This window comes from Ochrobactrum sp. C6C9, from assembly GCF_022627935.1.
Lineage (GTDB): Bacteria > Pseudomonadota > Alphaproteobacteria > Rhizobiales > Rhizobiaceae > Brucella > Brucella teleogrylli.
Genome location: NZ_JABXGB010000014.1, coordinates 1 through 115,343, shown reverse-complemented (window position 1 = coordinate 115,343; position 115,343 = coordinate 1). Strand labels below are relative to the sequence as shown.

Below are 115,343 nucleotides of genomic sequence, written 5' to 3'. Positions count from 1 at the left end.
TGACCTGATGATACTAGGAACATGCTTTGAATCCGAAAGGAAAGTTACCGCATTCTAAGCCGGTGCTGGAGGGTTCCTGTCATTTGTGGTAGGTTGACGTGTCCGCGAATTAGGGCTGAGCGGAACAGATATTTTGTGTATATTATTGTGCATATCCTTAAAAATGGCTCGTTTTTTAACGGTTGTTTTTCAATTAGATAGCCAAAAGAGATCGAGTGACACCCCCTCCGCCATTATTTCCCTTTTTGTTTTCGATGGTGCCGTCAAAACCGGCGACGGTTTTGGCTTTCCAAGCCTGCGCTTGGCGTGATCGATCGTTCTCAATATATAGAATATTATACTTTATTAAATATACAATAATAAGAAAATCATTTAAATAGTTTGAATTTATAATTTAACTTATCAAGTTTATACCTATTAAATTACAAATAATAAGAAATAATATGGAATTGAAAAATCAATAATAACATTGATTTTATTTAATGATTATTCTCGTTTTAATTCATTTATTGTTCATAGCGGGTTGGGTAGCGTGAGTTCATAACGAAAGGAGAATAACATGTTCAAGAAAATTCTACTCGCGGCGATTGCTCTTTCGTTCATTGGCGCGCCGTTGGCGCAAGCTCGTGACAACCAGCCGCAGCGCAAACCAGCAGTGCACCAGGTGCAGAACAAGAAACAGTCCGCAAAGGGCTGGTCTAAAGGGCAGCGCTTCAATGGTTCGCGTCAAAGCGAAGTCAAGGATTACAAGCGTTATGGGCTTCGTGCACCGGGCAAGGGGCAGCGTTGGGTGAAGGTCGATAATCAGTATCTTCTGATTACCGCGGCAACCGGTCTTATCGCTGGTGTGATGGCCGCTCGGTAATTCGCGGATGCGTCAAACAGGACGGTTAGCGCCGTCCTCACTCGGTGAGCAGTGTTGGTTCTCCCTCGAATCCGGCGCTTCTCATCGAGGTTTTATTGTGAGATTGGCAATCAGCGCGATTGTCTGCGCATCAGCAGAATGAAGAGTGGCGTACCAATGAAGGCCGTCACGATGCCCGCCGGGATTTCCTGCGGAGCGAAGATCGCGCGGCCCAGCGTATCAGCCAGAACGGTCAATATTGCGCCGATCAACGCTGTCACTGGCAACTGATGTCGGTAGCGCGCCCCGCAACAAAGGCGCGCTGCATGCGGCGCGATCAATCCCACGAAGCCAATTGCGCCCACGGCGGACACCGCGCCTGCCACAGAAAGGGCTGACAGTAGTAGTAGCCATAAGCGGGTCATGGCCGTATCCACGCCAAGAGATTCCGCCGCATCGCGACCGAGCGCCAGAATGTCGAGGCGTTTCGCGAATGCAAGTGCGATAGCGATCAGCAGAAGCCAGGGGGCAAGCGCCGCCACATCCTGCCAGTTGCGCCCATGGGTGGAGCCTGCGAGCCAGGCAAGTGCTTCGGCAATCTGAAGCTTTGCCTCAATCACCACAATCGTGCTCAACGCTGAAAGGCTGGCTGCCACTGCAAGTCCGGTCAGCGCCGTGCGGGTCGGTGACAGGTTTTTGCCGAGCAGGCTTAGAAGCAAGACCACAAGACAGGCGCCGCCTGCCGAGCAGAGCGCAAAAAGCGCGCTTCCCGGAATGATGCCGCCGAGCAGTGCGACGAGGCTTGCGAGTACTGCGCCTTGTGCGAGGCCCAGAGTTTCCGGGCCGGAAAGCGGGTTGCGCGTCACGGCTTGCAACAACAATCCAGCCATTGCGAGCAAAGCGCCCGCGCCCATGGCCACCAACACGCGTGGCGCGCGCAGTGCCTGTATCGCCTGCCAGTCAATGTCGCGTCCTGCGATGCCGTCGCCGAACAGAAGCCCGGCCAGAAGAGCTGCTAACAGAACCATGCCAAGGCTCTCATAAAGTGCGACCGGTCGCTTGAATATGGTTTTCCCGAGGATCTGCGCGTTGTGGGCGGGTGCCTCCGCTTTCATACGACGCAAGACGAAGATCAGCGCCGGTGCTGCGAAACAGGCAGCGAGGATTCCGGTCGGGATGATGGTGCCGGCGCTGCTCAGCCATTGTGCGGCAATGTCGGCTGAAAGCAGCGCAACCGCTCCCCACAGGCAGGCTGCGGGCAAAAGCGCTTTGTGCCGAACCATGCCAGTGGCGCGGAGCAGATTGGGCACTGCGAGACCAATGAAACCGATAGGCCCAGCAATGGTAACGGCAGCACCTGATAGCACGATTGTGGCCAGAAGGCCGATCAGCGCAGTCGCTTTGCCAAGCCCAAGGCTTGCCGCCATGTCGCTGCCGAGCGCCATGACGTCGAACTGGCGGGCAAGGGCGACCAGCAGCAGGATGGCTCCGACAATAAAGGGGGCGAGCGGTGCAACTTTAGCCCAGCCTGTTTGTTCCAGCATGCCGGAAGACCACAGGATGATGCCGGACGCGCGATCATCTGCAATCAATATGATGGCGGAAGAAAGCGCCGAGAAGGCGAGGGATACCGCCACGCCCGCCAGTGCCAGCCGAACCGCTTGGGCGCGCAAACCGCCGCCGACCAGCAGGCATAATGTTCCGCCCAGTGCGCCGCCGATGATCGTGGCGAGGAAGCCCGGAAAGGCAAATGGAAGCAGCAGACTGGAAACAACCAGGGCCAGTTGCGCGCCGCTGGTGACAGCCAGAATGTCTGGCGCGGCAAGCGGGTTGCGCAAAATGGTCTGCATCACCGTGCCAGCGGCGGCAAGCGCTGCGCCGACCAATATGGCAGCGATTGCGCGGGGCAGGCGAATGGTTTCGATGATAATCTGCGCCAGCGTTTGCGGCCGCGACGGCGACTGCAAAACGTCCTGTAGCGCGACATTTCCACTGCCGATGACGAGTTCGGCGGCCGTCAGCGCGATCAGCAGCAGGATTGCCAGAACGACAATTCCAATTGTGAAACTTGCCGGTTGAGTTTGGCTTGTGATCAGAGGCTGCGCGGTCATTCCGCGCTCCGCTCGTTCTGCTGATTTCCGGCAGATGGCTTGTTGTATACATGGTTGACCCAGCGTGGCATGCAGAAAGGGATCGGCAGAACCGGGTGCGCGGTCACTTCGATATCGAAATCGAAAGCTTCTCGGAGGCGTTCCGTTGTGAATACCTCTTCAGGAGAGCCAGAAGCCATCAAGCGGCCTTTACGCATCAGGATAACGTCGTCGGCCAGTTCCAGCACCTGATTGAGGTCGTGCAGAACAGCAACGATGGTCAGCCCATGATCGCGGTTCAATTGCTTGAGCAATGTCAGCAACTCGGCCTGATGGCGGATATCGAGAAAATTCGTCGGCTCATCGAGAAACAGGGCGGATGGTTCCTGCGCCAGCGCCAGCGCAACCCATGCGCGCTGACGTTCGCCGCCAGATAGCGAAGCCACCTGACGATGACGCAGGGCTTGCAGGCCGGTTTGCGTGATGGCGCGTTCGATTGCCTTTCGGTCATGATTGCCCAGTCGGGAAAACAGACCTCGATGCGGGTGACGTCCGTTTTCGACCAGTTCTTCGACGGTCAGGCCAGCGGGAATTTCCGGCATCTGCCCCAGCACGGCGATCTTGCGGGCCAGATCAATCCGTTTCATGCGGTTGATGTCTTCACTGTCAAACAGAACCTGTCCGCTCGTTGGCGTCTGAAGCCGCGCCATGCTGCGCAACAGTGTGCTTTTGCCCGAACCATTGGCCCCGCAAATGACCGTTATCCGCCCGGATTGAACCGAGGCATCGACCGAATTCAGAGCCATCGCGCCGTCAAAACTGACGGAAACGCCAACCGTTCTGATGATTGCTTCGTCCTGCGTGGCCATCGGCTTCCCAACAACATGTTCTTCGATGCCGTGTGATAGACAAGAGGATGGGCCTCCGCAAGTTTTCTAGAGCGTTCCGGTTAAGATTGAATCGTGGGAAGCGCTACCAGAGTTTCTGCCGAAAGATGTTCGATCAGCGCGCGGGCTGATGATGTCAGTTCGTCCGGCGCGCGTATGCAAAGCGACAAATGCCGTGTGGCCCAAGTGTCCGTCAGCGCAATCGGCACGATGCTCGTCGTTGTCATCATGCGATGAGCGACCAGTTCCGGGATGATCGCCAGGCCGACGCCAGCGGCGACCATGGGGCAAATGCTCTCGAATGTGCGCAGTCGCGTGCGCATCTTCAGCTTGACGCCAAGGCGTGCCGCATGCGCTTCGATGTGATCGTAGAGCGCGCCGGAATAGAGGCCAATGAACGGTTCATGCAGGACATCGGCAAGACACGTCGATTTTCTGGCGGCAAGGGAGTGCTGCTGCCCGGTGATGAGAACCAGCCGGTCGATGGTGAAGGGGATGAGAACCAGACCACCGGTATCGACCGCGTTGGACAATATGCCGATCTCGACAAAGCCGCTCGCAACGGACCTTGCGATTTCCGCGCTCTGCCGTTCTTTCAGTTCGACGTCGATCTGTGGATTGTCTGCCATGAACTGCGCGAGCCGCATGGGAAGATACTCGGTCACAGCGGCTGTGTTGGCTGCCACGCGCACGGTTGAGCGCATGCCTTTGGCATGGGTGATGAGGTCCGCATGCATGTCGGTCATCTGGCGCAGCACGAGGCGCGCATGATGGGCAAGCGCTTCACCCGCCGCAGTGAGGGTGACGCCGCGTCTGCCGCGTTCGAGAAGCTTGACCTCGCCAATGGCTTCCATGTCACGCAGGCGTTCGCTGGCCGAGGGCAGGGCGAGCCCCACTTCCGTTGCGCCATGCGTAATACTTCCGGCGTCGGCAACGGCGATGAAAAGGCGAAGGTCTGTGAGGTCAAAACGCATGCATATTTATCGCTTATATTCTGCCTTCGGTAAAGCCGAAGGCAGAATATGGAACTTCCGCATTTCGCAAAATGGGGAATTCTCTATAGCGGAAGCATGACCCAATCCGTCGCACTTCTCGTCACGATTACGCTTACTTTCCTCGGCGCAGGCTTCGTCAAAGGCCTGACCGGCATGGGGTTGCCGACTGTCGCCATGGGTGTATTGGGGGCGTTGATCTCGCCGCTCACTGCCGCGAGCCTGCTGATTGTTCCGTCATTCATTACCAATGTTTGGCAGCTGCTGGCCGGGCCAAGTTTTCGTGCGCTGGCTCTGCGCCTGTGGGCGATGATGGTCGCAATCATCGCTGGAACGTGGATCGGCTCCTTCCTGCTGGTGGGCGGTGAAACGATCCTGACGGCGTCGCTGCTCGGCGCAAGTCTGGTCATTTATGCCGGATACACCCTTTTCGCCCGACAGTGGCAGGTATCGCGGCGGCATGAAGTCTGGCTGTCTCCGCTGATCGGTTTATTGACCGGCCTGATTGCCGGTGCGACCGGTGTGTTTGTGATTCCAGCCGTTCCCTATCTTCAGGCACTGGGCTTGAAGAAAGACGATCTCGTGCAGGCGCTGGGATTGTCCTTCACGGTATCGACGATTGCGCTGGCGATCGGGCTCTCCTCACATCAGGCCTATAGCGGCGATATCCTTCTGATTTCGCTCGCAGCTGTCCTGCCTGCGCTGGCTGGCATGGGGCTTGGGCAGCTTTTCCGCCATAAAATAAGTCCAGAACGGTTTCGCCTCTGGTTTCTTGTCGGGCTTATGCTATTGGGTGCGGAAATGCTGGTGAGGCCGATTTTCTTATTAAGCTTTCAATAGCGGAAGAATTTTCTTTTCTCATCCGAGACATGCGGATTTGCTTTCTTGTTCGCATATACCGGAGACAGGATACTCACGCTCCATGAATTGCGGGATCTGTTGCAGTTCCCGGGAAAGCTCGGAATAGACAGGCCGCCTCTGGCTGTAGTGTGACATGACACGACATAATCCTCCTGACCATAACGGAGCGCCTTGGTGGCGATTCCGGATGTTTAATCCGATGCTTGCTGGCGCAACGCTGCGCGAACGCGCCATTGCCTGTGTCGGTGCGCTGGTGGGCATTGCTCTCACCGGTTTCGTCTCGGGGCTTTTGTTGGGTAAGGGGCCATATCTGCCGCTGATCGTTGCACCCATCGGCGCTTCGGCGGTGCTGCTGTTCGCCGTGCCGAACAGTCCGCTTGCGCAGCCATGGTCGATCATCGGCGGCAATACGATTTCGGCGCTAGTGGGTGTGATTGTGGCCCAGTATGTCAGCGATCCGGCGCTCGCCATCGGTCTTGGCGTTTCGCTGGCAATCGCAGCCATGTCGGTCACCCGCAGCCTGCATCCGCCCGGCGGCGCTGCTGCGCTGACGGCTGTGCTGGGTGGTCAGGCGGTCGCCAGCTGGGGACTGTGGTTCCCGCTTGTGCCGGTCGGCTTCAATTCATGTCTGCTGGTGGGGCTGGGCATCCTGTTTCACAAGCTTTCCCGGCGCAAATATCCGCATAATGTGGCGGCTGCCCCGGTGAGCATGCACGCGACCAAGGACTTGCCCCCTTCCGTGCGGGCAGGCATCCGCGAAGAGGATATCGATGAAGCGCTGAACACACTGGACGAAAGTTTCGACATTGATCGCAACGATCTTGGCCGGTTGCTGCGGCAGGTTGAGTTGCAGGCATCGATCCGCGCGCATGGCGATCTGACCTGCGCCGATATCATGTCTCGTGACGTCATCAGCATTGGGGAAAACGATACCGCCGATCAGGCCCGTCATCTTCTTCTGCGCCATCGCATCCTGACCTTGCCGGTGACGGGCGCGGATGGGCGACTGACTGGCATGGTGGGCCTGCGTGAGCTGGTTCAGCCCGGTGAAAGCCTCAAGGATCATGTGGTCCCGGCGATCACGGCTGCCCCGGACGATGCGGCAATGGGCCTGCTTCCGGTCCTGACCGATGGTCTGACGCATGTGGCGGTGATCGTGGACGAGAACAGGTTTGTGGTCGGCGTCGTGTCGAAAAGCGACCTTCTCAGTGCCATTGCGCGCGTTCTGCCCCAAACTGCCCCGGTTTCCATCCGGGCCGCAGCTTGACATTTCGGCTGGCGTCTCCGAGTCCCCGCCGGAAATACCCTATTGAATAAAAAGCGGATTTTGGGCAGGGTTTACTCCCAAGACAATGTCGGTGAGTGAATATGTCCGTCCAGCGCGTAAGCTTCTATATTCTACTGGCGCTCGTCACGATCGCCTTCGCCTGGCTGCTCATCCCTTATTACACCGCAGTCCTGTGGGCGGTCATTCTCGCCGTTATCTTCTATCCGGTTCAGCAATATCTCGTGCGGGTTCTGCGCGGACGGCGCAATCTAGCGGCTTTCATGTCGGTGCTGATGTGTATCTGTCTGGTCATCATTCCAATGCTGATCATTTTCAGCTCGCTGGTGCAGGAAGGAAACTCGCTTTACCAACGACTGAGCAGCCGGGAATTTGACCTGAACAGCTATATCACCAGCATTCTTTCCGTACTGCCGGATTCGCTGGAAGACTGGCTCAAGCGCTTTGAGCTTGGCAGTTTCGCCGAATGGCGCTCGCGAATTTCATCGACGATCCTACAAGGCAGCCAGCTATTCGCTGGGCGTCTGGTCAGCTTTGGCCAGAACACGCTGCAATTTTTTATCGGCTTCGGCATCATGCTCTATCTGCTGTTCTTCCTGTTTCGCGACGGTGCGGATCTTGGACGCAGAATCCGGCAGGCAATCCCGCTGAGCGATGACTACACGCGCCAGTTTTTGGAGAAATTCACCGCTGTTATCCGTGCGACGGTCAAAGGCAATATCATCATCGCGATCATTCAGGGTTTGATCGGCGGCGTCGCTTTCTGGCTGCTGGGCATCGAAGCCGCCCTGCTGTGGGGCGTGATGATGACCTTCTTTTCCATGCTACCAGCGGTTGGCGCAGCTCTCGTCTGGGTGCCTGCCGCCGTATGGTTCTTCGTCAGCGGCGACTGGGGCAAAGGCGTCATTCTGGTCCTGATCGGAACGCTGGTTATCGGTCTCGTGGATAATCTGCTGCGCCCACCGCTGGTCGGCAAGGGCACGCGCATGCCGGACTATGTGGTGCTGATCTCGACGGTTGGCGGCATTTCACTGGTCGGCATTAACGGCTTTGTCATCGGGCCGTTGATCGCCGCCATGTTTATTGCCGCATGGTCGCTGCTGGCCGAAGAACAGAAGGACAAGCCCATTGCCGCCGACAGTCCCAAACCAGCAGCGGCGAAGGCAAGACGCTCGAAATAAGGTCGCAGAAAGATCAGGCGACTTTGAGCGTTTCCACCGGCAAGCCGGTATCGGTCATCTTGTTGTCGATGCCGTTTTCATCGAGAAACTGCTTCATCTCCGCATAGGTCTCAAACCATGCGCGGTTGTATTTGTCGAATAGCGACTGATCCCAATAGTCTTCCAGACGGAACGGCTTGTCGCTGAACACGTCATAGCTCGGAATCTTGTAGGTCTCGGCAAATTCGGCGGTACGGCTGTCATAGGTGAAATAGACAGACGGCACGCCATTGGCGAGCGCCATCAGGTTTCCGTGCAGGCGATAACCAAGCACAAGCTGCTGCTGACGCACGAGGTTCTCATAGTCGGCCACAACATCGGAATAGAACATCTTGTTCCGGTAGAGGTTTTCGATTTCATCATCGAAATACCAGTCGGCGGTCCAGCGATGGCCTTTCAGTGCGGCGATGGCCTCTTCCTTCTGCTCGGGCGTGCCGAATACCATCTTTTTCTCGTCAATCTCGCCTTGCGCCATGAGGGTAACGTCGAAGCGCCGCGCCATTGTCTTGATGAGATCACGGTGGCGGGTGAGATATTGCTCAATGTCCTGTGCATAGGCAGGTGAAACCTCGCGGCGTACAGTGACGCCAACCTTTTGCACGCTGTCGAGCGGCGGCAGCTTGATGCGCAAATGCTGGTTGTTGCGGCGGAAGGCCGTGGGGCAACCGATGATGCGCACATTGCGAATGCCGATATCGTTCAGGACCTGCGCCGTATAAGCGCCGCGAACGCCGATGGAAACGGTCGAATCCGCGATGATGCGTAGCACGGCCTTGGTTTCTTCGGAAAGTTCCAGCGCACCCTTGGAGGGGGCCTGCGCGCCAATGCCAAAAGCGATGACGGGCAGTTTCAACCGTTGCAGGACGGCGATACTCTCGCGCCAGTTCATGTCCTTGTTGACATAGTTCGACCCGCGCAGGATGACATAGTCATATTCCTCGCGCAGTTGGTCGATCTTTTCCGGCGAATAAGCGGTTATGGGAAGCTCGGACGCCTTTTCATAATTCATCAGCTTGAGCGATGACTCGAACACGAAAGCATCGCCGATATTGTGATAGTGGTTGATGCTGCCCTGCACGTCGGTGTGACGATACCAGCGCACATTGTCGTGGTCATACACTTCTCCAGCGGGAATCATCACGAGGGCGCGGGGGGCACGGGCCATTCGGTTTTCCTTTAGTTGAGTTTAAGTTCAGACGAGCCAGGCTCAGCTTGCCTGAGAGAGGACAGTTTCACTCACTGTCGGCTTCGGTTTGCGAGGCTTCGCCTCGCGCAATCGGTTATAAAGGTCGAGATGTTCCTTGGCGCAATCCACATAGTGTACAGGACGACGGATGGAATTGTGAAGTCGATCCCATATGCTCGGCTCGCTTAGAACTTCCGTGAAACGGTCAGCCAGATCTTCAGCGCTGCGGACGCGGAAATGCAGACCGTCTTCACCGTCGCGGATTTTCTCGGCCATGCCGCCAATGTCGGAGCAGATCACCGGGCGACGATGATGCAAGGCTTCCTGAATAACGATGGGTGAATTTTCCCACCAGATCGACGGCATCACCACCCAATCGACCGATTGCATGAGACGCGGCATTTCCGAATTCTGGTAAGCACCATAAAAGCGCACGCGGGGACCAGCCTCTTCGATCAGTTTCTGCATGCGCTCCTGAAAGGCGGGCGGCTGCTTTTCCAGATTGCCGCCGAAAATCATCAGGCGGGAATCTTCGCCCCACACCTGTTCCGGCACACGCGATACCGCATCAACCAGCACATCTATGCCTTTGAACGGATTGATCTGGCCGAAAAAGGCGAAGCGGCTGCGGCGCGGGTTCGGGCCGGTCAGTTCGCGTGGCGGCGTAACTTCGCGGATGGCGATCCCATTTTCGATGACGGCCATCTTGTCGGGGCTCAGCCCCCATTCATGATAGCGGTTTGCCAGAAACTGGCTTGGCGAAATGAAGGCATCGGCCAGTTCCAGCATCCCGCGCACAAAGCGCTCGCGCTTGAGAAACCGCGCTGGCGGAACCTGCGGAAAGCAGGCGTGGCAATCGATGGGCGAGGCCTCGTTGCAAAGCTTCGAGGTTCCGGCTTTGACCATCTGGCCGTCATTGTTGCAGATCGACAGGAATTCATGGAACGTGACCAGAATAATGCGATCCGGCAAGGCCTCGCGGATTGCGTAAAGCGTTTCCAGTCCGAGTCCCATCACATGATGGAAATGCACGATATCCGGATCGAAATCGCGCACGAAACGCAGCAGATCGCGACGGATTTCGTCCGTGTTCTTGTTCGACAGGTAGAAGTGATCGTATTCGTCGGCATGAAACAGGATTTCGTCGCTGGCGCGGCGCATGCTCATCAATGCCGTCGTGCCATGACGCGGAATCGGGTGCCCGGCGCGGGCTAAATAGACCGACTGCACGCCGGGAATGGCGTTCAGGCCCTTGTGCAAATTATAAGATGCGATTTCACCGCCGCCGAGGGAAATCGACGGGTGGGCGTGCGATATAACCAGAACGCGGAGTTTGTCGCTCATGCGGGTTCCTCAATCGGTGCGCTGCGCCTGCCAGCAAGAATAGTCGACCAGCGCGCATCAAAGACCTGACGGTCGATCCGCTCGATCAATGCGATGGTTGATGCCCGGTCGGTGACAGACACATCGTCGGAGCCAAGCATTTGCGCTGATGGCAGCCAATAGGAGCGCAGGCCGGATTGTTTGAGTTTCAAGCCAAGGTCGAGGCCTTTTTCATGCGTGCCGAGATAGCCGCGCGTGAATCCGCCGACCGAAAACAACGCATCACGGGGCAGGATGCAGCATTCGAAGGTCGCGGTGGCGACTTCGGTAAGAGACATGCCGGAAACGGAATCCATCGGATAACCGGCATAACGGCTGATGAGGGCGCGATCCGATTGCGGGCCGGCAACCCAGGTTCCGGCCCAGCGGATGGAATCGTCTTCGTAAACGAGTGTCGGCGACAGTACGCAGTCGTGATGCGCGTCATAGGCCGTGACGAGCTTGTTCAACCAGCCTGCGCGTCGCGGCAACAGCGAACCTGCCAAAAAGACCACCTTGTCGGTTGTAACGGCGCGCGCGCCCACTTCCAGCGCATCGTAGAGGTCTTCCGAGCCGCTGGCAGAAACAAGGCGGATGCACAGACGATAGAAGTCGGCGAGCCTTCGAACCTGCACGCCGATGCGGTCGATGATTTCCGTCGCCGCCGAAATGACAATCGGCGCGATGCGGGTTTCGGGATCGAGTGCGAGCAGGGCCAGCAAAGGCTCGATCTCTTCTACTCGTTCATCGACGCCGATGATGATCGCCAGATTGGCGGCGTGATTGACCGCGTCTTCGAACGGGCCGAGATCGACCACGCCAAACACTTCTGGCGCCGGGCGGCTGACGCCGCTGAGCAGCGGAACAAGCTGCTGATCGACAATGTGGCGCAGCGCCCAGGCATTCGGGTCCGTCGCGCGTATCTGCCGGACAATCGCATCGCGTGATGTGACACGGGTCGGCGTCAGCGGATGAAAGGCGCGGCGTCCATCGCTGATGGCAAGCTCGATATAGAAGGGTGATGTGCTATCGCCCGCGAGTTCAGGTGCAAAGGCCACGAAACCATGCGCATGGCGGTTCGGGTCGAGACCGGCATTGAAGGGCGGCTGGTTGTCGAATTCGCGGGTGACGTCAGGCCGGTCATAACGGGTCCATGTGCCGTCGATCTGTATCTCGCCGCGATGGCGGCGCAGCTTGACGCTTTCCACATGGCTGTCGGGGTCGAGTAGCCAGCCGGAAACCAGTATGCCGCTGCCCTCAACACGGAACACATTGTCGATGCCAAGCCGCACCGGGAAAGGCAGGCCGGAAACGGTCTCGCCGCCGTCAAAGCGGTTGGCGGCGGAGCGCAGCCGGAGCAAAATATCCGTCGAACTGCGCACACGCGGCAGGATGGCGCGAATATGGCTTGGCGTCTCGCGCGATCCCGCCAGCAGCCTGCGATCATAGACTTCCGTGAAGCGCCAGCCGCGCCGCCCGCGAAACAACAGCCGTTCAATGTCGTTGGGCTCTACCGGCTCATTGGCAAGCAGCAATCCGGCAAAGCCCGACGCCTGATCGTTGAGATCGGGGCGCGCGAAAACGCTGATCGAACATTCCGCCAGTGAAGAGTTTTTGCCGCTGATGAGCAGTCGTGTGACGGCGGGCGTCAAATCCTGCGCCCAGCCCTGAACGAAAATCTCGCCTTCATCGCTGCCGCCAATCAGCTCGATACAGCCATCGGAGCGCGCACCCACCTGCAAAAGAACGGTGATGGCGGCAAGTTTCTTGCGTCCGATAGGACCGGAGATCAGCCCTTCCACCAGTTCATCGATGACCGTTGGCAGGCTCGGCCCGGCCAGATCGCCGATCATGGCGACGAAATCGGCCACAGGTGCTGCGCGCGAGGCGAAATTGTAACGCGCGACCTTCGCCTTGTGCTGGAACATGATCGTCTTCAAGATGCCCCGGCGCAAAATGCCGGTCGGCACAATCGCGACGAATCCATGGGTTCCGGCGGGCGACGGCTCCTTCAGCGGCCAGGTGACGATGTTCACCTTGACGCTCAATGCCGGATCGCCATTCAGAAAGGCAGTGACCTGATCGCCGGTCGCATTGCCGATCCCAAGCACGAGCAGAAGCGTATCTTCGATCACACAGCCGACAACCATCTCGCCTTCCATCATCATGGGCGGGCGTTCCGATGGTCGGGCAGGTTTTACTGCCGGTTGCTGCGTGGCGGGTCGTTCGTCTTGCGTCATGGGTTTCCCCTCAGCGCATCACGAAAAGCGTCAGGATAGCACCCGCGACGAAGCCCGCCATCACATACATCAGCATGAATAGCAGCTTCACGTCGCCACCGGCGCGTTTGCGCACGTCGTCAATGCGCTTTTCGAGCCCAGCGACCACACCATCCATGCGCATGATGTGCACGTCGAGCTCGGTCATGCGTTGATGCAGATCGGTGCGCAATCCGTCGACGGATGTGGCTATGTCCGCCATTTCGGCAGGCGCAGCGTTGCCCGAACTATCGAGCACCGGGGCTACGCGTTGCAGTGAACGCTGGTTGACCTGCAATTGGCGTTGCGCGGCCATCAGCATGTCGAGCTTGTCGAGAATGCGCGTCATCGGCGCTGCAATTAGCGCTTCGGCGGCCTGTTCGTCGGGCTTCGGCACACGCAGTTTCTGCTCATTGCCTGCCGCATTGGCTGCGACGACAACAAGTTCACCGGCGCGGGCAGCCGCGAATTGCGGCAGCATCACTTCGAAAGCATGCAGGCCGTCGCCGATGCCGTTGCGCTTCAGGTCGGGACGTTCCTTGTCCGCCGGTGCTTCCGCGATGGGTTTGTCATCAAGAAGAACGCGGATCAAAAGCCGTTCCGTGGGCGCTCCGGGATCAAACGCCCAGCCGTAAAGGCGGCCTTCCTCGATGGCGTCAACGCGTCCTTTCATGGCTTCTGTCCTCTGAGGTGCGGCAGATGCAGTCTGTGCTGCTGCCGGATTTGCTGCCCCTTCGGCTGGAACTTTGGTCGCGATGTTCATAGTGTACCTCTTATGCTGCCTCGACACGGGTCGTTCGCAGTGTTCCGATCAGATCGAGATAGCGCGATGCCGTCGTGTCGATAGTGTCCGGATGGCGTGCATTGCGGCTCAGCGACTGACGCAGCTCCGGGTTTTCCGCCATACGACGCATGGCTTCCGCCAGCGCCTGCGGATCATTGGGCGGAACGGTCAGTCCGTTCACGCCGTCCGTAATCATTTCAGCCATGCCGCCGATATTGGAGCAGATGACCGGGCAATCCTGTCCCTGCGCTTCCTGAATGACGAGGGGCGCATTTTCCCACCAGATCGACGGCATGATGGCGCAATCGACGGTGCGGATAAGCTGCGCGATATCTTCACGCCGATAGGCGCCACGCCGTTGCACGAAGGGGGCCGTGTCAGAGAAAAGCTGGTCGATCTCGCTGACAAAGCTCTCGCTTTGAAAGGGTGCCGCACCATGCACGCGCAATTCGAAATCGAAACCTTCATTGATGAGTTGCTGCGCTGCCCGGAGCAGAACCGTCGCGCCCTTCCATGGGTTCAGATTGCCGAAATAGCCGAAGACAGGCTTGGTTCTTGCGCGGCGCGGGGTGTCGATAGCAGGGCGCTCCGGCTGGCCGTTGGGAATGACGCTGATCAGCTCTTCCGACAGGCCCCAGTCAACATAACGCTGTTTCAGGAATTCGCTGGGAGACACGAAGGCGTCGACAGCGCTCAACAATGATTTGATATGGCGCTCGCGCAGTACGAATTTGTCGAGCGCTATGTCCTTGAAACAGGCATGACAGCGATCCGGGCTGGCGCCGTAGCAGAGTTCCTTGCCGGTCGTACGCACCATCAGCCCGTCATGGTGACAGATCGGGTAATAGTCGTGCAATGTCAGGACGATACGGCAATCCGGCAATGTGCGGCGGACGATATGCGGAAATTCTGCGCCCAGCAGCAACAGATGGTGAAGATGCACCACATCCGGGCGAAAATCCTTCAGCAGTTCCACAATGTCCGGCACGATGCCGTAGAGATCGACCTGGCTCAGGTTGAAACGGTCAAAATGACCCGACCAGAGCAGGATTTCATCGCCGCCGTTACCTATGCTCTGAAAGCTGGTTCCCGGGCGTTCCTGACGGTGAATCTTGTTGGTGGCTCCCAGAAACAATGCTTCGCAACCGGCGCGCTGATAGGCGCGGAACAGGTCATGCGCGAAGATTTCCGTCCCGCCGGGATGCAGCGAGGGGTGATTATGGGCAGCAACGAGCATGCGTTCGGCCATCAGGCAGCGCCTCCGCGTGTTGCGATGAAGAGGTCCTGATAATGGTCGGATGCGATCCCGCGCCAGTGACCGAAGGATTTCAGTTCCAGCGACAGGCCGACACCTGCAAGGGCGCGATCCATAAAGCCGTTCTCAAAGCCGACGGCGGCAAGCGGCGGAAGTTCCGGCACATACCAGCAGGGCCCCGCACCGCTGCGTTCGAAACTGAGGCGCGGATCGCGTTTGCCATGGCGATCGCGCGCGGCAATATCATCCACGACAAACGCCGTCATGAACAATTTGCCGCCGGGCGCCAGCACGCGCGCGATCTCCCGCAGATAGACTTTGACTTCGTCAGCGTCGAGATGTGTCACCACCGATGTCATGATGACGAAATCGACGCTCTTGTCGGGAAACGGCAGAACGAGGTGAAGGCCATCGACAGCGCCACGCGGATTATAGAGCGCATGGGCAATGTCGATATGTTGGAACTGAAAGTTCGGATAAAGCGCGCTGATATGCTGGCGACACCAGCTTGTCCCGCCCGCAACCGGGTCGATGCCCGCATAACGACCTTTGGCTGGGTCGAGATATTGCGTCAGTGGCACCGCCATGCGCCCGATGCCCGAACCGATATCGAGAACGCGCGCGTCGGGCCTGAGGCCACCTTTGCGGATGAAATGTCCGAGAAACTCGGCACCGACAGCCCGGAAATCGCCGTCGCCGACAAACACGCTGTTGGGGTCGGGAGAGGGCAGGAAGCGGTTCTTCAAGACGGCGCGTGTCAGCCAGCCGATCTGTTCTTCGGGGATTGGAAGTTTGGTTTCAGGCTGTTTCAGCGCTACCACGTCGGTCAAGCGACGCTCCTTTCATATTTGGCATCGATCACATTGGCCGACGGCGCGGTCTGCGCTTCGTCTTCAGGCGGAGCCATCAGGTCGGTGATGTCTTCATCCCAGCGCTGGGTATGCAGCCAGGAATTATATTGGCTGGCGAGACCACGCATATAATCGGCGCTGCGGCGGATCGAGCGCCGCTCGAAATGGTAGAGCGCCACGGCAGGGTCGTAGTAGACCTGAAAGCCGAGCTGGCGGATTTTCAGGCAAAGATCGCTGTCTTCATAGTCGCCGATCACATAGTCTTCAGTATATCCGCCGACGAGATCCAAGATATCCTTGCGGGTTATAAGGCAGGCACCAGTAACGCCGGGCACATCGCGTCCCACAAGGGCAGGAGCATAGCTGCCGGGCATGCCCTTGTAATAATGATGGTTGAGCCAGACGCCGTGGCGGTCACGAGCGAAATAGAGGCCCGCATGCTGGAGCGAGCCGTCTTCGAACAGCAGGCGAGGGCCGATAGCTCCAAGCCGCTTGTTATCGAAGAGCGGTTGCAGAAGCTGTTGCAGCCAGCCGTGCTTTTCCGGCACGACATCAGAATTCAGCATCACAATGGCGGTGCCCGTTGCTACGCTTGCACCGGCATTGCAGGCGCGGGCATAACCGCCATTGCGGTTCATGATGACAAGGCGAAACGGCAGATCGTGCAATATATGCAGGCCGCCCAGCATATGCTCGGTGTCGTCGTGTATTTCCGGCGAATCGAGAACGAAAATCAGTTCGGCATTGCGGACGATCCATGGATCGGTCGCCATGGCCGAAAACTGGAAGCGCAGAAAATCGAGATTGCGATAAAGCGGAATGACGATTGAGGCGACCGGATTGGCGGGTATCGTGCCGAAATCCTTGACCTCCGAAATGCGCACGGTTGCGCCGAGCTTCTTTTCCACTTCGGTCAAGGCCGGGGCGAGAATGGTCTCGAACACCTTCGGGCGGGCATGTTGCGGCGGCACGGCGCGCAAGATGCGCTTGCGCTGCTCCGCCGGTTCGAATGGCTGCGGGGCAGGAACAAGCGGCGCGGTTGCACCGGATGTAAGCCGCATCTGGAAACGCGGTTGCAGAAGTGGGCCAAGGTGCTTGGCCGCAGGCAGCCACGCGACGAAACCCGTCACATCGGCCTGCGGGGCATCTTCACGCTTGGCGATCTTGCCGGGGAATTTGTGGAAATGGGCTTTCAGCGAAATCGCACTGCCATTGGCCGGCAGATATTCGATATCGCCCAGCATGGCGGAGGGATCGTGATACCACCCGCCAACGATCAGCCCGTTATCCAGTGCAAGCGCGAGATCGATTTCCGCTGCCGGGTTATGGCTTGCGGATTGCGTGATCTGGCGCACCGGAAGAGGCGAACGGCTTTGCAGATCGATGGCGACCGCAGGGCCGCTTGTGCCGAGTTTGGCGAGTTCGCCAACCAGAAATTCGCGCAGATCGGCATTGCCTTGCCATTTGGACCACCATTTGCCGAAATCCATCGGCTCTGACGGGCCATCGGCGAGTTTGCGGATCGCAACACCTTTTTGTCCTGTTAGGACGAACAGAAAGGATGATGGCAGATCCTGTGGCGATTCGACCAGAAGATGGCAGGGTTGCCACGCCTTGCGTGATTGCTGTCCGACCGTGAAGCGCGGCGGGATGACGATGACGCTTCCATTACTGACGCCATAGATGGCAGAAATTTCGCCCAGCATCGGGTCAACGGCGGTTTCCAGTAGATGATGCCCCGCAACCGGCTGGCCACAGTTCTGGATATCGCGCGGTTCCGGGGTCAGCGCCAGCGTGATGTCACGGACGAGGGCTGCAAAAGTCTGATTGCGCGACAGGCGAAACGCGCTGCGCCACGTGGAGAGAATGGTCGAGAGCAGCTTGATATGCCCGGGCAGCGTCAGGTCCGACAGGATGCGCTCGCTATCAAAGGATGCAAGTTCGTTGGCGGGGTAGAGAACGGTCTGAACAGTGGGGCCGAGGGAACCCGCAGAAAGCGCAAACTCGACCGGCTCGCTGCCGGTGCGCATGGCCCAGAACATACGCGTGCCGCCGCTTTCCAGCGGAATGCCGACGCTCAGCAGAGGCACCGGCTGAACAGGCATTTCGAGCGCGCATTTGGTCGACTGGCGTGCCGGGCTTGGAATATCCCAGGCAATCACTGCAATATCGGCGCAAAGACGGCAAATCGAAAGGTTTTCGGGTTTGCTTTCCCGGAGGTCGCGCGAGCCGATATCGCTTGCCCCGATGCCGCTTGCAAATTCCGCCGAATGGTCGAGGTTCAATGCGAATACCCTTTCATTCTTGTCGGATGCAGGAATTCAACAACAAGCCCGCATTCTGATCCGAAAACTGGCAGTCACTTTTCGGAATTCGCTTCAAAAGAAAACGTGCCCGGCGGGAGGCTGCCGGGCACGCCATCATTGGTTCAATCAGTGAACGGTGAAGTACTGGTCGGGATGCGACTGTACGTCGTCGGCACTGGTGTTCACGAGGGTAACGCTGTCGCCATTGCCGAGATCGACAACGACATTGCCACCAACCTGCGTGACGCGATCGGCAAGATCGTCCGCGGACGAAATGTCGAGGCCATTGATACCCTTCTGAATCTGAAGGATGTCCTCGCCAGGATTGAAGTCGAGAATGACGTCGTTTCCGCCGCCACCATTGAACAGGAACGTGTCGCTCCCGTTGCCCCCGATAAGGATGTCGTTTCCGGCGCCGCCATCAAGGATGTCGTTGCCGTTGCCGCCATACAGGATATCGTTGTGCGCGCCGCCATAGAGCAGGTCACTGCCGTTGCCGCCCTGGAGAATGTCATCTCCATTGCCGCCAAACAGCACGTCGCTGCCATTGCCGCCGCTCAGGACATCGTTTCCTTCATTGCCGTAAAGAATGTCATTGCCATTCTCGCCGAATAGGGTGTCGTTCCCCGTACCGCCGAAAAGAATGTCGCTGCCATTCCCACCGAAGATGGTGTCATTGCCATCCCCTCCGAAAACGAGATCATCACCGCCATGGGCACGGATGAAATCGTCAAAGCGGGAGCCGAACAACACGTCGTCGTAGGCGCCGCCTTCTAGAGTGGCCATCTGCTTCTCCTTGTGTTCCGTTGGGTTTCACAAGCCGGAATGCTCCGACCATTATGCTCGTAGTAGTCTGATACGTATCTTTGATAAATACAACATCGGAAAATGGTATAATTATAGAAATGCCGTGTAACAATTTATTACGGAAACTTTATATTCCAGAATTGTGAACTTCTTTTAAAATTACTTTTGTATCAAATATAATTTGTATTTGGATTATATTTAAGCGCAAATTGCTTCAAAATTTGAAACGTCACGGAATTGTCAAGAAAATGCCTGTTTTTCAAAACGATGCCGCCGCGCATCGTTTCCAATGCGCGGCGGCGATAGAATTTGAAATTGCGTACTTAATTCAAACTATACTGTAGAACGCATTTTCTAAATGTCCGGGTAAGAACGCGCAGTTTCGACCTTAATCCTCGCGGAATGCGCGGTTCAGACTGTCGGTGATCGGCGAAACAATATAGTCGATTGCGCGGCGTTCCTTGTGCACGATGATGACTTCGGCGGGCATGCCCGGATACATACGGGCTGTCGGATTGGCGGACAAAGAATCCGGATTAATCTCAGCGCGGGCCACGAAATAGGCCGTGTTGGTTTTGTCGTCGATCGTCTGGTCGGCGGCGATATAGGTCAGTTTGCCATCGAAGGGCGCCATGGACCGCTGATTATAGGCAGTCAGCTTGATCTGCGCCTTTGAACCCACCGCAACGCTGTCGATATCGTTGGGGCTGACTTTCATTTCCACCAGAAGCGGTTCATTTTCAGGAACGATATCCATGATCGCTTCGGCGGGAGAGATGACCCCGCCCGGTGTGCGCAGGCGAATATTGGCGACGATGCCGTCCTGCGGGGCGAGTACCTCAACGCGACGCATCACGTCTTTCGCCGCGATGATCTGCTCTTCCGCGTCAGAAAGTTCGACCTGACTGGTCGTGATTTCACCGGCAATCTCCGATTGCAGGTCGCTTTCAATGCCGGAAAGGGCGAATTCTGCGCCTGCCTTGGCTTGTTCGGCTTTGGCCTTGTCGCCGGTATATTCACCCCGGTCGCCCGCAAGCTGGCTCAACCGGGTCTCGATTTCGGTCAGCTTGGATTTCTGCGCAAAGCCTTTTTCGACCAGGCTGGCGATTGCCTTGCGTTGCTCTTCGATCAACGCGATCTGGCGGTCGGTGGCGGCGATCTGCGCCGTCGATGCCTTGGCCTGTTCGGTATATTGCTCGATGGTTTTCTGCTGAATATCGATCTTGCTACGCTTCTGGGTCTTCCGCTTTTCGAAGAAGATCTGCTCGGCGCGCATGGCATTTTCTGCGTTCTCGCCACCTTCCGCGAATTTATCGGGGAAGGTGATTTCGGTTTCACCGGCCTGCTCGGCCCGCAGGCGCGCCAGTTTGGCGATGAGGCCGATCCGACGGCTTTCCAGCGATTTCAGCTGTGAGCGGGCCTTGGTGGCATCGAGACGAAGCAGTGGTTGGCCAGCCTTGACCAGATCGCCTTCCTGCACCAGCAACCGGTCGAGAATGCCACCTTCCAGATGGCTGATCGTCTTGCGCTTGGAATCGACGATGACGGTTCCGTTGGCGACAGCGGCACTGCCGAGCTCGGCAGAATAGGCCCAGGCGAAGAAGCCGCCAAAAGCGACGCCGATAGTGGCGAGGCCCGCGATGATCAGGCGGCGCAGCGGAGACTGGTTGTCCTCGCGTTCCAGATCATAGGCCCATTCGGGTTTGACGCTGCCGAAGCGGGTAAGTGCCGTGTGGTCTGACGATTCTGCACGCGGCGCGAGCAAATTCGAAACACGGCGCGGAATGACGGATTTTCCGGTCATGAGTTTACGGCTCCTGCCTGCGGATTATTGTTGCCGGGCGTCAGCGACGCCACAACGTCGGTGCGCGGGCCGAACTGGGTGATACGGCCGTTTTCCAGCACCAGCAGCTTGTCGGCAACCTGCATGATGGTCGGGCGATGGGCGATCATGATGACAATGGCACCGTCGTCGCGCGCATGTTCGATGGCGCGCATCAGGGCGCGTTCGCCGATGGCGTCGAGATTGGAATTGGGTTCATCAAGCACGATCAGACGCGGGCGATTATAGAGGCAGCGCGCAAGGCCGATGCGCTGGCGCTGGCCGCCCGAAAGCGTCAGCCGCCCATCACCGACCGGCGTGTCGTAGCCGAGCGGCATGCGCCCGATCATCTCGTGCACATCGGCAAGACGGGCGGCTTCCAGCACACGATGTGGATCGCTGTCGCCCATGCGCGCAATGTTGTCCTTGATTGTGCCGTCCAAAAGCGAAACCGACTGCGGCAGGTAACCGGCGATCTCGCCGAACGAACCGCGCTCCCAAAGATAGACATTGTTGCCGTCGAGGAAGACACCGCCCGAGGTGGGTTTAACGATGCCGATCAGCAGGCGCGCAAGTGTGGATTTACCTGCAGCCGAGGGGCCGACGACGCCCAGCACTTCACCGGGCGAAATTGAAAAGGAGATGCCCTTGATGATCGGAACTTCAACGCCGGGCGCGGCATAAATCAGCTTGTCGATCACCAGATCGCCATTGGGGCGCGGCGTCGGCATGGTCTGGCGCACGGCGAGGTTTTCAGACAGGAGCGACTGAACGCGCTTCCAGCTTGCTATGGCGCTGACCCACTGACGCCAGTTCTCAACGATGCGGTCGAAAGGCATCAGCAGGCGACCGATGATGATGCTGGTCGCGATCATCGCGCCGGGGGTGATTTCCTGCTGCATGGCAAGCAGCGTACCGATGCCGAGCGAAGCAATCTGGATGATGAAGCGCGCTGTACGTGCAATAGACGACAGGGCTTTCACGCGGGTGCCGCCGAGGTCGAGCACTTCGAGCGCCTGCATCTGCACAGTGCGCCAGCGACGGGCGAGAGCAGGCAGCATGCCCATAGCCTCGATGACTTCCGCGTGGCGCAGGCTGCTACCGATTTTCGTCACGGCTTCGATATTGGCCTGATTGGCCTCCTGAATGAGATTACGCGTCAGGAGATCGGTCAACAGACCGCAGGCAACCAGAATGACGACCGCTATCACGCCGATCACGCCGAGCATCGGATGCAGCAGAAACAGCACGCCGAGGAAGATCGGCGACCATGCCGCGTCGAGCGGGGCATTGATGGCGGGCGAGGTCAGGAAGCCACGCAATTCGGTCAGGTCGCGCAGGGTCTGCGTCGCTTTCGGCAGCCCCTGATCGACCGAGGCCTGAACGGCGGCGGTCAACACGGCCAGGTTGAGACGGCGCACAAGCGCGGTGCCCATGGCCTGAAACGACAACGCCCGGATAAACTCCAGAACGCCGAATACGATCATCGCGCCGACCGCGAGAATCGTCAGCATGGTCAGTGTATCGAGACTGCGGCTGTTCAGGACGCGGTCATGAACCTGCAACATGTAGAGCGGTACGGTGAGTTGTAGCAAATTGATACAGGCACTTAAAAGCACCGCATAAAGCAGCCCTGACAGGAACACGCGCCGGGCCCGGTAAATTAGGCTTTTCGGCGAAATCCCCACTTCATCGGTGGCTTTTTTGCCGACGGAGCTCTTGCCATTTGGGTTCTTTTGGCCAGTATCGTTCATACGCGGTCTGCCTTGGTATGGTCACAGGTCGTGGATATCCCTAAAGAGAGTCACCCTTCTATCAGTATTATTCAAGTAATACCGCTCAGAATGTGACGGAAAAAAGTTATTACGGCGGGGAAATGCGAAAGGAGACAAGAAAATCTAATTGAAAATTTCTTCAAAATTTGAAGTAAAATTGAAAATGGAGAGTAAGAGATGCAAAAACTTCTGCACGAGGGAGTGGAAGTCGAAACATCAATTGACGGATACTCAGCCGTCGATTTTCCTGAAGTAACCGCCGAGAAACAGGAACGCAGAAATCCGGTGCATACAGTCGTTATTACACATTTCGAACTGGCCCGGATGATTGAAAGAGTGAACCGCCGCTTTGTGAGCCTTCTGAAGACGGAGCTTACCAAGTTGGGGGTAGAGGACATTGGCCCGGCACAGACGCTTGTTCTGATGGCGATCGGCGATGTCGAGCTCACTGTGGGTGAACTACTGGATCGCGGGCACTATGTCGGGTCCAACATTTCCTATTATTTAAAGCAGCTTACCGATGGTGGTTATGTCGATCGTGTCGCCTCCCAGCGAGACAAAAGGTCGGCGCGCATTCGTCTGACAGACAAGGGCGAACGCCTTTGCATGAACCTGAGAAACGCCAGCAGGGACTATCATCATATCCTTGCTCGCGATGACGATGATCTTAGAAATCTCGAAATCGCATACCAGACTTTACACAGGCTGGAATTGCTGTGGGGCAACGCCGCACGGTATGGCATTTGATGTTGATCGACGAAAAACGACCAAAAATCGTACACGTTTTGTGACATGCATATAGCTTTTGTGCACAGACGTGGATTTGGTCAGTTCGCTGCTTTAGCCGGACATCTGGCCGAGAGCGGACATGATGTAAGCCTGATTTGCGAAACGGTGGACCGTCGCCTCCCTGCGGTCCGCGTCATTCGCCACAGAGTTGAATCTGGTCCTCGCACCGATGGTGCGATGGCCAGATATCTCGAGGTTCCGGATCATCATACCCGGATCGGTTACCGTGTCGCCGAAACGCTTGAAGCGATGGCGCGACACGGTCAACCGCCGGACATAGTCATAGGTCATATCGGCTGGGGCAGCATGATGTTCGTCAAGGACGTGCTGCCCTCGACGCCCGCGCTTGGCTATTGCGAATTTTTCTATCGGGCGCATGGTGCGGATGTCGGCTTTGCGCCAGACGACAAGCCTGATGTGGAGATGCGGAAGCGACTGCGGCTTAGAAATATGGCGCAGCTCGTCACGCTTGAAAGCATGGATGGCGGTTTCAGCCCCACACACTGGCAAAAAAGCCTTTATCCGAAGGCGATGCAGAATCGCATCGCCGTCGTGCATGAGGGCGTCGATACCAAGGTTTTCTATCCCGACCGCCATGCATCTTTACAACTGCCGGACGGCCGCGTTTTGAAGGCCGGAGAATCGCGCGTTATCACCTTCGTGTCGCGCGATCTCGAACCCTATCGGGGCTTCCCGCAGGCGCTGGAGGCGGCGGCGAAAGTCATTCGCCAGAACAAGGACGCCATCTTCGTCTTCGTCGGCGGTGACGGGGTCAGCTATGGCACGCCGCCGGCGGGTGGAGGATCATGGCGCGAACATCTTTTGCGCAATCACGACTTGCCGTCCGACAGGGTGGTGTTTCTGGGGGCCATCCCCCATGCCGATCTGCGCAAGCTCTACCAGATATCGACAGCGCATATTTATCTGACCTATCCGTTCGTGCTGTCCTGGTCGGTGATCGAGGCCATGGCGTGCGGCGCCCTCATCATCGGGTCCGACACGCCGCCGGTGCGCGAGGTGATCCGTGCTGGTCAAAATGGTCTGCTTGTTCCATTTTATGACACGGATGTGCTGGCTCAAACGGTGCTGGATATCCTTGCCGACCCTGATGCTTGCCTTCAAATGCGCGCGGCGGCACGCCGAACCGTCGAAAATCGCTTTCGGTTGTCGGAATGTTTACGTCAGCAAAAAACGTTGATCGACGCAGTATTGAATGTTCGATGAGCAGTATGTGGCGACAATCGGGCATTCAAGGGTTTGTTTTATAATATAATAGCCCGCAATTCTGCGTATTTACGACGTACAATGAATATAGATGCATATTGTTTCAAATTTTGAATTAAACCACTTCCAATTATTCGCAATATTATCATATAGTTGATGCTATATCCCTGTTGACAATACATGGTCTGTATTTTCTCATTGTACTTGTAAGCCGAACCTCCCAATCGGCCATCAGACAATGGACGACTATGTTGAGCACACCACTTCCTGCGATCTCGGGGCGGAAGAACCGCCGCTATGCCATTGCTTCGATGCGTGATCGTGAAGCGCTGGAGGCGACTTCTCTGGGCGACGTGACTGCTTTCGTCGAAGGCGACGGCAAGCGTATGCGTCTGGCGAATACATTTCCACTCATCGCGGTTGCCGCTTCCGATGAAGGCGCACACGAACTGAACGCTATACTGCAGCAGCTTTATCGCATGCGCACCATACCGGAAGTGCCGGTTGTGCGCGTCGATGAGGCAGGGCCTGAAACCGTGCCCATGCTCGTGACCCAGCTGCTGGAAAGCAGTCTGGACCGACTTGTCGGGCACGTCAGCAAGGTGCATGCAGAACTTGCCATGCTGCGACGTGAGCGCGAAACGATGTTCGAGAATTACCGCGCTATCGAAGACGCCTTTCATGCGCGCAACTGGGATTCTTCCACCGAGATATTCAGCCACGCGCCTTTGGTCGATCCCAAGGATGAAGGCTTTGCGCGCCTGTTGCGCGAATCTGAGATCGAACAGCTTTTCCCGGTGTCGAGCTATGCCGTGTCGGGCTTTGCGCTGCATTTTCGCGATCTGCCCGCCAACCGCAACGGTCAACTGATTGTCACCCTGGACTATCTCGAAAACGGCGAGGGTATCGCCGAATGGCTGGTACCTTATGGCACGCTGCATTCGGAGTGGAACTTCTTCTCACTCCCGAAAGCCTGTGACGGCAGCCATCGCACCTTGCGGCTTCGCATCGCGGCGACGGGCGGCGTGCCGCCGGAAATCTCGCTGGGCAATGTGATCGCCAATGAGCGCTATGCTGCGCGTGCGCGCATTCCGCATGCCGATCTCGACATGCGCCCACTGGCGCTGCGGATTTTCACCGGTCTGCCGGGTGTGCGTCCGGCATCGCTGCCAAACGCTATTGTGCCAACATCGATGATCAACGGTCGCAAGGTGGATGATTACCGTCTGCCGATTGAATTGCTGCGCAACGTCACCAATGTGTCGGTGACACCGCTTACGCCGGATTTCCCGACGGTACGTTTTCTGGAACACGAAGACGCTATCGGTTGCCACCCGCTTGCAGAGGGGATCACCGCCGCTGCCATCCGCCGCGTGGTCGCGCCGGGGACCGTGCGGATTTCGGCCCGTGCTGTGATCGATCACCCCGAGGGCCAAGCTTGCGCTGTCGGTCTGCTGCTCGTCAATCTGGCATCGGATGCGCAGGAAGAAATCGGTGCGCTGGCTTCCATGGACCGGCGGCGTTCGCAGGTGCTGTTCAGCGGCTGGTCGGAAGTGGCGCCCAATCGTCCCATCGACATCAATTTCATGCTGGAAGAACCCATCGACCGCACGATGGACCTCATCGTGCTGAGCAAGGCGGCAGGCGATTCCGTCGATTTCTCATGGCTGAAAGTGTTCAACTTCCGGCTGGTCAAGCACATCGAAGCCAGTCCCGCCCAAGAGGCGCTGAAAGAGGCCGCGAATGTACGATAGATCGAAGGATTTGATCGTCATCGCCATGCCGCTCTACGGCCATGCGGCGCTGGCGCTTGAGGCACTGGAATCGATCCTCGCGTCGCAGACCGTGTTCCGCACACAGATTGTTGTGTCGGTCGATGGCGATCCGCGCCGCGAGGTGTTTGACAGTCTGGCGCTTTATTCCACAGCCCATCCGAACATCCATGTGATATTCGGCGAAAACGCCGGCCCGGGCGGCGCGCGCAATCGCGCTGTTGAATACATTCTGGACGAGATGCCGGACGTCAAGGCGGTCTACTTTGTCGATGCCGACAATCGTGTGCAGCCGCACACCATCGATACGCTTTACCGCAAGCTTCTCGCGTCGAATGCGGGCTGGGTTTATACGAATATCGATACGTTTTCGGTCAACTGGCGTGCCCATTACGGCGACAGCTATTCGCGGCTCATCCACTGCATCACGGACAATATCTGCGATACGGGGTCGATGATCTCGGCGGATGTGTTCCGCAGCGGTGTGCGCTTCGATGATGACCGCCAGAACGGATTTGAAGACTGGGAATTCTGGCTTTCGGCGATTGAGGCAGGCTTTGTTGGTACGCCGTGCCATGACACCGGCTTCGAATATCGTCTGCGCGCAGAAAGCCGCTTCAAGGAAGCCAATCGCGACCGTTCTGGTTCGATCAATTTCCTGCGCAAGCGACATAAGGCGCTGTTCCGTCGTCCTACTCTGGTTGGTTTCGAGCATGAGGAATGCCCGCGCTATGGCGTCATTCGCGCAGGCGAGGGAACGGTCAGTTTCTTCACCGATCCGAGCCTTGGCGCGACCGATCTCAAATTCGATGATGCGATCCGGGCCTTCTGGGGCAGTGTATCGGAACCCGATAATTTCCATTTCCCGCCATTCCTCGCCTCATCCAATACCGAGACGCTGAAACTGCTGGCGCGCTCGCGTTTGTTTCCGAACATTCTGTCGCGATTGGAGAAGCTCGCCGAGCAGGCCAATATCGTTTTCGTGGAACTGACGAATGTCGAAAACGAGCGGCGGATCGATACGGAAATCATGCCGTCCGGCACGCGGCAGCCGCATGCCGATCTGATTTTCGTTTCGACCCGACTGATCCGGGACATTATCGAGAACGATGCGCTGAATTGGTTCGCCTCGCTCGGCACGCAGCAATTGTGGCCCACATCGGCGCGGATGAAAGTGCGCTTTCCATTTCCGCGGGTGCGCCAGCGGCGCGCTTTGTCGCGACCGGAACAATCCATGCTCAATCTGGTCACGTCGATTGCCACAAGCCCGCTCAAGCAGAGCGCGGCCATGCGCTGGACGTGGCGTCCGCGCCGTCTGCCCGCTTTGTCGGACATGTATCAGGTGCTGCGTGACGAGCTGGGGGGCGGGCCCGTCCTGCCGCTCGGCCATAATCCAGCGAAGAAAAAGACAGCTGCCGTTTTGGTTCCAAACGCATCGTTTGGCGGCGCGGAAAAGGTGGCCTATGCCGCAGGCCGCGAATTGAAGAATCAGGGCTTTGAAACCCATCTCTTCGTCCTCGGCAATGAACGCATGGACGTGCTGGACGAGTTCGACCAGTCCTTCGATTATCTCCATTTGTGGAAGGATGGTATTCCGGCGTGGGGCGATACGAACCGTTTTCTGGGGCAGGATTTCATCACCGAGGATCATCCGCTCGACTGGAGCATTCTCCGTGGTCAGCTTTCAGGCTTCGATCTGGTCGTGAACAACCACGTCATGGCCGCACATCCGCTGATGGGCAAGCTTCGATCCGAGGGAACGCGCACGGCCTGTTATCTCCATGTGGTGGACGAAACGGTCTTCCGCCGTCAGGCTGGACAGCCTTATGCGGCCATCGCCTTTGAACATGCCTATGATGCGTTTCTCACCTGTTCGGATCAGCTGAAAATCTACCTGCACAGTTTTGGCGTGCCGTTCGAGAAAGTGTTCTCGGTGCCCAATGGCGCCAGCTTCTCAATCGATGCGAAGCAGCGCGCGCAGGTGACGGCTGCCCGCAAGGAAGGCCGCAAGGGCCGACCGATGCGCATCCTCTATATGGGCCGCCTTGACCGCCAGAAAGGCATCGACCGGCTGCATGACACGATCATGAAGCTGAGAGAGCAGGGCATCTCCTTCGACGCGCAGGCGATTGGTGGAGAGATTTTGTCCGACGATCCGAGCGCATCCTGGATGACGAAGCTGCAAGAGGCGGGTGTCCGCGTGTCGCCGCCGGTCTTCGACGGCAGGGACATCGCAAACCATCTTGCCTGGGCCGATGTGCTTCTGATGCCTTCCCGTTGGGAAGGCGCGCCATTGATGATCGCCGAAGCACAACAGCTTGGCTGTGTGCCGGTTGCAACAGCGGTCGGTGCGGTCGACGAGCTCATTAATCATGGCCGTGACGGCATCCTGATCCGCAATGGCAATGATGCGCAGATCGTCTCCGACATGACGCGTATCCTGACCATTCTTGCGCAGGACAGTGACGCCTTGATGCGCACGGCTGAAGGCGCGCTTGCCTCGGCGGCGCACCGCACATGGAGCGCTGCGTTTTCCGACTTCACGGACTGGGCCAATGAAATCAGCCCTGTCTATCCGAAATCCCGGTCTTCCCAGCCGGACGTTGCAGATGATGCCAGCGCGATTGCCGTTCTCCCCGGCCGCGCAGTTGCCTGATCATACCAGAAAGGTCGACCTATGAGCCGCCCAGCCAACCCACGAATTCTCGTCACCGGCATTCCGAGCCATTTGACCCGCCTCATCCAGCGCGCGGACAAAGCGCAGGTTTATTATTCGGAAAAGCAGCGGGATTCGGAATCCAAGGATAACTTTATCCAGGAACTGAAGAACATCAGCAACACGGGTAATTATCTGATTGGAGAGGGCGCCATGACCGCCCTTCTGCCATCTGCAAAACATGTTCCCTTCTGGCATCTTTATAACTGCATCAATAACGGGACTGGTCTCGAAGAGATCAACAAGGAATTCGACATCTGCGTCTTTACCTGCGCCAATCTGTTGCGCAAGGGCCTGTCAGCGGATGCTGAAGCACTCGTCCTGTCCAAGCTCGACATGCCGGTGGTGATGCTCGGTATCGGCATTCAGAATCGTCCGGACATTGAAGGTGAAGACGGTCTGCCAGCAGGCACGAAGAAGCTTCTCGAAGTCCTGAAATCCCGTGAGCATTATTTCCTCACGCGCGGCGAGAATGCCGCCGGTTATCTGCGCGATCAGGGCTTTTCCTATGTTCGCCCGGTTGGCTGTCCGTCGCTCTATTTCCGTCCCGACAATATGCGCAAGGCAATCAGCCGCTTGCCGGATGTGAAAGTGGGCGAGGGTCGCACCGTCTTCACCGGCTATATGGGCGCGGAACTGGAAACCATCGGAGACATGAATGCACTTAGTTCCGATGATGGTCGTTCGGCCTATGTCGTGCAGGATGAGCTTTTGCATTTCGACATGCAGCTTGAGCCAGACGCCAATGGCCGCGCCTACGATTCGACCACAGGCGAACTGGTCGGCCCGCTCACCTATAAGGGCTCCGGCGATCTCAAGAAGAAGATCAGCGTTCACGCTTTTCTCGACACCAATCAGTGGCGTGCCTGGTGCTCGACCATGGATTTCTCCTTCGGTCGCCGTTTCCACGGCAATGTCATTTCCATGCAGGCTGGCGTGCCGAGCCTGATGGTGGCTGTCGATGATCGCATGCGCGAAATGCTGAATTTCTCCGGCCTGCCGAAGATCGACGCCCGCGATCTCAACGCCGCCAACGACCGGCGCGCATTCGTGAGCGATCATATTGCGGCGATGAACATCCCCGACGTGATCGAAAAATATTCGGACCGCGAACGCAACTTCCGAAGCGCCCTTTCAGAAATCGGCATTGGATAGCTCCCAATCCACGAGCCGTTTTATAACTCCAGCGAAGATGGATCATCATGCGCATAATGATTACCGGCATTCCGTCATATTTGATGCGGACCGTCGAAAGTGTTTCCGGGGCGAGCGTGAAGCATCGCCCCTATTTCGAACCTATCCGCACGAAGAAGGATGTGATCGATCAGGTCAAGAAGATTGCCAATACAGGTAATTATCTTATCGGTGAGGGCGCAGCCAACGCCGTGCGCGGCCACGACGTGACCTATGTTCCGTTCTGGCATCTCGCCAACAGCCTCAATTCACCGGACACCTATGCAAAGCTCAATGAGAGCTTTGATCTTTGCCTGTTCGCCTCGGCGAATCTCTTGCGCCCGGGCTATGCGGCAACGACCGAATCCTTCGTCTTTGAAAAGCTGAACATGCCGATTGTCGTCATGGGTATCGGTATTCAGAAGAAGGAAAATCTGAAGGAAGAGCTGCCGGAAGGCACGCGCCGCTTCCTTGAAATTCTGCGCCGCAAGGAAAGCTTCTTTCTGACCCGTGGCCATTTCACGGCGGAATTCCTGAAGGATGCGGGCATGAAATATGTCCGTCCGACCGGCTGTCCATCGCTTTATTATGCACCGGACCAGATGAAACGCTCGCTGAGCCGTCTGGCTGATCCAAGCCTTGCGGACGCGCAGAAAATCTCTTTCGGCGGCTATCTCGGCAGCGTTGCTGATACGATTGTGGACGCGCATGCGCTGCTCGAAAAGGACAGTGTCGCAAGCTATGTCCTTCAGGACGAAGTGATCGTCTACAACATGAACATGGCGGGTGAAGACCACTCCGAAGCCTATGATCAGGCGGCAAGCCGCATCACGGCGCCTGTCGAATACAAGCATATGGAAAAATGGCAGCGCAAGAATGAGCTGCTGGTGTTCTTCGATACGCACAAATGGCGCAGCTGGATTTCCAGTCAGGATTTCGGCTTGAGCCGCCGCTTCCACGGCACGATCATCGGCATGCAGTCCGGCATTCCGGGGCTGATGATCGCCGTCGATGACCGAATGCGCGAAATGCTGGGTTTTGTCGGTTTTCCGCATATTGATGCCAGCGTGTGGAACCGTGAACCGCAGAAAAAGGCTTACCTGCGCGACTTCCTTTCGAAGATCGATGTGCCCGCCGCCATCAATCGTTATTCGGAATGCGAAGCCAATTTCAACGGCGCGCTGAAGGATATCGGTATCCGATGAAACTGACGGTCAGGAGCACCGGGGGCAGCAAACGGGCAATTGCAGCGCTTTTGGGTGCTGTCCTGCTCAACATCGTGCCGAACGGTGCTCTTGCCGATACGCGCTTCGGCGTCAACCGGGTCAATATGGCCTGGTTGCCCGCTGGGGAGCGCGAACAGATCTTCGACCAGATGGTGAAGAATGGCGTTGTTGCCGTGCGGCTTTCGCTGACGCGGCCAATCGACCAGAGCATTGATGCAGTGCGGCTTGCGCATGAGAAGAAGCTCGCAGTCCTGCTGGAAGTTTCGCTGAACAATGTGGACTTCTATCCGGAAGGCACAAAGCCGCGTTCAGGGCGAGGCCGTATCTGGGACATGTACCGGCTATCGGATATTGATCCGAAACGCTTTCAGACAGCGATTGGTGATGCGTTGCAGAAAATCGACGCGCTTGGCGTGAAGCTGATCGGTGTCGAGACCGGCAACGAAATCAACTGGGGCGCCTATAATGGCGATCTGGCCATTCTGCCGAAGGAAAAGACAAAGACCGCTCGCTCGCTGAGCGAAATGGAAGAACTGCCTCTCGTGGAGAAGGGCGCGGAGAAATATGTCGAACTGCTGCGCGTCGTTCGTACCGAACTGGCGAAAACCAGACACAATGCGGGCGCAAAGGTGGTTTCAGCGGGGCTTTCGGATATCCCCTTTGCCGACGCAGATCGACGCGGGATCGATACGGTCGATCCGGCGGCCTTCACCGATCTTCTGAAAAAGCACGGCCTCGATACGGTGGCCGATGGCTACGGGATTCACATTTATCCCGGCAGCAGTGGAACGCGGGCGGCGCGGGCCAAGCATGTCGATAAGGCGCTTTCCTTCTGCGGCGGTGCCGATGGAAAGCCGTGCTGGATCACGGAATGGGGCTTTGCCAACAAATCCAAGGCCTGCCCGGCAGATGACAATAACCGCCAGCAACTGGTCGAGAAAGCGCGGGAACGCTTTCGCCAGATGATGGATAGCGGCCAGATCGCGGCTGCTTATTATTTCGATTGGGATGAGGGAAATTACGGCGTCTGGCGCTGCGGGGCTCTGACCCCTGCAGGTCAGGCCGCAACGGTGACGAAATGAAACTCAAGACTGTAATCATTGGCGGTTCCAACACCGTCATGCTGCCCGGCTATCTGCCGACCCTGCTTTCAACCATGGCGCGACGCGGGGTGGAGTTGGATATCGTTGCCGATCTGGCGGTCGGCGGTACGACGAGCGCGCTCGGTCTTTATCAGCTGAAGATTTTCGAGCAGCTGGAAGACTGCGAATTGCTGCTGATCGAATATGCGATCAACGACGCTTTCGTCTATGGCGACGAGCGCAGGCCCTTCCGCCATTGGGCGCGGTTCTATGAAGGGATTATCCGCTATGCATTGGAGCGCAATCCGAACCTGCGTATCGCAACGCTCGTCTTCGGTGCGCGCAACGGGTCTTTCCTCAATTCGGTTCCGTCTATCGATGCGGGCATCAATTACATCTCGCAATGGTATGGCACGATCTGCGCCGATGTTTCGCGCATGCTGATGCAGCAATATGGTCGCGATGCCGTGACCAACCCGTCTTTCTATCTCGATCAGGGGCATTATTCGCGGCCCATCGCCACCACCATCGTCGCCAACCTGATTGCTGATGTGCTCGAACCGGCGCTCTCCGCGCCCCATCGTCCAAAGGCGCTTCCCTTTGCAATCGATCCCGACCACTTTGCCAATGCACGCGCCTTAAGTGGCGAGCAGCTATGCAAGCGGCTGGGGCGTGTTCCGGTGGAATATAGCAACCGCCGCTTTTCCATTTCCGCCCTGAACCTCGGCAATGAGCGTATGCGCTTTGAAGTGGACAACGGCCAGTTGCTGGCGGTCGGCTATGTCTGCGATCCACGCATTCCGCCGCTCGATGTCAAGATCCGCGACGAGCTGCACCGCGCAGCGATGATGAAGGGTGGTGTGCGCGACGGAACGTACAAGTTTCTCGTCTCCATGCTGAGCTTCGAATTTCTCTACGGCACCAATCTTCTCGACGCGCGGGGCAATGTCGCGTTGACGCTTTCCGGTGCGGATAGCGATGTCGAACACAAGCTGCATGTGCCGAAGGATAGCGTTCGTCAGGATGAACTGCCAGCCGAACCTGTTCTGCCGATCACCGGCATATTGTTTTCCGGCAATCTGAAAGTCATGTCGCTGGAGAAAAAGACTGAGGTTCGCGAGGTCGTCGCGGAAGCGGCGCAATAAGCGCTATTCCACGAAAATCTTCACGCTTGCCGCGCGGCCTGCGGCGTCGATCACGGTCAGGGTCGAGTAGCCCGTGCCGTCCGGTTGCCATGTGGCGGTGCGGCGGCGTTCCGGCTCTGCCACGGGCTTGCCGTTGGCGAGCCAGCGAAACGGTGCGCGCCCGCCCTGCAATTTCAGCACCAGCGGCGATGCGGTTTCAGTCAGTGCTTTTAACTCCACATGCGCGCCATCGGGCGGAAAAATGATGCGCGGTGCGGGTTCGGTTGCGGCTTTCAGCACAGGGAGCGGATCGCTCGCCGACGAAAACCGTGTCTGCGTAACAGGCAAATCGGCACGGGCCGTGCGGAATGTTCCGGCTGGCGCGCGCGGCAATGGCACGGAAACCACGCCCGACTTGACGAAAGCATCGAACAAAATTGGCGCGGCGGATGCATAACCGGCAAGCCCTGGCACGGAACCGCCATCGGCGCGCCCGACCCAGACGCCGAGAACATAACGCCCGTCATAGCCGACCGACCATGCATCGCGATAACCATAGGATGTGCCGGTCTTGTAAGCGAGGCCACGGCGGGGTGCCCCTTGAGGAGGCACGACACCGGCCAGAATATCGCCGATCTGCCATGAGGCTTGTTCTGTGAGAATAGGGCCGGACGGTTGCGTCGGCTCTGCCATTTCGGTTCCGTCGCGCAAGGCGGCTCCACGTCCGCCATTGGCAAGGCCGGTATAAAGCTGCACCAGATCGCGCAGGCTGATCCCGGCGCCGCCAAGCCCGATGGCGAGACCGGGTGATTCGTTCTTGGGCAGTTGCAGGCTGACACCCGCCTGCCGAAACCGCGTGGTCAACCGGGCAGGACCGATAGCGTCCAGCAGGCTGACGGTCGGGACGTTCAGCGACATTTGCAGCGCCTGACGGATACTGACATCGCCCTGATAGCTCATGTCAAAATTGCGCGGGCGATAACCGGCAAAGTCCTGCGGGCGGTCTTCGATGATGGTTTCCTGCGCAATCATGCCCTGTTCGAAGGCCAGCCCGTAGATGAATGGCTTGAGCGTCGATCCAGGCGAGCGCACGGCGCGCGTCATGTCGATCCAGCCTTGCCGTCTGCCATCGAAATAATCCGCGGACCCGACTTCGCCGAGAATATTGCCGTTGCGGCTATCGGCCAGCACCATGGCCACTGACACTGTGGGTCCAAGTTTTGATGCCGCCTCGCGGGCCGATGCTTCGAGACCCCGTTGGACGGATTTCTTCAGCGTCAGTGTGTGGCGGGCTTCTGTCGGCGCTTTCTTGAGCGCCAGATCTGTAAAGTGTGCCGCAAGGGCGGGTAAAGCATGACGGGCGGCGGAGATCGCCTCGCGCTTGCCGCGTTCGGCTTCGTCGTTGGTCAGAACATCGGCCTGAACCATTCGCGTCAACACGCGATCACGCGCCATGCGTGCGGTGCTGGCGGCGCGGTCCGGACGACGACGTTCCGGCAATTGCGGCAGCGCGACGAGCATTGCGGCTTCCGATGTGGTGAGCCGCAGTGGCTCCTTGCCGAAATAGGCAAGCGATGCTGAGCGCACGCCTTCCAGATTGCCGCCATAGGGGGCAAGTGTCAGATAACGCTCTAATATCTGGTCCTTGCTCAAACGGCGCTCGATTTGCATGGCGCGGGCAAGCTGGCGGAATTTGGAGCCGAAGCTGCGGCTTTCGCGTGGTTCGATGAGCCGGGCCAACTGCATGGAGAGGGTGGAGCCGCCGGACACGATGCGTTGGTTGCCTGCAAGCTGCACCGCTGCGCGCGCCAAGGCCCAGAGATCGATACCGCTATGATCGTAAAAGCGCTTATCCTCATAGGCGATCAGCATTTTCACGAATTTCGGATCGACATCTTCAATGCGTGTATTGAGACGCCAATAGCCGTCCGGTGTCGCATAGGCGCGCAACAATTCACCGTCACGGTCCATCACTTCCGTGGAAATGGTCAGGCGTTCAGGCAAGGGTGGAGGAAAAGCGCGGTCGAGCCAGTCAAGGCCGACCGTCGCAACGGCGGCGATGCCGAGAACTACGGCACCGCCAATTGCTATTTTCCAACGCCGTTTCATATCTTATCCGAAAGCCCGTCCTACGGCGCAGTGACCTCCATCATGCCAGTCGCCGTGCGCGCAGCATATTGCGGGCGATACATGTCCTCGACGGTCGCCGCCGGATGGGTGTAAAGCCCCGGCGTCACTGCACGTACGACATAGGCAAGAACAATCTGCTTTTTCTCACCTGCCGAGCGGTCAAACGCAGCGACGAAGCGATCATCGCGGAATTCGAGATGCGCGGCCTGCGTGCTTTCGAGCCATGGGAAGTTGCCGAGATCGGCACTCGAAACGAGGCCCGGATTGTCGAGTTCCAGACCGGCTGGCAGAAGATCGGTGACCAGCAGGCGCGACTGCCATTGTTGCAGATCGTCGATCTTCAACACCACGACGAAACGCTCGTTCTGATTGATGCTGGTGATGTTGGCTTCCTGTCCATCGAGCGTGTAATAGGCACGCTCGATGTTGAAGCCTTCGCCACCGGCAGGCAGCGATTGCGCGGGCGGCGCAACGGCTGTTACAACCGCGTCCACTGCATCACTGCCCCTGTTTGTCAGAACAAGCGGTTCAGCTTCCAGCGCGTTGCCATTGACGCGTTCGGAGAAAGCGCCATCATGGGCCGTGCCGTTGATATCGAGATTAATCGCTGCATTGTTCTCCTTGAGACCACGGGCTGCGAGCAGCATCCACGCCTGATCCTGCGTGCTGAGATATTTCGCCTGGTCGCGTTCGTAACCGACCAGCGTGACAAGCGAAGGCAGCACTTTCGGCGCAGGCTTGCTTTCGGCGGCCAGCGCCAGCATGGCCGCGCCATCACGCAGCCGCGAACCATAATCGGAGCGATTATAGTCAAATGCCGTATTGGTGCTTGCCCGGTCGAGAGCGACGTTGAACACCCGGTCCGAACGCTGCTGGTCGCCATAAAGCGCCAGTCCGGCGGCCAGTTGGGCAATCGCCATCGGGCTTGCAAAATTATCGAGCTGCGTATCCGCGTAATAACGCAGATCGCCGACCGAAGCCTTCTTGTTGCGCGCCAGCACATAGAGCGAGTAGGCGATTTCGTTGCCTTTTTCCTTGGCGTCGGTCGTATAGCCGAGCGCATTTTGCAGGTTCGACAGCGACGAGAGCAGGGCTTCCTGCGGAACCACATAGCCCTTCTCGCGGGCACGGGTGAGGAAGTCGGTGACATAGGCGTCAAGCCACAGGTCGCCGGAACCCGGTCCCCACAGGCCGAACGAACCGGACGAAGACTGATAGCTCAGCACGCGATAGATGGCGTCCTGCACGCGCTTTTTCAGTTCATCCTGATCGCCAAGGCCAGCACTTGCTTCGGAGCCTGCCGCCATCTCGCTCAGATAAAGCAAGGGCAGGGCGCGGCTCGTGGTCTGCTCAGCACACCCATAAGGATAGCGATCAAGCGCCATCAGAAGCGACGGCACGTCGAACGCCGCGCTGCGGGTGACGCCGACGCTCACGAAAGCACCGTCGAGCAGGCTTTCGGAAAGCAGGCCGCCATCGATCTTGAGACTACCGCCATTGGCCGGAAGGCTGACCACCTGACGTGTCGTGACTGGCAGATCGACGGGACGCACCGGCAGCGAAAGCTTCTGTTCGATGGCCAGTCCGGCATCATTGGCAAGGCGTATCGTAATATTGCCCTGTCCGGTCTTCTGCGCGTTGAGCGGCACAGCGACGGAATGGCGTTTGCCACCGGCCAGCGCAAGCGTGTCGGGATAAGAGCCGATTTCCGTGCCGAGATTGTCGCTCGTTTCGACGCTAAGACGGTAATTTCCATCGGGCGCGTCCGTATTGGCGATATCGAGGCGCAGTGTCGCCTGATCTCCCGGCGCCATGAAGCGCGGCAGACCAGCCGTAATGACCACCGGATCGCGCACGATCACATCGCTGGAAGCGTGACCCACGGCCTTGACTGTCCAAGCTACGGCCATGACGCGGACAGTGCCGTTGAATTGCGGAATATCGAAATCAATGGTTGCCTTGCCATCGCTATCCAGCTCGACCGGGCCGGAGAAAAGCGCGACCAGCTTTTCAGTCGGCGGGCTGCCTTCAGCTGCCATGTTGCCGCCGTCGCCGCCGGTGCGCAGCTTGCCGGTGGTGCCCAGCGAACCATCGATAAGGCGTCCGTACATATCGCGCAGTTCAAGACCGAGCTGGCGCTGGCCGAAGAACCAGTTGTCCGGATTAGGCGGCTGATAGCGCGTGAGGTTCAAAATGCCGACATCGACAGCGGCGACCATGACATAGGCCTGTTCGCCGCCTGCATTTTCCACAGAAACGGGAACCGAGAGCGTGCCGCGCGGAGTGGCTTTCTCCGGTGGCGTCAGCTTGACTGCCAGTTGCTTGTCGGCAGGATCAACCTTCAGCCATTTGAGGCCAATAGCACGGGCGGGCATGCGGCTTTCTTGCGCGCTGCCCGGACGGAACAGCGTTGCAGTGACGTAAGCGCCAGCACCCCAGTCCTCGCCGACTGGAATGTCTATGGTTGCGCCATCCGCCGAAACGCTTTCGCTGATGGTCGTCAGCAGCTTTTCTGCGCCGATGGTGATCAGCAGTTCACCGGCAAAACGTGGGCTGACCTTCAGCTTGGCGGTTTCACCGGCTGCATAATGATCCTTGTCGAGCGCGATTTCGAGGCCGTCGGGCGTTTCCGTCGAGGTTGCGGCCACATACCAGCCCGCGTCGAATTCGTAGCTTGAAGCCGGACCCGAAGCATCCCCCGTCTCGATTTCAAGACGATAGCGGCCCCAGTCGACCGGCTGAGTGATGCTGGCTTCCACATCGGCCTTGAGGTCGATCTTGCCGGTTGCGATCGACTTGGTGAATGTGACCGGCTCGTAGTTCCAGCTATTGCCGCTGCGATACCATTGGTAATTGCGCTCGACTTTCACCAGCGACCAGACCGCGCCGTCAATGTTGGTGCGGTTGCCCTTGGCGTCGGAAGCGATGAAGCTGAATTTTGCGGTGCCGCCTTGCGGTACTTCATCGCCGGAAAAATCTGGCCGGATACCGATCATCGATCCTTGCGGACGAACGGCAAGGTCAAGCTTGCGTTCCACAGCACGACCGCCGCTTTCGCGCATGCGAACGGTGACGGCTGCATTGATCAGACGGGTGGTGGATGGCAGGTCGTCAATCACGACCGGGAATGTCGCCTTGCCATCGTCGCCAACCTTGGGCAGTTGGTCGAGTGGCAGACGGGTAGCTTCGCCCTGACCTTCATCGGCCAAACCGAAATAATAGCCCTCGAAACGGTCCCAGTCGCGCTTGGTTGAAAGCGTGACTTCGCCTTCCAGCGCCAGACCGGCTGCGGGCGCACCATAAAGGAAACGTCCATCGACGGTCACATTGGCAGCTTCGCCGCTCGCAATTTCCGGCTTGTCCGATGTCAGGTCGAACTCGATGCGGTCTGGCACGAAATCTTGAACCAGGAACATCTGCGATGCGACCGCCGGTTGCTTGGGGTCGGTGTAGATATTCAGGTTCCATGTGCCACGCATGGCATTGGCGGGCAGTGTCAGGTCGACGGAATGTCCACCAACCTTGCTGCTGTCCGAGACGAGGCGGCGGTCTTCCACGCCGTCTGGGCGCGTGAAGATGAAGGTCAGCGGCAGATTGTCCACGGCGAGCGACGCATCGTCCCGGGCAAGGGCAGCGGCATGAACCACTTCGCCTGCACGATAGATGCCGCGTTCGGTCCAGGCATAGACGTCGAGCGCCTTGGGCGCTGCACGACCGGTGACGCCGCGATCTGAGAGATCGAAGCCAGCACGCGCCATATCGAGGAAGACGAAATCGTCTTCGCCCTGATTGGCCATCATGACGGCGGGAACCATGCCGCCGGAGCCGCGGGTGAGACCGGCGGTAAAGGTGGCGCGACCGTCGCTATCGGTTGTCGCTTCACCCAGCACTTCATTGTTGCGGGCCAGCAGCGTCAGCTTGACGCCGGAAAGGGGCTCAGCCGTTTCAAGTGATCGCGCGAAGACATTGATGCCATCCTGACCGGCATAGGTCGAAAGGCCGATATCCGATACGACGAACCATTGCGTTGCCTTGGTGTCATAGCTTTCACCGCTTGCCTTGATCGGTTCTGCCGTTAGCACATAAACGCCCGGTTTGCGCTGCGGCAGTGCTTCATCGATGGGGAAACTGGTGGTGGCTTCCTTGTTCAGCTCGCCGCCAGCCGTTTCGATCTCACCTTCCCAGACGGGCGCGCCCATCTGGTCGGAAACCGTACTGACATCATAGCCGTCGAGCTGACGCAGAAACTGATAACCAGACAGAAGCTGCGCCAAGGAGCGGTCGCCGATGCGATAGAGCTTCACCTTGGCCGCATCCATATTCACGCTGACCAGCGGAATGCCACGACGCGCCTTGGCAGGCAGCACAAAGCTGTCGCCAGTAAAGCGTACCGAGGGTGCGCGGTCCTGCACATAGACAGACAGGGTTACCGGCGCTGGCAGCGTTTCGCCAATGGCGGCAGGCAAGCCGGCGCGGAACGTCACGCTATAGGTGCGGCCGTGTTCCAGACCTTCGACACAAATCTGGCGATCCTTGGCTTCAATCGCCTTGGGCGCAGCGCTATCCAGCGTCACGAAACTGGAATAGTCGGCACCGCTCTTGACCAGTTCTTCGGAAAACTGGGCGCAGATGCGCGGCGACGCATTGTCATTATCGACGCTGTGGTCAACGATGCGGAAACCCTTGCGGGCCTTGAGGTCTTCATAGGCAGCGCGAACGGAAGCTGAATTGACGAGATTGAGGCTCGCATCATAGGCCTGAAGCGCAGGGCGGGACAGCTCGCGACGGTCAAGCGCCTGCGCCATCGCGTTCAGCGCGTCGGCGCGCGCGGCCTTGCTGCGCGAGGTCTGATAGCCGTTCCAGGCTGCTGATGTGGCGTCGCGTTTGAACTTGGCCGTCTCTTCGCTGTTGGAAGGCTCGGTCGCCAAAGTGGCGAGAGCAAGCCCGGTCCAGAGCGCGCTGTCGTCAGGAGCAGCACCCGCTGCGGCTGCAAACTTTTCCATCGCCGTGCGCGGGTCGCTGTTGGCGAGCGCCGTGGCTGCATCGGCCTTCAGGGTGCTGAGGCCCTCGCTGCTGTCGGCAGCCAGGATAGAGGTGCGGAAACGGCGCGCTTCGTCGACAAGATTGTCAGCGAAGAAGGTGATGGCCGGTGGGGCACCAATGTCAGCTTTGGCGGTGTCCTTGGCCGCGCCCGATACAACCTTACCCGCAATGGAACCGACAGAGGGATTGAGCTTGTTGAAATCCGTCTTGAGGAAGCACCACTTCACCTTCGGATTATAGGTGAAGGCACGGCAGGCATTGTCACCGAGGCAGGTGCTCTTGCACTGGTCCAGCGTGAGGTTCTTCTGGGTGCGCAGGTCGAAGCCGAAATAATCGCTATCTTCAGTTATCTCGATACGGCGCGTTTCAGCGGCGTTCGAAGGCGCAGGCGCAATCGCAAGCCCTGCGGTCAAACCGGTGATTGCAGCCAGCGTCAGGAAAATCTGTGCCGATAGCGCACGCCCGAGTTGCCGTTTGAAACCGTTAAGCATCTGCCTCTCCTTGCGATTTCATGCCCGACCAATGTCCCCTGGAAGAGCGGAAAGAATCCGCGTCATGTGAAGCTTGCGCACAACCCAGAGTCAAGCTGCTTCGCTAATATATACAATGTTCTATTATCATCACCCGCAATTATGACGGCTGTTCTGCGGCGTGCAAATTGAATGAGACGTGTCGCGATTGAGACTGAGCATTGCTCCCATCGCCGTTACGTTTTCACTTCTGACATCTTCGTTTGTTGTCCAACCTGGAGGAGGTAGACATGAGCAGGAACCGTGGCGTCGTCTATATGCGACCCGGAAAAGTCGAAGTCCGTGATATCGAAGACCCGGTGCTGTCTGCACCTGATGGGAGGAAACTCGGTCACGGCGTCATTCTCAAAGTCATCTCGACCAATATATGCGGGTCGGACCAGCATATGGTGCGCGGTCGCACGACGGCGATGCCCGGACTTGTGCTTGGTCATGAGATTACCGGCGAGATCATCGAAAAGGGCGCAGATGTCGAGATGCTTGATGTCGGCGACATCGTATCCGTGCCGTTCAATGTTGCCTGTGGTCGTTGCCGTTGCTGCAAGGAGCAGGACACAGGCGTCTGCCTGACCGTCAATCCGTCACGCGCTGGCGGCGCCTATGGCTATGTCGATATGGGTGGCTGGATCGGTGGGCAGGCCCGCTATGTCATGGTGCCTTACGCCGATTTCAATCTGCTGAAATTCCCGGATCGTGACCGGGCGATGGAGAAAATTCGCGATCTGACCATGTTGTCGGATATTTTGCCAACGGGCTTTCACGGCGCGGTCAAGGCGGGTGTCGGTGTCGGGTCGGTGGTCTATGTGGCCGGTGCCGGACCTGTCGGCCTGGCGGCGGCGGCTTCCGCGCGAATTCTTGGCGCGGCTGTCGTGATGGTCGGAGACTTCAACAAGGAACGTCTGGAACATGCCCGCAAGGTCGGGTTCGAGCCGATCGACCTTTCCGCCAGCGACCGTCTGGGCGACATGATTGCGGAAGTCACCGGCAGCAACGAGGTTGACAGCGCCATTGACGCGGTGGGCTTCGAAGCCAGAGGCCATAGCGGTGGTGAGCAGCCTGCCATCGTGCTGAACCAGATGATGGAAATCACGCGCCCTGCCGGGTCCGTTGGTATTCCGGGACTTTACGTGACGGAAGATCCGGGCGCGGTGGACGGCGCGGCCAAGCAGGGAAGCCTGTCGCTTCGCTTCGGGCTTGGCTGGGCCAAGGCGCAATCGTTCCATACCGGGCAGACGCCGGTGTTGAAATATAACCGACAACTGATGCAGGCGATCCTGCACGGGCGTTTGAATATTGCCGAAATCGTCAATGCGGAAGTCATTTCGCTTGAAGATGCGGCAGCCGGTTATGAAAGCTTCGATCAGGGTGTGGCGAAAAAGTTCGTCTTGGATCCGCACGGTTTGCTCGGCAAAGCCGCGTAATCCTGCGAAACACAGAAGCGCTGCGCCCCCGCGTGGCGCTTCTGTTGTCGCCTATTCCCCGCAGCTACGTTAAATAAGTGACAGTAGCGACGATGCGGAGATTCCAACTTGACCGATATTCGCCTCAAACGGATCTACGAAGCGCCATCACCTGATGATGGCTACCGGGTTCTGGTTGATCGTGTCTGGCCGCGCGGCATGACCAAGGAGAAGGCCGCCATCAATCTCTGGGCGAAAGATGTTGCCCCGTCCACGGAGCTTCGCAAATGGTTCAATCATGATCTGTCGAAGTGGGGCGAGTTTCAGAAACGCTATCACCGCGAGTTGCAAAATAAATTGCCGGATCTCTCAGCGCTGGTTGCCAAGGCCGGTGATGCGCCGCTGACTTTACTCTATGGCGCGAAGGACGAGGAACACAATCAGGCCGTCGTGCTGCATGAATTCTTGCAGACTATCTGAGGCCGAGTTTTGAAATTTTAGAACGACAGCGCAATCAGATCGCTACGGATCTGGTCGCCATTGCCTTGCGACAGGTTCTTTTCGATTTCCGCATGCGTGGAGGTCCAGATGGGGACAGCGGCAGCCAGTGCCGCTTTGCCTTCCGGTGTCAGTTGCAGCAGGCGCTCACGCCGGTCAGCGGGATTGACCAGTATTTCCACCCAGCCCTGCCTTTGCAGCGGCTTTAAAGCGGCGGTGAGGGTGGTCTGATCCATTGCCAGCAATTCGGCAACCGGCTTCATTGGCGGCGGCGAGGGCCGATTGAGCGACATCATCAGGGAGAATTGCCCATTCGTCATGCCAGCCGGACGAAGTGCTTCGTCAAATCGCCGTGCAAGTGCGCGGGCCGCGCGCTGAACATGCAGACAAAGGCAGGTGTCTTTGACTAAAAGGGTCGTTTCAAAAGGAACTTCGGCAGCGTTTGACATGATCCATTAATATTGATATCAATGTAAATCGTCAAGCTAATATCCTATAAAAACTGGGCGTTTTACCATCCGGGGGCGGAGGAGGACTTGCATCATGAATGAAGTCGTATCCCGCGAAGTCTGGCTGGAGGCGCGGCGCGCGCTTTTGGCCAGAGAAAAGGAAGCGACGCATCTTCGCGATCGCGTCAATCAGGAAAGACAGGCGCTGCCCTGGGTCAAGGTGGAGAAAGACTATGTCTTCGACACCCCGACAGGACGCCGAACGCTGGCAGAGCTTTTTGACGGACGCAGCCAGCTGGTCGTCTATCACTTCATGTTCGGGCCGGAATGGGAGCAGGGCTGCGTCGGCTGTTCATTCCTGGCCGACAATCTCGACGGCGCGCTGCCCCATCTCAACAATCACGATGTCACGCTCATTGCCGTTTCGCGTGGGCCGCTTGCGAAGCTTGAAGACTACAAGCGCCGCATGGGCTGGCACTTTCCATGGGTGTCGTCCTATGGCGGTGATTTCAACTTCGATTTCCATGTATCGTTCGACAAGGCCGAGATCGAAGAAGGGCGCGTCTTCTACAATTTCGACAAGCTGCCGCCGGAACAGGCGCATGATGAACTGCCCGGTATGAGCGCCTTCATCAAGGCCGACGACGGCACGATCTACCATACCTATTCCAGCTATGCGCGCGGCATTGAGGAGTGGATCAGCACACTCATGATCCTCGACCGCGCACCCAAAGGACGCAACGAAGACAGCACCATGCATTTCGTGAGGCGCCACGATGAATATGCCGCGCCTGCAGCAAACCACAGCTGCTGCAGTTGAACGCCAAAATCAAATTCTGGGAGGAATGACAATGAATAACAGAGCATCACCGTTCGTCTGGTACGAACTGATGACTGAAGATGCCGCCGAGGCCGCAAATTTTTACGGCAAGGTCGTCGGCTGGAACACGAAAGACTCAGGTGTTCCCGGCGTGAACTACACGCTGTTTGAAGCACCGGGTTGTGCGGTTGCCGGTATGATGGCGCTTTCCGATATGCCGAGCGAAAATTGTGACACAAAGCCCGGCTGGCTTGGCTATATCGGCGTGGCCGACGTAGACGCCATGTCCGAGAAGGTCACAGCCGCAGGCGGCAAAATCCTGCAACCGGCTCATGATATCCCAAGCGTCGGGCGATTTGCTGTCGTGGCAGACCCTCAAGGCTCGGTCTTTGCGCTGTTCGAGCCGAAAGACCCGCCGGAGCCTCCGGCTGATTTCGGTTCGCGCAAGGTGGGCCATCCGAGCTGGCATGAGCTTTATGCCAAGAATGGCGAAGAAGCCTTTGGTTTCTATGAGAAAGTGTTTGGCTGGAAGCTGGCGCGCGACTTCGATATGGGCGCAATGGGCAAATATAAGATCTTTAGCGTAAACGGAGCAGATGCGGGCGGCATCATGACCGCACCGCCGAATGTGCCAAGTGGCTGGGGCTTTTATTTCATGGTGGATGGAACGAACGCTGCTGCCGAACGTGTGAAATCGCTGGGCGGTACGGTGACATTCGGACCAACGGAAGTCCCGAATGGCGAGTGGATCATCCAATGTCTTGATCCGAAGGGCGTGGCCTTCTCGCTGGTTTCAGCGACACAATAAAGAGCGTGCGCAAAAGCGCATAAACTTTTAAATCCATAGGCGGCTTCTGGTTTTACGTCAGAAGTCGTCTTCGTGATGATAATGGCGCAGATAGGCGAACGCTGTTCCCACCAGTATCGGCAGAATCAGAATTCCGGTCCAAAATATGATGTTGCTCATTTTCTCCCTCCCTGTTGCCCTCAAACCGAAACAAGAGCCTGAGACAGTATGCGGGCACTTCGAACAACGTGGAAAGCGGACATTTGTTCCAGCCACGGCTGTCGTTGCGTAAAGCTATTGCCATTATGCCTGCGTTTGAGTAGAAGTGCGAATACATCAAGAGTTGGGGAGACGCCCAACGCCAACCTGCCGCTCCGGGCAAGGTGGTACTCCCTGAAAAAGGAGGATGTGGCCAAACCGGCAACTATGCGGATAAAGCCACTCGCGTCGACCTGACAGAACTAGGGACCGACGCGATCATGCCGATAAAAATTCCTGACGATCTGCCAGCAACCAGTGTTCTCCAGGCCGAGGGCGTTATGGTCATGCGCGAGGCGGATGCCGTGCGTCAGGACATTCGGCCCTTGCGCATCGGCCTGCTCAATCTCATGCCCAACAAGGCGACCACGGAAACGCAGATCGCCCGCCTTTTAGGCGCGACACCGCTTCAGGTGGAACTGACGCTCGTGCGCATTACCAATCACGTCGCGCGCCACACCTCCGCCGATCACATGCTCTCCTTCTATCGCCCATGGGAAGATGTGCGTGACGAACGCTTCGATGGCTTCGTAATCACCGGTGCGCCAGTGGAACGGTTGAACTTCGAAGAAGTGACCTATTGGGATGAATTGCAGCGCGTTTTCGACTGGACGCAGACCCATGTGCATCGTTCTTTGAACATCTGCTGGTCGGCGCAGGCCGCCGTCCATCATTTCCATGGTATGGGCAAGTATGAACTTCCGGCCAAGGCCTCCGGTGTCTACAGCCAGCAGAACCTTGCCCCGGCCTCGCCCTATCTGCGCGGATTTTCGGACGATTTCACCATTCCGGTTTCGCGCTGGACGGAAGTGCGCAAGGAAGACATTCCGCAGGATAGCGGCCTGAATGTTCTCGTCGATAGCGCTGAATCCGGCCTTTGTCTGCTGGAAGACCCACGCCATCGGGCGCTGCACATGTTCAACCACGTAGAATATGACACGACGTCGTTGGCCGACGAATATTTCCGCGATATTCAGGCTGAGCCTGAAACCAAGGTGCCCGCAAATTATTTCCCGGACGACGACGCGACCCGCCCGCCGCAAAACCGCTGGCGTGGCCACGCGCATCTGCTGTTCGGCAACTGGATCAATGAAATTTACCAGTCGACGCCGTACGATCTGGAAAATATCGGCAAGAAGTGACTGCCGCTGAATAAACAAAACCCCGGAATGGAAATTCCGGGGTTTTGTTTGGGATGAAGCACTATCAGCTGCCGACCCGTTCCAGCCAGCGATGCCATTCTGCTTCGGAGCCATGGAAAACATTGAGATCGATCTTGTTGCTCACGCCCTGAGACAGGCCCGATCCAGAATATTGCCAGAACAGCCATGGACGGCCCGGATAGACCTTCGATGGGTGTTGTGCCACAGCGCGCAACCAGAACGGATAGTTGGTGAACGCACCTTTCAGATTGTCATCGTAGAAATCCGGAGCGGTATAGATGACCGGGCGCTTGCCGTAATGGCGCTCCAGCTTGTCCATGAAGACCTGCATCTTTTCACGCACCTGTTGCGGCGACGGGCGGCGGCGGCAGGCAGAATCGCCATTCCATTCCACGTCGATCACCGGCGGCAGTGCGTCGGGGTCTTTCGGCACGTTGCGGATGAACCAGTCAGCCTGTTCGCTGGCGACACGGCACCAATAGAAGAAGTGATAAGCGCCGCGCTTGATACCGGCGGCCTTGGCCTCGCGCCAGTTCTTGCGGAACATCGGGTCGAGATGATCACCGCCGTCTGTGGCCTTGATATAGGCGAAGTTCGCGCCTTGCGTGCGCAGCTTCGGCCAGTCGATATCCCCCTGCCAGCGCGACACGTCTACGCCATGCACGGCGAGTTTGCGCGGCGATGCACGGCCAAAATTGATCGGCTTCGCATCGCGGAAGCGATGGCTGTAGATTCTGGAGCGATCTTGTGCCGTGCGCGCTTGCGGTTCCAGACGCACTGCCGGATAGGCCGCCACCTGCGGTGCAGGCATGCGCGGTGCTTCGGTTTGCGGCACGGGTGTAGGTATCTGCGCGACGGGGCGCTCCTGCAATGGCCCGCGCGGTTGCGGCGCAACCGGCGCAGGCGGCTGCACCTTGAACTGTCCGCCGTCTGGAACAGGTCCGGCCCAGGCAAGCACCTCTTCTTGCGGGGGGAGTGGCTGCGCGCGTGGCGCGCTTGCTGTTTCGGTTACGGCTGCGGGCGGAACCGGCCTCACAACAGAACTGGTCATCTCCGCCGAGGGTTTCGGCTGGAGCATGATGCTGTCGATGCCGGAACTCGATGTGCAGCCCGACAGGGCGGCGCAAGCGAGCGCAATGGCAGACACGACCAAAGAACGCGAAGGCGAAGAACGCATGGGCACCCGTACTCAGAACAAATGGGCTGCAACGCTCTCCCGAGTCATTGCTCAGGTCAGATTACCTGCAAAAACTGAATCCAAAGTTTACGAAAGTGCTAACGCACGATGTTCAAATTGAGCTTTCGAGGATTTTTATCAGCGCTGTTGCAGATTTCTCCAGAGAAGCTTCTTCAAAGCCTGAGAAACCGAGGATAAGTCCCTGTCTTGGTTGGAAAATGCCATAGAGTGGCGACAGAGGCTGAACCTTTATACCGCTGTCGGCGAGTTTATTTGCAAGCATCACATCGTTTTGCTCGTCTGAAAGCGCCAGCAAAAGCGTCAGCCCGGCGGGGGGCGCTTCAATGCTGAAAAGCGACGGTTCACCGGGGGATAGTGCCGCAATAAGCTTGTTACGACGCGCCGCGTAGAGACGGCGCATTCGCCTGATGTGCTGGGCAAAAGCGCCAGTTTCGATGAATTGTGCCAGTGCCGGTTGCGCAAGCATCGACGGCGGCGGCAAAAGTTCGCGCCGGAGTGTGCGATACTTTTCCGTCAAATGCAGAGGCACGATCAGGAAGCCGAGCCGCAAGACGGGTGAAAATACCTTCGAGAAACTGCCGATATAAAGAATGCGGTCGCGGTCGAGCGACATAAGGGCCGGAAGCGGCTGACCGATATAGCGATGCTCGCTGTCATAGTCGTCTTCGATGATGAATGCGTCGCTTTCGCGCGCCCAGGCAATGAGATCGAGCCGTCGCGCCAGCGGCATGGTTACACCCGTCGGATGATGGCGGGCCGGTGTTACAAAAGCCGCACGTGCCTGCATCGCGCTTTGTCGCCCGGCGGCCACATCAAGACCGTTGTCATCGACCGGCACGGAAACAACATCGATTCCCTGACCGCCGAGAATGTTACGGGCAGGCGAATAGCCGGGCTCCTCCATCCAGATTTTGTCGCCTGGTTCGAAGATGGCTGCCCGGAGAAGCGAAAATGCGTCGGTACTGCCGCCGGTAATCAGAATTTGCCCTGCATCCACCGCCATGCCGCGCCATTCATGCAGATGGCGGGCAAGCGCGACACGCAGCGGAAAATAGCCGAATGGATCGTTGCCGTTCAGCAGGTTGGTGTCAGGCTTGCGCCAGATGCGCCCAAGCAATTTGCCCCATTCCGCATGTGGAAAGTGATCGCTGTCGAATACACCTTGCTGAAAGGGCTGCGGTGTAAGTGTTGCCTTGGTGGTCGTCTTCGCTGTCGGGGCGCTGCCCGTTGGCCCGGTTTTCAACGTTACATCCGGCAATTGAGCGGCAATGCGCGTCCCTGAACCGTGCCTGCCTTCCAGATAACCTTCCGCGATCAGCTGGTCATAAGCCGCAAGCGCTGTGGCGCGCGAGACGCCCAGTTCTTCCGCAAAAGCGCGGGTCGAGGGAAGGCGACTTTCAGGCTTCAGCCTTCCGGTCAGAACGGCCTGCCTTATCTGTTCTGCAAGCTGAACGGCGAGAGGCGTAGCGCTCGTACGGTCAATCCCGAATTCCGGTATCGATGCGATAAGTGGCATGGTTCAGTATCTTATAAGTGGTTATTTTCAACATACCACTATGACGGCATTTTGCATGCATCGAAAGTGCAAATGCAAACAGGACCGACCAGCATGACGAATGCCCCAACAGAAAGAACCAGAGTGAAGCGCCTGCATGATCGCGGCCGCTATGATGCGGACAGTGTTCACGCGATCATTGATGCTCAGCCGCTCGCCCATGTAGCCTATGTTTTCAACGGCGCGCCCTATGTGTCGCCGACGCTCGTATGGCGGGAAGGCAATTTCATTTACTGGCACGGATCCTCGGCAAGCCGCATGTTGGAAGCTTGTGAGGAAGCGGAAGTCTGCGTCAGCTTCGCAACATTGGACGGGTTGGTGCTGGCGCGTTCTGCCTTTCACCATTCCTGCAATTATCGTTCCGTGATGGCTTTCGGTACGGCGAAGAAAATTACCGATGTTGTGGCGAAGGAGCGACATTTGCGCAACTTCGTGAATGGGCTTTTTCCTGATCGCTGGGAAGGGCTACGCCCGATGATGGCCAAGGAACTGAAGGCGACCATGCTGCTGGAACTGGAACTGAATGAAGCGTCAGCGAAAGTCCGCTCCGGTCCACCCAAGGATGACGAGCCGGATTATGCGCTACCGATCTGGGCGGGCATCATTCCGGTGACGACACATCTGGGCGAACCGATTGACGATGAGCGTCTGTTGCCGGGCGTAAAAGCGCCCCAAAATGTGCTGCAATTCGGCTATCTGGCGGATGCTGCGGAATAAGTCCCGGATCTCTAACAGGGCTTATGCAGTCTTGGAGTGTATAACGGCAAATTGGTCGAGCGTCTGGGCCTGATCGGCACGGTGTTTGACGCTTTCGATCTGCTTCATGAGTTCGGCGATCTTCTCAGGCTGGGAAACGCCGCACTCATAAATCTGGATGATTTCGCGGACCAGCTCGTCCTTCAAAGGCGAGGTGATCGGGCAGCAACCGATGGCTGCGCAGGACTGAATATAGGCCTGTTGCAACCTTGCCAGTTCGTCGGCCTTGAAACGTCCGAAGTAATAATCCCTCGAAAATGGCATTTCCATGCATTCCGCAATGTGACCGGTGGGGGCTTGCCACCGCAAGTCTGTGTTCGAAAACTTTCCAGTTTGCTAAAGCTCACTATAGCATATGACCATAGATAGTAACCGGCAATCGTTTACGTCTTCTAAAATATTTGAATTTTTTTGGAATAATTGTTGCATAAATAAGTATTGTTTTAATCAATAATGCATCTCTTACTGATGCCTGCTTTTATGGAATAGACGTCAACGCAGGAATGCAGCATTCGCTTCCGTCGTCATGGCCATGGCTTGCATGAGTGCAGCCGCGTGCAACAACCGGTCTTTTTCCGCAGCTCTGGCAGCTTCCGATGCGGCCAGAATCTGGCCTGCGCCAGCCGTGGTGGTTTCAATCAGCATTACAGGCTCGAAAACCGCCAATGTCCGCAGCATGTTGCGGACTGCTAGGCGGACATCCGGCTGGGGATGGTCGGTGAATTGTGCCAGTTCCAGTGCCGCAGAGCCGAGGTTCAGGACGGCCAGCATACCGCGCAAATCCTGATGCGCCTCAGGTGATGCGGCAGAGGTCTCGGTTATGAGCAGACGCGAGATACGGTCAGCACTTTGGCTGATCCACGCCTCGATGGAGATGGAACGTGGCGCCGCACCGATCTTCTTCAGGCTGTCGCGCATGGCGCGCTTCATGCGGCGCTGCGCGGCATAGTCGTTCGGTGGAAAAAGCAGCGAGAAGACAAGCGTGCCAATACCGATGCCGAGAAGCAGCGCAAGCACGCCATTCAGAAAGGACGTGGCGTCGGGTCGCGTGAAATTGTCAGGGCCAATCAAATCCCAGAAAAAAATGGCGAATGCCGATCCTTTGGCGATGGTAGACGGATTGCGCATGGCAAGCCCGGCGCAGATCAGAACGGGCGCTATGACGATGGTGAAGGGGAGGAACCCCCAAATGACGGGCAAAACGCCAAAATTCATGATGGCCGCCACGATTGCGGCAATCGCCGAGCCTTTCAAAAATTCCGTTCCGCTGGCAACCGGGTTTGGCCGGGTTGCGAAAAGCGCGTTGACCACACCAACCACGATGACGAAACCTGGACCGGATGGCCATGCGGTGAAGATCCAGATCGCGGATGCTGCGGCCAGCGCCACAAATGCGCGAATACCGTTGATAAACGCTGCCGTGTGATCGACATGGTAGGAAAGCCGTACACGGTTCGCTTTCGGATGCGCGGTGTCGAGTTCGGCTTCGATGGCGAGTGCCTGTTCCTGAAAACCGAGCATGCTTCTTAGGCGATACAAAAACATCAGCCGCCCGGAAGTGAGATCGGTATTGCCGCTCGTTTCTTCTTCCGCCGTGCGCATGATCTTTTCGCGCAGAGCTTCGAGATCAACGGTTTCGTCGCCATCGGCGATCTGCGCCATGGCGTTTTTGGCTTCCAGCAACAATGGATCGCCGCTCGTGGTTTGTGATGGCATTTCCAATATGGCGCGCACAGCCGATGCCTGTTGCAGCGTGACCACCATCGCCTGCCTGAGATAGCCAACGCTGCGCCTGACCGTGACGGAACTCGCGGCCTTGTACTCAATGGCCGTATCGAAGGCGATGGCATTGCGATAGGCGGTTTGCAGCGCGCCGGTTCCGGCTTCACCGCCCAGCATTTCTGCGCAGAGCTTGGCCGTCTGCCGCATGAATTTTCCAAGCTGCGCACGTGCTTCCTCAAAGGGATTATCGGTGCTGAACAGCCAGGTGATGATGGCTTCGGTCACGATGCCCAATGCAATGTAGATCAACCGCGATACAGCGATTTCAAACACATTTTCCGGGTCGGACAAAGAGTCGATGGCGACGATGGCAGCCGTATAGCCGGCAAGCACCGCGCCATAGGAGCGGAAGTTGCGCAGGCCCGTCGAAAGCGCAGTACAAAGGCCGATCCAGCCTGCGAGCACCAGCAGAAACAGAGTGGGTGTCTGGATGAAGATTGCCGTGAGCAACACCGCGACCACGACGCCGATTGCCGTGCCCATGAGGCGATAGATGCTCTTGGAAACGCTCATTGCACGGCTGCTTTGAGCGACAATCCAGACCGTCATGGCGGCCCATTTCGGGTCATCCATATTCATCAGGAAGGCAATATAAAGCGCGATCAGCGATGCGGCGGTGGTCCGTACCGCAAAAATGAGATCGTTGCGCTTGATGATCATGATGACCGGAAGAAGCTTTTGGCGGTGATATTGCGCATCCTTCGACGCGCGGGCTACGATTGACGTTGATAGCGGTTTTGCACCCGCGTCAAGCATGGAACGGAACACGGTGTCTTCACATTGTCGCGGGTGGACGATATGAGTGCCGTCGTTCAGAGGATTTGGGGATGCAGTTTTGAAAATCGGCGTTGTTACCGTTTCCGACCGCGCAAGCCGTGGCGAATATGAGGATTTGAGCGGCCCGGCCATCGAAGCATGGCTGAAGAACGCCATCGTCACGCCTTACGAAACGGTGAAGCGCGTCATTCCCGACGGGATGGCGTCGGTACGCGATACGCTGATCGCGCTTTGCGATGATGAGGCTTGCGATCTGATCCTGACGACGGGCGGCACGGGGCCAAGCCCGCGCGACGAGACAACAGAAGCCATGCATGCCGTTCTGCACAAGGAATTGCCGGGTTTTGGCGAGTTGATGCGCCGCGTCAGCCTCGAACAAACGCCGACAGCTATTCTCTCGCGCCAGACGGCGGGCAGCCGCGGCAAGAGCTTTATTCTCAACCTGCCGGGCAAGCCTGCATCCATCGCAATGACCTTGCAGGCGGTCTTTCCGGCTATCCCATATTGTCTTGATTTGATCGGTGCTGGCCGTATCGAAACCGACCCGGCGGTCGTCAAGGCACATCGTCCGGGATAGAAACGGGCCAAGCGATTCCCAGTTTGGCCGGGAGTCTACATTCCAATTCGTCCGTTGTCATCACGACGAATTGCGCAACCCTGCTTTGCACTTTTATATGATTTCAATGCTTGCATTTCCCCAAAGTCGCGCTGAATAATAGCGGAAAAAGGGGTACTCAGTGAAGCCATTTGATGAAATGCTCAACCATGGCGGGAATGTCCGGCCACCTTACGAATTTCTCAAACAATGGCTCGACGGCCAGGATTCTGGCAAGCTTCTGCAGAAATCTCAGGACGCAGAAAGCGTCTTTCGCAAGACGGGCATTACTTTCGCGGTTTACGGGGATCAGGAAGCAGCCGAACGGCTTATCCCTTTCGATATCATCCCGCGCATCATTTCCGGTCAGGAATGGCGGCGTCTTTCGCAAGGCATCGAACAGCGCGTCATGGCGCTTAACGCGTTTCTCGACGATATTTATCATCGGCAGGAAATTGTCAGGGCAGGGCGCATCCCGAAAGAACTGATCACCAGGAACGAGGCATTTCTGCCCGAGATGATCGGCTTTCGTCCGCCCGGCAACGTCTATACGCATATTATCGGCGTCGATATCGTGCGCACCGCAGAGAACCAGTTCTACGTGCTGGAAGACAATGCCCGCACGCCGTCCGGTGTTTCCTATATGCTGGAAAACCGCGAAACGATGATGCAGCTGTTCCCGGAGCTGTTCCAGAACGTCAAGGTTCGCCCGGTTGAGAACTATCCGCAATTGCTGCGCCAGTCGCTGGCGAGCGTCGCGCCTCCCGGTACGCAGGGCGTGCCGACCGTCGCGGTTCTGACGCCCGGCATTTATAATTCCGCCTATTTCGAACACGCGTTTCTGGCCGACCAGATGGGCGTCGAACTGGTGGAGGGCAGCGATCTGCGGGTGGTTGATGGGCGCGTCGCCATGCGAACCACGCAGGGCTATCGCGCCATCGACGTGCTTTACCGTCGCGTGGACGACGCCTATCTCGATCCTCTGACGTTCCGTCCGGATTCGACACTTGGCGTCGCAGGTATCATGGATGTCTACCGCGTGGGCAATATCACCATTGCCAATGCACCGGGCACCGGCATTGCCGACGACAAGGCGATCTATTCCTATATGCCGGAAATCGTAGAGTTCTATACGGGCCGCAAGGCGATCCTCGAAAACGTGCCGACATGGCGCTGCTCGGAACCGGACAGTCTGGCCTATGTGCTCGACAATCTGGCCGATCTTGTCGTCAAGGAAGTGCACGGTTCCGGCGGTTACGGCATGCTGGTGGGGCCTGCATCCACCAAGGCTGAACGCGAAGCCTTTGCGAAAAAGCTGAAGGCGCGTCCGCGCAATTATATCGCGCAGCCGACACTGGCGCTTTCCACCACCCCGATCTTTACCGAAAAGGGTCTCGCGCCGCGCCATGTCGATCTGCGCCCGTTCGTGCTGGTTTCCGACCGTATCCGCATCACGCCCGGCGGTTTGACCCGCGTGGCGCTGAAGGAAGGATCGCTGGTGGTGAATTCCAGTCAGGGCGGTGGCACCAAGGACACCTGGGTTCTGGACGACTAGAACTGAAGCAGAAACGAATTTGTACGCAAAATCCGGCATTAAGACCGGCGCGTGAAGATGGAGCCTTAAAGGCTCGATAAGGGGAATGAATTCATGCTTTTAGGCCGCACGGCAAACGGGCTTTTCTGGATGTTCCGCTACATTGAGCGGGCGGAAAATATGGCTCGCCTGGTGGATGCCGGATTGCGTATGGCTCTGACCAAGACGTCCGACGCGCCGGAAGAATGGTCTTCCGTGGTGGTGTCGGCGGGCGCCAGTCAGGCCTTTTCCGCAAGATACGATGCGTATAATGCGGCGAATGTAGCCGATTTCCTGCTGCGTGATACCAGCAATCCGTCAAGCGTGATGTCTTGTTTTGAGACGGCGCGTTCCAATGCGCGCATGGTGCGCACCGCTTTGACGCGCGAGGCGTGGGAAAGCGTCAATGAAGCGTGGATGCTTTTGAAGAAGTCGCTGAGCAAGCCGCTCAAGGAAAGCGACCTGCCGCCGCTTCTCGACCAGATCAAGCGCGAAACGGCACTGATCCGCGGAGCCTTTCACGGGACCATGCTGCGCAACGAGATTTTCGATTTTGCGGGCCTGGGCACATTCATTGAACGCGCCGACAACACCGCGCGCATCCTGGACGTGAAATATTATGTGCTGCTGCCGGCCATTTCCTATGTCGGGACAACGCTCGATAATTATCAGTGGGAGTCGATCCTGCGCTCGGTCTCGGCGCATCGCTCCTATCGCTGGGTCTATGACGGGGATTATCGTCCGGCGCATGTCGCGGATTATCTGATCCTGAACGGACGCATGCCACGCTCGCTTAATTATTGCTATCGCAGCATCAACGAGCATCTGGATTTTCTGTCCAAGGACTATGACAGCCATGCTACCTGTCATGAAACAGGGGAGAAAATCTTTTCGACACTGCAAAATCAGGACATAAGTGCAATCTTCGATGTTGGTCTGCATGAATTCCTGACGGACTTCATCAAATGCAACAACCGGCTCGGCAACGAGATCGCTGAAACCTATAATTTCAATTGAGGTCCTCGCTTGCAGCTCAATATCCGGCACGTTTCGCATTATGTTTATGAACATCCGGTGCCCTATGCGGTGCAGCGTTTGCGTTTGCGCCCGCCGACCGTGCCGGGACAGATGGTGAAGCACTGGGAGCTGACAATCGAAGGCGGCGAACCGGAAGTCTCCTATATCGACGGTTTCGGAAACAAGACCGACCTGGTGCAGCACCAGCGCAATACCAGCGAGATTATCATCACCGCCAGCGGCACTGTCGATGTGGAAGACGGTGTCGGCGTACTCGGTCCGGTCTATGGCTATGCGCCCTTATGGCTGTTCGAACGCGAAACCGAACTGACTCTGCCGGGCGAGGGCATTCGCGCGCTCGCGGGCGAAGTTTCAACCGGGCAGGAGCGGCTTGCCCTGCTTCACGAGTTGATGAACCGCGTCCATGGTTCTGTCGCCTATATGCCCGGCACAACCAGCGTTTTCACCGATGCGGAAACGGCGCTCGGCGCGGGCAAGGGCGTCTGTCAGGACCATAGCCACATCTTCCTGTCTGTCGCGCGGCTGCTCGGCATTCCGGCGCGGTATGTCTCCGGCTATCTCATGATGGAGGGCGTGGAAGACCAGACTGCAAGTCACGCCTGGGCGGAAGCGCATATCGACGGATTGGGTTGGGTTGGTTTCGATGCGGCGAATAATATTTGCCCGAATGATCGCTATGTGCGTCTGGCGACCGGGCTCGATTATCGCGATGCGGCTCCAATTTCAGGCGTTCGGCTTGGTGGAACGGTCGAAAGCCTTGCGGTTCACATCAATGTAGGGCAGTGATCGGACGAGAACGATGATATCGCCTGCCGGATACTGCCGATGACCTATTGCGTTGGAATGAAAATCGATCGTGGCCTTGTGTTCATGTCCGACACCCGGACGAATGCGGGGCTCGACAATATTTCGAAATTTTCTAAGATGCGGAGCTGGTCGAAGCCCGGTGACCGCGTCATCGTCCTGCTCTCGGCTGGCAATCTTGCCACGACGCAATCAGTCGCCAGTTTGCTGGAAGAACGGATGAAGGCGCCCGCTGACCGTCACCCGTCGGTGTTCGACGCGCCGTCCATGTTTCAGGTTGCACGGCTGGTTGGTGATACGGTCAAGGAAGTGATTCAGAGTTCTGCTACCGGCGGCCAGAAGGCAGCGGATGCGTTCGGCGCTTCGTTCATTCTGGGCGGGCAGATCAAAGGCGGCCAACCGCGACTGTTCTATATTTATCCCGAAGGCAATTTCATCGAAAGCTCGGTCGATACTCCGTTTTTCCAGATCGGCGAGAACAAATATGGCAAGCCCATTCTGGTGCGCGCTTATCAGCCGGATATGAGCTTCGAGGATGCAGTGAAGCTGCTGCTCGTCTCGTTCGATTCCACGCTGAAAGCCAATCTCTCTGTCGGCCTTCCGCTGGATATGCAGATTTACGAAACTGATAGCCTCAAGACCGGCGTGCAACGGCGCTTCGAGGCAACGGACCCTTATTACCAGACGGTATCCGAAAGCTGGTCCGAAGCGCTGAAATCGGCGCTCGTACAGTTGCCGCCATTCTGTTTTGAAGACTAAATAGGAAAATTCAGTTGTCTAAAAAAGACCGGGCATCAGAGGATGCCCGGTCTTTTTTCGTTAGTCTTTCGTCACGGTCTGAATGTAGTTCGCGTCGGCGACCATGTTGAAACCGTGCACGTTGGCACCGGTCACAGCCGTTTCGATCTGCTGGTAAAGGATCGCGAACGGGCTCGTTTCCTGAAACTTCTTCTGAAGATCATGATACATCGCTTCACGCTTGGCAGTATCGCGCTCTTCGGCGGCAGCCATGGTTTCAGCAGTCAGGTCTGGAATATCCCAATGCGCCTGCCAGGCATTGGTGCGCATGGATACATCCTCGCCATTGTTAGGATTGTTGGTGAAGGTCACCGCATTGGTGTGCGGATCCCAATAATCCGGCCCCCAGATGCCGAGAGCCAGCTGATGCTTGCGCGCACGCACCTTGGTCGTCGTCAGCTTGCCGTCGCCTTGCAGGATTTCCACGTCGATACCGGCATTGCGCATGGTCTGCTGGATGTTTTCGGCAATGCCGACGCCTGGCTGCGTATTGCGGACATCGAGCGTCACCTTGAAGCCGTCTTTCAAACCGGCTTTAGTAAGCAGTTCCTTGGCCTTGTCCACGTCGTAAGTGAAAGGCTTGTCATCCACCGCGCCAAACATGCCAAGCGGCAGGAAGGACTGATGGGTGCGACCGATACCCTTGATCAGCTGGGATTCAATGGTGTTGTAATCAATGAGATATTTGATTGCCTGGCGCACTTCCGGCTTTGCAAGTTCAGGGACATTCTGGTTTGCAACCAGATAATAGACGCGTCCCTTGGGGGCGGCGAGAACGTGATACTTGTCGTCCTTGCTCAGCGTTTCAAGGTCACCCGGTTCCAGATTGCGCGCAATGTCGATATCGCCCGCCTGCAAAAGCAGACGCTGCGAGCTGCCTTCCTTCACATGACGATAGATGACGCGCTTCATCGCAGGCTTGGCATCGGCATAATTCTCATTGCGTTCGAGAAGCAGCACTTCATTGGCGCGCCATTGTTTCAATGCGAACGGACCAGAACCGGCATAATTGCCCTTCAGCCATTCATAGCCAAAGTCGGTTTCATAAGGGTGAGCGTCAGTCTTTTCAGTCTTCTGCTCGTGTTCCTTGACCAGTTTGCTGTCCACGATGGATGCAACGCTGGAGGTGAGGCAGTTCAGAACGAAGCTTGGCGCAAACGCCTTTCCGGTGGTGAAAACCAGCGTTTCGTCATCGGTCGCCACGATATTCTGATCGGCATTATCGCGCGTCAGGCCAAACTGGCTCAAGATGAACGCCGGGCTCATGTCCATTTTGATCGCGCGTTGCAGCGAATAGGCAGCGTCCTGTGCCGTCAACGGATTGCCGGAGGCGAATTTCAGGCCTTTGCGAATCTTGAAGGTGATCGAGCGCCCATCCTCCGAGAACGTCCAGCTTTCGGCGATCTGCGGGATGATCTTGGTCGGGTCTTTAGTATCGGTCGTCACCAGACGCTCATAAGTGCTGGTGAGCACTTCCGAGGTGGTGATTTCGAAGATTTCCGCAGGATCGAGCGAGATGACGTCATCAATTCCCATGGCGATGACCAGCGTATCGGCTGGCGTGGCCGCCTGCACAGCCTTTGGTGCCGCTGAAAGCAGCAGGCCAAAAGCCAGTGCGGCGGGAATTGTGCTGCGCAACAGGCGTCGCACAAAGCCAGACTGGAGGCTCGTTCTGGAGGCTGTATCGCGCGGGCGACGATGATTGAAGGACAGGATTCCGGTGGTCATGCAACTTCCCCTTCGGTCACGACGAATGTTTGGGCCGGACCATGCATAGAAAATGCGCCTCATTTTTTGAGCAAGCGGCGGTTCACGACTCGCTTTGGCGCGTCGCCATTAGATTCCTATTTTGGGAAGGTTCACAATATAGAGTGCGTTGATAAGGCAATATTGTGCCCGCAAAAAGAAAAGGCCAGAGAAAATCTCCGGCCCTGTCTCGTATTTTTAAATTCGGGATCAGCCGAATACCTTGAAGCGCTCGCCGTCATCCATGAAGGTCTTTTCGCCGAAAGGCTGTTCATTGGAACCAAACGGCATCTGGGCGCGCAGCTTCCACGACGACGGAATATCCCAGGTCTTGGCGACTTCCGCGTCGATCAGCGGGTTGTAGTGCTGAAGGCTGGCGCCAATACCGGCGTCGGAGAGGGCAGTCCAGACCGAATGCTGCGCCATGCCGCCCGACTGTTCCGACCAGACCGGGAAGTTGTCGGCATAAAGTGCGAACTGCTCCTGCAGGCCCTTCACGACGTTCTGGTCTTCGAAGAAGAGAACCGTGCCAGCACCGGCTGCGAAGCTGTTGAGCTTGCCTTCCGTCTGCGCAAAGGCATCGGCAGGAACGATCTTGCGCAGTTCTTCCTTGGCAATGTTCCACAGCTTGTCGCTTTCAGCGCCAAACAGGATGACTGCACGCGAGCTCTGCGAGTTGAACGATGAAGGCGTGTGCTTGACGGCTTCGCGGATCAGTTCCGCAACCTGCTCCTTTGCGAGCGGGAGGTTCTTGCCAAGAGCATACTGGGTGCGACGCTTCTTGATGGATGCGAGATGGCTGTTGTTCATTCGTTCTAATCCTGATGTTGCAGTAGATTGCGAACTTCCCGACACATCTATCGATGCAGAATGTCCAGAAGTTACATTCATGACGTGCCCCAAGATATTGGGGTCAAACCGTTCAACGCCAGCCCGCTTTTCAGAGACACACTGTCAACAAATTGGGATAGTGAAGCCGCCATTGTTTCCATATTGATCAGCGATAACGGGGCGGAGCCTGTGCGTTGTGGGGAAATTCCCAGCCAAACCGGGGTTTACATCTTGGGCACGATGTTGGAATCTTATTAAATTGGTGGGATTATGGGAAGGACGACGGAACCTGTTCAGAGGGTGAAACCGTCGCGAAATGGGATAGGTCACGATAGTTTGAAGTCTTTTGTCATTATCGGTGGCGGCGCGAGCGGCGTCATTCTTGCGGCGCAAGTGCTGGAGCGCTCGCGTGATGCGATGGTTCGCATTTTTGAGCGATCCGGCCAGATCGGCAGGGGAATCGCCTATTCGACGGAAAATCCCGGCCACCTTCTCAATGTTCGCGCCAGCAATATGAGCGCTTTTCCCGGCAATCCCGATCATTTCCTGAACTGGCTTCACACGCGGCAAACGACGGCAGGCGCTAAAATCGCTAATGAATGGCAACCGCAGTCATTCGCACCTCGCAGGCTTTATCGCGATTACCTGAACGATCTTGTCGAACAATACCGTGCAGGCGACGCACCCAGACTGGTTGTCGATCAGCGCGAGATTGTCGATGTCGTACTCGACGGCGGCAAGCCTGCCGTGGTCACTGAAACAGGCGAGATTGTTTCCGCAGATGCGGTGATTGTCGCGACGGGCAACGAAACGGCGATTGCCGTTTCTGGCGCGAATGTTGCCGAATACTGGTCCAGTAGCGGCTATTTCGACATTCCGGCTGATGCGCCGGTGGCGATTTTCGGGACTGGACTGTCGATGGTCGATAGCGTGCTATCGCTGCTTGATCGTGGGCATCAGGGAACCATTCATGCGATCTCCCGGCGCGGACTGGTGCCTGCGCGCCATGCGGCGGTGGAGCCGTTTGACGTTGATACCGATTCGTTATTCGTCGCGTCCGGTATTGTCGGTCTGTTGCGTCGCGTTCGCGCTTTGATGCAGGAGGCCGACACTGCGGGTTCGAACTGGCGCGCTGTCATGGATGCGCTGCGACCGCACACGCAGCATATCTGGACGCGGTTGCCGCTGGCGCAACGTGAAAGTTTTCTGCGTCATCTGCGGCCCTGGTGGGACACGCACCGTCATCGTATGGCGCCCGCTGTCGCTGATCGGATCGACGCAGCGCGCGCCTCGGGGCAGCTTGAAATTGCAGCAGGTCGGCTTCTTTCCGTGCAGGAAAACGAAACGGATATGACGATCCGCTATCGCGAGCGTCATACGGGTTCGTTCCAGCGGCTGAAAATCGCGACGATCATCGATTGCCGTGGCGGAAACCCAAGGTTTTCAACGACACGCAATCTCGCCTTGCTTGGCCTTATGGAGCATGGGCTGGCAAAGCCCGATGCGCTTGATCTCGGTCTGGATGTCACCAAGGATTTCCAGCTGATCAATGCGCGCGGTGAACCGTCGGGCTCGTTCTTTGCTATCGGTCCGGTGACGAAGGGCGTCTTCTGGGAATCGACAGCCGTTCCGGATATTCGCGTTCAGGCGGCCAGGCTGGTCGAGACCTTGTTTGAAGGGGAAGCCTGAAACGAATCTTTCGACCAGCGATGCCGTGCTGCTGATCGTTCACCGACAAGATTTTCGTGGCAAGTTGCCCTTCAAGGCAAGGTTGCAGGGGCTGATATGCGGCGAAAGAAAGAGATTCGCGTGGAATTGGCGGCCAAAAAGTCAGAAAATTGCGATAAGCCTCTGATTTGTCCCATATAAACTATCGAAAGCTATTGCCAATATATTGGCTGGCCGGTCATAATAACGACATCGGAATATATGATTCCTCACAACATCTGATCGGGGCATTTCAGTTGCTGCTCGCCTGAGCCGCGCATGCGCCGGATCAGTTGTAAAGCGTTTCCTGCAAAAGTGCCTGACGGTTTTGCGCCCGGAAATTACGACAAAGTGGAGCGCATCTCCAAAAGTGTGAACAGCTTTCGGACCAGATGTGTGTGATTATAGACAGTAAGAGCGGATTGGAGGCCTTGGGCGCATGACGATGGACGGCAGAATGCTTTTCCTGCTTGTCCTTCTTCCTTTTATTGGCAGCGTCATCACGGGTCTTTTCAGGGGCGCGGACCGAAGCGGTTCCGCCTGGTTCACGGCAGCCATCGCTCTCGTCGCCTTCATTGTCACAGCCAGTCTTTATCCCATCGTCTCGGACGGGAAAGTTTTGCGCGGCACAGTCGATTGGCTGCCCGCCTACGGTCTCAATGTGACATTGCGCATGGACGGTTTCGCTTGGCTGTTTGCCATGCTGATCACCGGCATCGGCCTTCTGGTCGTGATTTATGCGCGCTATTACATGTCACCTGACGATCCGGTACCGCGTTTCTTCTCGTTCCTGCTCTCCTTCATGGGATCCATGCTGGGCGTCGTTCTGTCCGGCAATATCATCCTGCTTGCGGTTTTTTGGGAACTGACGAGTATCTTCTCGTTCCTGCTCATCGGCTACTGGTATCATAATGCCAGTGCGCGCGATGGCGCGCGTATGGCGCTGACGGTCACCGGCATTGGCGGCTTCTGTCTGCTGGCGGGCATGCTGCTGCTCGGTCATATCGTCGGCAGTTATGATCTCGATGTCGTGCTGGCAGCGGGCAACGAGGTTCGCACCCATCCGCTATATACCGTCGCGCTCATCTTGATCTTGCTTGCGGCTTTCACCAAAAGCGCGCAGTTTCCGTTCCATTTCTGGCTGCCGAACGCCATGGCTGCGCCAACGCCCGTTTCGGCCTATCTCCATTCGGCGACCATGGTGAAGGCAGGCGTGTTCCTGCTGGCCCGCCTGTGGCCGGTGCTCGCCGGAACCGAGGAATGGTTCTGGATATTGGGTTCTGCGGGCCTGATCACGCTTTTGCTTGCTAGCTTCTTTGCTGTGTTCCAGCAGGACCTCAAAGGGCTGCTCGCCTATTCTACGATCAGCAATCTGGGTCTGATTACGGCGCTGTTGAGCCTCGGTAGTCCGCTTGCTGCGGTGGCCGCGATCTTCCACATGGTCAACCATGCCATTTTCAAGGCGTCGCTCTTCATGGCGGCAGGCATCATCGACCATGAAACCGGAACGCGCGATATGCGTCGCCTGAGCGGATTGTTCCGATTAATGCCCTATACGGCGACACTCGCCATGGTGGCGAGCGCTGCTATGGCTGGCGTTCCGCTGCTGAACGGTTTCATTTCCAAGGAAATGTTCTTTGCCGAGGCGGTTGAAACGCATCTTGCGTCCTGGCTCGACACGATCACCCCTTACGTGGCGACGCTCGCCAGCATCTTCACAGTGGCCTATTCGATCCGCTTCATTTACTCGACCTTCTTCGGCCCGCCGCCGCATGATCTGCCGCGAGAGCCGCATGAACCGCCGCACTGGATGCGCCGCCCTATAGAACTTCTCGTTCTGCTCTGCCTTCTGATCGGCATCGTTCCTGGCCTGTCCATTGGTCCATTCTTGCATTCGGCGGTGCGCTCGGTGCTTGGCGATGCGACGCCGGAATATAGTCTCGCAGTCTGGCATGGTTTCAATCTGCCCCTGATGATGAGTATCGCCGCGATGATCGGTGGCGTACTTCTGCACTGGTGCTTGAAAAACTATCTGACAACCAGCGAGGATGGACCGCCGCTGTTCCGGCACCTGCAAGGTCAGCGCATTTTCGAGCGCGTACTGGTGACGTTGTCATGGAACTGGGCGCGTAAGGCTGAAAATTTCCTCAGCACGCGCCGCTTGCAGCCGCAATTGCGCATCATCGTGGCGGTGGCCGTTGTGGTTGCTGCATGGCCGCTGATTGAGGATGGTCTGCGCTCGGGTCTATTGGGGCCGCAGCCGGTTGATCCGATTTTCGCCGGCCTCTGGCTTCTTGGCTGTGCCTGCGCCGTGGGCGCTGCCTATCAGGCTAAATTCCATCGTCTCGCCGCCTTGATCCTGCTTGGCGGGGCGGGGCTCATGACCTGCATCACCTTTGTCTGGCTTTCCGCGCCCGATCTTGCCGTCACGCAGCTTCTGGTGGAAATCGTCACGACGGTTCTGCTTTTGCTCGGTCTGCGCTGGCTGCCGAAGCGTTGGGAAGATCCCGATCCGGTTCCGGTGAAGATCGGCCCACGTATCCGTCGCTATCGCGATCTTGTGCTGGCTGTTGCTAGTGGGGTCGGCGTTTCGATCATTGCCTATGCGATGATGACGCGCCCGTCGCCTAACAGCATCGGCGATTATTTCCTGCAAAACGCCTATTCGGGTGGCGGCGGCAAGAATGTCGTCAATGTCATTCTGGTCGATTTCCGCGCTTTCGATACATTCGGTGAGATCGCCGTCCTCGGCATTGTCGGCCTGACGGTCTTTGCGTTGCTGCGTCGTTTCCGTCCCGCGCCGGATTCTACCGGCTCGACCGCGCAGCAGAAGATTCAGGACGCCTATGACGAGGCCATGCCCGACCGCAAAGCGGGCGAGACGCTGAACGATTATCTGGCCGTGCCGTCGGTCATCATGCAATGGCTGTTTCCGGTCATCATCGTTTTGGCCGTGCATCTGTTCCTGCGTGGGCATGATCTGCCGGGCGGCGGTTTTGCGGCCGGTGTTGCGCTGGCGATTGCCTTCATCCTGCAATATCTGGCTGCTGGAACGCGCTGGGTTGAAGACCGGCTGCGCATTCTGCCTTTGCGCTGGATCGGTGTGGGTCTGCTCAGCGCTGCGGCAACCGGTTCGGGTGCATGGCTGTTCGGCTATCCGTTCCTGACCTCGTTCTTCCAGTATGTGGACATACCCCAGGTTGGAAAATTGCCGGTGGCAAGCGCGTTGCTGTTCGATTTCGGCGTTTTCGCGCTTGTTGTGGGCGCGACGGTTATTGTCTTGATCGCGCTGGCGCACCAATCGATCCGTAAACATCGCGTCGAGAAACTCGCCGCAGCGACTGCGAAGGAGGAGAACTGATGGAGCTGGTTCTTGCTCTCGCAATCGGGGTGCTGATGGCTTCCGGCGTCTGGCTGGTGCTGCGTCCGCGCACGTTTCAGGTGGCGATTGGCCTGTCGCTGATCTCCTATGCGGTCAATTTGTTCATCTTCTCGATGGGGCGGCTGCGTTCCAACGCTGCGCCGGTGCTGGACTCCGGAGTGGACGTACAGGCGGCCCAATATACCGATCCGGTGCCGCAGGCGCTTGTGCTGACGGCAATCGTTATCGGCTTCGCCATGACGGCGCTCTTCCTTGTCGTGTTGCTCGCCTCGCGCGGCCTGACACGCACCGACCATGTCGACGGCAAGGAGAACTGATGATGGATTGGAAATCACACCTCATCGTTGCTCCGATCCTTCTGCCGCTGGTAACGGCGGCTGTGCTGCTGTTGATCGACGAGCGCAGCCGCAAGCTGAAGATGGCGATCAACTCGCTCTCGACGCTCGGCCTGATCGGCATTGCCTGCATGCTGGTCGGCATGGCCAGCGAAAAAGCACCGGAAGCCATCGTCTATCTGATCGGCAATTGGCCCGCACCGTTCGGCATCGTGCTGGTGCTCGACAGGCTGGCGGCGTTGATGCTGTTGCTGGCAAGTCTGCTCGGAATGGCCGCGCTCAGCTTCGCGCTGGCGCATTGGCACAAGGCAAGCCCACATTTCCATACGATTTTCCAGCTTTTGCTGATGGGGCTGAACGGCGCGTTCCTCACCGGCGATCTGTTCAACCTGTTCGTTTTCTTCGAAGTTATGCTGGCCGCTTCCTACGGTCTGGCGCTGCATGGCTCAGGCCCGGCCCGCGTCAAGGCGGGGTTGCATTATATCGCGGTCAATCTGGTGGCGTCGTCGCTGTTCCTGATTGGCGTGAGCCTCATCTACGGTGTTACCGGAACGCTCAATATGGCGGACCTTGCGCAGCGGATCACGCAGGTTGCGCCCGAGGACCGTATGCTGCTGGAAGCCGGTGCGGCGGTGCTGGGCGTCGCTTTCCTGATCAAGGCTGGCATGTGGCCGCTTAATTTCTGGTTGGCGCCGACCTATACGGCAGCCGCAGCGCCGGTTGCCGCGATCTTCGCGATCATGAGCAAGGTCGGCATTTATGTGCTGCTGCGCCTGTCGCCGCTGATGTTCGGGCTGGATGCCGGCTCGTCTTACGGTTTCGGCAATGACTGGCTCTATTTCGGCGGCATGGTCACGCTGGCCTTCGGCCTGATCGGCGTGGTCGCGTCGCAGGCCATGGGCAGGCTCGCAAGCTACAGCATTCTTGTTTCGTCGGGCACTCTTCTGGCTGCCATCGGCAGTGGCAACACCGCCATGGCCGGGGCGGCGCTGTTTTACATGGTCAGTTCCACGCTGACGATTGCCGCATTCTTCCTGCTGATCGAACTGGTCGAACGCGGACAGGACGCCGCAGCCAACGTTCTTGCGGTGACGATGGAAGCCTATGGCGATGACGAGGAAGAAGAAGAGGAAGAAGAGGTCGGCGCGGTCTTGCCCGCGACCCTTGCCATCCTTGGCACGTTCTTCGCGATCTGCGCCATTTTGCTGATCGGCCTGCCGCCATTCTCGGGTTTCATCGCCAAGTTCCTCATCCTTGCTGCAGTCTTCAACGGTGACGGGGCGGCGCCGCAACTCGCCATGCCGGTCAGTCCGGCAAGCTGGGCGCTGATTGCGCTGATTCTCCTGTCCGGCCTTTCGGCGCTCATCGCCATGACGCGTACCGGCATCCGCACCTTCTGGGCCTCGCTCGAAGGCAATGTGCCACGTGTTCTGGTGCGAGAAGTCGTGCCGATTGCAGGACTTCTGGGGCTCTGCCTTGCGCTGACAATCGCAGCCGGTCCAGCCATGCGCTACATGGATGAAACGGCGCGTTCGCTACACAATCCGTCCGATTATATCAACAGTGTCCTGAAAGCACCCAAGGTCGAATATGAGCCGTCCAAGGCAACGGACGCGCAAGCGGCGGGGGTAGAATGAAAAAGATCCTGCCATATCCGCTGATGTTCGCGGCGCTTGTCCTGTTCTGGCTGCTGCTGAACGGTTTCACCCGCGCGCAGCTTATCCTTGGCGCGATTATCGCGCTGTTCGCCTGCCAGATCATGACGGCGCTTCAGCCGCAGAAAAACCATCTGCGCTCTATCCCGACGATGTTCCGGCTTTTCGTCACGTTCAGCCTCGATATTCTGCAATCGAATATTACCGTCACGCGCATTATCCTGTCCAACCGCAAGCGGCGTCCCGGCTTCGTGGTTATCCCACTGGAGCTGGAAAACCGTACAGCGCTGGCGGTTCTCGCCTGCGTGGTAACAGCCACCCCCGGCACAGCGTGGGTGGATCATCATAGCGCGCGCCGCGAACTGACCATTCACGTGCTCGACCTTGAGGAAGCGCAGGTTTGGCGTGATCTGATCAAGCAAAAATACGAAAAGCCGCTGATCGCGATTTTCGGCGCAGCAGACATCGTCGAGAAGGAGAAATCCGCATGAGCGCCGTTATCATCTTCTGGGCTCTGCTCGCTGCACAATTGATGTTGATCGGCGCTATTGGCTGCGCGGTCTACCGTCTGCTTATCGGACCCCGCGCGCAGGACCGCGTGCTTGCCACCGATGCGCTTTATCTCAATGCACTGCTGCTGCTGATTACTTTCGGCATTCGCACCGGCAGTGTTCTTTATTTCGAAGCAGCACTGATTATCGCGTTGCTCGGCTTCGTCGCCACTGTCGCGCTCGCCAAATTCCTGATGCGCGGGGAGGTGATCGAATGATCCATGCAGCCGAAATCCCGCTCTGGGCCGCCATCCTCATTTCGTTTTTTCTCGTCGCCGGTGCTTTCCTGACGCTTGTCGGATGCATTGGCCTTGTGCGTTTCAAGACCTTTTATGAACGCATCCACGCGCCGACCATCGGCTCGTCTTTTGGGGCTGGGGGAATCTTGATTGCTTCAATCATATTTTTCTCCATCTTGCAATCGAAGCCGATTCTGCATGAAGTGTTGATTACCGTCTTTGTGGTCATCACAACGCCGGTGACGCTCATGCTGCTCAGCCGCGCCGTGATCCATCGCGACACGACGCAGGACAGCAAGGAGCTGCCTTCATCTTCCGACCCCGATTGAGGCCGGCAGACATCATGCTTGAGGGTGCGGAAAGGGCGTTTTCGGCTTTTCCGCAGTGCAGAACGGGGAAATTCAGCGGCTTCTTTCCAGAAGGGCCGCCATCGTTTTTCGGACGGACGGATTGAGCTTTTTCGGGTTCGCTTAAAGACTCATATCCTCTTGTTCGGTCACGATATTCGCTCTTTCCCGAATCTGAAGCATATTGCCTGCGGCCTGTTGGGTTCGGAAGGAGCGGCTGGTGGCATTTGGAGGAGTGCTTACTGGCTGCGGCCAATTGTCCGGATGCGGCGCATCGATGGTCAGACGGATTGAAGGTTTTCATCATTTAGATTATCTGGATTTCAGTAATTTCTGAAAATTCAGAAAGTACGGGAGAGAGAATTTTGGAATTGTCGCCAATCGTTCAGTCGTTCGTGCTCCACTTTGGAGAGATGGGCAGCCGTTGGGGCATCAATCGCACGGTGGGGCAGATTTACGCGCTGCTCTACCTGTCGCCCCAGCCGATGTGCGCCGACGAGATCGTCGACGCACTCGGCGTGTCACGCTCGAATGTCTCCATGGGCATACGCGAACTGCAAGGCTGGAATCTTGTGCTGCTGAAGCACATTCCCGGCGACCGTCGCGATTTCTTCACGACGCCGGATGACGTCTGGCAGATTCTGCGTACGCTTGCCGAAGAGCGCAAGAAGCGCGAGATCGATCCGACACTGTCGGTTCTGCGCGAAGTGCTGATGGAAGCGCCGCAGGATGACAGCGACCGCTACGCTCAGGAGCGCATGAAAGACATGTACAGCCTGATCGAGCGGCTGACCAATTGGTACGACGACGTGAAGAAGCTCGATACCGACCGTCTTACAAGCCTTCTGGCGCTGGGCGCGAAGGTGACCCGCTTCCTCGAAACCACCGACAGGATTGTGGCTTTGGGGCGCGGACGAACATCGGCCAAGAAGGAGCCAAAGCGAGATTGACATCTGATGTCCCCCAAACGGAGCAACTGGCGGAAAATCTGACGCCAGACGACGGAAAGGCGCAAAGCGGCAAAGGCCGCCCACGGTCTTCCAAGCGTCGTTCTCAGCGCCGGACGGTTCCGGCCATGCTTCGGCGGGGGGCAAATCTTCAGGCACTGGCAGCGCTTTTGTGGCTGCCGCAGGCCGGGCTGATAGCCTATGCCAGCGGGCGGCTCGCCGATACCGGTTTCGACAATCGGATTTACTATGCGGCACTTGGCATATTCGTGCTGGGTTGCCTGCGCAGTCTGATTGACGGTGCTGGTGCGGCCAAGGCGTTTGACGCTGCCCGTGCTGAACTGACAGCCTTGCGCGAGCGCGCTTTTGCAGCGCTTTCCAGCCGGTCGCCGCTCGACACCGCCCGGCCATCGTCGGGTGAAGCTGCAAGTATTCTCGCCGAACAGGCGGAAATGGTCGTGCCTTATCTGTCGCGTTTTGTGCCGGTGCGCATTCGGGTCATGCTGGTGCCGCTGGCGATCCTGCTGGCCGTCTTCTGGTTTTCGTGGGCGGCGGCGCTTGTTCTCCTGATTGCAGCACCGCTGATTCCGATCTTCATGGCGCTCATTGGCTGGCGGGCAAAAGCTGCCAGCGAAAAGCAGCTGGTGGCGCTTGGCGGCATGAATGGTTTTCTGCTGGACCGGCTGCGCGGTCTGACGACCATCCGCAGTTTTCATGCCGTGGATGCGACAGCCACGCGGCTGCGTGATAATGCCGAGACCCTGCGTACAAAGACAATGAAGGTTCTCCGGATTGCTTTCCTGTCGTCCGCAGTGCTGGAGCTTTTTGCAGCGCTTGGCGTTGCCATGGTCGCCGTCTATATCGGGTTTCACCTACTTGGCACCTTGCAGTTCGGCGCATGGGGACAGAAGCTGACGCTGGGCGAAGGCCTGTTCATCCTGTTGCTTTCTCCTGCTTTCTTCGAACCTTTGCGCGACCTTTCCGCCGTCTGGCACGACCGTGCGTCAGGTGAAGCTGCAATCGATGCATTGGAGAATCTGAGCCGTCATGCCATGCCGGTTGTTGGCGGCAGCGGTGTCGCGGCGAACGAACTGACGGAAACAGACCCGACCGTTCAACTACACGATGTCGGTTTTCAATATCCGGCAGGGCCTGCGGTTTTAACAGGCTTCAACCTGGCAATCGAAGCGGGCGAACACGTCGCTCTGCTTGCGCCAAGTGGTTACGGCAAGTCTACCATTCTGGCGTTGATTGCCGGACTGGCTGCGCCGGAGACCGGCGCGATAAGAATTGGCGGAATCGCCATGGCTCCTGAAAATGCAATGTCCCTGCGCCAACGCATGAGCTGGATCGGCCAAAAGCCGCATATATTCGCGGGCTCCGCGCGCCACAATATCACGCTCGGACGCGAAACCACTGTCAGCCCCACCGCCTCGATCATCGAAGATATGGCGCTGGCGCATGTTGTGGGCATCACCGGCAATGGTGTTATCGGCGAGAACGGTGCCGGGCTTTCTGGCGGCGAGGCGTTGCGGCTTGCACTGGCGCGCATCGCGGTCGATCCTAAGGCCGATATTATCCTTGCCGACGAGCCGACGGCCCATCTCGACCAAGAGACGGCCAAGCATATTGCGGACAGCCTGTTGCGATTGGCCAAGGGCAAGACCCTGATTGTCGCTACCCATGATGAGGGACTGGCGCGCAAAATGGACCGCATCATACGCTTGGCTGACAATCAAGATAGTGATCCGTTGTGGCAGAGGAGGGCAGCCGAATGAACGGTCTGCAAGCACTCCGCCCGATCCTGCGCCTGTTTTTCAGAACCAAAGGTTCCGCCCTTTATGCAGGCATTGCCGCGGCTACGGTCACGGTGTTGGCTGGCATCGCGCTGCTCGGTCTTTCCGGTTGGTTCATTACGGCAACCGCCATTGCGGGCCTCAGCCTTGCAACCGCCATCGTGTTCGACGTTTTCGCACCAGCTGCCGGTATAAGGTTTCTCGCGATCGTGCGCACAGGCGCGCGTTACCTCGAACGCCTTGTCACCCACGACGCCACACTCGCCATTCTGGCGGCGCTGCGCGAAACGCTGTTTCGCAGCTGGGCAAAACCGGCAGCGGCCAATGCGCTGTTGAAGCGCCCGGCACGGCTTCTGTTCCGCTTGACTGCGGATATCGATGCGCTGGATTCGCTTTATCTGCGTGTCGTCGTGCCGATTGGCGCCGCGCTCGCAACCGCGCTTGTGGCTGGCATAGCGCTTGCACTGATGCACCCGCTGTTCGGACTTGCTGTTGCACTTCTCCTTCTTCTCGTCGGATTGAGCCTGCCGTTATTGGCTGCACGACGTTCGGAAAAGCCGATGCGCAGGCGCGCCAAGGGCACGGAAGCATTGCGCGCCCGCACGGTCGATCTTGTTGCGGGCCAGACGGAACTGCTGATGGCCGGGCGGATGCAGGGACAAAATGAAGCGCTTATCCGGGCTGACAGTTATGTGGCGGCGTCTGACCGCACACTGAACCGCGTCGAGATCAGAACCGGCGCGGGGCTTGGGGTGGCCCATGCCGCACTTTTGGCTGGCGGCCTTATTGGCGCTGGCTGGCTGGTGCAGGCGGGGACAATCGGCGCTCCGGTTGCAGCTTTGGCGATGCTGGTTATTCTTGGCGCAATGGAGCCTTTCGCGGCGCTACGGCGCGGCGCGATGGAACTTGGCCGCACCATTCTGGCTGCCCGGCGCGTTGGCCCGCAATTGCGTGATGAGAAGGTGGTTGCCGGTCTACCTACGCCGCCGGATGGTTTGGCAATACAGCTTCAAAACCTGTCTGTTCGCCATGACGATGCAGCCGTCGATGCCCTGAAATCCATCAATCTTACCGTCGAAGAGGGCGAGCGCGTCGCCATCGTTGGCACCAGCGGTGCAGGGAAATCGACGCTGTTCAACGTGCTCGCAGGTGAAATCGCGGTGAAGGACGGCAGCGCTAGAGTGCTGGCCAGTTGTTTGCTGACCCAGCGCACAGAGCTTTTTCAGGATAGCCTTCGCGATAATCTGCGGCTCGCCAAACCGGACGCCGATGATGCGGCGCTGATGCAGGCTTTGCAGACCGCTGGTCTCGGAGAATTCGTCGAAACCCTGCCGAGCGGTCTCGACACGATGCTGGGCGAGGGCGGTCTGGGATTATCCGGCGGGCAGGCGCGGCGTCTTGCTCTGGCGCGCCTGTTATTAAGCGAATCGTCCTTATGGCTTCTCGACGAACCGACCGAGGGGCTCGACGGGGCGACGGCCGAAGATGTGCTGGCGCGGTTGCGGGCGCAGTCGGGCGGACAAACCTTGCTTGTCGCCACACATATCCAGCGCGAAGCGCGGATTTGCGACCGGATCATTGTTTTGAATCAAGGCGCTCTAGTTGAGTCTGTGCGCATGAGTGACCAGCGTTTCGGTGAGATACTCAATACCATGAGGTAAGCCGGGCGGGCGAAGGTCCATCTATCAGGGGCTTTGCCAACACATGAGAATGGAAACGGCGGGCGGTCTTTATCCGATCTTCGTTTCAAACGGGCAATGTCATGACCACGCCCGTTACGCGAAAGCGCGTCGCGTCTGCCAATTAATGCGACGTGCAAAATGAACTCGTTTTGGTCGCATTCTGCGATGCCGGGGATTTTTCCGGCCGCAAATGCTCTAGGAGGGCCGGGGATTACCGGCTGAAAAAGATGGAACTCGATATTGTCTCCCTGTCGCGATTGCAGTTTGCAATCACGGCACTTTATCACTTCCTCTTCGTACCTCTGACGTTGGGTCTTTCCGTGCTGCTGGCCATCATGGAAACCGTTTATGTGATGACGGGGCGACTCATCTGGCGACAGATGACGAAATTCTGGGGTACTCTGTTTGGCATCAACTTCGCGATCGGTGTCGCGACGGGCATTGTGATGGAATTCCAGTTCGGCATGAACTGGAGCTATTACAGCCATTATGTGGGCGATATTTTCGGCGCCCCGCTGGCCATTGAAGGCCTGATGGCCTTCTTCCTCGAAGCGACCTTTGTGGGTCTGTTCTTCTTTGGTTGGGACCGTCTTTCCAAGGTGGGCCATCTGATCGCGACCTATGCCGTCGCGGCGGGATCGAATTTCTCCGCCTTGTGGATTCTCATCGCCAATGGCTGGATGCAGAACCCGGTCGGATCGGCCTTCAATCCCGAAACCATGCGCATGGAAATCACCGATTTCTTCGCGGTTCTGATGAACCCGGTGGCGCAGGCCAAATTCGTACATACGGTTTCAGCCGGTTATGCGACTGCATCGGTGTTCGTTCTGGGGGTTTCCGCCTGGTATCTCCTGAAAGGACGCTCGGTTGAGCTCGCCAAGCGTTCGATGACGGTTGCCGCATCGTTCGGTCTGGCCGCTTCGCTTTCCGTCGTCGTTCTGGGCGATGAAAGCGGTTATCTGGCCAACGAACACCAGAAGATGAAGATCGCCGCCATCGAAGCTATGTGGGAAACGGAACCGGCACCCGCGCCGTTTACCGCTTTCGGCATCCCGGACCAGCAGGCGCGCGAAACCCATTTCGCAGTGCAAATTCCGTGGGCCATGGGGTTGATCGGCACGCGTTCGCTAACTACGCCGATCCAGGGCATCAACGAACTGGTTCAGAATGCGGAGAACCATATCCGCAACGGTATCGTCGCCTATGATGCGTTGCAGAAAATCCGTGCCGCTGGCGACACCAGTGCGGTGCCACAGGATGTGAAGGACGTTTTCGCCGACAACAGCCAATGGCTGGGCTATGCGCTTCTTCTGAAGCGTTATGTGGACGATCCGCGCACGGCTACCGACGAACAGATCACCAAGGCCGCAAACGACACGGTTCCGGGTGTTCTGCCGCTGTTCTGGGCATTCCGCATCATGGTTGCCATCGGTTTCGCCTTGATCTTGCTGACTGGCACGTTCTTTGTGCTGTCGGCGCGGCGCAAGCTTGATCAGCATCGCTTCCTTTTGAAAGTGGCGGTCTTTGCAATTCCGCTGCCGTGGATCGCTGCCGAAATGGGCTGGATCGTCGCCGAATTCGGACGTCAGCCATGGATTATCGAAGGCATTCTGCCGACAGCAGTTGCCGTCTCCAATCTCGGCGCGTCGACGGTTCTGCTCACCATCATCGGCTTTGTCGCGATCTACACAGTCCTGTTCATCATCGAAATGGGCCTGATGATCCGCGCTATCAAAGCCGGGCCGGAACCCGACAGCAAACCTGAAGCCATGCTTGCACCTGCCAGCATTGCGCCAGCGGAGTAAGGACCATGATACTCAGCGAATTGTTGGACTATGAAACCCTTCGCATCATCTGGTGGGTACTGCTCGGCGTGCTGCTGATCGGCTTTGCCGCGATGGACGGGTTTGATTTGGGCGTGGATATTCTGATGCCGCTCGTCGGCAAAACGGATGTCGAGCGTCGCGTCATCATCAACACGATCGGCCCAGTCTGGGAAGGCAATCAGGTCTGGCTGATCCTCGGCGGCGGCGCAATCTTCGCCGCCTGGCCACCGCTCTATGCGGTGTCCTTCTCGGGCTTCTATTTGGCGATGTTCGTTATCCTGTTTGCCCTCATCCTGCGCCCGGTTGGTTTCAAATACCGCTCGAAGCGTGAGGGCAAGGCATGGCGTCGCGGCTGGGACATTGCCCTGTTCATCGGCGGGTTTGTACCGGCTCTGATCTTCGGCGTCGCAGTCGGCAATGTGTTGCAGGGCGTACCGTTCCGTCTCAACGATGATCTCCAGATATTCTATGAGGGTTCGTTCTTCGGTCTGCTCAACCCGTTTGCACTTGTGTGCGGCGTGTTGTCGGTCACCATGCTGTCGATGCATGGCGCCTCGTGGCTGGTCCTCAAAACTACCGGAGAAATTCAGCAACGAGCGCGGCGTTATGGCAGCATCGCCGCACTTCTCACGCTCGTTCTTTATGCTCTGGCCGGTGTTGCCAGCTGGTTCTGGGTGTCGGGCTACCGGATCACAAGCGCCGTCGTTACCGATGGACCTTCCAATCCGCTGCGCAAGACGGTGGAGCTGGATCACAGCGCATGGTTTGCCAACTATGCGAATTATCCGATCCTGCTGATTGCTCCGGCGCTTGGCATTCTGGGCGCGATTGCGGTGTTTCTGACACTGCGTGGCGGACGTGAAGTTGCTCCGCTTCTGCTGGGCAAGCTCACGATCTTCGGCATCATCTCGTCGGTCGGTGTGTCTATGTTCCCGTTCATTCTGCCGTCTTCGCTCGATCCCCGGGCAAGCCTGACGGTTTGGGATTCGTCTTCCAGCCACATGACCTTGTTCATTATGCTGGTCGTAACGCTCATCTTCCTGCCGATCATCGTTGCCTACACGTCCTGGGTTTACCGGGTGCTGTGGGGCAAGGTGGACAAGGATATGATCGAAGACGAGAGCAACCACGCTTATTGATCGGGCAGCGGGCGGCTTAGCCGCCCGCGCCTTTCAATCTAAGAAAGGAAAGCAATATGTGGTATTTTTCCTGGCTTCTGGGCTTGCCGCTCGCCGCAGCTTTCGCTGTGCTCAATGCCATGTGGTATGAACTGATGGACGACCGGGCACGCAAGCGTCTTGCAGCCGATCCGACTGCAGATCTGGCACACCAAGGTACGAAGCATCACTAACAAACGGAGCGGCCCGGAAACGGGCCGTTTTCTTTATGGGCTGATATTGGTCTTAGGCCGATGGTATCGAGAGTTCCGCTACGAAATCATAGGCATCACCACGATAGAGCGATTTGGTGAACTCGACCGCGCGGCCTGATGCGAGATAGGAAATACGCTCGATGGACAAACCGGCATCGCCGGTCTTGACGCCGAGTATCCGGGCATCGGGGTCCTTGATGTTGCAGGCGGAGATGCGCTGCACGGCGCGTACCGGACGAAAGCCGGTACGCCCGAGCTCGGCATAGAGCGATCCCTTGACCGCATCGGGATCGGGCAGAACCTCGCTCGACAAGCTGGCGCGCTCGATAGCCAGCGGAAGATCGCTTGCCATGCGCAAACGACCAAGCCGCGCAACCCGGGTTTCGGATGAAACGCCAAGCTTCATCATTTCTTCGGGCGACGGATAATAGAGGCCGCGTTCCAGCCATTTGGATTGGGTGGCGATGCCGCGCCGCGCCATGTCTTCGGTAAAAGACGTGAGCATGGAAAGCGACTGCTGCACACGCTCACTCGGGCGCACGACAAAAGTGCCGGAGCCGTGACGCCGCACCAGCAGGCCCGATTTGACGAGATCATCCACCGCCTTACGCACGGTCACGCGGCTGATATTGGCATATTCCGCAATGTCACGTTCGGGCGGCAGCGCCTCGCCATCGGCAAGATGTCCGGCACGGATCGCTGCCTCCAGCGACTGGCGCAGCTGCATGTAAAGCGGTCCCGCGCCAGAAGTTGGCGCAGTGCCCTGAAGGTTTTTGGGGAGAAAGGCGCTAAAATTGCCGCTCATGCACGCGCCTCATCCATCTTGTGCCCATAGCGCTTGAGCGCGAGCTGCAAAGCTCCGGTCAAGGCGTCCGCTGCCGGTTGGACAATGAGCTTCTGCTGGTTTGCGGGGAGCCACTCCACATAAAGCGGCGCCATCCCGCCCAACAGACTGATCCGTTCCGCGCCCTGAGCAATCAACATGTCCAGCGTTTCGCTGACATAGCCTGCCGAGCGTTGCAGAAGCATGCGCGCGGTCTCATCGCCATTAGCAGCATATTGGAAAATACGCGGAGCATATTTGCCGAAATCGCCCGGCTTTGCCGTCCAGGCGAATTCAACCAGATTGTCGGGATTGTTGCTGAACTCATCGAGCACGTCTGTTGTCAGGCGGCTGCGGGGATGAATGCCGTCATGCACCAGCAGGCATTCCTGCAACAGGCTTTGGCCGAGCCGCGCGCCGCTGCCCAGATCGCTGAGTGGAAATCCCCAGCCGCCGACCGAATGAATGCGTTCTCGCTGCCGGACGATATAGGCCGTTCCGGTGCCTAAAATGGCCACGATCCCGTCCTGATCGCCAAGCGCACCCTGCAATGCGATGAGACCGTCGAACTCCACATTGGCGTGAGCAAAGGGGAGGCCTTGCTCAATTGGAAGTCCTGCGCCTTGGACATTGCCGCCAGCAAGTCCGAGCACCGCATGGCTTTCGTCATAGTGGCTTTGGTCAAGCCCCGCATCGGCAAAGGCATTGTCTATGGCTGCGCGTACATTGACGAGCGAAGTCTGCGGATCGGTGACAATATTGGCCGATCCGCTGCGTCCCGTTCCGAGAATCGCACCGCTGCCATCTGCCACCACAGCGCGGCATCCGGTGCCGCCGCCGTCCACGCCAATGAAAAACTCTGCCATGAGATACCTCCAACTTGAAGATACCAAAAAAATACCATTAACCAAGCAGATTCATCGAAGACGGGTAAATTTGAGTAATGTGTTGATAAAATAAGGTAAATTATCTTGCCTCCAATTTTTATGCGAGAATTTCGTAAACTTCGCTGGACAATTGGTACGTTTTTGGCATTAAATTCAATCAAAGGGGAGCGCAATGCCGCCAGGGGTCGCCAAAGGTTGTTAACAGGCGAGGGTCGCGCGGAAATGGGATGGAACGAAGACCGGCGGAGCCGGCATTTATCCCGTACCGTGATGAGCCATCGCCATTAACGTGGTGTATCGCAATGGACAGGCGTATCTCGCCTCTTTTGTGCGTCTGCGTTCAAAAAAACGGGAGAAGGTCAAATGGTTCGCAATACCTTGAAATTCATGCTGCTGGGTTCGACGCTGCTGGCGTCGGGTTCTGCCGCATTGGCTCAGGACGTCACGCTGACGGTTGAAAGCTGGCGTAACGACGATCTGCAGATCTGGCAGGAAAAGATCATTCCGGCCTTTGAAGCAAAGAATCCGGGCATCAAGATCAATTTCGCGCCAAGCGCGCCGACGGAATATAACGCCGCTCTCAATGCCAAGCTGGATGCTGGTTCGGGTGGCGATCTTATTTCTTGCCGTCCATTCGACACGTCGCTGGAGCTGTTCAACAAGGGCAAGCTTGCCGATCTCACCGATCTGGAAGGCATGAAGAATTTTTCCGACGTTGCCAAGTCCGCATGGACCACCGACGACGGCAAGAAGGCGTTCTGCGTGCCGATGGCTTCGGTCATTCACGGCTTCATCTATAATCAGGAAGCCTTTGACAAGCTTGGCCTGAAGGCTCCGGCGACCGAAGCCGAGTTCTTCGACGTGCTTGAAAAGATCAAGGCGGACGGCACTTATATCCCGATGGCCATGGGCACGAAGGATATGTGGGAAGCCGCGACCATGGGCTACCAGAATATCGGTCCGACCTACTGGAAGGGCGAGGAAGGCCGCAAGGCGTTGATCGCCGGCGAGCAGAAGCTGACCGACGAGCCATGGGTTGAGCCGTTCAAGGTTCTTGCCAAGTGGAAGGATTATCTGGGCGACGGTTTTGAAGCCCAGACCTATCCGGACAGCCAGAACCTCTTCACGCTGGGCCGTGCCGCGATTTATCCGGCAGGTTCGTGGGAAATCGGCCTGTTCAACACGCAGGCGCAGTTCAAGATGGGCGCATTCCCGCCGCCGGTTAAGAATGCAGGCGACAGCTGCTACATCTCGGATCACAACGATATCGGTCTTGGTCTCAATGCTTCGAGCAAGAATGCCGAACAGGCCAAGGTGTTCCTGAACTGGGTGGCTTCGCCGGAATTCGCGGAAATCTACGCAAACGCGCTGCCGGGCTTCTTCAGCCTGAATTCGACGGCTGTGAAGATGTCCGATCCGCTGGCACAAGAATTCGTGTCCTGGCGCGAAAAGTGCAAGCCGACGATCCGTTCGACCTACCAGATCCTGTCGCGCGGCACGCCGAACCTGGAAAACGAAACCTGGGTTCAGTCGGCTAACGTCATCAACGGCACTGTAACGCCGGAAGATGCCGCCAAGAAGCTGCAGGAAGGCCTCGACAGCTGGTACAAGCCTGCGAAGTAATATGATCATTCACGGGCGGCTTTGCTTGAGGGCAGGCCGCCCGTGTGCATTTTCGATGCCGGACAGACTTGCAAGGCGCCTAACAGGCAGTTTTTCTTTCGCGCATTGCGCGATCCATGTCAGTCTCACGGCAAAAGAATGTTCGCAAGAACCGCATAAGCCGAAGAACAGCGAGTGTTGATGAGTCAGTCTGCCGACCTGCCAATTATTGAGCAAAAACGCCCGAGGCGATGGCACATTCTTGTGTTCCTGCTGCCTTGCGTGCTGGTTTATACGCTCGTCATGGTGCTGCCGCTGATCGAGACATTGCGGCAAGCGTTCTTCAATGTCGTGGACGGGCAGCGCGTCTTTGTCGGCTTTGCCAATTTCCAGACGCTTTTCGGCGATGCAAACTGGTCGCGTGATTTCTGGAATGCGTTGAAAAACAACGTCATATTCTTCTGCATTCATATGCTGGTTCAAAACCCTATCGGCATTTTGCTGGCGGCGATGCTGTCGCTGCCGAGGTTGCGTTTTGCCGCCTTCTACCGCACGGCGATCTTCCTGCCGACGCTACTCTCCTTCGTGATTGTCGGCTTTATCTGGAAGCTGATCCTGTCGCCGATCTGGGGCGTTGCGCCATGGATGATGGATCTGGTGGGCATGAAATGGGCCTTTGGGCCATGGCTCGGCAAGGCCGAAACAGCACTGGTCACGGTGTCGCTTGTTTCCGTCTGGCAGTTCGTCGGTATTCCAATGATGTTGATCTACGCGGCGTTGCTCAATATTCCCGATGAAATCATCGAAGCTGCCGAATGCGATGGCATTACCGGCTGGAGCCAGTTCTGGAAGATCAAGCTGCCGCTCATTCTGCCATCGATTGGCCTGATCTCGGTCATGACTTTTGTTGCGAATTTCAACGCGTTCGACCTGGTCTATTCGATGCAGGGCGCACTCGCGGGGCCGGACAAGGCGACCGACATTCTGGGCACCTTCCTGTACCGCACCTTCTTCGGCTTCCAGTTGCAGCTTGGCAATCCGTCCATGGGCGCCACCATCGCCGCCGTGATGTTCCTCATCATCCTCGCCGGTGTGTCGCTCTATCTGTTCGGCATCCAGCGTCGCATGCGCCGCTATCAATTCTGAGGAGCGAGAAATCATGTCGAAAGCACGCACTTCGCCCCTTCGCACAACGTTCGTTCATGCGGCATTGATCATCTATATGCTTGTCGCCGTCTTTCCGGTGGCGCTGACGTTGATCAATTCCTTCAAGGACCGCAACGCGATTTTTCGCACGCCGCTGCAGTTTCCGACACCGGAAAGCTTTAGCCTGATCGGCTATGAAACGGTTCTGAAACAGGGCTCGTTCCTGACCTATTTCCAGAACAGCACCATTGTCACGGTGGCGAGCATCTTCTTCGTCATCCTGTTTGGCGCCATGGCTGCCTTTGCCCTGTCGGAATATCGGTTCAAGGGCAACACGCTAATGGGGCTTTATCTGGCCATCGGCATCATGATCCCGATCCGGCTCGGTACGGTTGCATTGTTGCAGGGCATGGTCGCGGTGGGGCTTGTCAACAGCCTGACCTCGCTGATCCTCGTCTATACGGCTCAAGGCTTGCCGCTTGCCATCTTCATCCTGTCCGAATTCATGCGAACTGTGTCCGACGATCTGAAAAATGCCGGGCGAATAGACGGCATGTCGGAATATGCGATCTTCTTCAAGCTGGTGCTGCCGCTGATCCGGCCTGCCATGGCGACGGTCGCCGTCTTCACCATGATTCCGATCTGGAACGACCTCTGGTTCCCGCTGATCCTTGCGCCCGGCGAAGCCACCAAGACGGTCACGCTCGGCTCGCAGCTTTTCATCGGCCAGTTCGTCACCAACTGGAACGCGGTTCTGGCGGCGCTGTCGCTGGCAATGTTCCCGATCCTCGTCCTCTACGTCCTCTTCTCGCGGCAATTGATCCGCGGCATTACTGCCGGAGCTGTTAAATGAGTTCATCAACCCAACAGGCCCCGGTCCGCGTCCTGTCCGCCGGTCTCGGCAATATGGGCCGCAGCCATGCGCTGGCCTATCACCGCAATCCGGGCTTCGAGATCGTCGGTCTTGTGAATCGCACCAAAGTTGCGGTTCCGGATGAACTTGCCGGTTATGAAATTCATCCGTCGTTTCACGAGGCATTGGCCGAGTTGAAGCCGGACATGGCCTGCATTGCCACCTATTCGGAAAGCCATGCGGATTACGCTGTGGCCGCGATGGAGCAGGGCGCGCATGTCTTTGTCGAAAAGCCGCTGGCGACGACGGTGGAAGATGCACGCCGCGTCATCGACTGCGCGCGGGCCAACGGACGCAAGCTCGTCATCGGTTATATTCTGCGCCATCATCCGTCCTGGATGCGGCTGATCTCCGAAGCACGCCAGCTTGGCGGTCCTTATGTCTTCCGTATGAACCTCAACCAGCAGTCGAGCGGCGCGACCTGGGAAACGCACAAGAACCTGATGAACACCACATCGCCGATTGTCGATTGCGGTGTGCATTATGTGGATGTCATGTGCCAGATCACCGATGCCAAGCCGGTGGAAGTGCGCGGCATGGGCCTGCGCCTTTCCGATGAAATCAAGCCGGACATGTATAATTACGGTCATCTTCAGGTGTTGTTCGATGACGGCACGATTGGCTGGTACGAGGCGGGCTGGGGGCCGATGATGTCGGAAACGGCCTTCTTCGTGAAGGATGTCATATCGCCGAATGGCTGCGTCTCCATCGTCATGAACGAGGCCGTCACCAAGTCCGACGATGTGGATGCACACACAAAAACCTCGACCATCCGCATCCATCGTGCCGAACGCGGGGCGGACGGCAAATTCCTCAAACCCGATACGGATCTTTCCATGTCCGACGAGCCGGGCCATCAGGAATTGTGCGAACGCGAGCAGGCTTACATGCTGAAGGCCATTCGCGAGGATATCGATCTCAACCGCCATATGGATGACGCGCTGCAATCGCTGCGCATCTGTCTCGCCGCTGACGAAAGCGTGCGTCTCGGCCAGCCTGTCAAACTATAAGGAATTGCTTCGTGGGATCGCTTCTCCTCAAATCGGTACATAAGAGCTACGGTGCGCAGGCTGTTCTGAAAGATATCAATCTGGAAGTGCGCGACGGCGAGTTCATCATTTTCGTCGGTCCTTCCGGCTGCGGAAAATCGACGCTTTTGCGCTCGATTGCCGGCCTTGAAGATGTTTCGTCGGGTCAGGTGCTGATCAACGACAAGGACGTGACCGTCATCCCGCCTTCCAAGCGCGGCATCGCGATGGTGTTCCAGTCTTATGCGCTTTATCCGCATCTGACGGTGAAGGACAATATGGGCCTTGGCCTGAAACAGTCCGGCGCGCCGAAGGAGCAGATTGAAAGCCGCGTTACGCGCGCTTCATCCATGCTGTCGCTTGATCCCTATCTGGCACGACGTCCGGCGGAACTGTCGGGCGGCCAGCGCCAGCGCGTCGCTATCGGTCGCGCGCTCGTGCGTGACCCGGAACTGTTCCTGTTTGACGAGCCTTTATCCAATCTCGATGCCGCGTTGCGCGTGCAAACGCGTCTCGAAATTGCCAAGCTGCATCGTGAGTTGAAGGCGACGATGATCTATGTCACCCACGATCAGGTCGAGGCGATGACGCTTGCTGACCGCATCGTGGTGCTGAATGCGGGTCGGATTGAACAGATCGGCTCGCCGATGGAGCTTTATAACAAGCCTGACAATCTGTTCGTGGCAGGCTTCATCGGGTCGCCGCAGATGAATTTCGTCGAAGCGGGCCGTATCGGTGAAACGGGCGCGAAGACCATCGGCATCCGTCCGGAACATCTCGGCGTCAGCCGCGAAAGCGGCAAATGGAAGGGCAAGGTCATTCACGCCGAACATCTTGGTGCGGATACCATTCTTTATGTGGAAACCGAAGCGGCGGGACTCATCACCGTTCGCCTGTTTGGTGAACACCATTATACGGAAGATGACATCATCTTCGTGTCGCCGGAAGCGGACAAGACGCATCGCTTTGACGATGACGGCAAGGCTGTCCGCTAAACCATTCGACATTCGATGAAATTGAACCGCGCTTGTTTCAAGCGCGGTTTTTTGTGCCCGCGAGAATCAGGTTCCCGGATCGCATTTTCTGTGAGTTTTATCATCGCGACGCGGTGGACAAAGTGCCTCAGGCACTATCGGATGAAGCGGATATCGCTCGATAGAGTACCAGATGGTACTGACGCATTCGTCAATGCTGCGTAAGAAAATTGCGCGCATGACCGCCGAAACATTCCATATCAAATCCTATATAAAACATGGAAATACACTTATTTCATTGACCTCATGAAGCGATGCATTTTCAGGTAGGAGAACTAAACTTCAGGATCACCTCTCGAGGCCATGAAAATAATCTTGCTTTATTTTGTAACCCGTATCACCCTGAATGACAGTGAAATCGGAGGAGGAAAACCGGCTTCACGTCGCATGGGAGGAATGCGGTCAATCTGTGTTTGAAAGGCCACCCGGAAACCGGGTTTTGAAGAAGCCTGTTCGCCGGACCCAAACAGAATTCCACCCGTTCGACATTCAGTGCCAGTTTTGCGAGGCCAGTTCTTGGCCCATTGCGAGGTATGCCCGCATGAGCGACGATGTCGTACTATCCCTGCATGTTCCCGAACCGGAATGGCGGCCCGGCGATGCGCCGGATTTCTCCCATGTCAAAATTCCTCGTGCTGGCAGTGTCAGAAGACCGGAAATAGACGAAAAGCCGGAAGCGATGCGCGATCTGGCTTTCAGCATCATTCGCGTGCTCAATCGCGAAGGCGAGGCGGTTGGTCCGTGGGCCGGGACGCTCACCGATGACGAGCTGAAAGACGGTCTGCGCCACATGATGATCCTGCGTGCCTATGATGCGCGTATGATGATGGCGCAACGTCAGGGCAAGACGTCGTTCTACATGCAGCATCTGGGCGAGGAGGCAGTCAGCTGCGCCTTTCGCAAGGCGCTGCGCAAGGGCGACATGAATTTCCCCACCTATCGGCAGGCCGGACTTCTGATTGCTGATGATTATCCGCTCGTCACCATGATGAACCAGATTTTCTCCAACGAGCAGGACCCGCTGAAGGGCCGCCAGCTTCCGGTGATGTATTCCTCCAAGGAACACGGCTTCTTCACCATTTCCGGCAATCTCGCGACGCAATATACGCAGGCTGTCGGCTGGGCGATGGCCTCGGCAATCAGCCACGACACCAAAATTGCCGCCGCATGGATCGGCGACGGCTCGACGGCTGAAAGCGACTTTCACGCAGCCCTTGTGTTCGCCTCGACCTACAAGGCGCCTGTGGTGATGAACATCGTCAACAACCAGTGGGCGATTTCGACATTTCAGGGGATTGCACGCGGTGGCTCCGGTACTTTCGCGGCGCGCGGGCATGGTTTCGGCATTCCGGCGCTGCGCGTTGACGGCAATGACTATCTGGCCGTTCACGCTGTTGCCAAATGGGCGGTCGAGCGCGCGCGGCGCAATCTTGGCCCAACGATCATTGAATATGTGACCTATCGCGCTGGCGGCCATTCCACTTCGGACGACCCGTCCGCTTATCGCCCCAAGGCGGAAAGCGATGCATGGCCGCTTGGCGATCCGATCTTGCGACTGAAGAACTATCTGATCTTGCGCGGCGTCTGGTCGGAAGACCGCCACAAGCAGGCGGAAGCGGAAGTGATGGACCTTGTCGTCAGCGCGCAGCGCGAGGCGGAAGCCATTGGCACCCTGCATGACGGGCGCAAACCGTCCATGCGCGACATGTTCGAGGATGTTTACGCAGAAACGCCGCCGCATCTTGTTCGCCAGCGTCAGGAAGCGGGGTTCTGATCAATGACCAAGATGACTATGCCCAGAATGACAATGATCGAGGCGATCCAAAATGCCCACGACATTGCCATGGAGCGCGACAAGAACGTGGTCGTGTTCGGTGAGGATGTCGGCTATTTCGGCGGCGTGTTTCGCTGCACCGCCGGTTTGCAGAAGAAATACGGCAAGGAGCGCTGTTTCGATGCGCCGATCAGCGAGCTTGGTATTGTCGGCACGGCAATTGGCATGGCGGCTTACGGCTTGCGCCCATGCATCGAGGTGCAGTTCGCGGATTATGTCTATCCGGCCTATGACCAGATTGTTTCCGAAGCCGCCCGTCTGCGCTATCGCTCGGCGGGCGAGTTCACATGCCCCATCGTGATCCGCATGCCATCCGGTGGCGGTATTTATGGCGGGCAAACCCACAGCCAAAGCCCGGAAGCGCTTTTCACCCATGTGTCGGGCTTGAAGACGGTCATGCCGTCCACACCAGCCGACGCCAAAGGCCTGCTGCTTGCAGCCATTGAAGATCCCGATCCGGTGATCATGTTCGAGCCGAAACGGCTTTATAACGGCCCCTTCGACGGCCATCACGACAAGCCGGTGACGTCGTGGAAGAAGCACGATCTGGGCGAAGTGCCGGAAGGTTATTATACGGTTCCACTCGGCAAGGCCGCCATTCGCCGCGAGGGCAGCGCGGTTACGGTGCTGGCCTATGGCACCATGGTGCATGTGGCGCTGGCCGCCGCCGAGGAAACCGGCGTCGATGCCGAAATCATCGATCTGCGCACGCTTCTGCCGCTCGATACGGAGACGATCATGGCATCGGTGCGCAAGACGGGCCGTTGCGTCATCGTGCATGAAGCAACGCTGACCTGTGGCTATGGCGCCGAACTCGCGGCACTCGTGCAACGCGATTGCTTCTATCACCTCGAAGCGCCTGTCATTCGCGTGACCGGTTGGGACACGCCTTATCCGCATGCGCAGGAATGGGCATATTTCCCCGGTCCTGATCGTGTCGGTCGCGCACTTGTGTCTATCATGGAAGCGTGAGGGGAGAGACCATGGCTCATTTTACAATCAAACTCCCCGATGTTGGCGAAGGCGTTGCCGAGGCAGAACTTGTCGAATGGCATGTGAAGGTTGGCGATATCATTCGTGAGGATGATCTTCTGGCCGCTGTCATGACTGACAAGGCGACGGTGGAAATCCCGTCATCACGCGCTGGCAAAGTCATCGCGATCAATGGCGAAGTGGGGGAAAAGATCGCCGTCGGTTCTGAACTGGTGCGGCTTGAAATCGAAGGTGCTTCCGGTGCAAGCGCGGAACCGAAGGCGGAAGAGCCAGCGCATAGTCCGATAGAGGCTGAAACGCCAAAGCCGCAGAATCCGGAAGTGCCGGTCTTGTTGCAGACGCCCGTTCCGCCAAAGCCGGCAGCACCAAAGCGTGAAACCCCGAGCCGCACTTTTGCGGGCGCTGGCCCTGTCCGGGCAGAAGGCGAAAAGCCTCTGGCCACGCCATCGGTCCGGTTGCGCGCGCGCGACGCGGGTGTCGATCTACGACGTGTTCGCGGAACCGGCCCTGCGGGCCGCATCACGCATGAAGATCTGGACGCGTTTTTTGAGGCCGAAAGCGGGGCTGCAACGGCCTTGTCCGGCTATGCCGCCGATACATCCGTTAACGAAATCAAAGTGATCGGGCTTCGGCGCAAGATCGCCGAACGAATGGCGGATGCAAAACGCCATATTCCCCATATTACCATTGTTGAGGAAGTCGATGTCACGCAGCTTGAAGAGCTACGCACCAGTCTCAACAATGAGAAGAAGGAAGGGCGTCCGCGCCTGACGTTGTTGCCATTCGTCATCCGCGCCATCGTCAAGGCGGCGAAAGAACAGCCGGGTCTCAATGCGCATTTCGATGATGAAGCCGATATTATCCGCCAGTTTGGCGGTGTGCATGTGGGCATTGCCACACAGACACCAAATGGCCTGATCGTCCCCGTGGTGCGTCATGCCGAGAGCATGACCGTTTTCGCAGCAGCTTCCGAGCTATCGCGTGTGACCGACGCCGCCCGCAACGGCACGGCAAAGCGGGAAGAACTGAGCGGCTCCACCATCACCATCACGTCGCTTGGACCGCTCGGGGCGATTGCCACGACACCGATCATCAATCGACCGGAAGTCGCGATTGTCGGCGTCAACAAGATTGCCGTGCGTCCAATGTGGGACGGAACCCAGTTCGTGCCGCGCAAGATGATGAACCTTTCATGCAGCTTCGATCATCGGGTGATCGATGGATGGGATGCGGCTGTCTTTGTGCAGAAGCTGAAAAGCCTCATCGAAACGCCTGCGATGATCTTTGTGGAAGGCTGAACTTATGAGTGAGATTAACTGCAAACTTCTGATCATCGGTGGCGGTCCCGGCGGCTATGTCTGTGGCATCCGGGCAGGGCAACTCGGCATCGACACCGTGCTGGTCGAGCGAAAGCGCCTCGGCGGCACCTGCCTCAATGTCGGCTGTATTCCGTCGAAAGCGCTGATCCATGCGGCGGATGAATTCCACCGCGTGACGCATTTCGCATCGAAAGGCGCACTCGGTATTACCGCGCAAAATCCGGCTATCGATTTTGGCAAAACGCTTGAATGGAAGGACGGCATCGTCAATCGGCTGAATAGCGGCGTCGCAGGGCTGTTGAAACGGTCGCGCGTGCGCATGTTTCAGGGGCAGGCGCGGTTCATGGACGGCAAGACCGTGCTGGTTGACACCGATACGGGCCGCCAGACCATTCATGCGGAAAATATCGTGATTGCCACCGGCTCCGTGCCGGTTGAAATCGAGGCGCTGCCCTTCGGTGGCAATATCATTTCGTCCACGGAAGCCCTGTCTCTGGGAGCGATACCGGAGAAGTTAGCTGTTGTGGGCGGTGGTTATATCGGGCTCGAAATCGGCACGGCTTACGCCAAGCTGGGTTCCAAAGTCACCGTGGTGGAAGCCACCGACCGCATCCTGCCGCAATATGATGCCGAACTGACGCGTCCCGTCATGGCACGATTGAAAGCGCTTGGCGTGGAGGTGTTGACCAGCACATCGGCCAAGGGACTGACCGCCGACGGCAAGGCGCTGGAAGTGTTGGCGGCTGACGGTTCAGCGAAACGCATCGAGGCCGACAAGGTGCTGGTGACGGTCGGGCGCAAGCCGCAGACTGACGGCTGGGGTCTGAGCGAAATCCGGCTCGATATGGATGGGCGTTTCATCCGCATTGATGATCGCTGCCGCACGTCGATGCGCGGCGTTTACGCAATTGGCGATGTCACGGGAGAGCCGATGCTGGCGCATCGCGCCATGGCGCAGGGCGAAATGGTTGCCGAGATCATCGCGGGCGGCAAGCAGGCCTGGGACAAGCGCTGCATCCCCGCCGTCTGCTTCACCGACCCGGAAATCGTAACGGTGGGACTGCTGCCCGATGAGGCGCGCAAGGCAGGCCACAATACGCAGATCGGTATTTTTCCGTTTCAGGCAAATGGCCGCGCCATGACGGTTGAGAGGGAAGACGGTTTTATCCGCGTGGTGGCGCGGGCAGACAATCACGTCATTCTGGGGATTCAGGCGGTCGGTGTCGGTATTTCTGAACTGTCGTCTGCCTTTGCGCAAGCCGTTGAAATGGGCGCGCGCCTTGAAGATATTGCTGGGACAATCCATGCACATCCGACCTTGGGCGAAGGCTTTGCCGAGGCCAGCATGAAGGCGCTTGGCCACGCATTGCATGTTTAAGCTCTGGATTTGCGCTCGTAACGCCAGACGAACACCGCAGCCCCGGCGACCATGGCTGCGAGCGCAAACCAGGTGATTGCATAGGACAGATGGCTGTTTCGGAAGGATACAACCGTCAACCCGCCGATCGGCTGGTTGCCCGGATTGGACTTGGCGTCCACATCGATGAAATAGGGTGCGACGGTGCCAAGTTTCTCTTTCGCGGCGAAAGCCGCAACATCGCGAGAGTTCCAGCTGTTCTTCTCTGGATCGTTGGGCCGCAGGAAGAACCCATCCGGCTCCGGCATGCGCAGAAGTCCGGTCACGGTCGTTTCACCGGCAATCTGCGTTTCCGGGCGGGTTGACAGATCACGCTTGTCGCCCGGCACAAAGCCGCGATTGATATAGGTCAGTGATCCATCAGCAGTGCGCAACGGCGTGAGTATCCAATAGCCGGCGCCGCGTTCGGTCAACGCACGCACAAGCACTTCCTTATCGTTCAGATAAGTGCCGGTGATGGTGACATGACGATATTCATCGTCCTTCTGATTGACATTGGCCCAGTCATCTTTGCCCGGCGCAGCAACGGGCTCGGCGTGGACGCGAGCATCCACGCGCGAGATCAGATCGAGTTTCCATTGCAAACGTTCGATCTGCCAGACGCCAAGACCCATAAAAAGCAGGAAAAACAGGCCAGCCAAAACGGCCATAAAACCGAGAAAGAAACCGGATTTCTTTTTCACGTCGTTTCCATCGGCTTCGGTCGTCATCGCACATTCCTGAATTTACTGAAACTGGAGCAATGCTCCCTCATAAACCAGCCATGCGGATTTAGATAGTTTGGAGCGGATAAAATAACAGCGCCAGCAGGCCGAGAATGGCATGTGGCGCTGATAACGAACCGACATAATATTCAATTCATGGGGCAAAATCAGGCAAGCTTGTGAACCTTGTGCCGCCGGTGCGAATAACCGCCCTTCGAACGGCGCAAAACATTGCAAACCTGCGTCTTGTCTTCAGACGGCTTTGGCATCTGCTCATGAATGCGATGCAGTATCTGCTGCGTAACTGTACGATCCTTGTCGGTAGGCCCAATGATTATGCTTTTCATCAACCATTCTCCCTGTTTTTTTGGGCACAGAGTAGCATCCGGGCTACCCCGGCCGGTCATCAAGAATGTACGAATATCCAAAGTATTAATCATAATTTACATATTGACAAGGGCATTCTTGCAACATCGCGCAAGCGCTTGAGATTGGATGAGAAAAGGCCGATTCGCTTTCGCAAACCGGCCTTTTAAAGTGATTATATCGATTAAATCAGTCGCGATTGCCCGTGAGAATCTCGCGCTTGCCGACATGGTTCGCAGGTCCGACCAGACCTTCCTTTTCCATGCGCTCGACGAGCGAGGCTGCACGGTTGTAGCCAATGCCGAGACGGCGCTGGATGTAGGAGGTTGAGCACTTCTTGTCGCGCAGCACCACTTTGACCGCCTGATCATAGACGTCGTCGCCGTCTTCGGACCCCATCGACGTCGCGTCGAAGACAGCCGCATCGGCGGTTTCTTCTTCGGCGTCCTCATCTTCCGTCACGGTTGCCAGATAATCCGGGCGACCCTGTTCCTTCAGATGATTGACGACCTGTTCCACTTCCTCGTCCGAAACGAACGGTCCATGGACGCGGACGATACGACCGCCACCGGCCATATGCAGCATGTCGCCCTGGCCGAGAAGCTGTTCGGCGCCCATTTCACCGAGAATGGTGCGGCTGTCGATTTTCGACGTAACCTGGAAGGAAATACGGGTCGGGAAGTTGGCCTTGATCGTGCCAGTGATGACATCAACGCTTGGACGCTGGGTCGCCATGATCAGGTGAATACCAGCGGCACGGGCCATCTGCGCCAGACGCTGCACCGCGCCTTCGATATCCTTGCCCGCAACCATCATCAGGTCGGCCATTTCATCGATGATGACCACGATATACGGCATGGGCGTCAGGTCGAGTTCTTCCTGAATATAGGTCGGCTCGCCGGTTTCCTTGTCGAAACCAGCCTGCACGGTGCACATGACGGTTTCGCCCTTGCCCTTGGCCGAAGCCGCACGGGCGTTGAAACCCTCGATATTGCGGACGCCGAGGCGGGCCATCTTGCGATAGCGCTCTTCCATCTCGCGCACGGCCCATTTCAGGGCAACAACGGCCTTTTTCGGGTCGGTCACGACGGGGGTGAGCAGGTGCGGAATGCCATCATAGATCGACAGTTCCAGCATCTTCGGATCGACCATGATCAGGCGGCATTCTTCCGGCTTGAACCGATAGAGCAACGACAGGATCATGGTGTTGATAGCAACCGACTTGCCCGAGCCCGTGGTGCCGGCGACCAGCAGGTGAGGCATCTTGGCGAGTTCAGCAATGATCGGCTCGCCACCAATGCCTTTGCCAAGGCAAAGCGGCAGGCGGTAATTCGATGCTTCGAAGGTGCGGGAGTCGATCATCTCGCGCAGATAGACGGTTTCGCGATTGGCATTCGGCAATTCGATGCCGATGACGTTGCGACCCGGAACCACAGCCACGCGGGCGGAGAGCGCCGACATGGAGCGGGCGATATCGTCAGCGAGGCCGATGACACGCGAGGACTTCACACCCGGAGCAGGCTCGAATTCATAGAGCGTGACCACCGGACCGGGACGGACATGGATGATCTCGCCGCGCACGCCGAAATCTTCCAGCACGCTTTCCAGCAGACCTGCGCTGCGTTCCAGCATTTCCTGCGTGATGACATTGCCATCCAGTGCGGGCGGCATTTGCAGCAACTCGCGTGGCGGGAATTCGTACTCGCCGTGAATGACCGGGGCTTCCGCGCGGGGGAGGGGTTGCGGCTGATAGAGGGCAATCGACGGCGCAGCCTTTGCCGGAGCAGGCGTAGCTGCGACTGGTGCAGGCGCTTCGATTTCTTCAACGCTGTGCTCTTCGGCTTCTGCGACGGCAAGCACCACATCGTCTTCGGTCGCTTCACCTGAAACCTCGGCAACTTCCGCAATCTGCGGTGCAGCTTCGACCTTCTTCGGAGCGATTGCCTTTGCCTTTGCAACCAGAGCAATGACTGGAGCCACGGCGACAGGTTCTGACGCTACAATGGGTTCAGGAGTCGGAACTTCTGTTACTGGCTGTGGTTCAGCAACAACTGCCGCAACCGGCGTTTCTTCCGGCTGGCTGTTCCATTCACGAATGCGGAACTGTGCCAGAATGGATTCAACAGTCGGCGCTGGCTTTTTGGGAGCGGCGGGTACCGCAGCAACAAGCGGCACGGTCGGCGCAAGGCTTGCCTCAACATCGCATCCTTCCCAGAAGGCGAAGTCGGAAATATAGGCGAAGGCAGACGTTGTGATGTCAGTTGCGGGCGCGATAGGAGCCTGCGCTACCACAGGTTCTGGTATCGCCTGAACGACAGGTGCCGCGACGGCAGCTGGCATGACCGGCAGGGCAGGCGGAACGGGTACGACGGGCGGTTGCACCATGCCGAGCGAAACGCTCTGCTGCAATGCGGCGACCGCCATTGGTTGGACTTCGGCTGCTTTTTCAACAACGGCTTCCTGCGCTTCCGCAACAGGCTGAACCTGCGGGCGAGCGTTGACATCCGGCAGGTCCTCGCCGCGACGACGCATCAGTTCCACTTCCGGCGTGCGGGTGAAACGGACATTCTCGCCCAGAGAAAAATGGATTTTCCAGGCGCCGTCATCTGTCGGATTACGCGCCTCCGTCTGGCCACGCTGGGGCTTCGGGTCCGAGGCGTTCTCTGTATGATTTCCATTCGAATGGGGGAAATTTTCTCTCAAATTACGCATGATACCTGAACCATAGATACTGTCGCCTGAATGAGCCCAAGTAATAAAAAATGAAGGTTAACAACCCCCTTCATAAATTCGCCGTCGCCCAGAAAATTCTGACAGGGTCGCCGCGGTTGACAGCTGGTTTTCTGTGGGGAAATTCATTCCAAAGAACAAGAATAGTCAACAAAAACAAATAGTAAGTATTATAAGTTAATGAATTTTATTAGAAATATGAAAACCCGCATGGGTTGTGAATATAAATTACTCCCTTAAAGCGCGTTACCCGAAACGCTGCCGGTGCGCGGCTCAGTCACGGGCAAGCGCTACGACGGGATCGAGTCGGGAGGCATTGCGGGCGGGCATGAAACCGAATCCGATTCCGATAAGGCTGGAACACAGCAGCGCCGCTACAATGGATGTCGGCGAGTAGATCAGTTTGAACATTGTGCTGAACTGCGCGAACAGCAGACCGAAACCGCCAGCGACAAGCACCCCGACAATGCCGCCGATCAGACAGACCAAGATAGATTCGATGAGGAATTGTTGCAGGATATCGCTTTGCCGCGCCCCAACTGCCATGCGCACGCCGATCTCGTTGATTCTTTCCGAAACTGCGACCAGCATGATGTTCATCACGCCGATTCCCCCAACAAAGAGCGAAATGCCCGCGATGCTCGCCACAAGGAGGGCCAGCATTGCCGTCGTGGCCTGAATGGTTTTCTGCAATGTGTCGCTGTTGAAGATGAAAAAGTCCTTTTTGCCATGACGCCTTTGCAGAAACGCCGTCACCATCTTTTCGGCGATCGCCGGGTCCATAGTGTCGCGAATGCGAACGGCTATCGACTGCAAAGCGCGCGAGCCGGTCATGCGCGTCTGAACAGTTGTATAGGGCAGAAACAATTCCAACTTGCTCGATCCGGACATGCCTTGTTCATCGGCTTTGGTAACTCCGACGATCCGTACAGGAATCTGTTTCAGAAAAACGACCCTGCCGACCACGGTGCCCTGCTCGTTGGGGAACAATTCCTTTTTGGTGTTCGTGTCGATCACCGCGTCCTGCGCGAGATTATCGAGACTTCTTTTGTCGAAGAAACGCCCCTCAACCAGCTTGCTTTTACGGGTCGCAAAATAACGTTCGCTGACACCATTGACCGTGATGCTGACTTCCTTGTTGCCAACGCGGACCGTTCCCATCGTGGAACTTTCAGGTGTTGCCGCGACGACATAGGGCAGCTTGGCCAGTTCGTTTGCGTCGTCAACGTTCAATGTGGTGACAAGCGCCGCTTTCAGATCGCCATAGCCGGTTCCGGGGCCGATATAGAGCGTGTTGGTGCCGAGGCTGCTGATCTGTTCGAGGATGCGCTGTTGTGAACCTTGCCCTAGTGCCGTGACGCAGACGACGGAGGCCGTTCCGATAATGATCCCCAGCATGGTGAGGAATGTTCGCATGCGGTGCGCGTTCATGGAGCGCAAGGCCATCGCAAAGGCTTCTTTAAAGCGATCACGCATACCGCTGAAAAGATTATGTTTTTCCGACTCCGATGCAGCAAGGGGATCATTGGTCCGAATGCTGCGGCAATCGACAGCCTTCAGCGTATCGGCTGTGATTTCTCCGTCGTGGATTTCGATGATGCGGTTTGCGCGCGCCGCGACAGCCCTGTCATGCGTGACAATGATGATCGTGCGGCCTTCACGGTTCAGTTCCTGAAGAATGCCGAGTACTTCTTCGCCGCTCCGGCTATCGAGCGCGCCGGTCGGTTCGTCTGCGAGTATGACATCAGCGTTGTTGATGAGCGCGCGGGCTATCGACACACGCTGTTGCTGGCCGCCGGAAAGCTGGTTGGGCCGGTGGTGCGTCCGACCGCTCATGCCAAGCCGCCGCAGGATTTCATGGGCGCGTTCGCGCCGCGCTTCACGCGCCTGTCCCGCATAAATCGCGGGTATTTCGACATTGCCGACTGCGTCCAGCTCATTCAGCAGGTGATAGCGCTGAAAGATAAAACCAAAATGCTCCCGCCGCAGCTGAGCCAGTTCATCCGGCTCCAGTTTCGCCGTTGAACGTCCTGAAATCAGATATTGCCCTTCCGAGGGACGATCCAGACAGCCCAGAATATTCATCAGCGTGGATTTTCCAGAACCGGACGCACCGACAATCGCCACCATCTCGCCGCACTGGATGGTGAGGTCGATATCGCGCAGGACCGTGGTGAAACCGTCGCCGGATGGGTAATGGCGCGAAACAGCCTTCAACAAAATCAACGGCATATCGCTCATGTCAGGCACCGTCAGTCGTTACAGTGGTTTCCTGATTGTCGGTGACGATCTTGTCACCTTCCTGCAAGCCTGAGCGGATTTCCGTGTTGATCTTGTCGGTGATTCCGGTTTCCACGGTGCGCTCCTCCAGCGTTCCATAGGCATTCAGCACGCGGACGGTTGCTTTACCCGGACTATCCGGGTCGTCATTACCGAGCGGTTTCAGCGCCGACACAGGAGCGAGCAGGACATTTTTGACCTTCGCCAGAACGATATGGATCTCCGCCGTCATATAGGTGCGAAGCAGACCATCGGTGTTGGGAATGCTGAACTTGCCTTTGTAATAAACGGCAGAGGCCGTCACGCCGCTTGAAGCCGACAGGCCGTTGCTGGTGCCGAAGCTCTTGTCGCTCACAACGGAATCCGGCGCAGGCTCGATTGTTTCGAGCTTTGCATCGTAACGTTTTGAATTTCTTCCGGAAATGGTGAAGTAGATCGGCAGGCCATCGTGCACCTGCGTAATATCCGCTTCCGAAATATCGGCTTCCACCGTCATCGTGTCGAGCTGACCGAGGATCGCGATTGTCGGGACGGTTTGCTGCGCGTTGACGTTCTGGCCCTCCTGCGCCACCGTTGAAAGTATGGTGCCATCAATGGGAGCCGTGATCCGAGTGTAGGCAAGCTTGGTTTCCGCGATACGGACTTCAACCTTCGACGCCGCGATCAAGGCTTCCGTATTGGCCAAGGCCGCTTTTTGCTTTTTCAATCCGGCTACTGCTTTGTCATATTCAGATCGCGCGACAGCATTTTTTCCGATCATCGCCTGATTGCGGGCAAGATCCAGCTTCGCCAGTTCCAGATCGGCGAGGTTCTGCTGACGAGTGGCCTCGTTCTGACGCAGTGTTGCCTGGGCTTTGTCCAGATCGTTCTGCTGGCTCGCGGCATCGATGAGCGCGACGACTTCGCCCTGTTTCACATGCTGTCCGGTTTTCACTTTGAGCGAAAGTATCCGCCCCGTGGCCTGAGTGCCAATGGCAACCAGATTTTTAGGGCGCAATGTGCCCGACGCAACCACAGAGCTTTCAAGGTCACCGCGTTCTACGGTTGTCATCTCGGGCAGCGGCTCGTGAGCGGACCACTGTTCGAACGACAGACCAGCGGCCAGCATCAAGACAAGGAGGGCCGCGCCCCAACGTTTGCGAAAACGTCGCTTCGATACAGAGTTGGCGGAATTCATTGCGGCCTCGCAGGATGATCAGGCGCGGTCGCCATGGGAGGTTTCATGAGATGCGGACCAGTATAGCCGTCCACGACTTCAGATCTGTCGATGTCGATCCGACCGTTCCAACCTCCGCCGAGTGCCTTCTGCAAAGCGACGTAGTTGGTGATGATCTCCACGCGTGCTTGCGCCAACGCGTTTTCCTGATCGAGCAAACTGCGTTGGGCGTTGAGGACGTCGAGGAAATTTTTGGATCCGGCCTTGAACTGGTCGAGCGTCAACGCAGTGATCTTACGGTTGTTACCCACAATCTTCTCGAGCTGAGCGATGCGCAGACGGTTCTGGTTGAATTGGACACTGGCGTTTTCCACTTCGCTCAAACTGTCCAGAATAGTTTGGCGGTATTTGATGAAAGCCTCGTCCCGCGTTGCCCGGGCCGCATCAACATCAGCAAGCAGCTTGCCGCCCTGGAAAACAGGTATCGTGAGGTTGGGACCGAATGACCAGCCTATGGTCGACAAACGGGCAAGATCGCCAAAGTTTGCACCGCCGGTATCGATTTTGCCAATAAGGGAGACGCTTGGATAAAGTGTCGCCTGACTCTGGCCAATCTTGGCTGTTGCGGCAGCATAATCTCGTTCTGCAGCGCGGATGTCGGGGCGGCTTAGTAAGAGATTTGCAGGTAATCCGGCAGCTATTCTGCGCGGTGCGGAAGGCAAGGGCCGGGGCTTGTCCAATATCGCGGCCAGCGCAAGCGACGAACGCCCCGTCAGCGTGGATAGCTTGTTCAGAGAACTGGCATAGCTGATGCGCAGTGAAGGAATTTCGGCCTCTGTGGTATCGGCCTGCGTTTGTGCGCTCAGCAGATCAACCTGTGATATGTTGCCGGCTTCCAGTTGCGTGCGGGTGAGGGCAACAGTTCGGCGCTGTGAAGCAGCATTGCGCCCGGCGATTGCGATCTGCGCCTGCGCGCCGCGCAACTGGACATAATTGGTTGCGATATCACCGATCAGACTGACGAGCGCCGCACGCAACTGTTCGCTCGCCGACTCTTTTGCGTAATACGCCGCTTCGACACCGCGCCGGTTCGCGCCGAACAAATCGATATCCCATGCAGGATCTAACCCGAAACTCGACGTGCTAGTGGCGGCGCTGCCACCACCACCAGAACGCGTGAAACTGCCTTTTCCATCCACGGACGGATAAAGTGTGCCACCCGCCGACGCGTAGCTGGCGCGCGCCTGGCGTACTTTTGCTTTTGCTATCGCAACGTTAGGACTGCCCTCAATGCCGTCAGCAATGAGCTGGTCCAGAATTGGATCGCGCAGGTTTTTCCACCAGTCTGCGAGATTGGGAGCAACGGTGCTGGCCTTACTGTTCCACGCGGGGGGCGTATTGATGACAGGGGCGCGATAATCCGGCCCAACTGCAACACAGCCCGCGCTGAACGGAAAAAACAACAAAATCGCGCAAAGGGGGACTTTCGAAATTTTGATATTTCCTCAAAGTAATCAATAAAAAATTCGCATTGTTTTTAATATGGATTGGAGAGTATGTACATCGAGGCAACATATTTTTAAATTGCTAGCAATAAAATTGGCTATACTATTTATAATGCTTGAAAGAGCTGCGATCAGACTTCCGATTACAGTGACGGATGCGCGAGGAATATGATATTCGCGTTGTGGTTACAACGCCAACTATGTGCCCCCGTTCAGTTGCCGGAACGGGGACTGAAATATTGGGGGGCAGTGGCCTATGCGGCGTTTGCGGCAAGCCAGTCGGCCAATGAACGGCGGTTTGCGGCACGTCCGCGCATGGCTTCCGCCGCGCACATGGAATTCAACACCGCTTCCTGCGTTGCCTCCGCCGCGGCGCGAAACAGCGTGTCGATCCGGTTTTCATTGAGGACCGATATCCGGGTGAAGTCACTCGGCTCGTCGTGATCGAAAGTCACGGCGGTTGAAAAGCCGACAGCAATATCACCACTGCCGTGGCCCCAGAATGCGCCGAGCCGCGCCAGACCCGCACCACAACGACGCGTGACGCGTTTCAGCTGTCGGTGTTCCATGGGCACATCGGTTGCGAGCACGAGAATGACCGAGCCTTTTTCTGGTTGCGCTTCGGCCTTGGGCGAGGGGCGGCGTCCATCGGGAAGCACGAGGTCCCCAGCGCGTCCGAAATTGGTTAGCGCTAGAATACCAAGATGATGGGTCGAGCCATCCAGCACGAATTGCCGGGACGATGAACCAATACCGCCTTTAAAGCCAAAGCAGCTCATGCCGGTTCCAGCTCCGACATTACCCTGGGCCACGTCGTCGCTTGCTGCTTGCAAGGCAAGGCGCGCGTGTTCCTCGGTTACGGCCATGGCCTGAATGTCGCTGAGCGGACCGTCATTGCATTCCAAAACCACCGGATTGACGGTGGCGGTGGTGCGTCCGATATCGGGATTGGCGGCAATTGCGTCGCGGATAAGGGCGTTGGCGCAGGTGCCGACGCCAAAAGTGTTGGTCAGCAGGATCGGCGTTTCCAGCGTGCCGAGTTCCTCAATCTGAACCAGCCCCGTACTCTTGCCGAACCCGTTGATGATATCGCAGGCAGCCAGAACCTTACGCCGATACAGATTGCCATCATGAGGCAAAATGGCCGTCACGCCGGTATTGATATCGCCATAGCGCAGAGTGTGGTGGCCGACCCGCACACCCGGCACATCAGTGATGGCATTTTTTGCGCCGGTTGGCATGGTGCCACAGATGATGCCGAAGTCACGTGCGGTTGCAGTCATGTCATAGTTCCGTTTTTAAAAGACCTGTGGGTCAGAGACGCCCGGCTTCGATAATACGCTTGAGAAAGGCTTGTGTGCGCTCGCCCTGCGGATTGCCGAAGATTTGCGACGGCGGACCTTCTTCATAGACCTTACCGTTTTGCAGGAAACAGACCTTGTCTGCAACCTCACGTGCAAAACCCATTTCATGGGTGGCCAGCACCATGGTCATGCCCTTGGTCGCCAGATCGCGCACGATATCAAGCACTTCCGATACCAGTTCTGGATCGAGCGCCGAGGTGATCTCATCCAGAAGCAGCAATGTCGGGTCCATCATCAGCGCCCGAACGATGGCGACGCGCTGCTGTTGTCCGCCGGAAAGCCGGTCCGGATATTCCTTCGCCTTGTGGTCAAGGCCGATACGGGCAAGGAGGGCAAGCCCTTTTTCCTGCGCCTGTTTGACCGGCATGCCCAGCACCTTTGTCGGGCCGAGCGTGACGTTTTCCATCACGGTCATATGCGGAAACAGGTTATAGCCCTGAAACACGATGCCGATTTCGCGGCGCAGGACATCGAGGTCAACGCCCGGTCCGGTCACACGGTCACCATGCAGGCGGATTTCGCCTTCATCAATGGTCTCGAGCCGGTTGATGCAGCGCAGAAGCGTGGACTTGCCGCAGCCCGAAGGGCCGATCAGACAAACGACCTGATGCTCTTCGATGTCGAGGCTGATGCCGGACAGAACCTCCAGCGATCCATAACGCTTGATTGCCTTGTCGATTTCAACGAGTGCCATATCCGTATTCCTCACATACTCGAACGCATTTTCCGGCGATCCCGTTCGATCAGACGATCGACAAAACGGGCCTGCGGAATGGTGATCAGGATGAACAGAATGGCGACGGTGGTGACAGCCGACAGGTTGAAATAATTGCTGGCGATGATTTTCGACTGGTTGAAGGCGTCGATGGTGCCGATGATCGCGACCAGCGCCGTATCTTTCTGCAAGCTGATGCAGTTGTTCATCAGCGGCGGAATGATGCCGCGTACGGCCAGCGGAACCACGACATAGCGCATGGTGCGGACATAAGAGAGACCGAGCGAGCGCGCTGCTGCAATCTGGCTTGGATGCACGCTTTCAATGCCGGCGCGATAGACTTCGGACGTGTAGGCACCATAGGTCAGCGTCAGCGCGATGATCGCATAGGCATTGGACGACAGGTCTTTCAGGATCGGCAGGCCCGTCAGGGGCAGCCCGAAACCGATGAGATAGATCGTGATGATGGCGGGCAGGCCGCGAAACAGATCGCTGTAGAAGGTGGCGAGCAGGCGGATCGGCCTGCCAGCCATTCCGGGAAGCGTGCGGGCAATCGCAATGACCAGCGCCCAGACCAGGATCAGAATGGCTGAAACGAAGAAGATGACGATGTTGGTGCCGAAGGCCTTGAGTACGGTACCCGCCGACTTGGCAATCAGGCTGACATCGAAGAAAGTGCGGCTGACCGCAGCATCATTGACGATCATGAACCATGCGCCAGCGCAGAGGATCAGCACGGCAACGGCATAGGAGATGACCTGCCAGGACATATCCGAAGCACGTGCACCCAGTTCCCGGCCCGCGTAGATATCGGCGCTTTTCCCGGCCTGCATTGAAAGCTGTACAGCCCGCCAGGCGAACCACAATACGGCGAGCGGAGCCAAAAGCAGCAACCAGCCGATGGTCAGAACGGGCGTCGCAGGCCAGCCCTGCGAGATCGTATAGCTGGTCACACTGTGGACGGTCTGCGCCGAAGCCAGAAGGGTGATGAACGAAAAGGCGAAAGCCAACAAGGACCGACCGCTATGGGTGCGGACTTTGTTTCGGCTGCGCCATTGCCGCGCGCGCTCTGCGCTGGCTTCCGGTGCCGGATGGGACATAGATATTCTCGCTGAGGCAAGGTGGTCGCGCGCCGTTTTGGAAACGTGCTGCCACGGTGTCAAAATCGGAAGACCGGGCCGCGGCTGCCATCGCAGGCGCGGCCCGGCCAACCGTCAGATCAAGGCTTCCAAAGTGGAACGTCGGACGGAGACATGCCCCATGACGGCAGCAAATAGGCTGCTTCCAGCTTCTTCAGGGTTCCGTCTTTTCCCATGTCGGCGATCAGCTGATCGATGACTTTCTTGTTTTCCGTGCCCTTCGGATAAATACCGGCGGTTTCGCCGCTGGATTCATACTTGCCGACCACTGCCAGCTTGCCGTTGGAATTCTTCACCTGACCGAGAATGATCGACAGATCGGTCATCACGGCATTGACCTTGCCAGCGGCAAGCGCGGTGAACATCGACGCGGTGTCGTCGAAGACATCGAGGCTTGCAACTTTCAGCGTTTCCTGCGCGAAAGGAACCAGCGTCGTGCCAGCCTGCGTGCCGACCTTCACCGTCTTCATTTCAGCTTCCGTCACCGGCTTGTCGGCGCGGGCCGCTACACCATAATCGGAGTTCATGTAAGGCGTGGAGAAATCAACGACCTTCTTGCGCGGTTCGGTGACGGAGATCAGCGCCAGCGCGATGTCATAATCCTTGTTCTGGCCTGCAACGATGGAGTCAAACGAGGCGTTGACCAGCTTTACTTTCTCAAGGCCAAGGCGATGCGCAATATTAACGGCCATGCAGAATTCATAGCCGTCCTTGATCGTGTCCGGCGTATCGCCATTGAACTGGCCGATGGCAGGCAGGTTGATGATGACGGTGAACTGACCGGGCACAGCCGGGGTGATCGATGCCGATCCCTTATCTCCGATCAGCGGGCAATCGCCGTAACCTTCGGTGGCGGCAGACGCACTGCTTACTCCTGCCGCTGTGGCGACGCTTGCGAACAATGCGCCATAAGCTGCTGACTTAAATAGGTTTTTTATTGTCATATTCCCCTCTTGCTTTCTTTTGGGTTAGAGAACGGCTTCTGCACCCGTGCGGGCCAGATCCATGTAGATTTCCTGCAGACGACGCGTATGCGGACCCGGCTTGCCATCGCCGATGGTGTGGTCCTGAATGCCGATAATCGGCGTCACGAAGCTCGATGCGCTCGTGAGAAAGGCCTCTTTGGCGGCCTTGGCTTCATCGACCGTGAACAGCCGCTCCTCGATGGTGAGGTTCTGTTCTTCGGCGATTTTCAGAACGGCCCGGCGCGTGCAGCCGGGCAGGATGGAATGCGAATTGGGACGGGTCACCAGCACATTGTCATGCGAAATGATGAAGGCGGTCGATGAAGCGCCTTCGGTGACAAAGCCGTCTTCAACCAGCCAGACTTCATGAAAGCCTTTGCTCTTGGCCTGTTTCTTGGCCATCACCTGCGCCAGCAGCATGACGGTCTTGATATCGCGGCGTGCCCAGCGCGTATCCGGTGTGACATCGACACGAACCCCATGCAGCACCGACGGTGCATTGGCCAGATTTTTGGCCTGCGTGAACATCACCAGATTGGGCTTGATATCGTCTGCATAGACAAAATCGCGATCAGCTTCGCCACGCGTCACCTGCATATAGACCACGCCTTCGCGCAGCGTGTTGCGGCGGATGAGTTCAATCTGCGCCTTGCGAATATCGTCAAGCGAGACGGGCAGGGCGATGTCGATTTCTTTGACCGAGCGTTCCAGCCGGGCGAGATGAAGATCATTATCGACCAGACGTCCATCGATCACAGCGCTCACTTCGTAGATTCCGTCGCCAAACAGAAAGCCGCGATCAAAAACCGAAACCTTTGCGTCGCTTTCGTCGACGAAGGCTCCGTTCACATAAATTACTCTGGCCAAAATACGTCCTCGGCATCTGCATTTCTCGATTGAAAGGACGGTAGGAAAAAAGAATTTGGCTGGCCAATGCTATGTTTTGCAATCACTATGCAGAAATTGCATAAGGGGAAGAGAGTAGGGGAATAAGGGAGTAAGGGAATAGGTGGATAGCTGTTGTTATCGCCTGTCCGAGACGCAAACATACTGCCTTACTGCCCTATTCCCTTACTCCCTTATTCCCCTACTCCCCTAAGGAGCGCCTATGGAACTGAAATGGCTGGAAGACTTCATCGCGCTTGCGTCAACGTCGAGCTTCTCCCGGGCGGCAGAGGCGCGCCATGTGACGCAGTCGGCCTTTTCGCGGCGGATCAAGCAGCTTGAGGTCTGGCTGGGGGTAACGCTCGTCAATCGCGCCACCTTTCCGGCTCAGTTGACCCATGAAGGGAAGACCTTTCTTCACGTCGCGGAAGATGCGGTCCGGCAGTTTTACGCCACGCGCAGAAGCCTTCAGCCAAGCCGGCAAGGACAAAACCCTGCGCTGAAATTTTCTGCCTTGCATACTTTGACCGTCACGTTCTTTCCGCAATGGCTGAAGGGGATTGATGCGACCATCGGCAATATTCATTCGCATCTGGCGCCGGATCGCGGCGGGTTTGAAGACAATATCGCGACCCTGACCGAAGGCGAAGTCGATTTCTTTCTGACTTATGCGCATCCGTCAGTGCCGATCCTGATCGACAGGGAACGGTTTCCGTCGATCATTCTGGGCACAGAAAGGCTGATCCCGGTGTCGTTGCCGTCCGGGGAAGGGCCTGTGCTGGATCGCGCTATCGAGACCGGCGCGCCACTGCCCTATCTCAGCTATGGCGACTTTTCATTCTTCGGCGCGGCTCTGGCGCAGAAATTTGCGTCCGGTCCAAGTTTTGCGCGCAAGGTCGTGCATGAGAACACCATGTCTATCGGTCTCAAAGCGATGGTTCAGGCCGGGTGGGGCATGGCATGGCTGCCGGAAAGTCTGGTTCTAGAAGAAATCCGTCGTGGCGATATGGTGCCCGCTTCGGTCGATCCCTATTGGGATCTGACGACGGAAATTCGCATCTTCCGCCACGATGCACCGCTTTCGACACGTGCTGAAAGCCTGTGGGCTTTTTTGCAGGCAAAAGACGGTGCAGTTTCAGAAAACAGCGATTGACAGGACGGCATGCGCAGCGCTGTAAATGCTCGCACTTTATTCGGCCGGAGAGGGACGTAGACGGCATGAAGATCACCATCGAACAATCGCTCGATCAGGCGGGGACGGGCGCATTCCAACGAGGCTTGCTCGGGGTTTTCGGCCTCGTCTGGGCAGCGGACGCGATGCAGGTTCTGGCTGTCGGCTTCACAGCAGCGTCCATTGCAAAAACATTCGGGCTGACCGTGCCGCAGGCATTGCAAACCGGAACGCTTTTCTTCTTCGGCATGTTGGTCGGTGCAGCCGTGTTCGGCAGACTCGCCGATAAATATGGCCGTCGCCGTGTGCTGCTGATCACCGTCGCGTGCGATGCCGTGTTTGGTCTGCTGTCAGCCTTCGCACCTGGTTTCGAAGTTCTGCTTGCACTGCGTTTCCTGACCGGCGTGGCCGTCGGTGGAACGCTGCCTGTCGATTATGCCATGATGGCTGAGTTTTTGCCCTCCAGGAACCGTGGTCGCTGGCTGGTCATGCTGGAAGGTTTCTGGGCCGTGGGCACCGTGGTGATCGCGCTAGCCGCATGGGCCGCGAGCCTTGCCGGTGTCGAGGATGCATGGCGCTATATTTTCGTCGTCACCGCAGCGCCTGCGCTTATCGGTATCTGGCTGCGCCTCTGGGTGCCGGAATCACCAATGCATCTTTTGAAATCCGGTCGCGCGGATGAAGCAAAATCGGTGATGAACCGCGTGTTGCGCCGCAACGGAAAGCCGGAACTGCCGCCGAAGGCGCGGCTTGAAGCCCCGCTTCTCGTGACGGATGAACGGCTTTTGTCGCCAAAGCTTCGCCAGCGCACGCTCGCAACGCTCGCGATCTGGTTTCTCGTTTCCGTGTCCTATTACGGCATTTTCACCTGGATACCGGCCAAGCTCGCCGGTGACGGCTTCGGCTTCGTGCGCGGTTACGGCTTTCTGGTCGTGGTGGCGCTGGCGCAATTGCCGGGCTATGCACTCGCCGCTTACGGCGTTGAAACATGGGGCCGTCGCAAGACGCTGATCAGCTTCCTGTTCATCAGCGCTGCGGCCTGTGCCTTGTTCACGATTGCCAATAGTTCGGCTGTAGTCGGCGCATCAATCCTGATCATGAGCTTCGCGCTGCTCGGCACATGGGGCGCGCTCTATGCCTTCACGCCGGAGCTTTATCCGACAGCCCTGCGCGCCAGCGGCATGGGCGCGGCGGGTGCCATGGCGCGCCTTGGTGGCCTTCTGGCGCCGTCGGCTTTGGCCATCGTCATCAGCCAGAGCTTCAACGTGGCTGTCGCAATGTTTGCTGGCCTTCTGGCGCTCGCAGGTGTGATTGCGTTCCTGATCAATGTCGAAACGCGCCAGCAGGCTTTGAACTAGGCGTTTAAAACGCTTTTCGGAAAGTCAGATTGAGGCGAACACGACCAACCTTGTCGTGTTCGCCATCTTTCAGCGCCAATATGCCATGGTGATAAAGGCGTGACGGGCCACCCCAGACAACCACATCGCCATGGTGCAAGGGGTATTTGGTGATCGGGTCGTTGCGTTTAAGACCGCCAAACTGGAAGGTAGCGGGAAGACCAAGCGAAACCGATACAATCGGATTGGCGAAATCACACTCGTCCTTGTCCTGATGCAAGGACAGCTTTGCGCCGGGCTCGTAACGGTTGATCAGGCAGGCATCGGGCGAAAAATCGGGATATCCGGCCTGTCGGGCGGCATTTTCAGCGAGAGACCGAAGGGCGTCCGGCATGGCTGGCCATGGCTTCCCGGTTTCAGGGTCATTGGCGCTATATCGATAGCCAGTTTTGTCGGTTACCCAGCCCGCTTGCCCGCAATTGGTCATGGCGACCGACATGCGATAGCCACCGGGCGTCACCATATGCCGAAATGGCGCGGCGGCGCTGACATCCGCGACTGATTTCAAAATCGCTTCTTCCTCCGGCAATGCGAAGCCGTGCAGAAGTACTGCGCCGGGCGCAAGAATCTCAACAGGTTCAAGCTGATCAAACAAATCTCTCATAAGGCTTTTTAGCATAGGCCGCTGCTGAAACGTCCCGAAATCTGCTTTCTAATTGAAGACCCCTGTCGGGGTCCTCTGGTTGTTATGAAGTGAGATTACCAGTTTACCTTGAAACCGAGCGTTCCCTTGAGGCTATAATTATCGCCGAAATCCTCGAAGCTGGTCTTGACCATGCCTTCGCCGAACAGCGCATATTTGCCATCGGCCCAGGCATAGGTTCCACCGGCGCCGATACCGCCCCAGGTTTTGTCGTTTTCGCTTTTGAAATCAACACCACCCGCTCTGATCTTATAGTCGTTCATGAACTCCTGATAGAGATTGGCGGCGACATAGAGTTTGGTCTGGGTCAGCCAGTTATTTTCGTCATGCCATGCATTATGGTATTCCGCCGCCAGCCCAATGCGGGCATTGAGGCTGTCGCCGTTACGCAGATCGACAGGTACGCCCGCGACATCGTGGAAACTGTCGAAATCCACCGAAGACCAGACAAGCTGCGCCTGCGGTGTGATCGACCAATGTTCGTTGACTTCGATACGTCGTCCACCTTCAAGGCTGAGACCATAGCCAAAGCCCTTATTGCCATCGGCCAATGACTTTTTAAGTGTATCGGACACGAGCTTGCTGTCATACCAGGTCAACTGGAGCTGTCCATCGAGATAATAGCCATTATTGCCATACCAGGTGAGTGCGCCGCCTAATCCCCAGCCGTCGGTGTCGATGGTGCCATCGCCACTAAACGACGAGATATCACTGCTGGCTTTACCGTATTGCGCCGTCAGACTGCCGATCAGGCGACCGGATTCGCTCTCCTGAAACATCGCGTCGATACCGGCCTGCATGACGAATACGCCGATATCCTGCGTCACATCGGCGGTGGAGCCGCCCGCCGCAAATTTGCTGTGGGTTCCTTCGATACGGCCCCAGACGCCATATTTGTCGATGGCGATATCCGGTCCTGCTGTCGCGTGGCCGTCCTTAACATCGTCGCTGGGCAGCACATTATCGGTCCAGTATCGATTGACGACGCGCTGCTGCAAGCTTGGCATCTGGTTCAACGCCTGCATATTGCGCGCATAGCCTTCATAGATCGGCATGGACGGATTGTAGCGCTTTTCGCCATTGGCGGATGTATTGCGCAGATAAAATCCGCCGTCACCAGTCAGTGCCACGCTATTCGCGGTTGCCGCAGAAGCAGCGGGTTCTGACGCCGCAGGCGAGGGGGCTTCGGTCGGCTGGTCAGGTGTTGCGGTGATTTCATAGGCATAGACGCCGCTAACAACCGCCGCTTCGCCGTCTTCCGTCGTATAATCGCCTGCGAGCGCGAATGTACCCGCCGGATTGCCTGCAACCTCTATGATCTTGGTATCATCGGCAATTTGATGGCTGGTCTGGCCATAGGAAACAAGGCGAAGCTGGCTGTTGCCGGAACTGTCGCCAGCTATGACCAGACGGCTGGTCTCGCTATTATCGGCACCGATCCCGGTGGCAATCTCGACCGTGCCACCTTTGCCGATGTAATCGCCTTTGACGGTCAGCGTGCCGACACCGTTATCACCGGGTGCGACAACACCGCCGGTTTCGTTGGTCACGGATTGGACGCTGCCGATGCCGCTTAACCGCCCGGCTCTCGCAACCCGGACGGATGTGTAGTTGTCGCCGTCGAAGATCAGCGTTCCGCCGACGACTGCGGAATCGCCGGTAAAGCTGTTATCACCGGTGAGCCGCAGAATGCCTGCGCCACGTTTTGTCAGACCGCCGATGCCGGAGATTGGATTGGACCAGGTTGAAGAATAGCCCTGCGTATCGACGTCGAAACCTTCGGCATGGCGGAATTTCATCGGCCCGTTGATCGCAGCGCCAAGGTTCAGGAGGCCTTGGCCGTAGATTTCGGTCGGGCCGATATTGGTGGCGGTGGTCAGCAGGGTTTCAATGGTCTGCCGCGCATTCATATAGGGAAAGGCTTGACGCACAACGGCGGCGGCACCGGCCACATGCGGCGTCGCCATGGATGTGCCCTGCATGTAGGAATAACCGCCACCGGGATAGGTCGAGTAAACAGCGCCGCCCGTATCACCGCCTGGGGCCGCCATGCACCATTCTGCCGCAATACCGCAGCGATTGCTGTAGCTCGCAATTTGCCGGTTTGGACCAACGGAAACAACGGCAATGATCGAGCCTCTCAAATCCGAAAAGTCGAGATTGGCGACGGCAGGATCATTCGGTGCCAAAAGGCGGAATGTGTTGGGATTGTTCATGTCGAGATCGCGGCGGCGACCATCGACAAATTTATATTTGCCGAGCGCGGTATTCTGGGGTGTGATTGCAGGAAACAGGGCGCTGCCGCTCGGCTGCGCTGACGAATATGGCTGAACCTTGTAATTATTGCCGGCAGCGAAGACCATGACGATATCGGCTTTGGCGGCGACTTTCAGTGCCTCGTAATCATTACGAAGATAGTTGCCATACAGAATCGGCTGATAGCTCAACCGTTGATAATTGCGATTGTTGTAAGGGGTAGGAAACGCATAGGGGCCATAGCTGCCGTTCAGCACCTTCACCCCTGTCGTTGATGCATAGCGCAGTGCCCTGTTGATCGCGTCATATTGCCGGTCCGGCACGATGGCCCGCAAGGCGAGGATTTGTGCATCATAGGCAACGCCATGCATGCCGGTTCCATTGCGGGCTGCGGCGATGGTGCCGCTGACATGGGTTCCGTGCCCGATGGGCGTCCCGTTTCGCTGAAGGTCCCGAACATCCCGCTCGTGCATGAAAGTGCCGAAGTTTCTCGACCAGGGATGCACTTTCCCGGCAAATTCCGGATGGTAGATATCAATGCCAGTGTCGAGCACGGCGACCGTGATGCCTTTTCCTGTAAAACCGCGTCGGTATGCGGGGATGGGGTTGATCATGGGGAGGCCCCAGCTTGCCAGATATTCCGCGTCGGACGTGAATGCTCGAGATGGTTCGGCCTGTTGCGCGTTGGAATAAGAAGGAAACAGATAAATAGTCGCAGCTAATAATCGAACAATTCGACGAGAACTTCGCATATATCTCTCCCGGTTTAGGTGAAATTATTTCAGATTTCATTCCTTATTTTATTGAGAATAATTTCATTCCAAATACTTAGGCTTGCAATATTTCTGCAATAATATAAGGAATATGACAGTTTGTTCATTTTAATATTTATTTTACAACGCCTATTAGTTGCCTTTGTTTTATTGATACCTATTTTGAAATTACAGCCGGACACATCGTTTCTTCGCAGTTCTAAACCGGGCAATAAAAAACGGGGCCGAAGCCCCGTTTTCATCGTCTGTATTGCAAAATATCGGTTGCGTTAGCTTGCCGAACCGAAACGTTCCTCGCTGAGCGCTGCCGCCATCAGCGTCTTGGTATAGTCTTCACGAGGATGATCGAAGATTTGTTCGGTGTCGCCTTGTTCAACGATCCTGCCATTGCGCATCACGATCACATAATCCGACACGGCGCGAACCACGGCCATATCATGGCTGATGAATAGATAGGAAAGGCCGTGGTCCTTTTGCAGATCACGCAGCAGTGCCACGATCTGCTTCTGCACCGAGCGGTCGAGCGCGCTTGTGGGCTCGTCCAGAACGATGACGCGTGGTTTCAAGATCATCGTGCGGGCAATCGCGATACGCTGGCGCTGTCCGCCTGAAAATTCATGCGGGTAGCGATTGCGCATGGCGGGGTCCAGCCCGACTTCTTTCAGCGCTTCCTGCGCCCGACGGTCACGCTCCCTGGCTGAAAGCTGTGGCTCGTGGATCAGCAGCCCTTCGGTGATGATGCGCCCCACCGTCATGCGCGGGCTGAGCGAACCAAACGGGTCCTGAAAGACCAGTTGCAGTTCCCGGCGTTTCGGGCGCATGGCTTGCGGGTCGCGCGGCAATTCCTTGCCGAGATAGGCGATGCGGCCCTCGGAATCGAGAAGCCGCAGGATAGCACGGCCGAGCGTGGATTTGCCCGAACCGGACTCGCCAACGATGCCAATGGTCTGACCTTCCTTGAGCGTGAGCGAGACATTGTTAACGGCGGTCATGTAATTGGCAGCGCCGAGCCAAGGTTTGTGGATCAGGAAGTTGACCTTGACATTATCGGCGCGGACCAAGACAGGCGCTTCATCCGGCGGTGGCAGCTTTTCGCCTTCCGGTTCGGCATCAAGCAACATCCGGGTGTACGCGTGCTGCGGCCCGGTAAAAAGCGCCTCCGTTTGGTTGGTCTCGACCACCTCGCCGGAGCGCATCACATAAACCCGGTCGGCAAAGCGGCGTACGATGCCGAGGTCATGGGTGATGAACACAACCGCCATGCCAAGGCGCTGTTGCAGATCGGCCAGGAGATCGAGTATCTGCGCCTGAATGGTGACATCGAGCGCCGTGGTCGGCTCATCGGCAATCAGAATATCGGGCTCGTTGGCGAGCGCCATGGCGATCATCACGCGCTGACGCTGGCCGCCCGACAGTTCGTAAGGATAGCTGTCGAAGCGGCGTTCCGGCTCCGGAATGCCAACGAGTTTCAGCAGTTCCAGAATGCGCGGGCGCGCCTGTTTCTTGCTCATGCCGCGGTGATAGCGCAACGGTTCGGCAAGCTGGTCGCCGATGCGATAGAGCGGATCGAGCGAAGTCATCGGCTCCTGAAAGATCATGGTGATCTTGGCGCCGCGAATGTTGTTCAGCGCCTTGTCGGACATGCCGATCAGGTCTTGACCGCGATAGAGCGCCTGTCCTGTTGCCTTGCCGTTGCGCGCCAACAGCCCCATCAGCGCCATTGTTGTCTGGCTTTTGCCGGAACCCGATTCCCCCACAATAGCCACCGTTTCCCCGGCCTTGACGTCGAGGTCGATACCACGCACTGCCGGAACCGGGCCATCATGGGTGTCGAAGGTCACGCGCAGATCGCGAACGCTCAGAATGGTTTCCTTCGTCATCTCAGCGGTCCTTCGGGTCAAGACTGTCACGCAGGCCGTCGCCCAAAAAGTTCAGCGCAAACAGAATGATGGTCAATGTTGCTGCGGGCCAGATCAATTGCCAGCTTGCACCGCGCATGTTTTGGGCACCTTCCGAGATCAGCAAGCCGAGCGAGGTGAGGGGGTCTTGCACACCAAGGCCGAGGAAGGAGAGCAGGCTTTCCAGCAGAATGGCTTTCGGCACAAGCAATGTGACGAAGACGATCACCGGGCCCAGCGCGTTGGGAATGATATGCCGCGTGATGACCCCGCGCCGTGTAGCGCCGAGCGCTTCCGCCGCCTGTACAAATTCCTGCCGCTTGAGGCTTAATGTCTGGCCGCGCACGATGCGTGCCATATCCAGCCATTCTGTCGCGCCGATGGCAATGAAGATGATGAATATTGACCGCCCGAAGAAGACGAGCATCAGGATCACAAAGAAGATAAACGGCAGCGAATAAAGGATATCGACAACACGCATCATGACATTGTCGATGCGCCCGCCGAGATAGCCGGAAATCGCACCGAAGGAGACGCCCAGCACCAGCGACATGGCCGAGGCTAGCAGGCCGATGGCCAGCGACATGCGCACGCCGATGAAGATGCGCGTCATCAGATCGCGACCGAGATTATCCGTGCCAAGCAGGAAATAATTTCGGCTTACGTTGAGCGTCAGCTTGCCGCTCAGGCCGTCGGCGGCCAGTTCCACCTTCGGATTGCTGAACAGATCGGAGCGCTGGAAATAACGCAGAACACGGTCGTCGGTTGGGCGTTGCGCCGTAAAGTCGACAATGATGTTGTTGCCGGTCAGTTCCGGTTCGGCGGAGGCCTTCAATCGCGCGCGGGCGAGTTCGCGTTCAAGGCCGGGCAGGATCGTATCCGCGCGCGGATAGGCTTCGAGGCTTGGCGCAACACGCACGAACTGCGGATAAATCTTGTCATAAGGATGCGGGCTCAGCATCGGCCCGAAAATGCCCGCAAGAGCCAAGACGGCAAGCACGATAGCGCTGGCGACGGCGGCCTTGTTCCTGCGCAGGCGCAGCCATGCATCCTGCCAGAGCGAGCGGCTTGGCATGCTCAATTCGGCGGTTTCCGTTGGTACGGTCAGATCAGTCATAGCGAACCCTCGGATCAAGCCATGCATAGAGAAGATCGACAATCAGATTGAACACCACGACGAAGATCGAGATCACCACAACCGTGCCCATGACGAGCGTGTAATCACGGCTGAGCGCGCCCTGCACGAAATAGCGTCCGATGCCCGGAATGCCGAAAATCGTCTCGACCACAACCGAACCTGTGAGGAGGGCGGCGGCAGTCGGCCCAAGATAGGAAACGGCGGGCAGCATAGCAGCACGCAAAGCATGAACGCCAACCACAACACGGGTCGGCAAGCCATAGGCGCGGGCGGTGCGCACATGATTGGCGCGCAACGCTTCAATGGTTGCGCCACGCACCAGACGGGCAATAACCCCCACTTGCGGCAGAGCAAGCGTCAGCACCGGCAATATCCAGTAGGTGACATTGGCCGATGACCAACCGCCTGCCGGAACCCAGCCCAGAATGACGCCGAAGAGCAGGCTGAGAAGGGGGGCTACAACAAAATTGGGCGTTGTGATGCCGAAGGTCGCCAGAGCCACCACGAAATAATCGACGGCGGAATTCTGCTTCAGCGCGGCAAGCGTGCCGAGAAAAGTGCCGATGATCGCCGCCAGCGTCAGGCCCAAAGTGCCAAGCATGATCGACACCGGCAAACCTGACGCGAACAGGTCATTCACGGAAAAATCGCGCCGCGTAAAGCTCGGGCCGAGATCGCCCTGCAAGAGATTACCAAGATAAATCAGATACTGCTGCCAGAGCGGCGCGTCCATATTATAGGCGCGCTTGAGGTTTTCGAGGATCAGCGGATCAATCGGGCGCTCAAGGTCGAATGGGCCGCCCGGCGCGAGCCGAATCAGAAAAAATGTCAGCGTGACGATAATGAAGACCGTGGGTATCGCACTACCCAATCGTCGGAGCGTATAGCCCAGCATGTCGTTGTCCCTTCTTTGCCGGATGGTCAAAAACCTGTCCGGCAAATCCCACTAAGGGCTTTAGATTATTGTTGTTCTGGTATTTTGTCTGCTTTCGCCCATCGTAAGGCGAAAACGGAAACGCTGGCGGGAGAGGGGTATCTCGTCCCTTTTCCGTCAAAAAATAGGGCCGCGCCACCAAGCGCAGCCCTGTCTGAAATTACTGTTTGAGGGAAAGCCAGCGGGTCTTGTGGCTATCCATAAGATTGTCGTTCCATCCGGCGACCTTGTCCGAAACGAGCGCGCGCGAGGAGTAATAGAGGATCGGAATATTGCCCACTTCATCAAGCTGGATTTTTTCGGCTTCGCCCAGCACCTTGGCGCGTTCACCGAGATCGGTGGTCTTTTCCGCCTTGGCCATCAGCGCGTCATAGTCGGCGTTCTTCCACTTGGAATAGTTGAAGCTGACATTGCCCTGGCTGATGAACAGGAAGTTCTGCGGGTCGTTGTAATCGCCGATCCAGCCAGCACGCGCGATATCAAACGGGCCGTCATCGCGCATGAAATTGAAATAAGTTGCGCCTTCGGTCTCGTTGAGCGAGGCCTTCACGCCAATATTGCCCAGCATGTCGGCAATGGCCGCCATGGTGTTCTTGTTGTTCTCGGACGTGTTGTAAAGCAACTCGATGGAGAGCGTATTTGGCTCTACGCCGGCTTCTTTCAGAAGCTCCTTGGCCTTGTCCTCACGCTCCAGCATGTCGTCGGAATAATCGAGCTTCGGCGCGTCTTTCAGGTAATTGGCGATACCGGGCGGCACCATGGAATAGCCGGGCAGCATCGTTCCCTGCCAGACCTGATCGGCCAGAAATTCACGGTCGATGGCCAGCGAGATCGCCTGACGCACTTTGACGTCCTTCAGCTTGCTGTCCGCCGATTTGCCTTTGACCGGCAGATAATAGACGCCGAGATAAGGCGCCATGCGGAATTCCTTGGCGAGATTTTTCTTCACATAATCCATCTGCTCGGCGGGAACGTCGGAACAGATTTGCACTTCCTTGGCCTCGAAGCGGCGCATACAGCTGGCGCGGTCTTCAAAGGGAATCCAGTTCACCGTATCGATCTTCACCTGATCCGCTTCATAATAATACGGGTTCTTCTTCATGACGATCTTGTCGTTCGGCGTGAAGCTCTCAAGCATATAGGCGCCGTTGGTCACCATCTTGCCGGGCGTGGTGAACTTGTCGCCATTGGCCTCAACGCTTTTCTGATTCATCGGAAAGCCGGTTTGGTGTGTCAGAAGCTCGAGAAAATACGGAGCAGGGGCGTTCAACGTGATCTTCAGCGTATGGTCGTCGAGAGCTTCAACGCCAAGCTGGTCGACAGGCTTTTTACCGCCTGCAATATCTTCTGCGTTCTTGATGACAAACAGCATGCTGGCATAACCGGCAGCTGTCTTCGGGTCCATCAGACGACGGAACGTGAACTGAAAATCACCTGCGGTGACCGGATCGCCATTCGACCATTTCGCATTGTCACGCAGATGGAAGGTGTAGACCGTGCCGTCTTCGGAAACATCCCAGGACTTGGCGACGCCGGGAATTGCCTTGCCGTCAGCATCCTGAATGGTCAGACCGTCATAGAGATCGCGCAGCACGTTACCCTCGGCAACACTGGAGGTGCGGTGATGGTCGAGAGTGGCCGGATCTGTGTCATTACCGCGATTGAGTACGGTTTCGGCAGATGCCGCACCTGCCAGTGCCAGAAGACATAAGCCTGTCAGTAGAAATTTCCGATACATTTAAGAACCCCTCTTTTGAAATTTATGAAATGTCCTGCATCTTATGGATAAGCGGACCACATGCAAGCGAACTTAGCAACACATTGAATCAATACAAATAATCAAAAAATTGGGAGCGATTTTTGTGGGCGAAAACGGGTACGGAAAAACGAATTTCCGTACAATTTTGCCACTCTATTTTACATCAGATTCTGGCAAAAATCTCCGTAATTTCTAGGGTTTGAGGCTTCCGTTTGTCAGTTGAAGGGACAGAAATTCAAACTCGATTCGGATGAATTTTCACTCGGGGGTTGGCTGGGGATAACGTTCAACCGCAAGGCTGCAACTTGATTATCTGGGTGAATCTATAGGCCGGACGACAAGCCAGAATGTTTGCATTTCGAAAATTACCGCCCCCAACACCAAAAATAATGCACGGTCGGGTTTTGCTGTTGTGTCGCAAACTTATGGATACTTATGTTCCATAATCTATCTTATGTGATCGACATATATAACAGCAATATACAGATGCGACAGATGGGCAAGATAG

The 115,343-nt window shown here is 57.3% G+C and carries 89 protein-coding genes and 1 riboswitch; of the genes, 48 read left to right on the top strand and 41 right to left on the bottom strand.

Annotation, left to right across the window (positions count from 1 at the left end; translation table 11 throughout):
* The first annotated feature begins 163 nt into the window (after positions 1–163).
* A complete protein-coding gene (locus tag HWD97_RS13355; protein ID WP_181376034.1) occupies positions 164–310 on the top strand; it encodes a hypothetical protein in 147 nt (48 codons plus the stop codon).
* A 249-nt stretch (positions 311–559) separates the two neighbouring features.
* Complete coding sequence (locus tag HWD97_RS13350; RefSeq protein WP_109367460.1) at positions 560–865, top strand: RcnB family protein; 306 nt, start codon at positions 560–562, stop codon at positions 863–865.
* A gap of 110 nt (positions 866–975) precedes the next feature.
* On the opposite strand, the gene HWD97_RS13345 is transcribed toward HWD97_RS13350, so the two are convergent.
* The 3 genes from HWD97_RS13345 to HWD97_RS13335 form a co-directional block, all read right to left on the bottom strand.
* Positions 976–2,955: an iron ABC transporter permease gene (locus HWD97_RS13345; protein ID WP_371835106.1), complete on the bottom strand. Its 1,980-nt coding sequence runs from the start codon at positions 2,953–2,955 to the stop codon at positions 976–978.
* A complete protein-coding gene (locus HWD97_RS13340) occupies positions 2,952–3,803 on the bottom strand; it encodes an ABC transporter ATP-binding protein (RefSeq protein WP_109367458.1) in 852 nt (283 codons plus the stop codon). Before HWD97_RS13340 ends, HWD97_RS13345 begins: the two co-directional genes overlap by 4 nt.
* Before the next feature lie 80 nt (positions 3,804–3,883).
* Entirely contained in the window at positions 3,884–4,795 is a 912-nt protein-coding gene (locus HWD97_RS13335; RefSeq protein ID WP_109367457.1) for a LysR family transcriptional regulator, read from the bottom strand.
* 96 nt (positions 4,796–4,891) lie between these two features.
* On the opposite strand from HWD97_RS13335, the gene HWD97_RS13330 reads away from it, so the two are divergent.
* The 3 genes from HWD97_RS13330 to HWD97_RS13320 all read left to right on the top strand — a co-directional run bounded on the left by HWD97_RS13330 (position 4,892) and on the right by HWD97_RS13320 (position 8,140).
* Entirely contained in the window at positions 4,892–5,653 is a 762-nt protein-coding gene (locus HWD97_RS13330) for a sulfite exporter TauE/SafE family protein (RefSeq protein WP_109367997.1), read from the top strand.
* A 154-nt stretch (positions 5,654–5,807) separates the two neighbouring features.
* Entirely contained in the window at positions 5,808–6,941 is a 1,134-nt protein-coding gene (locus HWD97_RS13325) for an HPP family protein (RefSeq protein WP_109367456.1), read from the top strand.
* Between the two features lie 101 nt (positions 6,942–7,042).
* On the top strand, positions 7,043–8,140 hold the full coding sequence (locus tag HWD97_RS13320; protein WP_109367455.1) for an AI-2E family transporter: 1,098 nt from the start codon (positions 7,043–7,045) through the stop codon (positions 8,138–8,140).
* A 13-nt stretch (positions 8,141–8,153) separates the two neighbouring features.
* Here HWD97_RS13320 and HWD97_RS13315 read toward each other — a convergent pair whose 3' ends face one another.
* The 10 genes from HWD97_RS13315 to HWD97_RS13270 form a co-directional block, all read right to left on the bottom strand.
* Positions 8,154–9,344 (bottom strand): polysaccharide pyruvyl transferase family protein, encoded by a 1,191-nt coding sequence (locus HWD97_RS13315; RefSeq protein ID WP_109367454.1) that lies wholly within the window; start codon positions 9,342–9,344, stop codon positions 8,154–8,156.
* A gap of 42 nt (positions 9,345–9,386) precedes the next feature.
* Positions 9,387–10,709, bottom strand: a complete 1,323-nt coding sequence (locus HWD97_RS13310) for a glycosyltransferase family 4 protein (RefSeq protein ID WP_121538815.1) — start codon at positions 10,707–10,709, stop codon at positions 9,387–9,389.
* The gene (locus tag HWD97_RS13305) at positions 10,706–12,967 is read right to left on the bottom strand and encodes a glycosyltransferase family 2 protein (RefSeq protein ID WP_121538817.1); all 2,262 of its coding nucleotides are present in this window, start codon (positions 12,965–12,967) and stop codon (positions 10,706–10,708) included. Before HWD97_RS13305 ends, HWD97_RS13310 begins: the two co-directional genes overlap by 4 nt.
* A 10-nt stretch (positions 12,968–12,977) precedes the next feature.
* A complete protein-coding gene (locus tag HWD97_RS13300) occupies positions 12,978–13,748 on the bottom strand; it encodes a hypothetical protein (RefSeq protein ID WP_109367451.1) in 771 nt (256 codons plus the stop codon).
* A gap of 10 nt (positions 13,749–13,758) precedes the next feature.
* On the bottom strand, positions 13,759–15,018 hold the full coding sequence (locus HWD97_RS13295; protein ID WP_109367450.1) for a glycosyltransferase family 4 protein: 1,260 nt from the start codon (positions 15,016–15,018) through the stop codon (positions 13,759–13,761).
* Positions 15,018–15,854 (bottom strand): class I SAM-dependent methyltransferase, encoded by an 837-nt coding sequence (locus HWD97_RS13290; RefSeq protein ID WP_109367449.1) that lies wholly within the window; start codon positions 15,852–15,854, stop codon positions 15,018–15,020. The genes HWD97_RS13295 and HWD97_RS13290 overlap by 1 nt, the downstream gene beginning before the upstream one ends.
* The gene (locus HWD97_RS13285; RefSeq protein WP_235858988.1) at positions 15,851–18,160 is read right to left on the bottom strand and encodes a glycosyltransferase family 2 protein; all 2,310 of its coding nucleotides are present in this window, start codon (positions 18,158–18,160) and stop codon (positions 15,851–15,853) included. The genes HWD97_RS13290 and HWD97_RS13285 overlap by 4 nt, the downstream gene beginning before the upstream one ends.
* Before the next feature lie 147 nt (positions 18,161–18,307).
* Positions 18,308–18,967 carry a calcium-binding protein gene (locus HWD97_RS13280; protein WP_109367448.1) on the bottom strand — a complete coding sequence of 220 codons (660 nt, stop codon included), beginning with the start codon at positions 18,965–18,967 and terminating at the stop codon, positions 18,308–18,310.
* Between the two features lie 409 nt (positions 18,968–19,376).
* Positions 19,377–20,792: an HlyD family type I secretion periplasmic adaptor subunit gene (locus tag HWD97_RS13275; protein ID WP_109367447.1), complete on the bottom strand. Its 1,416-nt coding sequence runs from the start codon at positions 20,790–20,792 to the stop codon at positions 19,377–19,379.
* A complete protein-coding gene (locus HWD97_RS13270) occupies positions 20,789–22,564 on the bottom strand; it encodes a type I secretion system permease/ATPase (protein WP_109367446.1) in 1,776 nt (591 codons plus the stop codon). The genes HWD97_RS13275 and HWD97_RS13270 overlap by 4 nt, the downstream gene beginning before the upstream one ends.
* 198 nt (positions 22,565–22,762) lie before the next feature.
* Here HWD97_RS13270 and HWD97_RS13265 point away from each other — a divergent pair, with 198 nt between their 5' ends.
* The 8 genes from HWD97_RS13265 (at position 22,763) to HWD97_RS13230 (ending at position 33,712) form a co-directional block, all read left to right on the top strand.
* Positions 22,763–23,332: a MarR family winged helix-turn-helix transcriptional regulator gene (locus HWD97_RS13265; protein WP_109367445.1), complete on the top strand. Its 570-nt coding sequence runs from the start codon at positions 22,763–22,765 to the stop codon at positions 23,330–23,332.
* A gap of 45 nt (positions 23,333–23,377) precedes the next feature.
* Positions 23,378–24,598: a glycosyltransferase family 4 protein gene (locus tag HWD97_RS13260; RefSeq protein WP_371835105.1), complete on the top strand. Its 1,221-nt coding sequence runs from the start codon at positions 23,378–23,380 to the stop codon at positions 24,596–24,598.
* Positions 24,599–24,846: 248 nt separating this feature from the next.
* Complete coding sequence (locus HWD97_RS13255; protein ID WP_371835104.1) at positions 24,847–26,352, top strand: DUF6212 domain-containing protein; 1,506 nt, start codon at positions 24,847–24,849, stop codon at positions 26,350–26,352.
* Positions 26,342–29,026: a glycosyltransferase gene (locus HWD97_RS13250; RefSeq protein ID WP_371835103.1), complete on the top strand. Its 2,685-nt coding sequence runs from the start codon at positions 26,342–26,344 to the stop codon at positions 29,024–29,026. The genes HWD97_RS13255 and HWD97_RS13250 overlap by 11 nt, the downstream gene beginning before the upstream one ends.
* A 21-nt stretch (positions 29,027–29,047) precedes the next feature.
* Positions 29,048–30,241 (top strand): polysaccharide pyruvyl transferase family protein, encoded by a 1,194-nt coding sequence (locus HWD97_RS13245; protein WP_109367441.1) that lies wholly within the window; start codon positions 29,048–29,050, stop codon positions 30,239–30,241.
* A gap of 47 nt (positions 30,242–30,288) precedes the next feature.
* On the top strand, positions 30,289–31,464 hold the full coding sequence (locus HWD97_RS13240; protein WP_109367440.1) for a polysaccharide pyruvyl transferase family protein: 1,176 nt from the start codon (positions 30,289–30,291) through the stop codon (positions 31,462–31,464).
* Positions 31,461–32,567 carry a glycosyl hydrolase gene (locus tag HWD97_RS13235; RefSeq protein WP_235858989.1) on the top strand — a complete coding sequence of 369 codons (1,107 nt, stop codon included), beginning with the start codon at positions 31,461–31,463 and terminating at the stop codon, positions 32,565–32,567. The genes HWD97_RS13240 and HWD97_RS13235 overlap by 4 nt, the downstream gene beginning before the upstream one ends.
* Entirely contained in the window at positions 32,564–33,712 is a 1,149-nt protein-coding gene (locus tag HWD97_RS13230) for an SGNH/GDSL hydrolase family protein (RefSeq protein ID WP_109367439.1), read from the top strand. Before HWD97_RS13235 ends, HWD97_RS13230 begins: the two co-directional genes overlap by 4 nt.
* Before the next feature lie 3 nt (positions 33,713–33,715).
* Here HWD97_RS13230 and pbpC read toward each other — a convergent pair whose 3' ends face one another.
* Positions 33,716–35,800, bottom strand: a complete 2,085-nt coding sequence (gene pbpC, locus HWD97_RS13225) for a penicillin-binding protein 1C (RefSeq protein WP_109367438.1) — start codon at positions 35,798–35,800, stop codon at positions 33,716–33,718.
* A gap of 20 nt (positions 35,801–35,820) precedes the next feature.
* Positions 35,821–41,355, bottom strand: coding sequence for an alpha-2-macroglobulin family protein (locus HWD97_RS13220; RefSeq protein ID WP_109367437.1), 5,535 nt, complete (start codon positions 41,353–41,355; stop codon positions 35,821–35,823).
* Between the two features lie 269 nt (positions 41,356–41,624).
* Here HWD97_RS13220 and fdhA point away from each other — a divergent pair, with 269 nt between their 5' ends.
* Positions 41,625–42,815: a formaldehyde dehydrogenase, glutathione-independent gene (gene fdhA / locus HWD97_RS13215; protein ID WP_109367436.1), complete on the top strand. Its 1,191-nt coding sequence runs from the start codon at positions 41,625–41,627 to the stop codon at positions 42,813–42,815.
* Between the two features lie 108 nt (positions 42,816–42,923).
* Entirely contained in the window at positions 42,924–43,274 is a 351-nt protein-coding gene (locus HWD97_RS13210) for a DUF488 domain-containing protein (RefSeq protein WP_109367435.1), read from the top strand.
* A gap of 17 nt (positions 43,275–43,291) precedes the next feature.
* Here HWD97_RS13210 and HWD97_RS13205 read toward each other — a convergent pair whose 3' ends face one another.
* Positions 43,292–43,741 carry a MarR family winged helix-turn-helix transcriptional regulator gene (locus HWD97_RS13205; protein ID WP_109367434.1) on the bottom strand — a complete coding sequence of 150 codons (450 nt, stop codon included), beginning with the start codon at positions 43,739–43,741 and terminating at the stop codon, positions 43,292–43,294.
* Positions 43,742–43,832: 91 nt separating this feature from the next.
* Here HWD97_RS13205 and HWD97_RS13200 point away from each other — a divergent pair, with 91 nt between their 5' ends.
* The 3 genes from HWD97_RS13200 (at position 43,833) to metA (ending at position 46,748) form a co-directional block, all read left to right on the top strand.
* Entirely contained in the window at positions 43,833–44,561 is a 729-nt protein-coding gene (locus HWD97_RS13200; protein WP_180917898.1) for a thioredoxin family protein, read from the top strand.
* A gap of 31 nt (positions 44,562–44,592) precedes the next feature.
* Positions 44,593–45,369 (top strand): VOC family protein, encoded by a 777-nt coding sequence (locus tag HWD97_RS13195; protein WP_109367432.1) that lies wholly within the window; start codon positions 44,593–44,595, stop codon positions 45,367–45,369.
* Positions 45,370–45,676: 307 nt separating this feature from the next.
* A riboswitch (SAM-I-IV-variant riboswitch) is annotated at positions 45,677–45,786 on the top strand.
* 41 nt (positions 45,787–45,827) lie between these two features.
* A complete protein-coding gene (metA, locus tag HWD97_RS13190) occupies positions 45,828–46,748 on the top strand; it encodes a homoserine O-succinyltransferase (RefSeq protein ID WP_109367994.1) in 921 nt (306 codons plus the stop codon).
* A 64-nt stretch (positions 46,749–46,812) separates the two neighbouring features.
* Here metA and HWD97_RS13185 read toward each other — a convergent pair whose 3' ends face one another.
* Both HWD97_RS13185 and HWD97_RS13180 read right to left on the bottom strand, forming a co-directional pair.
* A complete protein-coding gene (locus HWD97_RS13185) occupies positions 46,813–47,946 on the bottom strand; it encodes a GH25 family lysozyme (RefSeq protein WP_109367431.1) in 1,134 nt (377 codons plus the stop codon).
* A gap of 112 nt (positions 47,947–48,058) precedes the next feature.
* Positions 48,059–49,483, bottom strand: coding sequence for a PLP-dependent aminotransferase family protein (locus HWD97_RS13180; RefSeq protein ID WP_109367430.1), 1,425 nt, complete (start codon positions 49,481–49,483; stop codon positions 48,059–48,061).
* A gap of 93 nt (positions 49,484–49,576) precedes the next feature.
* Here HWD97_RS13180 and HWD97_RS13175 point away from each other — a divergent pair, with 93 nt between their 5' ends.
* A complete protein-coding gene (locus HWD97_RS13175; RefSeq protein ID WP_109367993.1) occupies positions 49,577–50,239 on the top strand; it encodes a pyridoxamine 5'-phosphate oxidase family protein in 663 nt (220 codons plus the stop codon).
* A gap of 21 nt (positions 50,240–50,260) precedes the next feature.
* On the opposite strand, the gene HWD97_RS13170 is transcribed toward HWD97_RS13175, so the two are convergent.
* A complete protein-coding gene (locus HWD97_RS13170; protein WP_109367992.1) occupies positions 50,261–50,542 on the bottom strand; it encodes a hypothetical protein in 282 nt (93 codons plus the stop codon).
* Between the two features lie 228 nt (positions 50,543–50,770).
* On the bottom strand, positions 50,771–52,828 hold the full coding sequence (locus HWD97_RS13165) for an FUSC family protein (protein ID WP_167836103.1): 2,058 nt from the start codon (positions 52,826–52,828) through the stop codon (positions 50,771–50,773).
* 67 nt (positions 52,829–52,895) lie between these two features.
* Between HWD97_RS13165 and mog the strand changes: the two genes are divergently transcribed.
* From mog to HWD97_RS13140, 5 genes are all read left to right on the top strand, one after another.
* Positions 52,896–53,414, top strand: coding sequence for a molybdopterin adenylyltransferase (mog, locus tag HWD97_RS13160; RefSeq protein ID WP_109367991.1), 519 nt, complete (start codon positions 52,896–52,898; stop codon positions 53,412–53,414).
* A gap of 160 nt (positions 53,415–53,574) precedes the next feature.
* Entirely contained in the window at positions 53,575–54,987 is a 1,413-nt protein-coding gene (locus HWD97_RS13155; RefSeq protein ID WP_371835102.1) for a circularly permuted type 2 ATP-grasp protein, read from the top strand.
* 93 nt (positions 54,988–55,080) lie between these two features.
* Positions 55,081–56,022, top strand: a complete 942-nt coding sequence (locus HWD97_RS13150) for an alpha-E domain-containing protein (RefSeq protein ID WP_109367427.1) — start codon at positions 55,081–55,083, stop codon at positions 56,020–56,022.
* A gap of 9 nt (positions 56,023–56,031) precedes the next feature.
* Positions 56,032–56,829, top strand: coding sequence for a transglutaminase family protein (locus HWD97_RS13145; RefSeq protein ID WP_121538823.1), 798 nt, complete (start codon positions 56,032–56,034; stop codon positions 56,827–56,829).
* A gap of 39 nt (positions 56,830–56,868) precedes the next feature.
* Complete coding sequence (locus tag HWD97_RS13140) at positions 56,869–57,606, top strand: proteasome-type protease (protein WP_121538824.1); 738 nt, start codon at positions 56,869–56,871, stop codon at positions 57,604–57,606.
* A 60-nt stretch (positions 57,607–57,666) separates the two neighbouring features.
* On the opposite strand, the gene HWD97_RS13135 is transcribed toward HWD97_RS13140, so the two are convergent.
* Both HWD97_RS13135 and HWD97_RS13130 read right to left on the bottom strand, forming a co-directional pair.
* Positions 57,667–59,373: an ABC transporter substrate-binding protein gene (locus HWD97_RS13135; protein WP_235858990.1), complete on the bottom strand. Its 1,707-nt coding sequence runs from the start codon at positions 59,371–59,373 to the stop codon at positions 57,667–57,669.
* A 228-nt stretch (positions 59,374–59,601) separates the two neighbouring features.
* Positions 59,602–60,201 (bottom strand): nitroreductase family protein, encoded by a 600-nt coding sequence (locus tag HWD97_RS13130; protein WP_109367424.1) that lies wholly within the window; start codon positions 60,199–60,201, stop codon positions 59,602–59,604.
* A gap of 357 nt (positions 60,202–60,558) precedes the next feature.
* Here HWD97_RS13130 and HWD97_RS13125 point away from each other — a divergent pair, with 357 nt between their 5' ends.
* The 13 genes from HWD97_RS13125 to cydX all read left to right on the top strand — a co-directional run bounded on the left by HWD97_RS13125 (position 60,559) and on the right by cydX (position 76,040).
* Complete coding sequence (locus HWD97_RS13125; RefSeq protein ID WP_121538826.1) at positions 60,559–61,911, top strand: FAD/NAD(P)-binding protein; 1,353 nt, start codon at positions 60,559–60,561, stop codon at positions 61,909–61,911.
* Positions 61,912–62,368: 457 nt separating this feature from the next.
* Positions 62,369–65,290, top strand: a complete 2,922-nt coding sequence (locus tag HWD97_RS13120) for a monovalent cation/H+ antiporter subunit A (protein WP_121538828.1) — start codon at positions 62,369–62,371, stop codon at positions 65,288–65,290.
* Complete coding sequence (locus tag HWD97_RS13115; protein ID WP_121538830.1) at positions 65,290–65,628, top strand: Na+/H+ antiporter subunit C; 339 nt, start codon at positions 65,290–65,292, stop codon at positions 65,626–65,628. Before HWD97_RS13120 ends, HWD97_RS13115 begins: the two co-directional genes overlap by 1 nt.
* 2 nt (positions 65,629–65,630) lie before the next feature.
* Positions 65,631–67,283 (top strand): monovalent cation/H+ antiporter subunit D, encoded by a 1,653-nt coding sequence (locus HWD97_RS13110; RefSeq protein WP_109367420.1) that lies wholly within the window; start codon positions 65,631–65,633, stop codon positions 67,281–67,283.
* Positions 67,280–67,792: a Na+/H+ antiporter subunit E gene (locus HWD97_RS13105; RefSeq protein ID WP_109367419.1), complete on the top strand. Its 513-nt coding sequence runs from the start codon at positions 67,280–67,282 to the stop codon at positions 67,790–67,792. The genes HWD97_RS13110 and HWD97_RS13105 overlap by 4 nt, the downstream gene beginning before the upstream one ends.
* Complete coding sequence (locus HWD97_RS13100; protein WP_109367418.1) at positions 67,789–68,070, top strand: K+/H+ antiporter subunit F; 282 nt, start codon at positions 67,789–67,791, stop codon at positions 68,068–68,070. Before HWD97_RS13105 ends, HWD97_RS13100 begins: the two co-directional genes overlap by 4 nt.
* Entirely contained in the window at positions 68,067–68,420 is a 354-nt protein-coding gene (gene mnhG / locus HWD97_RS13095; RefSeq protein WP_078337010.1) for a monovalent cation/H(+) antiporter subunit G, read from the top strand. The genes HWD97_RS13100 and mnhG overlap by 4 nt, the downstream gene beginning before the upstream one ends.
* 383 nt (positions 68,421–68,803) lie before the next feature.
* Positions 68,804–69,388, top strand: a complete 585-nt coding sequence (locus tag HWD97_RS13090; protein ID WP_171317289.1) for a GbsR/MarR family transcriptional regulator — start codon at positions 68,804–68,806, stop codon at positions 69,386–69,388.
* Complete coding sequence (cydD, locus tag HWD97_RS13085; protein WP_121538832.1) at positions 69,385–71,163, top strand: thiol reductant ABC exporter subunit CydD; 1,779 nt, start codon at positions 69,385–69,387, stop codon at positions 71,161–71,163. Before HWD97_RS13090 ends, cydD begins: the two co-directional genes overlap by 4 nt.
* Entirely contained in the window at positions 71,160–72,842 is a 1,683-nt protein-coding gene (gene cydC, locus HWD97_RS13080) for a thiol reductant ABC exporter subunit CydC (protein ID WP_121538834.1), read from the top strand. The genes cydD and cydC overlap by 4 nt, the downstream gene beginning before the upstream one ends.
* Before the next feature lie 248 nt (positions 72,843–73,090).
* A complete protein-coding gene (locus HWD97_RS13075; RefSeq protein ID WP_371835101.1) occupies positions 73,091–74,668 on the top strand; it encodes a cytochrome ubiquinol oxidase subunit I in 1,578 nt (525 codons plus the stop codon).
* 5 nt (positions 74,669–74,673) lie between these two features.
* Positions 74,674–75,828: a cytochrome d ubiquinol oxidase subunit II gene (gene cydB / locus HWD97_RS13070; protein WP_109367413.1), complete on the top strand. Its 1,155-nt coding sequence runs from the start codon at positions 74,674–74,676 to the stop codon at positions 75,826–75,828.
* A gap of 56 nt (positions 75,829–75,884) precedes the next feature.
* Positions 75,885–76,040 carry a cytochrome bd-I oxidase subunit CydX gene (gene cydX, locus HWD97_RS13065; RefSeq protein WP_109367412.1) on the top strand — a complete coding sequence of 52 codons (156 nt, stop codon included), beginning with the start codon at positions 75,885–75,887 and terminating at the stop codon, positions 76,038–76,040.
* 52 nt (positions 76,041–76,092) lie between these two features.
* Here cydX and HWD97_RS13060 read toward each other — a convergent pair whose 3' ends face one another.
* Both HWD97_RS13060 and HWD97_RS13055 read right to left on the bottom strand, forming a co-directional pair.
* Positions 76,093–76,866, bottom strand: coding sequence for a GntR family transcriptional regulator (locus HWD97_RS13060; protein WP_109367411.1), 774 nt, complete (start codon positions 76,864–76,866; stop codon positions 76,093–76,095).
* Positions 76,863–77,750, bottom strand: a complete 888-nt coding sequence (locus HWD97_RS13055) for a BadF/BadG/BcrA/BcrD ATPase family protein (RefSeq protein ID WP_371835100.1) — start codon at positions 77,748–77,750, stop codon at positions 76,863–76,865. The genes HWD97_RS13060 and HWD97_RS13055 overlap by 4 nt, the downstream gene beginning before the upstream one ends.
* Before the next feature lie 384 nt (positions 77,751–78,134).
* On the opposite strand from HWD97_RS13055, the gene HWD97_RS13050 reads away from it, so the two are divergent.
* From HWD97_RS13050 to lpdA, 9 genes are all read left to right on the top strand, one after another.
* Complete coding sequence (locus HWD97_RS13050; protein WP_109367409.1) at positions 78,135–79,394, top strand: ABC transporter substrate-binding protein; 1,260 nt, start codon at positions 78,135–78,137, stop codon at positions 79,392–79,394.
* A 180-nt stretch (positions 79,395–79,574) separates the two neighbouring features.
* Positions 79,575–80,519 (top strand): carbohydrate ABC transporter permease, encoded by a 945-nt coding sequence (locus HWD97_RS13045; protein ID WP_109367408.1) that lies wholly within the window; start codon positions 79,575–79,577, stop codon positions 80,517–80,519.
* 13 nt (positions 80,520–80,532) lie between these two features.
* A complete protein-coding gene (locus tag HWD97_RS13040; RefSeq protein WP_109367407.1) occupies positions 80,533–81,372 on the top strand; it encodes a carbohydrate ABC transporter permease in 840 nt (279 codons plus the stop codon).
* Positions 81,369–82,442, top strand: coding sequence for a Gfo/Idh/MocA family protein (locus tag HWD97_RS13035; protein ID WP_109367406.1), 1,074 nt, complete (start codon positions 81,369–81,371; stop codon positions 82,440–82,442). Before HWD97_RS13040 ends, HWD97_RS13035 begins: the two co-directional genes overlap by 4 nt.
* 11 nt (positions 82,443–82,453) lie before the next feature.
* Complete coding sequence (locus HWD97_RS13030; RefSeq protein WP_109367405.1) at positions 82,454–83,455, top strand: ABC transporter ATP-binding protein; 1,002 nt, start codon at positions 82,454–82,456, stop codon at positions 83,453–83,455.
* 580 nt (positions 83,456–84,035) lie between these two features.
* Positions 84,036–85,268, top strand: coding sequence for a 3-methyl-2-oxobutanoate dehydrogenase (2-methylpropanoyl-transferring) subunit alpha (locus HWD97_RS13025; RefSeq protein ID WP_109367404.1), 1,233 nt, complete (start codon positions 84,036–84,038; stop codon positions 85,266–85,268).
* 18 nt (positions 85,269–85,286) lie between these two features.
* Complete coding sequence (locus HWD97_RS13020; RefSeq protein WP_109367989.1) at positions 85,287–86,300, top strand: alpha-ketoacid dehydrogenase subunit beta; 1,014 nt, start codon at positions 85,287–85,289, stop codon at positions 86,298–86,300.
* 11 nt (positions 86,301–86,311) lie between these two features.
* Positions 86,312–87,619, top strand: a complete 1,308-nt coding sequence (locus tag HWD97_RS13015; RefSeq protein ID WP_109367403.1) for a dihydrolipoamide acetyltransferase family protein — start codon at positions 86,312–86,314, stop codon at positions 87,617–87,619.
* A gap of 4 nt (positions 87,620–87,623) precedes the next feature.
* Positions 87,624–89,018, top strand: coding sequence for a dihydrolipoyl dehydrogenase (lpdA, locus tag HWD97_RS13010; RefSeq protein ID WP_109367402.1), 1,395 nt, complete (start codon positions 87,624–87,626; stop codon positions 89,016–89,018).
* On the opposite strand, the gene HWD97_RS13005 is transcribed toward lpdA, so the two are convergent.
* From HWD97_RS13005 to HWD97_RS12955, 11 genes are all read right to left on the bottom strand, one after another.
* Positions 89,015–89,707: an SURF1 family protein gene (locus HWD97_RS13005; RefSeq protein ID WP_109367988.1), complete on the bottom strand. Its 693-nt coding sequence runs from the start codon at positions 89,705–89,707 to the stop codon at positions 89,015–89,017. The two genes, lpdA and HWD97_RS13005, sit on opposite strands and share 4 nt — an antisense overlap.
* Positions 89,708–89,928: 221 nt before the next feature.
* Positions 89,929–90,108, bottom strand: a complete 180-nt coding sequence (locus tag HWD97_RS13000; protein WP_109367401.1) for a hypothetical protein — start codon at positions 90,106–90,108, stop codon at positions 89,929–89,931.
* A 208-nt stretch (positions 90,109–90,316) separates the two neighbouring features.
* Positions 90,317–92,839 (bottom strand): DNA translocase FtsK, encoded by a 2,523-nt coding sequence (locus tag HWD97_RS12995; RefSeq protein ID WP_121538838.1) that lies wholly within the window; start codon positions 92,837–92,839, stop codon positions 90,317–90,319.
* A gap of 291 nt (positions 92,840–93,130) precedes the next feature.
* A complete protein-coding gene (locus HWD97_RS12990; protein WP_109367399.1) occupies positions 93,131–95,098 on the bottom strand; it encodes a MacB family efflux pump subunit in 1,968 nt (655 codons plus the stop codon).
* A 1-nt stretch (position 95,099) separates the two neighbouring features.
* A complete protein-coding gene (locus HWD97_RS12985; RefSeq protein ID WP_109367398.1) occupies positions 95,100–96,314 on the bottom strand; it encodes an efflux RND transporter periplasmic adaptor subunit in 1,215 nt (404 codons plus the stop codon).
* A complete protein-coding gene (locus HWD97_RS12980) occupies positions 96,311–97,756 on the bottom strand; it encodes an efflux transporter outer membrane subunit (RefSeq protein ID WP_235858991.1) in 1,446 nt (481 codons plus the stop codon). The genes HWD97_RS12985 and HWD97_RS12980 overlap by 4 nt, the downstream gene beginning before the upstream one ends.
* A gap of 296 nt (positions 97,757–98,052) precedes the next feature.
* Complete coding sequence (locus tag HWD97_RS12975; protein ID WP_109367396.1) at positions 98,053–99,081, bottom strand: P1 family peptidase; 1,029 nt, start codon at positions 99,079–99,081, stop codon at positions 98,053–98,055.
* A 31-nt stretch (positions 99,082–99,112) separates the two neighbouring features.
* Positions 99,113–99,856 (bottom strand): amino acid ABC transporter ATP-binding protein, encoded by a 744-nt coding sequence (locus HWD97_RS12970; protein ID WP_109367395.1) that lies wholly within the window; start codon positions 99,854–99,856, stop codon positions 99,113–99,115.
* A gap of 11 nt (positions 99,857–99,867) precedes the next feature.
* A complete protein-coding gene (locus tag HWD97_RS12965) occupies positions 99,868–100,977 on the bottom strand; it encodes an amino acid ABC transporter permease (protein ID WP_109367394.1) in 1,110 nt (369 codons plus the stop codon).
* Positions 100,978–101,096: 119 nt separating this feature from the next.
* Positions 101,097–101,960: an ABC transporter substrate-binding protein gene (locus HWD97_RS12960; RefSeq protein ID WP_109367393.1), complete on the bottom strand. Its 864-nt coding sequence runs from the start codon at positions 101,958–101,960 to the stop codon at positions 101,097–101,099.
* A gap of 24 nt (positions 101,961–101,984) precedes the next feature.
* On the bottom strand, positions 101,985–102,848 hold the full coding sequence (locus tag HWD97_RS12955) for a D-amino-acid transaminase (RefSeq protein WP_109367392.1): 864 nt from the start codon (positions 102,846–102,848) through the stop codon (positions 101,985–101,987).
* A gap of 241 nt (positions 102,849–103,089) precedes the next feature.
* Between HWD97_RS12955 and HWD97_RS12950 the strand changes: the two genes are divergently transcribed.
* On the top strand, positions 103,090–104,019 hold the full coding sequence (locus tag HWD97_RS12950; protein ID WP_109367391.1) for a LysR family transcriptional regulator: 930 nt from the start codon (positions 103,090–103,092) through the stop codon (positions 104,017–104,019).
* A 65-nt stretch (positions 104,020–104,084) separates the two neighbouring features.
* Positions 104,085–105,395: an MFS transporter gene (locus tag HWD97_RS12945; RefSeq protein WP_121538841.1), complete on the top strand. Its 1,311-nt coding sequence runs from the start codon at positions 104,085–104,087 to the stop codon at positions 105,393–105,395.
* A gap of 4 nt (positions 105,396–105,399) precedes the next feature.
* On the opposite strand, the gene alkB is transcribed toward HWD97_RS12945, so the two are convergent.
* The 6 genes from alkB to HWD97_RS12915 form a co-directional block, all read right to left on the bottom strand.
* Positions 105,400–106,038, bottom strand: coding sequence for a DNA oxidative demethylase AlkB (gene alkB / locus HWD97_RS12940; RefSeq protein ID WP_121538843.1), 639 nt, complete (start codon positions 106,036–106,038; stop codon positions 105,400–105,402).
* Between the two features lie 95 nt (positions 106,039–106,133).
* Positions 106,134–108,947, bottom strand: a complete 2,814-nt coding sequence (locus HWD97_RS12935; protein WP_371835099.1) for an autotransporter outer membrane beta-barrel domain-containing protein — start codon at positions 108,945–108,947, stop codon at positions 106,134–106,136.
* Positions 108,948–109,375: 428 nt separating this feature from the next.
* Entirely contained in the window at positions 109,376–110,986 is a 1,611-nt protein-coding gene (locus HWD97_RS12930) for an ABC transporter ATP-binding protein (RefSeq protein ID WP_109367387.1), read from the bottom strand.
* Position 110,987: 1 nt separating this feature from the next.
* Positions 110,988–112,121 (bottom strand): ABC transporter permease, encoded by a 1,134-nt coding sequence (locus HWD97_RS12925; RefSeq protein WP_109367386.1) that lies wholly within the window; start codon positions 112,119–112,121, stop codon positions 110,988–110,990.
* A complete protein-coding gene (locus tag HWD97_RS12920; RefSeq protein ID WP_109367385.1) occupies positions 112,114–113,037 on the bottom strand; it encodes an ABC transporter permease in 924 nt (307 codons plus the stop codon). Before HWD97_RS12920 ends, HWD97_RS12925 begins: the two co-directional genes overlap by 8 nt.
* Before the next feature lie 199 nt (positions 113,038–113,236).
* The gene (locus HWD97_RS12915) at positions 113,237–114,814 is read right to left on the bottom strand and encodes a peptide ABC transporter substrate-binding protein (RefSeq protein ID WP_371835098.1); all 1,578 of its coding nucleotides are present in this window, start codon (positions 114,812–114,814) and stop codon (positions 113,237–113,239) included.
* Positions 114,815–115,343: the final 529 nt, after the last annotated feature.

Excerpts from the sequence above, each read along its gene's own strand:
- HWD97_RS13355 (WP_181376034.1), top strand. The coding sequence starts at position 164 with ATGGCTCGTTTTTTAACGGTTGTTTTTCAATTAGATAGCCAAAAGAGA.
- HWD97_RS13350 (WP_109367460.1), top strand. The coding sequence starts at position 560 with ATGTTCAAGAAAATTCTACTCGCGGCGATTGCTCTTTCGTTCATTGGC.
- HWD97_RS13345 (WP_371835106.1), bottom strand. The coding sequence starts at position 2,955 with ATGACCGCGCAGCCTCTGATCACAAGCCAAACTCAACCGGCAAGTTTC.
- HWD97_RS13340 (WP_109367458.1), bottom strand. The coding sequence starts at position 3,803 with ATGGCCACGCAGGACGAAGCAATCATCAGAACGGTTGGCGTTTCCGTC.
- HWD97_RS13335 (WP_109367457.1), bottom strand. The coding sequence starts at position 4,795 with ATGCGTTTTGACCTCACAGACCTTCGCCTTTTCATCGCCGTTGCCGAC.
- HWD97_RS13330 (WP_109367997.1), top strand. The coding sequence starts at position 4,892 with ATGACCCAATCCGTCGCACTTCTCGTCACGATTACGCTTACTTTCCTC.
- HWD97_RS13325 (WP_109367456.1), top strand. The coding sequence starts at position 5,808 with ATGACACGACATAATCCTCCTGACCATAACGGAGCGCCTTGGTGGCGA.
- HWD97_RS13320 (WP_109367455.1), top strand. The coding sequence starts at position 7,043 with ATGTCCGTCCAGCGCGTAAGCTTCTATATTCTACTGGCGCTCGTCACG.
- HWD97_RS13315 (WP_109367454.1), bottom strand. The coding sequence starts at position 9,344 with ATGGCCCGTGCCCCCCGCGCCCTCGTGATGATTCCCGCTGGAGAAGTG.
- HWD97_RS13310 (WP_121538815.1), bottom strand. The coding sequence starts at position 10,709 with ATGAGCGACAAACTCCGCGTTCTGGTTATATCGCACGCCCACCCGTCG.
- HWD97_RS13305 (WP_121538817.1), bottom strand. The coding sequence starts at position 12,967 with ATGACGCAAGACGAACGACCCGCCACGCAGCAACCGGCAGTAAAACCT.
- HWD97_RS13300 (WP_109367451.1), bottom strand. The coding sequence starts at position 13,748 with ATGAACATCGCGACCAAAGTTCCAGCCGAAGGGGCAGCAAATCCGGCA.
- HWD97_RS13295 (WP_109367450.1), bottom strand. The coding sequence starts at position 15,018 with ATGGCCGAACGCATGCTCGTTGCTGCCCATAATCACCCCTCGCTGCAT.
- HWD97_RS13280 (WP_109367448.1), bottom strand. The coding sequence starts at position 18,967 with ATGGCCACTCTAGAAGGCGGCGCCTACGACGACGTGTTGTTCGGCTCC.
- HWD97_RS13275 (WP_109367447.1), bottom strand. The coding sequence starts at position 20,792 with ATGACCGGAAAATCCGTCATTCCGCGCCGTGTTTCGAATTTGCTCGCG.
- HWD97_RS13270 (WP_109367446.1), bottom strand. The coding sequence starts at position 22,564 with ATGAACGATACTGGCCAAAAGAACCCAAATGGCAAGAGCTCCGTCGGC.
- HWD97_RS13265 (WP_109367445.1), top strand. The coding sequence starts at position 22,763 with ATGCAAAAACTTCTGCACGAGGGAGTGGAAGTCGAAACATCAATTGAC.
- HWD97_RS13260 (WP_371835105.1), top strand. The coding sequence starts at position 23,378 with ATGCATATAGCTTTTGTGCACAGACGTGGATTTGGTCAGTTCGCTGCT.
- HWD97_RS13255 (WP_371835104.1), top strand. The coding sequence starts at position 24,847 with ATGTTGAGCACACCACTTCCTGCGATCTCGGGGCGGAAGAACCGCCGC.
- HWD97_RS13250 (WP_371835103.1), top strand. The coding sequence starts at position 26,342 with ATGTACGATAGATCGAAGGATTTGATCGTCATCGCCATGCCGCTCTAC.
- HWD97_RS13245 (WP_109367441.1), top strand. The coding sequence starts at position 29,048 with ATGAGCCGCCCAGCCAACCCACGAATTCTCGTCACCGGCATTCCGAGC.
- HWD97_RS13240 (WP_109367440.1), top strand. The coding sequence starts at position 30,289 with ATGCGCATAATGATTACCGGCATTCCGTCATATTTGATGCGGACCGTC.
- HWD97_RS13235 (WP_235858989.1), top strand. The coding sequence starts at position 31,461 with ATGAAACTGACGGTCAGGAGCACCGGGGGCAGCAAACGGGCAATTGCA.
- HWD97_RS13230 (WP_109367439.1), top strand. The coding sequence starts at position 32,564 with ATGAAACTCAAGACTGTAATCATTGGCGGTTCCAACACCGTCATGCTG.
- pbpC (WP_109367438.1), bottom strand. The coding sequence starts at position 35,800 with ATGAAACGGCGTTGGAAAATAGCAATTGGCGGTGCCGTAGTTCTCGGC.
- HWD97_RS13220 (WP_109367437.1), bottom strand. The coding sequence starts at position 41,355 with ATGCTTAACGGTTTCAAACGGCAACTCGGGCGTGCGCTATCGGCACAG.
- fdhA (WP_109367436.1), top strand. The coding sequence starts at position 41,625 with ATGAGCAGGAACCGTGGCGTCGTCTATATGCGACCCGGAAAAGTCGAA.
- HWD97_RS13205 (WP_109367434.1), bottom strand. The coding sequence starts at position 43,741 with ATGTCAAACGCTGCCGAAGTTCCTTTTGAAACGACCCTTTTAGTCAAA.
- HWD97_RS13195 (WP_109367432.1), top strand. The coding sequence starts at position 44,593 with ATGAATAACAGAGCATCACCGTTCGTCTGGTACGAACTGATGACTGAA.
- metA (WP_109367994.1), top strand. The coding sequence starts at position 45,828 with ATGCCGATAAAAATTCCTGACGATCTGCCAGCAACCAGTGTTCTCCAG.
- HWD97_RS13185 (WP_109367431.1), bottom strand. The coding sequence starts at position 47,946 with ATGCGTTCTTCGCCTTCGCGTTCTTTGGTCGTGTCTGCCATTGCGCTC.
- HWD97_RS13180 (WP_109367430.1), bottom strand. The coding sequence starts at position 49,483 with ATGCCACTTATCGCATCGATACCGGAATTCGGGATTGACCGTACGAGC.
- HWD97_RS13175 (WP_109367993.1), top strand. The coding sequence starts at position 49,577 with ATGACGAATGCCCCAACAGAAAGAACCAGAGTGAAGCGCCTGCATGAT.
- HWD97_RS13170 (WP_109367992.1), bottom strand. The coding sequence starts at position 50,542 with ATGCCATTTTCGAGGGATTATTACTTCGGACGTTTCAAGGCCGACGAA.
- HWD97_RS13150 (WP_109367427.1), top strand. The coding sequence starts at position 55,081 with ATGCTTTTAGGCCGCACGGCAAACGGGCTTTTCTGGATGTTCCGCTAC.
- HWD97_RS13140 (WP_121538824.1), top strand. The coding sequence starts at position 56,869 with ATGACCTATTGCGTTGGAATGAAAATCGATCGTGGCCTTGTGTTCATG.
- HWD97_RS13135 (WP_235858990.1), bottom strand. The coding sequence starts at position 59,373 with ATGACCACCGGAATCCTGTCCTTCAATCATCGTCGCCCGCGCGATACA.
- HWD97_RS13130 (WP_109367424.1), bottom strand. The coding sequence starts at position 60,201 with ATGAACAACAGCCATCTCGCATCCATCAAGAAGCGTCGCACCCAGTAT.
- HWD97_RS13120 (WP_121538828.1), top strand. The coding sequence starts at position 62,369 with ATGACGATGGACGGCAGAATGCTTTTCCTGCTTGTCCTTCTTCCTTTT.
- HWD97_RS13115 (WP_121538830.1), top strand. The coding sequence starts at position 65,290 with ATGGAGCTGGTTCTTGCTCTCGCAATCGGGGTGCTGATGGCTTCCGGC.
- HWD97_RS13110 (WP_109367420.1), top strand. The coding sequence starts at position 65,631 with ATGGATTGGAAATCACACCTCATCGTTGCTCCGATCCTTCTGCCGCTG.
- HWD97_RS13105 (WP_109367419.1), top strand. The coding sequence starts at position 67,280 with ATGAAAAAGATCCTGCCATATCCGCTGATGTTCGCGGCGCTTGTCCTG.
- HWD97_RS13100 (WP_109367418.1), top strand. The coding sequence starts at position 67,789 with ATGAGCGCCGTTATCATCTTCTGGGCTCTGCTCGCTGCACAATTGATG.
- mnhG (WP_078337010.1), top strand. The coding sequence starts at position 68,067 with ATGATCCATGCAGCCGAAATCCCGCTCTGGGCCGCCATCCTCATTTCG.
- cydC (WP_121538834.1), top strand. The coding sequence starts at position 71,160 with ATGAACGGTCTGCAAGCACTCCGCCCGATCCTGCGCCTGTTTTTCAGA.
- HWD97_RS13075 (WP_371835101.1), top strand. The coding sequence starts at position 73,091 with ATGGAACTCGATATTGTCTCCCTGTCGCGATTGCAGTTTGCAATCACG.
- cydB (WP_109367413.1), top strand. The coding sequence starts at position 74,674 with ATGATACTCAGCGAATTGTTGGACTATGAAACCCTTCGCATCATCTGG.
- cydX (WP_109367412.1), top strand. The coding sequence starts at position 75,885 with ATGTGGTATTTTTCCTGGCTTCTGGGCTTGCCGCTCGCCGCAGCTTTC.
- HWD97_RS13060 (WP_109367411.1), bottom strand. The coding sequence starts at position 76,866 with ATGAGCGGCAATTTTAGCGCCTTTCTCCCCAAAAACCTTCAGGGCACT.
- HWD97_RS13055 (WP_371835100.1), bottom strand. The coding sequence starts at position 77,750 with ATGGCAGAGTTTTTCATTGGCGTGGACGGCGGCGGCACCGGATGCCGC.
- HWD97_RS13050 (WP_109367409.1), top strand. The coding sequence starts at position 78,135 with ATGGTTCGCAATACCTTGAAATTCATGCTGCTGGGTTCGACGCTGCTG.
- HWD97_RS13045 (WP_109367408.1), top strand. The coding sequence starts at position 79,575 with ATGAGTCAGTCTGCCGACCTGCCAATTATTGAGCAAAAACGCCCGAGG.
- HWD97_RS13040 (WP_109367407.1), top strand. The coding sequence starts at position 80,533 with ATGTCGAAAGCACGCACTTCGCCCCTTCGCACAACGTTCGTTCATGCG.
- HWD97_RS13035 (WP_109367406.1), top strand. The coding sequence starts at position 81,369 with ATGAGTTCATCAACCCAACAGGCCCCGGTCCGCGTCCTGTCCGCCGGT.
- HWD97_RS13025 (WP_109367404.1), top strand. The coding sequence starts at position 84,036 with ATGAGCGACGATGTCGTACTATCCCTGCATGTTCCCGAACCGGAATGG.
- HWD97_RS13020 (WP_109367989.1), top strand. The coding sequence starts at position 85,287 with ATGCCCAGAATGACAATGATCGAGGCGATCCAAAATGCCCACGACATT.
- HWD97_RS13015 (WP_109367403.1), top strand. The coding sequence starts at position 86,312 with ATGGCTCATTTTACAATCAAACTCCCCGATGTTGGCGAAGGCGTTGCC.
- lpdA (WP_109367402.1), top strand. The coding sequence starts at position 87,624 with ATGAGTGAGATTAACTGCAAACTTCTGATCATCGGTGGCGGTCCCGGC.
- HWD97_RS13005 (WP_109367988.1), bottom strand. The coding sequence starts at position 89,707 with ATGGCCGTTTTGGCTGGCCTGTTTTTCCTGCTTTTTATGGGTCTTGGC.
- HWD97_RS13000 (WP_109367401.1), bottom strand. The coding sequence starts at position 90,108 with ATGAAAAGCATAATCATTGGGCCTACCGACAAGGATCGTACAGTTACG.
- HWD97_RS12995 (WP_121538838.1), bottom strand. The coding sequence starts at position 92,839 with ATGCGTAATTTGAGAGAAAATTTCCCCCATTCGAATGGAAATCATACA.
- HWD97_RS12990 (WP_109367399.1), bottom strand. The coding sequence starts at position 95,098 with ATGAGCGATATGCCGTTGATTTTGTTGAAGGCTGTTTCGCGCCATTAC.
- HWD97_RS12985 (WP_109367398.1), bottom strand. The coding sequence starts at position 96,314 with ATGAATTCCGCCAACTCTGTATCGAAGCGACGTTTTCGCAAACGTTGG.
- HWD97_RS12975 (WP_109367396.1), bottom strand. The coding sequence starts at position 99,081 with ATGACTGCAACCGCACGTGACTTCGGCATCATCTGTGGCACCATGCCA.
- HWD97_RS12970 (WP_109367395.1), bottom strand. The coding sequence starts at position 99,856 with ATGGCACTCGTTGAAATCGACAAGGCAATCAAGCGTTATGGATCGCTG.
- HWD97_RS12965 (WP_109367394.1), bottom strand. The coding sequence starts at position 100,977 with ATGTCCCATCCGGCACCGGAAGCCAGCGCAGAGCGCGCGCGGCAATGG.
- HWD97_RS12960 (WP_109367393.1), bottom strand. The coding sequence starts at position 101,960 with ATGACAATAAAAAACCTATTTAAGTCAGCAGCTTATGGCGCATTGTTC.
- HWD97_RS12950 (WP_109367391.1), top strand. The coding sequence starts at position 103,090 with ATGGAACTGAAATGGCTGGAAGACTTCATCGCGCTTGCGTCAACGTCG.
- HWD97_RS12945 (WP_121538841.1), top strand. The coding sequence starts at position 104,085 with ATGAAGATCACCATCGAACAATCGCTCGATCAGGCGGGGACGGGCGCA.
- alkB (WP_121538843.1), bottom strand. The coding sequence starts at position 106,038 with ATGAGAGATTTGTTTGATCAGCTTGAACCTGTTGAGATTCTTGCGCCC.
- HWD97_RS12935 (WP_371835099.1), bottom strand. The coding sequence starts at position 108,947 with ATGATCAACCCCATCCCCGCATACCGACGCGGTTTTACAGGAAAAGGC.
- HWD97_RS12930 (WP_109367387.1), bottom strand. The coding sequence starts at position 110,986 with ATGACGAAGGAAACCATTCTGAGCGTTCGCGATCTGCGCGTGACCTTC.
- HWD97_RS12925 (WP_109367386.1), bottom strand. The coding sequence starts at position 112,121 with ATGACTGATCTGACCGTACCAACGGAAACCGCCGAATTGAGCATGCCA.
- HWD97_RS12920 (WP_109367385.1), bottom strand. The coding sequence starts at position 113,037 with ATGCTGGGCTATACGCTCCGACGATTGGGTAGTGCGATACCCACGGTC.
- HWD97_RS12915 (WP_371835098.1), bottom strand. The coding sequence starts at position 114,814 with ATGTATCGGAAATTTCTACTGACAGGCTTATGTCTTCTGGCACTGGCA.